The sequence below is a fragment of the Bacillus sp. FSL K6-2944 genome, assembly GCF_038005385.1.
GTDB lineage: Bacteria > Bacillota > Bacilli > Bacillales > Bacillaceae_G > Bacillus_A > Bacillus_A cereus.
The window spans coordinates 1-94,107 of sequence record NZ_JBBOTE010000008.1; the positions used below are offsets into that span (position 1 = coordinate 1).

Sequence of the window (94,107 nt, forward strand, 5' to 3'; positions counted from 1 at the left end):
TCTCCCCCATCTGTTGGCGGATCTACTGGTGGTTTTGGCTTATCTCCCCCATCTGTTGGCGGATCTACTGGTGGTTTTGGCTTATCTCCCCCATCTGTTGGCGGGTCTACTGGCGGCTTTGGCTTATCTCCTCCATCTGTTGGTGGATCTACTGGCGGTTTTGGCTTATCCCCTCCATCTACTGGCGGAATAGAAGGTTTCTCCTCTACAACAGGTGGTTTCACATTTTCTTGAGGTATCACATCTCCGATGCTAGCTACTGTTGTATCTTTTATATTTCCAAATACAAGTTGATTATCTTTCGTTTCTGTTGGAACACTATTCGATGCAACAATCGCAACATCATCTGTGTTTAAATGACTCGATTTTGATAATTCCTGGTCTAACATAGCCACCACACGAGATGTAGCTTCATCTGAACTTTTGATATGGCTTGTAATTTGTTTATCTTTTGTATCAAAATGTTGCTTTTTCATATGATCTAATACAAACGCAACATTTTGGTTAGACTCCTGACTCTTCACAGCATTTTCTTTTAAAGAAGCAAAATCCTTTTCTTGTAATTTTTCCGGTTTTTTCTTTTCTTCTTGTTTCTTTTTCTCATTTTCTACTTTTTTATCCGTCTTCTTACTTTGTTCCGAACCAAATAAGCTACATCCCGATAAAAGCCCTACAGATAAAGAAGTCGCTGTAACCGTAAGCCCCATCTTTTTTAAGACATTTTTATAATCGATTGGCATTTTATTTCCTCCCTCAGATTTCCTTCAATACTTTATCAATACTTTCAATTTTCTTCTTTTTCTCTTCATCTGGTATCGTTGATTGCTCCACTTCTTTCTTTTCTACTTCTTTAACTTGTTTCATCACATTCTTATTGCCTTGTGCCTTCGCAAAAGTAAAGCAATCTTCATATTTTTTAAGTCTCAAATACGCATCTACAATGGATTGCTCCCGGCGACCATCCATACTCACTTTATCTTTCAAGCGAACAACCACTTCATCTTTTTTTGCCAATACTGCTTTTTCAAAGTCAATCACATCATTTTTGACTTGAATCTCATTTATTTTTTTCAAATTATCAATGGCTACATAGTAGCTCACAACGCTTTCAGCAAATTTCGGTTCATACTGTAAGGCCTTATTTGCTTTTCCGCTTAATAAGTAAGAGAATAAAACTGCTTTTTGACTCTCCTTATCTAGTTCTTTATAATCCAACTGCTCAAATTCTTGAATTGCCTTTGGATATTGCTGAATCGAAGCTTGTTGAAGTCCTTTAACTAAATGCGTATTTGGTTGAGTTGTTGCTTCAACTGGCTTAGATGGTACAGCATACAAAGAAAACACACTCGCAGCTCCTATTACGATTCCTCCAATTGCTCCGCCAATCATTTGAAACAGATGTTTTTTGTTTCCTTTTCCTTCTTCTAAAGGAAGATTTGCTTTGGCTTGTTGTTCCCCTTTCACCCTTGTTTTCTCTTCTGGCTCTTCTATTTCTTCCGGTGGAGCAATCTCTTGTAAAAATTCTTTGGTATCTTGTTTCATGAGTTGTAAAAGTGCTTCTTTTTGCTTCTCTTGATCTTCATCCATTTCCATAGAAGAAAGTTTATTCTCTACATGTTCATACAAATGAGAAGCATAACCAGAACCCAGGGACAATGTCCCTGCATACATCTCTTCACTGTTTTGATCTAAAATATGAAAATCTACATGAATAATATTTTGTTGTTCCTGCAACTCTTGTTCCAGTCGGTACGTAATCTTACAAGCATCCAGTAAAGACATCTTTTGAAAGCTTTTAATTTCTGGTGTTGCGCTTTTGGTAAACATGACCTCTAACATAAGTAATTTCCCCCTCTCCTTTCTAATGCTTTATGGCATATAAAAAGAAGCTATACAAGTGCATAGCTTCTTTACCAAAACGTATTTTATTGTATCTTCACATCCAAAAGAACAAGATAGATCCAAACTTGATATTACTATTAATACCCTCTGCCAATCCTTTTGCACCCATTACAATGATTAATCCTACAGCTGAACCAATAAACCAACCTTTACTCTGGTGTCTTCCTCTTTCTCCACCCCAGATGAGATAGTAACCACCGATACAAAATGCGATAGCTGCACTAATGATTCCTAAACGTTGTGCCCAGGTTAAAACTGCTTCACCTGTGCTAACTAAACTAGACATTCCATCTCCGGCACCTAAAATCAAGTTGTTTAATTTAAACATCTCTTACACTCTCCTTATATTTGTGTTATATAACTTCATTTGACTGAGAAAGTGTACCCGTACTTTCAGGTACCCTGCTAGGTCCTTTCTCTTCTTCTACAAATAGAGTGAGCGCTTCTAAGATTAATTCTTGATTTCCTTCAATGAACTGTTGATGTTGTGCATGTAACCAATTTTGATAGCTTTCTCCTTTGACCTTCAGTAACTTTTCTACTAGGTCTCTTGATTTTTTTAAATCTTTTTGTGTAACAGTTGAAATAGGCAATCTATCACACCGCCTTTCAATATTTGTTTAAACATCATAATTTTTTTTCATGTCCTTAACAAAACTTTCAAATTCTCTCTGAAAAGATTGAAGTCCTTTGTTAGTTGTATCAGATTGATCAATTTTAACTTCTCCAACTTCGTTTCCTTTATAAAAAAACTTAACTGCGTTTCCGCCCTGAAACATTTTAGTTGCTTGTAATGCAATTCCTTCAATTTTTTCGTCAGTATTTACATCTACCATAACTGTTGCATCATTTCTGTAACTCCATACTAATCTTTCATAGGTATTAACATTTACACCTAAATCCTTCATAACGTTCTTCATTCGTGTTTCGTACAATTTAAGTCTATCTTGTTCACGTTTTTCTACTTCTTTACCATAGGAATATACAAATTTTGTTTCTTTGTTTTTCTTAATATTCACTACATCTTGATGACTTGCTTTAATGAATTCTCCATTTCCTTTTACCCCATCTTTACTATTAGAAAATACCAGTGTAGAACCAATCCCTAGAACAGCAACCAATGCAACAATAACGGCAATGAGTTTTGATTTTCGAGTCATAATTTGACCTCCCTATATTATTAAACAAGCGATTTTGGAGTCTACTGAGAGTTCAGATCTTTTCTCCACATCTGGTTATTATTATAGCAAGAATATTGGGAAAAGAATGAAATATTACCATTTATGGCTGATATGGTAAACCCTATATTGGCATGCATAGCTGGTTCCCTCCCGAACGACTGCTAAGCCCAATACTGCACAACGTTTTGGCATGTACGCAGAACCTTATGTATCTACTGTTTTATATTTTCATCGCTTCTTTAGAATATCAATACAGGAGATTCCTCACGATTACTCACGCAAACAGATTATAAACACAACGTATTTTCCCATGGCCACAGGTGTGTTTTACGTACACACACACCGAACAATAAATCAATCGTATACCCAACCCTTCTAGTGACCGTTTCGAAGGGAGGCACGCATGTAAAGTTTTCAAAGGACAATTGTGCTCTGATAAGGAAAAACTTTCGTTTTGAACGTCTATAAAAATAGTTACGAAATTGTTGGTTTTTCCATTATCATCGGATAAATCTATCTATCTCAGCACACTCCAAAACCGCTTGTTTTTTCTCGAAAATCATCTTATTTCCGTCGCTGGCACACGGTTGTCAATTCATCCTTCTGGTTTCTTCTCTTGGCAATTATCTTTTGTTTTTCATCCATGACTGAACGGACACGGTAATAGATCTCTGCAACCCTCTCAATATTTCCTGTTGTGTTTTCTACTGCTACCGCTCCTTTTAACTGATAAACTTTGCCATCGAATGTTTTGACACTTTGTGCACATGACGACGATATATCATAGAATGCAAGTCTTTGCTCTTTTCCCATGTCTATCGTCTCCTTTGCAAGATAAAATGTTTTTAATTTGTCTACTTCAACTAAACACACACATAGGAGCTAGTTTAGACACATTCTCGCCTTTCTTCTGTCCGCTCGTAATACTCATGTACGACGCTACAAGCAAGACTAATTGTTGCGTATTCTGAAATATCTTCTTCAGAACACTTCAGCAACTGATAGGCTGGATGATTTTGATTTAAAACTCCCATAATGTGAGAAAGAACATAGGGGTTTCTTTCTAATTCTTGTAAAAAAATCTGTAAGTCAGCAGGTTTCACTTCCTGTTCCTCGTCCTTGGGCAAAATATTGAGATACAACATACTTCCTGTGATGAAATTTACAACGGCATCTTCCCAAAAGATTGGGGAATTTAATTGATAAAACGAGCTCTCTTTTACCATCTTCTCCGCATGCGCTCTAGCAAACACTTCTAGTGGATTCCACTTTCCAGCCTTAACCTTCCTTATATCAATTTTCACAGTATTTTTTTGTTCATATCCATCTAACCCTTTTAGGATTGGAAGATATATAGGAGTAGATGCTCTTCCAATATACATTCCATCCTCTATAGCACTTATTTTCTTCATACCAAGTTCCTCCTTGTATTTTGATAGTCTTGTAATAACCTCATTACAGTGAGAATGATTGAGTACGGGAAGCAAATAAGAGTATTACTCTGAAGATGTCATCTTTCATGTGAGACAAAAGAAAAGGAGAAGCCCCCAAATGGGGAGAGCAAATAATGACGCATATATACAACCTCGAAAGAAAGCGAATGGATCCCCTTCTTCTTCACTGAAATACGCTGAATGCTGTTCTAATTTGTACATGCTATCTTCTCCTCTTCCTTTATCTATTTCTCATTATTTCGTGTTCTTACGTGTTTTAAGTGCGTAGACAGCCCCTAGAAGGCTCGCCGCAACTAAACCTAACCCAATCCACTGTAAGTAAGATGTATCCTTACCACCAGTCTCTGGGAGCTTCCCTTCCACTTTCTGTGATGCTTTTGGTTGTTCCTGTGTTACTTGTTGTACCTTCACCGGTGTTGGCTTTTCTGGTGTAGATGGCTGGGGTTTTACTGGTTGCTCTGGTGTTTGGACTTTCTCGTCTTCTACCTTATGTCTCAAAATCTCACCATCTGTTTTAATTTCAAACTCAAAAATTGTTTCATTGATTTTGTATCCGTTCGGTGCTTCCACTTCTCGGTACGTATACTTCCCAGCAGGTAATCTCTCAAATTTCGCTAGTCCCTTGCTGTCTGTCACACCTGAAACGACAACTTTCTCATTTTGATAGATTTCAAACTTCGCATTTGGAAGAAGCTTTCCGTCAGCTACATCCACTTTCGTGATGTAAATTGAGCCGTAGATTTTCTTATTCGTTGCTTCAAGAGAAATCGTTTCTCCATCTTTTTTCACAGAGAAAGGGATTTCTTTTGTACTCAGTACATAACCAGCAGGTGCTTGCTTTTCAATGAACTTGTATCCGTCTCCAAACGGAAGGTTTTCTACTACAATTTCACCATTTTCATTCGTTGTGTACTCACCTACAAGCTTGCCTAATCCATCTTGTAATTCGTATACAGCATGTGCAAGTTTCTTATTTTTGTCCTCTTCATCTACTTTCACAAGACGAACGTTCGCTTTTGCAATTTTGTTTGTTACAAGATACTCGTATTTCTTACCGTTTTCCTGAATCTTGATGATGTGCTTTGCATCGTTCAAAACTAGATGTGGCAACGTTTTTGATTCTCTAAAGGAGTATGTACCATACTCTAAATTCTCAATGTGTGCCTTGCCATCTTTCCCAGTCAAGACTTTCTTGATTTCCTTATCGTTACGGTCATACAATGTAAACTCGACACCTTCAATCGGCATACCATTTTCATCTTGCTTTTTGATCAGAACATCCGCTTTGATGAGACGATTCATAACATCAAACTGAAGCGTTTTTCCATTCGCTGTAATAGAAAACGGATATTTTGTATCATTTTTTACATAGCCTTCTGGCGTTGCTTCTTTGAAGTAGTAGTCGCCATATTTCAATGCGTCACTCGTTGCAATTCCATCTTTGTTTGTCTTGATTTTCGCAACCTCTTTGTCACCTTTCGCAGTGTAAATGATGAAAGAAACATCCTTCATTGGTTTCTTTCCGTCATCCACCTTACTAATCGAAATCTTCCCAAGAATCAGTTTATTTACGATATGCTTTGATACAGTCTTCCCGTTCTCAGTAATTTGGAAAGGGTATTTTGTATCATCAAGAACAAACCCTTGTGGTGCCTTTGTTTCTTGTACGAAATAGGAAGTGCTGTATGGTAAGTTTTCGAATGTTACTTTACCAGCTTGATCTGTAACAGCCTTTGCTACTTCCTTTTTACCGTCAAAAACAGTAAACTCTACACCTTGTAATGGCTTTTTCTCTTCATCTGTTTTCAAAACAGAAAGATTGCCACGAATTTTTTTGTTCGTAACAGACACTGTTGCTTCTGAAGCTGTTTGTACCTCTATTACTTTCTCTTCACCTGACAGTACGTATCCTTCTGGTGCTTTGACTTCTTTTACTTTGTATGTATGTCCGCTTGGTAAATCATTTAAGCGAGCAACGCCATCATTTCCTGTTGTGATTGAAGTCACTTTCTCACCAGCATCATTAAATACATCAAAAACCGCCCCAGCTAATGGTTCACCCTGTTCTCCTATCTTCTTAACAAGTAGAGAGCCTTTGGATTCCCAATTCACCATGAAATCAGCGGATACTTTTTCTTCACTACGTTCTAACACGACAGTTGCATCTTGGATAACGTCTGTTCCTTTGAATGCAACTGCTTGAAGCTTACTTAAATTTGAAATCACTTTAAGTGAAAATTCTCCAGTTTTGTTGTTTTTTGGAATTAACAGGCGAAACTTTTCCCCAACAGAGAACGAATCTTTGGCTTCCCCATTTTCATTTACAATTTTCACACCGTTTGGTGCATTGTTTGTCTGAACATGGAAGGAACCTTTCGCATTCGTTTCTACCGTGTATAAGTTCGTTTGGAAGTATTCTCCGACTAATTCAGCTTTTTGTTTTTCCACTGGGACAACATTCATATACATATCTTGTGTTTCTTGAGATGCGTTCGCCGCTTGAATGATTGCTTTAGCTGCTCTCTCAACGTTCTTATTCGCATGAGTCAGCTCATTCACGTCTAATGACCCCTGGGCGTTCCATACTGCCAACTGTGTGGCATAATGCGATTCTTCCCAAGTTGATAAGCCTAACTGTTCAGGCGTTTTTTGTGGATATCCGTTTAGCAAGACACGGTACACCACATCATCCGTCTTCCCATTCTCTGGGAGATCATTCCCTGATGGACTTTTGAGCCCTAACGACATACAGTACGCAATGACATTATTGGCAGTCATAATCAACTCTGTTCGAATTGGTTTGCCAAGGGTATTGCTGTAACTCCAGTCCATTTGATATTTCTGATGATTCATTACTTCTGCGCTCGCAGGTCGAATGGGCAAGAAAAAGCTCATTATCAACATACATACGCTCATGAAAACAGCAAACGACTTTCGATAAAATGGCTTTGGCATCGTAATAGCTCCTTAGTGTGCGTTTAATTGTCAAAGATCAGTATTTCCATTTGAATTGTTAGTATTTTTTACTATAATTTAGATAAGTATATTTTTTATCCAGAATATACTTTTTTGTTTTTAAATGTATATAACCTTAAGTTGAAATATAATTATTTACGTATTTTATAGTAGGTGGGTTCAAAAAAATAATCTATAGGTTTATCGAATAAAGCAGCTATCGCCTTAGCACGCTTTACATTAAGACCTGATCGACCTCTTTCAATTGCATGTAGGACCTGAATACTCATGTTAATTTTTTGAGAAATTTGTTTTAATGAAAGACCTTTATCCTTACGTTCTTGAGTTAAAGCCATCTAAACACCTCCTTCTAAAACTAATTATATTTCACTTTAAAGGTTAAATCAACTGTTTTAAACAAAAAATACATTTAAAATATTTATAATCCATTTAAAAACAAAAAAGAAGGGAGATGCACAATTGAAAATTTTTGGAGCTCGTGTCAAAATGTTACGTATGCATCGTAGTTGGAGTATGCGGGAATTAGGAGAAAAAATAGGTGAGATAACTGGAACCCCAGTTTCGCAAACTGCTATATCTAATTGGGAACATAAAGGAGCTGAACCTCCGTATAGCGTCTTAGTTGCTTTAACAAAATTATTTAATATTAGTACTGATTTTTTATTAGGATTGTCTAATGAAATTCCTGAATCAGAAAATTTACTTATAAATAAAGAAGCTTTAATCGTTCCAGAAAAAATAAAAACGCCACTTTTCAAAACTAACCTTGAAACTGATATAGGCGCTTCAATTATGAACGATCTTGTTGAAGAAATACGTACATTACCCGCTAATCAACAAGAAGATATACAAAACGAGATAAATGACTATTTGGAATACACAAAATATAAACAGGCGAAATTATATTCTGATTTAAAAAAATTTAAAAAATACCTCCAATATGAAATAAAAGCCTCTAAGTAAAATAGAGGCTTTTATTATTCTCATTTATAAAATAGTTTTTTCTATAAATATTGATAATAAATTAAAATAGTTATATTATTATACATGTAACTAAAGTAACCATATAAATGTAAAAAACCCTACCTCAACACTATTTTAATTGTCTAATCAGTTTGGCCGCTGAAACAATTAAAATATCCTAGAAAGTAGGGGTTTTAATCGAATATATTTAACACAATAAAATTATATCATATGTTAAATATGTTGTGAATAAAAACCTCTAGTTTTTAACCTTTTTGTTGGGTGGGAAAAATAGGAGGTTTTTTTGTGCTAGTAACTAACTTTTTACTAAGCAAAGCAAAACGAGAACTAAGCCATCAATTATATCGTATTCCTAAGTGTAAAACGGGAGCTATCAATCAAGCAGTCAAAAATGTAATTAAAGATATTGATAGCATTCTTTTAGACTTGGAAAACGTAACTACAAAAGAATACTTCGAAAAAACCCCACGCCGATATAAGGCATTGGAAGTCGTACTTTCCTATCTTGTCCAGGAGGGATATTCCCAAATGAGACAAAAGCAAATTAGCAAAAAATCCGGTATTTCTGTACCCGTTATTAACTTTATTCTGAATTGGCTAGAGGATCTGGAAGTATGTCATCAAATTAAAACGAGACGTCATAATAAAATTGCGCCATCTATCTACATTTTAAGCTTGCATAATAATTATTTGAAAATCATTGAGTATTTTAAGCAAAAATGGGCATTAACAATTGATGTTTTTACTACATTTACAGAGTTTTTGTCTAAAAAAATTGATAAGAAAAAAAATAAGGATACAGATAAAAAGGAGGATGCTCCCGTTTCTACATGTCATGGATTCGATTTATTCACTCCTGTCGAACTTGTTGAAGAAGAAGTTGAGGAACAAGAAACGAATCCTAAAGAAGGTGAAAAATTAGAACTTAGATTCCTACAGATGGACGAATGGATGAGTGAAGATCAGAAGAAACTTTATATGTACATATTAAGTAAAGATACAAATATTACTGAAAAAGATGCATATACAATTGCATTGCGTATGCCGCCAGACATAGATGGGGAGGCAAGGAAGACTTTTGAAGATTGTGTACAGCGGTTTGAACGAAACAAATCGCAAGAAAGCACGCCTGCACATTTCATAAAAATTTACACACAACAGATAACTGCCAAGAGAGAGCGCCGAGATCGTGAAGCAAAAGAGTATCTTGCTAATACGGAATTTGGAAAGCCATATCAGAGTACGATTCCATTTGGTCTAATGCGAGAACTGATGGGCTTTAAGAAATAAAGTTTATTAGTTTGCTAGTTCTTAAAGCTTGTATTTACAACCAAATAAAGTGAATGTAGCCTTGTTGAAAAAATTGAACCTCAAAAGGCTTTTTGTCATGCAATCATAATTTTCATTTTCATAATCTATTATTCTTATTATTAAAATTTAAGGTATTATAGATGCTTTCAGCAAAAAAACACGTGAATTTTATCATAGAATCATAGCTGAATTAAATGACGAATTAAATAAGGAATTAAATAAGGGGAAATCCCAAACTCCTTCTTAGAGTAGGGACAAAGGTCCCAAAATAAATCCTAATGTATTTAATGTTTTTAATTCTTTTAAAACAAGATTTAATGAATAAGAGTATCCTATATTCTTAGTGTATTTTAGTTTTAAAAATAAAGTAAAAAATATCATTTTTAAGGTATCCTAAAAATTTCAGGGAAACCTGTAACCCCTTGTAACTACATTTGAAATTTTTAGGGACGTTTGACCATTTTGAATAAACTATAGCGAAGATTATTATTCAAAGAAGTAGCCACACCCTTGGATTTGCCTATTATTCCTGTTTCCTGACTCCCTATTCCTAACCTTCAAATGTCCAAAGACAACCCCAGAGGATAAGAATCGCTCTTCTGAGGCCATCTCTGTTAGTTTGAATGAGGGTTTCCCTCATAGTAAAGAAACTTTCATGGCATAAATCACTTGGTGGAAGTTCAATATGTTTTTATAGAATCCTAATTTCTCTTGTATTCAAGTTAGAATATAATTACCGTTTAAACAACTTGGTCAGCCACTTATTCTTATGTTGATTAGGTAATTTTTTAGTTTCTAAAGTTTCTTGGATCTGAATTAGTAGATTCTCATCTCTTTTCATAGCGTTCATATCAATTTCATGTAACTTCTGTTCAACATTAGTCTCTTGTTTGTTTAACTGTTCAATTAATTGTTTATTGACTTCAAGTAAATATGAATTTTGCTGTTTAATACTTTGCAACTCATTATTTTGCGCATGCAATACTTGGACTAACACTTCTACAGCTTTGTTCATATTAGAGAATTTTTCTTCAAATCTGTTTAAATCTTCAGTTGTTATAAGGGAAGCTACGGTTGCTAATTCTTCTGATCCTGTATCATCAATTTCTATTACACGTGGGAATTCGATTTTTAATATTCTTCTAACATCTTGCTTAGTATGTCCTTCTTCTAACAGGTATTTAGCACGTATTAACAGCTTTATTACTGATTTTTCATATTTTCTGCCTCTTCCACCACCTTTCACCACAATAAATTCGTTAAAATCATTTAAGTATCGATAGATACTTGTTTCAGATATACCTGTTTGTATAGAAAGATCACTTACAGATAATAGTTCTTCCAAATTTCCACCACCTATCACCACTTCTTACTATGAACCACCCAGCGTCATCCACCACCACTCACCACATTCTTCTCACTTCCCACCAAGTACTATATACTCTGTTTCTTCTTACCACCCTTTATCACCTTCCATGACCTTGCTATCTGAATACGAGGCCTAAACAATAAATAAGCCTGTTCATATAAAGCATTGTCGAGGCACACCGAGCTTTGCAGAATCAGGTAGAATTACCTCTTTTTTTATATCAATTAATGTAGGGAAAGGAAACTTCAGAGTGATACCTAATAGGTATCTTTTTAAAATCGATAAGGTATCTCATAATTAAGGATGAAGATTTTTTATTTTTTAGGTACAATATTAATACTTAATAGGTATTAATATTGTACATTTCTCACTTCTTATCGTGACTCTGTAATCGAAGAATATACAGCAAATAAAACAGGTACAAAAAAGATACCTAAAATATAATTAAGTTATTGCAATCGAGGTACCTAAGTTGTATAATGTAGTTAAGAGGTATTTTGAAGGTATTGAATAGGTGCCATAAAGGTATTTTAAATATAAAGAGGGAGATGTTGTTAAATGAATATGCATTTTTATCTAAAAGCAGATATCGGAAATAATAAAGTGAAGTTTAAGGTAGATAATGAAGTGGAAAAAGTACAAAGTGTATATAAAAGGCTATTCACTCCGATTGCTCCTAGTGAAACAAACATTGAAAAATGTGTTGCTAACTTACTAGATGAATTGAATGTACATATTACAAGTTCTTCAATTAAACGAAGTGGTCAATTTTTAGTTGGTGAAAGAGCAATGAATTTCGGAAAAGATGTAAAATCAATGGATATTAGTGAAGGGGGTAAATATATAGATGATTTACCAATCGTTCATACAATCAGTATTATTGCTGCCAAAGCGATTCAAAAAGCATTTGCAGACAATAAGGAACTACCTGAAATTTTAAATGTAACAGTAGATTTAATTACTGCCATTCCAGCGAGTGAATGGACTCCTGAGCGTTCCCGAGTTTTAAGAGATCGTTTTTTAAATAAACAAAAGAAGACGGATGAAACACAAGCTGAAACAAAGAATGGAGCGCATATTGCGATTGTTGATGTTGCCGAAACGAAAGTAAGCGTAACAATTAAATTTAATGATGTAAAAGTAACTCGCGAAGGAATTCCACCACTATATTTAATGTTAAAAGCTATTCGTGAAAAGGATTTAGGGATGTTTGAGAAATATGTTGACTTTTGCGAAAAGGAGCTCAAATATTCTAAAGAGAAAATAGCAGGTTTACTAACTGAAGAAGTCTTTTCAAGAAAAAAAATCTTACACGTAGATATTGGTGATGGTACTACAGAATATATTTACACAGATGCTGTTAATCCGAGAAGTGATGCTTGCACAGGGGAAAAACGAGGTGTAGGTCATGCGATCAAAGAAGCTATTGGATTATTAAAGGGTGATAAACCAGGTATAGGTGAAATAACAAGACAACAATTTAGTGAGATGCTTCAGAATAAGGAACATAATTTCCATACAGAAGCGAAATCATTCTTTTATGAAACTCGATTTGTTCAAGCTGAAAATATATTACAAGATATTAAAAATAAATATAAAGAAAATACGGCAAGCGAAGCTCAAGTCATTGCGGTGTACGGTGGCGGTTCAGTTGGGTTTAAAGAAGATTTATATGACGAACTAGCTACCTTCTGTAAATTGAATAAATTAGAATTATTATGGATTCCAGAAAAATATGCAATCGACATGAACATTGAAGGTATGGATGTACTCGTTAATGAAGTTTTAGCTCGTTAAGGATAGGTGAAACAAGTGAAAAAAAGACCGGAACAATATGGATGGAAATTAAAGAAAATAGAAGATGGAAGTTTTTGGAAATGGTATGAAGCACAAGATAATATAAACGATTCATTAATTGCACTGGTGCATTTTTTTACAAGGGAATACGGCATACGGGATGTAAAAGCCTTTGATATCCAAGAGCAAATGCATCGCTCACTGTTTCTAAAAGATGAATTTTATCATGATTTAAAAATGATTAAAGATTTAGTGACAGAAAATAAAGCTTATATTAGTAACAATTCTTATGATATCTTAGAAAAGAAAAGAGAAGTTACGTCAGAAACTGCAAGTGAAATAAATGAGAGTCAAAGTTCAAAAATGGAAGTTCCACATCCAAATTTAAATGAACACAAGCCTATTGAGCAAGAACAAAATAAACAAGATAATAAAAAATCAGGTGAATTAAAAAAAGAAAATGATATTTTTGATGATGTGGATCAGAACTCTATATTCTAAGCATGAAAAAGTTATAAAAAATATGGGGGGAATGAAGATGTTTTTGAAATTTGATGCTATACTACAGTACTTAGATCATTGTAAAATGCCCTGTAAATTCGTATTTCAAAACGGGAAAACATTAAGCGGAATTATTGATGGACGTGATCCTTATATGATTTATGTACAGACAGATGATAAAACGCATTGTGTATTCAAAGGTTCAATTATAGATTTAATTCCTACCGAAAAATTAGATTTAAAGGAAATCAACAGTATAACACCCAAGTGGGAAAAATCAAAAGAAGCCAAAAGACAATAATACGTATAAATACAACATGGAGTGCTTATTTTTTAGGTGCTCCATTTTGTATTTTTGATAAAAAGAGGTGAATTTATATGGAATCATCAGTAATTAAACACAAACAATGGTTAAAAAATTTGAAGTCTTTAGGGTATTATGCATTTTTTTGTGGAGTGATATTTTTTGTATTATTTTTACTGAAAACTATAATTTTACAAGTGATGGGGCTCATATTAATTATAGCTTTTGTAGCAATTGGCTTTTATTTTTTATTCTATTTACTATTAGGTATTTTTAGTCTACTACTGATTGTCGGAAGTGTTATAAGTGTTATAGGATTATTAACATATTTTCTATTTTAATATAAAAAATGAGTGAGTATAATTTGTATACAGAACAAAACAAAAAGCATTGTCTAAAAATCTAAAGACAATGCTTTTTGTTTTGTTGATTATCAACCAGTATCTCCATGTGCATATTGAACAGCCATGCTTATCTGTTTAGAATCTGTTGTTGGTGTTGTATGTACACCAAACATCATTGTTAGAACTGCTATAGCTCCCATTAAGCTAAGTGCTATATTCTTCATTTTAAAGCCTCCTTCTCTAAAATTTTTTCTTTTGATTTACTGGCTAAATAAAAATATTTACTCGCTTTTAAATGATTTTCTTCTTGGTAAAATTTATGTGCCAATTTTTCAGTATACTCTTGAGTATACTCGAATAAATCTTCTTTTTCAAAATAAGTAATTCCTGCTAAAATCAAATTTTCTAATTCTGTAGTGGAAATATTATTATTAAATGCTTGTAAAATATAAAAATGATGCAAATATTCATTGTTTTGTAGATCTTTACAGATATTTAAGCCTGTATTAGTAAGTTCGGATACAATATCTGTATTTTTTAGTTTATAATGTTCCCTTGCTTCAACAAAAATAGCTTTATAATGAGTAGGATTTTTTGTAGAGACTTCTGAAAGGTATTGGATTGCTAGGTTGGATTGGTTTTGATTAGCATACATGAGACCTAAGTTATGATGGGATACAAGTATAGCTTTTTGATTAGATTGTTTCTTGAATACATTCATTGCAGAAAATAAAGATTCTTCAGCGAGCTGCCATTCTTTTAAGTGAGTAAAAGCTAATCCTGCAAGATTATCACAGTAGGCAATCTTTAATTCATAATTATCATGTTTAGCAAAAATCTCCTTAGCAAGCATGCCGTATTTGATAGCTAAGAACGCTTGATAATGGTGATAGTAAAAGGTTGCTAGGTTATAATAGAATTCTGCTTGTTCAAGTTCATCAGGAATATGATTTAAAAGACCTTCGGCAATAATATAATGCTCATTAGCTAAATTATATTTGCCGATTGCATTTGAATGAATCGCTTTGAAGAAATGATAGTAATAGGTTAAAAAATCATTTTCTGGAATAATTAAAGAATCGATATGGTCAAAGCTATTTTTTGAAACCGTTAGATTATTAAGGAGATAATTATATCGAAATTCAAGAAGAGAGTAATAAAAAAATAAATTATCATCATCTTCTAGAATATGATATGAGTTATTGATTTTATCTTTTAAGTGTTCAGCATTTTCGATGTTACGGTTCCGAATTTCTAAATACCAGTCATTTAACATTTCTGTAAGTTGAGTGTTCAGACACCCGATGTCTTGAACGTTCATATAATCCTCCCCATCATCCCATAATAAAGGGAATATTCTATTAATAAAATAATAACAGATAAACCAAAAGATAATCTCATTAATTATTATGTTTCAAGATTTTTCTGAATATTCTAATTAAATACTTTCGACTGTAAGTTCTGCTATATTAATATTCAATGCGATAGCTATTCTCTTAATATTTGTATAGGTCGGATATTTTCGATATCCATTTTCAATTTGTGAAATAGTTGGTTGTGGAACACCTGATTTTTTTGCAAGATCTAGTTGAGTCCAGCCTTTTTCAATCCTCTTTTCACGTATTATTTTCATCGTGAACACCTCCAATTCGATAATGAATTAAGTTATTATTTACATAGTAAAGGATATTATTGGTTTAGGGGAGGGGTATATTTTTACCCCTCCCCAACATGGATATTCTGTGTTATTATTAAAGGTCTATATTTTTGCGAAAATATAAAATGAAGGCTGATATCAAATATCACCCTTCATTTTATTCTTTATCATTTTAAATTGCTTTTTTACAGTTTCAACAGACTTACATAATTTTTCTGCGATTTGCATCTTATTTAATCCTCGCTCTTTTAATCTATAAATCTCACGTTCGGAAGGCGTTAATACTGTGGCTTTTCTTTCTGTTTTAAGCTCATGTATAAGTACTGGAGAGACATCAGAATGAATGTTAACTTTGTCTTGGTACGCCTCTCTAATTACTTTGGGAATATCTCTATAGGATGACTTCATTACATAGTTAATCGCTCCTTTGTCGAAAGCTTCCAGTATGATTTCTCTTTCGTCCCAAGAGGTTAACATGATAATTTTTTTAAATCCTCTATCATACAGTTGACTTGCAACTTCAAGTCCATTTAAATTTTCGTCATTTCCAGGCTCTGATAATGTTAAATCTAATAGTATTACATCCACATTGTCATCAACACTTTGTAGTGCTTCTTCTTTGGTATAAGCTTTTTTAACAAGAGTAATATCATTCTCTTTTGCAATAAAATTGCTTAAACATTTCATCCAGACAGGATCGTCTTCTACAATCATCAATCTAATTTTGTTCATAATAAGTCTTCTCCAATCTGTTATTTGTATGAGATTGTTGTATTTCAAGAACTCTTTTAGATGGAAGTGACAGTGTTATAGTAGTACCTTGGTTGATTTTACTTTTAATTGCAATATCACCATTGTGTTTTTGCATAACATTATAGCAATAAGATAGGCCTAGTCCGTAGTTTCCTTTCGGGTTTTGCTTGGTCGAATAAAACGGATTTAAAACAAGGAAAACTTTATCTTTTTCTATTCCTTTTCCAGTATCTATAAAGTCTATATAAACTTTTTTGTGAGTGTTATAGAGTTTAATTAAAATGTTACCTTGTTTTTCCATAGCCTCTATTGCATTTTTAATGATATTAAGAAAAGTTTCCTGAAGATGTACTGGATCTCCATAGATTTTAACATCGACTTCAAATTGCTTTGTGATGCTAACCTCCGATAAATAGGGCTGAAGTAAACTAATCGCTGAATCTATGCTGTCACTTAGCCGGAATTCAGATTCTTTAAGACTCATAACGTCCAATTTACTCTGAATACGAGAGGAAAGTTCAAGGATGTGATTTGTAGAGTGTAAGGTTAAATCAATATTTTCAGTTGCGACATCATCTAGTGAAACATGCTCTTTTAACTCATTAATTAACATGTCGATTTTTGCTATCTCGTTTTTTACTGTGTGATTTAACAGGGCTGTTCCGGAACTTACAGCTTTCATTGTAGAATCTCGTCTTTGTTTTTCAAACTTAATTTGTACATCAAGGAATCCATATCGAATAATAAAGTAAGAGAACAATGCAAATTGCAAAATAATGACCCAAGGGTTGTACAACCAAACGTCAGGAATATTCAATGCCTCTAGAATAATGTTAGTGAATAAGGCAAATGTATTCATTGGAACTATGACTAAACAGGTGAATACCTTATTCCTTTTTATAGCTGGTCTTGTTTCACGGTAAGTCGTGTAAAGTAATAAGATATTGGAACCTAACACATAGGGAGTAGCCCAAACAGCTAAAATCGTATAATGAGCTTTGAATATAGGATATAATTGGTCGATACAGTACATGATGATAACTGGTATCATCAATAATAATTTCCACCAATATCCTTGTTTAGATGTTTTGAAAATGTCCGAAAAAACCAAGCCGAAAATCAGAATGGCATAAGGGGTCATATAATGCCCAAAGGACGTAGATATGCTGTCTAACCACAAAATCCATTCAGGGCGATTCTGGCTATCCCCAAGCACTGTTCCAAAGCCGCCAAATCCACCAAAAAAGGCAATAAGACTCGCCCATCTAGTTTCGTCATTTTTTGGATTTGTAAGAAAAAGAATTGCCCCCATTAACCATAGCAAAATGACCAGTACTATCATGGTTTCATCCTTTTATTCGATTTCGAATAAAATTAATAGTGTCAGCTGCGATTTTTCTTCGTTTAAGAACAATTCCAGCGTGTCCGCAATTATAAATATATCGCGTAGGTCTTTCCCAGGATTCCCACAAATAGTCCGTATCCTCAGAATGTACATATAGATCATACTTCCCTGAAATTAATAAAATATTTTCCTTTTTAACTTTTGGTACATTTTGACTAGGTTCAGTGATTTTCCAATAATTTATTAAATCATTATAAGTTACGCCATGATGTTCCAGGTCTTTTCTAATAAACTTACCAGGATTGGTATTCCATATTGAGTAGGAAAGTCGATTGGCATAGAATATGGATGCTAATACGTCAATTTCGGGTTCAACAAGAGCTGTTAGGTTAGTAACAAACCCACCTAAACTGATGCCTATTAGAATCACGGGCCCATCTTTGTTTGCTTTGATCCAATGAATCAGTGCTCGCAAATCAACTACCGCTTGTTTAGAAGCTTGAACAGTTCTTTCGAGATTGGCACTCACCATATATTCCCCACTATATAAAGAATTTTCTGGTTCTCTTTCAAAATGATACGGTAGAGTGAAATAATACATATTCCACCCTAAGTCTTTCATTTGATCGTGAAATATGTTTTTTACACGCTCGTTAGAATCCATGCGCCAACCGTGAACGAAGATAACATGAGGTGCATTTTCATTTTTATTTAAGAATACCTCTCCTGTTACAGAATCATTGCGTGGATCACCAGATTGAATCGAACTTTGGTACTTGAATTTTCCAACCTTATATTCTTTATTTTGTGATTGTTTAATGTCGAAATGAACATCAACTGATTTTACTTTATAAAAGGAATCTATGTCCTTCAAATCTGGTGAAGGATTAGAAAGAGAAAAATAATGAAACTTTTCACTTCGTTTTTTATGTAAATCGTACAAGGCGTATCGATCAATGAGTTTTGAAAAAATCAAATTGGCATCCTCCAAACAATACATAATTTAAAATGTGGGTAAAATGCATGTTTTATCCATATTAAGTATAGTCAACCTATCTTTTAATATCGAATGCAATTATTACCATATTTTTTCGTTTGGAATTATGTTTCTCAATACAATCTAGAGTTAAAAGGATTTTCTGATATGACCCTCCTGATATGTAACTGTATATGCAATATTGCATTTCATTTTAATGTTATATCATAGAAAATTAATGTTTTTAGGGATGATCCATATAGAAGAAACTTAAATACACTTTGTAGAAAAAAATGTATTTGTTTAATGAAGTATTTTATTAAACAAAAATCTATTATGAGAAGGTGATTTATTTATCCATTGAAAGTTTAGAGGAGTTTTCTTTCAAGAAGTCCACCTTTTTTACGCTTCCGACGGCGAGATGATAGGGTGGGCTTCTTGTGTTCTAAGATCTTTTTTTGAAGAGATGCGCGAACGTTTCACAAACAACACTCTTATATGTTATTTACTTCTTATATTATGATACTCTTTTTGAATTGTTAGAACGCCTTCCAATGTAGAAACTTCTAGAACAATAGATAATTCATGAAGCACTATGAGCGTTTCCTTCATTTCTTCTAACATGGTTTCTAATTCAATGGTTTGTACTCCATACTCTATTACACGGTTAATAAATAGATCAGATTCCAAAAGATCAGGCGAGATGATAGAGATAATCTCTTTTGCTCTTGGTAAAATGTTTGTTTCAAATTGCTTTTGTATTTCAACACGCCCCATTGAAACGTGGTAGCTTGAACACAACTTACGAAATGATTTTAAGCGAATGTCATCTTTTAATAAATCAAATCGTTCTAAATAGGAATCTAGATCAAAGCCCTTATGTTCCTCGGACATTTCTTCTGTTTCCTCTTCATACATTCCGCCAGTTCTCTTTTCAATTTCTTCTATATCTAATTCATCAAAACCATTTTCAAGTAATATATCTTTTACCGCTAATCGAAAAGATTCTTGAATCATTGTGTCTAGCATAATTGGGGGGACATGATTGGAATGCCCTACTTGTACTAATGCTTTAACAGTTGCTTGAGCTAGTTTAATGTAATTTTCAGCATTAAACTCCCCTTGTACAATTACTTGGCTTTGCTCTTCATTGACATTGATGGCTAATACAAAATCTCCTGTAGATTCTTGAATGATTCCTTCTTTATCGGCTACTTTTACGTGTACATTTCCCACTGTGCATTCGCTCCTCATTATAAATATGTAGATGCTATAATCCCCTCCTTAAATATAACGTTGATTTTCAAGATATGAAAGGAATTATCAAAAAAATTGAAATTAGGGTGGTCTTTTTGTGTTTTCATCCATTTACTTTTTGTGTATTTGCAAGTTGTAATTTTTCAATATGAGTTGCGGAATCTAAATAATTCACGTGTTCGACAATAGATTTGATTTCTTGTAGTTGTACATCACTTAGTTTTTGTGGTTTTGTTAATTCTTGTTTGAAGAAATTTTGAAGTTGCTCTGCTGAAGTAAAACGATTTACTTTGTTTTCTTTGGATAAATCAACTAGTCCATTCATATTCCCTTGATTTGGGTAACCAAAATAAACTACAGGTGTGACATAAGGAACTTTCCATTGCACTAGAGCATTCAAGTATTCATTTAATGTAACGGCGGTTCTAGAAGCTTGGTCAGTTGGTTCCCCATAGGAACGTACTTGAATGGTATTTACTGCATTCCCTGTTTCATCTGAAGATGTAGAAGGAATAAATACAAGCGTTTGGGTACTTTTTTTGTTATTTGGGATCATATCAAGTAAAAATGAAAAATCCTTTGCTCGGGTCTTGTTTAAACCATGAACAATTTTCCCTCGCCAATACTTTGTTTCTACAACATAAATACCAACTGGTAATAAAATAAGATGGTCAATTTGTCGTGTTCTCACTTGTCCCTTAGATACAAAAGGGATGAACACATTCGGGATAATATGCATATCTGTTTCAGATAAGGTACCATTTGCAATCCAGGTTTTCTTTAATTCGCTCAAAATCTGATGGGTAATGATTTCTCCTGTATTTCGTGAGTATTTCTGTATTTCCTCGATGTAATTGTTTAATTCATTCATATTTTCTTGCATTTTTGCTACTTCGGCCTCATGTTCCTGCTGTGTTTTCTCGAAAACTTCTTTGACAGCTTTTTCAAAGATTTGCTTTTTTTCGTTGAAAACGCATTCCATGCGATGTTGTTGTTGTTCAAAGTTAGTTAGTAGTTGCTCCTTTTCATTTTGTTGATCTAACAATATAATCTGCTTCTCTGTTTGTAATGTCTTTGTCTGTTTATAAAAGAAATATGCGATACCACCTAATATTAAGATAAAAATACTACAAACTATATACCCCATCTAATTTCCTCCTTTATATACATTGAAATACAAAGAAAACTATATACCTAACGTATATAATAATTCGTTCTATAATTTACCATATTATGTAGTTTCATGAATTACAAGAGTTAACATACTTTCTTCGGTTCTATATAACTGTCCTGCACTATCAAGATAGTAAGAACATATTTTATTTTTTGTACAAATTCAAAAATAAGGATTCTCATCATATTTATGAATGTGCCTAGAATTCGATAAGGATGGTGAGACAACATGAGTCAATATCAAATGTTATATAGTACGCCTTATTTATATCCTTCACAAACCTTGCGTCAAATGTACAAAAATACAAAGAAGGAAGATGATATTTGTGCCATACAAGAGCACATGCTACGTCATGAAGTATACCTGGACCGACAGTACCGAGGTTATTATTATTTAAGTCAAAAAATTGAAGAAGATCTGTATGGTGATGAACATGCTTTGTCCTGGAATGAGTTACTGGATGATTATCAACTTTATAGGGATCGTAAAGGAAATTTGAGCATTAAACCAAAAGGGTGGAATTAACATGACAATTATTGGAGAGCTAGGAATTGTATATGTAGTGACCGGAGCCTCAGTTTTAGGAATAAAATTGCTGAAGAAGAAAGGTTTTTATCTTCCAAGTTGGTTGCTACGTGCGGGTCTCAAATGCCTATTGATTGGGAGTGTTTGGTACGTTCTAATGGATATACTAGATGTATTTCTACGTTAGTATTACATCTGGTAGTTGAAAATGATTATATTAGCGCATCTTAAACGTTTTTTCTAAGCTTCCATACAGGCTCAACTACCTTAAGGAGGTATGGAGGGAATGCTGTCACTTTTATTAGTTCCAGCAACCTTTATAACAGTAGCTTACTTTTACAAAAGTAAAGGAATGAGTGATAAGAAAAAAATTGCAACGTTTTTTGAAATTGCAAAGATATGTGTTCAGCATAAAGGTGAATTAAAATACCCAATTTTTATAAAAGAAATAGAAGATGACATAAGTATGAATTATGTTTACAAGTTACCACTCGGCGTACCAAGTCAACTTATCAAAAAATTAGCTGAAGTATTAGAGGAAGGACTATATAAACCTGTTAAAATATCGTTCCATCAAAGAGAGCTTCATATCCGCGTATTTAAGCAACAAATACCTGAAATGTGGAATTGGTCTAGGGATCTGTTAAAAGAGCACACATGGAGAGTTATGATGGGGAAAGCGTTAGATAAACATGTATATCATGATTTCGAGGAAACACCGCATATGTGTGTGGCGGGTATGACGCGGTTTGGAAAGACAGTATTCTTAAAAAATGTGATGACTAGTTTGATTTTACAACAACCTCAACATGTGAATTTTTTTATTATCGATCTGAAGGAAGGGCTAGAATTTAGTCCTTATAAAGAGCTATTCCAAGTAGTAGAAGTAGCTGAAAATCCGGAACAGGCGTTAGAGATGTTGGTGAGAGTACGTGAAAAGATGGTAAAACAGATTGAAATGATGAAGAAGTCCTATTTTACCAATATCATAGATACGTCCATAAAAAAGCGTTGCTTCATCATAGTAGATGAGGGAGCAAATCTTTGTCCCACACAAGGATTACCTAAAAAACAACGGGATTTATTATTTATCTGCCAGGAGATGTTATCTGAAATTGCAAGAATCGGGGGTGGTTTAGGATTCCGGCTTATATTTTGTACGCAATATCCAACCTCTGATACATTGCCAAGGCAAATCAAGCAAAATGCGGATGCAAAGCTAGGTTTTCGATTGCCAACAGCGGTTGCGTCACAAGTTGCTATAGATGAACCAGGTCTTGAAGATTTACCTTCCCTTCCTGGGAGAGCATTGTTTAAAACAGATCGTACAGAAGAAATTCAGGTACCTTATTTAAAGGATACAGAAATGTGGAAGTTACTGAAGCAATACAAGGTGGTGAAACAACATGAGGCACCAGAAGCTCAAACAGAAAGCCAGACAGATCGAGATTTTATCGAGTTTAAATAAGCTAGAATTTGCTTCTAGGAGGCAATTGCAAGCGATTCATGCTCTAGGTAGTATTCGAAATGCAAATCGTGTTTTGAAGGATTTACGGCAATATTGTCATGTCACTTCGCATAATCGGGAGTACGTATATTATCTCAACAAAAAAGGATCAGCCTTGTTAGGATTAGAACCTGATGAACGAAAAAAGAAACACCAACTTGAACATATACTTTTAAGAAATGAAGCTTGGATGTGGCTTGGATTTCCCGATTGGAAAACAGAGCAAGTTATCCAATTTAGGTATCAAAATGAAGAAAAAACAATTGTACCAGATGCATATTATGGAGTTGATCAGATACCGCATTTTGTTGAGATTGATAGGTTGCAACACATGAAAACAAATGAAGAAAAAATAAAGTATTATGGTTTAATTGCAAAGTTGTATAAAAAACAAAGAGATATCATACCTAACATTCTATTTTTTACAATTTCAGATTATCGTGAAAAGAAACTAGAGGAGTATGGGATAAAATATAATGTATACATCCGTACATTTTTACTAAAAGACGTACTGTAAAGTTAAAAAGCACAAGGTGAATTCTACTCCTTGTGCTTTTTACATGTCCCAAAAATTATGTACATTTACTTTAGAATCAAAACGCTTAATTGCTTTCATGATCTTTTGAACAATAGTAAGAGTTGGAACATGATTTTTATCATTACAAAGCCTAGTTATAGTACTACGACTAACTTTTGCTGCTATTTCTAATTCCTTTTGTTCAATCCCATTTTGATCTAACCATTTTCCTAGTTTTGTACGCTTTTGCTTATTTCCTTTCATTCTATTTTCACTCCTTTCCCCTCTATGTATCTGTAAGTCTGGACATAATTCCCTAAACGTATACATACATAGATGAATCAAAAAAGAAGCATATGGCTCAAAAAAGAAGCATATTATAAAAATAGATAAAGAGAATAACAGATTTTTTGTAATTATTTTGTGGAATATAGCATACATAATAATAGCTACAAGATGCGGATACGCTGAAAATATAATTGCATCTTGTTGCAACAGGTATGCTAATAAAATAAAACGCTTAAACCCGTTGATATATAAGGGTTTAAGCGTTTCTATGTTTTGAATACTAAACAGTATATGATTTTTAAAATGAAAGTCTAAAAGTAATTCGAGTCGAAAGACAAAGAATAGTAAGTTTTGATTTTTGACTAAACAAACGAAAAATTTCACGTACCATATTAAGAACAAAAATGAATCAGAATAAAAAATAATGAGAATATTATTAAAAATAACACCAAAACACTAGACGGTTAAACTAGTGTTTTGGTATACTAAAGGTAGGAGGTGAAAAGTTAGATTGTATATCATTAACAGCAGAGAAGAGCTCCAATCTTTTTTAAAAAATGAAGTATGGACATCAGAAGAAGCAAGGAAAGTGTTAATTATCTCTAAACAACGTATGTCTCAATTGTTAGCGGAAAATAGGATTATTCCTATTTCTAAAGTTGGGCAGGTGAATTTGTACTGGCGTAAAGATGTTGAGCTTTTAAAACAAGAGTTGGTTCAATCAAGAAAAAAATATAGGCCTCAACACCCATCTGGGTAAATAACAGAACGCAAAAAAGTCCTCACAGCCTTGGACAGCAAATCGAGGACTTTGCACAAAAACATTTTCAATTTAGAAAGGATGAGGGAACTATGTTCAACACTTTAAAAATCAAAAATGGTGAGTCCATTATAGCACAAACTCACCCAGTAAAAAAAGATGTTACAAGTATAAAACAGACGGTTGCTATACGTTATCGTGCAGTATGTGAATGGTTTGGTATTGAGGATTGCAAAGCATCTCAAATATGGTTTTTCGGATTCTTTGGAGTCTCCATATTTATGATGATTGTTACATATCTAATCGGTGGTATGTGTTATGGTTTCTAAAATCATATTGGATGATACAACAAGATCAAACATATTTGATTCCCTTACTGAAAAACAAAAAGATTTTCTACAACAACATGTGAAACGTGGCAAAAAAACTGCTTTTGCTAATGTTATGGCTTTAGACAAAGGAATTGTACTTCCAGAACATGCAACGGACACTGAAATTCAGACCATTTTAGATGAATGGGTATTAATAGAATACATTGATAATGGCGAAATAAATGCCAATACACCTTGTGAATGCGGTAGACCACTTCGTTATCAATATATCGTACAGCATCAAACAACAAAAGAAACCAGACGTTTTGGTATCACCCATTTTGCGGAACACACAGGTCTTCCAGCGCACATCGTTAAACAAATCAAAGATGGATTTGCAGCTATTGATTATGAGCGTGACGAGTTACTTGTGAAGCTACAGAATCATTGGTGTTTAGATGATGAATTGTCCCACTTTCCAAATGGGTTTATCATTCCAACAAATTTAAAGCAACAATTAGATGCTGGGATACCACTCTTGGACACACAATTCAAACGGCTTAGAAAAGAAATATCTTTATTTTTGCAAGAATTGCATGCACCTTCAAGACAAGTAGAATCCATAAACGATATAGGAATGGCCTCAGATAGTAATGAGCAAGTTGTTTTAGACTTATTTCAAGAAATCGGTTATTCCATAGAACAACAAGAGAACGTTTCATGGGAATTAACATATGAACATCAAAAGGCAATTGAATATTATCTTCAAAAAGGTGTATCTAGTGCTTGGGTATTAAGCGAGCTATTAGTGAAAGAACACAATTCTCCAAAGGGCAGATATGCTACAAGAAAGCCGAAAATGTATGTGCCCGTTTGCATGTACTTAGATGAATTGGTAAAGCGAGGAACTATTAGATTGGTAGAAATTGATGGGAAATTAGATCGGATGTATCAGTAGATAGGGATTTCCAATGTATATAAGTTACAAAACTAATGACCGTATAATGAAAGGGGAAAATACTTATGAAACAAGAAAAATACAAGGCTATGTTAGATGATGTTGTACAATTTTGTTACCGTAAGAATCCATCAATCAGGTTAACAGGTTATGTAGTGAGTGTATTAGAAAACACTGTTATTGTAGATATTTCAAACATGCAACATTCTTTGGATAAAGGTATCGCTATAAGACAAGTAGTACGTCATGGCAAGTATACAAAGGTTCCTAACGAACAGGTGGAACAGGAGGAACCGATTTGTACATTTTCGATGTGAATTATACGGTGAATGGCGAATCGTATCTGAAGTCGTATTTACTTGCTCAACTAGAGGACGGTTTCCTTTTAAAAGAACAGATTCAGACTCTATTGCATTATGAACAACAAGAACCTGTTGAAATTATATCGACAGATTTAGAGGAGCTGTGCTGATGAATACATTCGAAAAACAATTAGAAGAAAAAAAGAGGCAACAAAAAATGGAACGTATTTTTAATCATGCAGTGAATGGAGAAGCATATTTCCATAGTCCATCATATAAGTGGAAAAGTATTGTGTTACAACATTTCAACAAAATACAACGCAAAGAAATGAGCATTGAACAGCTCGTTTCTTTGCTTGAAAAAGAAGGAATTCGGTTCGCACAATCTAAATCATTAATTCGATATCCTGTTATAGATTGCTTGAAGCATATTGCGAAAATTAGTGGGGCGAACATAGAGTTGTAAAACTGTATAATAAACAAAGATATTCTCAATTTTGGGTGTTTTTGCCCATCCCCCCCGAAAGGATGGGCAAAAACACCCAGGTAGCATTCGGAATGCCAATCGTATTCTGAAGGATTTACGCTCCTACTGTCATGTGACGTCGCACAACCGAGAGTATGTGTATTATCTCAATAAAAAAGGGATGGCACTACTCGGTATACAGGCAAAAGAAAGAAAAAAGAAGCATCAATTAGAACATATTTTATTGCGAAATGAAGCATGGATGTGGCTAGATTTTCCTGATTGGAAGACAGAGCAAGTCATCACTCTGCGCTATCAAGGAGAAGAAAAAACAATTATCCCAGACGCCTTTTTCACAAAAGACAATGTCCCTCACTTTGTAGAAGTAGACCGGCTACAGCATATGAAGGTAAATGAGAAAAAAATACAGTATTATGCTTATTTAACTAACATTTATCAGAAACAACAACAAATTAAGCCCATCATCATCTTTTGTATGATATCTGACTGTAGGGAGAAGCAATTAATGAAGTATGCGCTGAAACATAATGTGTATGTACAGACGTATTTGCTACAAGATGTGATATAAAAGGCTACATCCAAAAATCTGTGTGATTAACATTTTTTCCAGTTAGCTTTTTGAGGGCTTTTAAGACTTTATTAGCTGTTTTCATGCTAGGAGATACACTATCTATGTTCGCAAGTCTGCTAATGGTTGATTCTCTAAGACCACTATTTTTCGCAATATCAACTTGTTTTAATTCATGCTTATCTATAAATTTCCCTAATTTTGAACGTGGTTTTTTAAACCAAGGCATGTTAAACACCTCACTATTTTTTTACTACTACCTTGTCCAAAACTTCTATTTTTCAAACTTCGAGATAAAGAATATTTTAAAAACTACAGCATATAATTAGATAAACGAACAAAATTTGTGTAATTATTTTGTGGAATATAGCATACATATTAATAGCTACAAGTTGCGACTACACTGAAGTATAAATTGCAACTTGTTGTAAAGGGTATGCTAGTAAAATAAACAATCATGACTTTACAGTCTCACCCATATATGAAAAGGGGTGGGACTATTTATTTTCCAAGCTTTCCATACTGGTTATATAGATGGATACTTTAGTACGTGGCTTTTTATGGTGGATTTACCCCGTAAAATAAACTGTAAGAAATAATTTGGTGCACATCCCTTTGTTGACAGGTTCCTTCTGATCACGAACAGAAAAATGTTGAATTTCCAATTATTTCGGTCATCCATCTTATATCTATTAGGGAGGTTCATGCATTGGAAACTTTACATTCTCATTGTGCTGGACTTGATGTCCATCAGAAAGAAATTGTTGTTTGTATTTATATTGGAAATTCCGAGACAGAACTTACAAAGGAAATTCGTACATTTCCTACTTTGACAAAACATCTATTTGAAATGCTTCAATGGCTCGAAGAGCTACATATTACCCATCTTGCGATGGAAAGCACCGGTATCTATTGGAAACCCGTTTTTAACATTTTAGAAGATTATTTTGATATTACCCTTGCCAATGCACAAAGAATAAAAAATGTACCAGGGCGGAAAACAGACGTAGCGGATGCTGAATGGATTGCCAAACTCCTTCGATATGGATTAATCGAAAAAAGTTTCGTACCTCCATCAGACATTCGAGAACTTCGTGATTTAACACGATTACGTAAGAAAATGATTGGCAATATGACTGCTGAAAAAAATCGTATTCAAAAAACATTAGAGTGTTCTAACATTAAACTAGGTTCTATTATCTCTGATGTATTTGGTGTATCTGGTCGTAAATTACTCACTCGCCTTGTGGAACAAGGATATGTTAACCCACATGAAGTAGAAGAACATATTCATGGAAGCATGATGCCGAAGGCATCCCAGATTACAGATTCCTTGTTTGGAACTTTAAATCCACATCAAATTTTTCTTATTCGCCAATCTTGGAATCACATCTTATTTCTCGAAGAATCCATTCAACAAATAGAAGAAAAAATTGATCAACTTCTTTCTACTTATCAAGAACAAGTTGAACTCCTTTTAACGATTCCTGGGGTGAAAAAACATGCTGCCGCAAGCATTATCGCAGAAGTTGGTGTCGAAATGAGACAATTTCCATCCGCCCAACATCTTGCTTCATGGGCAGGATTATCCCCTGGAAATCATGAAAGTGCAGGCAAGAAAAAGAATTCTCGAACAACAAAAGGAAACCCACATATTCAATCTATGCTTTGCGAAGTAGCCTGGGCAATCTCGCGAACACGTCATACATGGTTATCAGGAAAGTATTGGTCTCTTGCTGCACGGAGAGGTAAAAAGAAAGCACTTATCGCCATTGCACATAAAGTTATTAAAATTATCTATCACATATTAGATCAACGATCTGGTTTTATTGAATATTCAAAAGTTCTTTCGTAGTAACTCATTCAAGTTCATATTCCTTTCGCTACTGTTAAAAAAATTTAATAACATGTGGCTTATTTTTCTATGCCCTTTTTTAAGTCATTACACACATGTTAAGATTTTTTACTTCTACAGCACATATGAATTTTGGAATGATAACTTGAGTCTTTTCACAGAAAAAAAGCGAAAACTCTTACTCTCGCAAGGGGTTTCGCTTTTTGTATGAAGTGAGGAATTGGAAGCAGATAAGAAGAAAACTAATAATTTCACGTACTATAATGTAAAAACATGTAAAATGAAAGAGGAACATCTGAAATAAGGGGGTTTCTCTGTCATCCTGTCGATATTTGCTGTATAATAAGGAAGATTAATTAATATGCCTTCCAATATGCGGAGTTTAACATGTTTCACTTTTTCATAGTAGCTTCAACAAAAATCAAAATCCCTATGTATAGCAGGCACACAATACTGACGTTGTATTGTATGCCTGCTCTTTTTTTAGTATAGGTAAGGCGTAGCAAAGCACACAGTCTTGGCAACGGAATGGCTATAGAATAAGAGAGTAGTGGCGAGGTGTGTAAAGGGAATCCCCTTGAGAGTCACAGGCATGTTTCATGCGATTCCAAGGGAATTTTGTGTAGGAATACATGATGGATTTTCCAGTATTCCTCTATATGAGTATATGATACAATCAAGGTGTTCCGTATATTCCATTATATTGAACACCCATAGCAAATGCCTACAAGCAGGAGGCATTTGTTTCGATTTTTCCCTTCAGGTAAGCTAACGACCTGAAGGGTTTTTATCGTTAGAAAAGGGACAGTTGGATGGGTTCGTGTTCTTCTTTTTCTTGATTTGTACAAGAGATATGTCGATTGTATCCCTTCCCTAATCTTCGCTGCATTTCATCATCTAGTAATTGAATCGCACGCTCTTGTGAGGCTGTATACATGACTACTTCTTGTGTCGGGTATATTTCTCCACTTGGTGCTACGATGGTATAAGAAAGTGTATAGGCACTAATTTTCAAAAAAACGCCTCCTTATTGCGCATAATAGTGAAAGCAATAGAATACATACGTGATGAGGACACCTACAAATATGATACCGTATAATTTTAATCCGATCAGTGCGCATTTAGAAAAAATAGATAATCCTTTTTTTAGAAATGTAAATAAAACACCAGCCAAGAATAAGACAACAGAACCACTTATGAGAAAACTAATCAATATTTTCACCTCTTTTTTTGTGTATGCTGTATGATCGGTTATAGTTCTTCCAAATCTGTTTCCATCATGTATACAGGTGCAACGTGTTCTTGTTCCAGCAAGGTTTGCAACTGTTGTTGGAGTTCAAATCCATCTCCCGACTCAGCCAGCAGAAAAGACTTTGAAAAGTTGTTTCCATCCACAGAATAGCTCACATCAAATAGGTACATACTCACTGTGCCACTTTTTACAGGATTTGAATGGAACGGGTTTATATTGCTCATGTCGAACAACTTGGCGTCCATCAATTCCAAGTTGGAAAAAGGATTCCATTTCAGAAATATCTACCATACTAGTATGTATGTTCAAGTACCTTTACAATGTATCCTGTTACTTGCAGAGAAAGTTATGACGGTAAGAAAATGTTACATAATCCCCAACGTTAATTTTGTTAATGCTTCCATTAGAAGCCATAGTAGACACCTCCCATCACGTACGTTATTGTGAATAGAATAATAGGTGCAAGAAAAGTACCGAAAAAGTATAGTTGAGACTCGTTACAACCATCAATTCCAAACCATTCACACAGTGCGTAATATTTGGTAAGTAGCTTATTTTTTGGCGTCTGAGGTGTCTGTTGTGGTCTTTCAGAATGTGATACAATAGCTTCATCATTTTTAATTTGTAAAGCGTTTGACATATTTGTCATCCTTTCTGAATGGAAATGATATTGTGGAAAGTCCTCGCAGTCTTGGTGGGTGCTGAGGGCTTTCTATTACCTTCTTTTTTCTTTACCATAAAGACGTTCCATCGCTTCAACAGTGAATAAATATTCTCCACGTTTGTTTCCGGGTTTCAGGAAATACTTAATTAATCCTTGTGTTTTTAACTCGTCGATTATAGGACTATTTTTAATCCGCATTCGTAAGGTGGATTCGTTAATATTCCATCGATAGCTTGCTTCGTTAGTGGTCATAACATCTTGTAGTTTCATGTCATTCATATGCATCTCCTATATGTTGTAAAGGTCTAATGTCCTCTTTTTCCTATATTATAGGTCTATTGTAATGACTTATAAGTCAATTGTAAATTGATATTTTCAAAAAATTATATTTTTAATTGAACGAACTTGAATATCGAGATAAAATAATGCAATGTGACAAAATGTTCAAACAGAAATGGAGAGAGGCATCGCATGTATCCCAAATGGATTGACAAAATGGCATTTTCAAAAGCACATCAAGAGTTATTAATTCAGTTGTATAGAAAGCAAATCACACGAAGAGAATATGATTCTTTGGTGAATGAGCTATATGTTTTAGAAACAAAGGGGATCTCAAAATAAAACATAAAAAAATTATTTTGAGAGGTTTTTGATATGGAAATAGAATGGAGTGAACTGTAATGAGGGGCAATAAAAAAGAAGAGCAAATACAGAAATTCATACTTATGCAAGAAGAAATCCGGCTATGGATTCAATATGTATTTCAGCAATGGGAGAGCAAGAAACAAGAACAGCACAATTCATTTCCGAAATTAGCATATATAGAGACAGTAGCATTTGAAAGCTCAGAATCATATCAAGAAATAAAAAGACTTTCTGTAGGAATGGTGCGGGAGATGAAAACATATAAAAGAGAAAAATTATTGCTACAAATAACGGAATTGCATCAACATATGCAAAGCATTGTGTCAGCTGTCCTAGAAACGATACAAAAATATTCTGCATCCTAATTAATATATATAGTGATATCCCATTTGAAAAAGTATTGTAAGTGAACAGTAAGTAATAAAAAAAGAGTAGCTAATAATGGCTACTCAAAATGGAATACATATTATGGATGATTAACAGTTTTCTCATACAAGCTGTACTTTATACAAAAGGTTAAGAAAATTATAGGTGGTTTGTATCCTTTGTCTGTTTTTATTTTAAGCATGTTGTTTCAATTTGGATCGAGAACTGGTATTGTTCGTGTGATTCTTCTTCTAACAAAGTAGCGAGCGCTTGTAATTGGTGAATGACTTTCTGTTTTGATTTACGGCCTGTATAGTGGATATGAAAGGATTCTGGAATAGAAGGCTCTATCGGTGCTGACGGAATTGTTGTCGGTTTAGTTTCTGAAATCACGGGTACATCTTGCATTGGGATGGTTGATGGGAGTGTTTGCGTTTGAGCTGGTTCGGTGGAATGAGTATATTCTAGAGTGTTAGGTGTATCTTCTTTGGGAGTAGTTTTTTCTTTTCCTTTTCGTTTTGCCTGCATGTGCCCTTGGGTCGTAATTTCATGTTTTTTATACAAATCATAGAGTTTATTTTTATAGGTTCCTAATCCTTCTAAGATTTCTTTGATTGAAAAGTGCTCTTTCCAATATTGCAGCCGCATTTTTTGTTCTTCCGCAGGTAGAGATTCGAAAGAAGCTAAGGGAATCCATGTATTCAGTTCTTCGATACGTACTTTTTCCGGCAATGGGAATCACTCCTTGAAAGATGGTATGTTGTATAGATTCTATAGGAAAGAGGGATTCCCCTTGAAAAGAATTGTATAGACCGTTATTTTTCGAAAAATTCTTTATTACTTTAACCCTCTTTTTTGAATTGCTGATTGGGGTTTCTCTGTACCCATCGCATCCAAAAGGGACATTAATGATTAATTTTATACAAAGGAATGTCTTTAGATCCATCTATCCTACCCAATTCATAAATATTTAGGTATTGCTATTTACAAAGATAGATACAGCAAAGTTAAACTTTCCTCAGTAGCTCACGTTTTTCGATTTCACGATATAACGCTGATTTTGTTACAGCCATCTTTTTCTCAAGTTGCTTAAATTTAGGGAGAATAAATAGGGAGTGTTCTAAACTAGAAAAATCAGGGTTCCTAATCGTTTCCCTAAAATTAGGACTTTAGGGAATATAACAAGCTAATATACCTTTTTTGGGGGTTGGGCAAAGAAACCCAAAATATATTAAAGTATTTGAAATTAATTGAAGGGAAGATTTTAATGAAAAAGAATATAACAATTACTCTAGTATTTGTTCTCCTATTTTTACTGATAAATGGTATAAATGACATTATTAATGGGGCGACTGGAATATTTGACTATACATGGGTTGTATTAGTTACATTTGCCATGTTGTACAACTTATTTGCTTTATATACATTATATATAAATAAAAATAAATGATTTTTTTTGTTTTTATATTGCATTGTTAAGATGGGTATTAGCTACTTCAAATGTCCTTATACATTGGATAAAAAACATAAATAGAAAGAGGTACAATTAATGGAATTAGATGTTATGTTTGAGATTGCGTGTTTTTTGCAAGCAGGAAATGGTTCTTACGAACTTTTGGGGAGTACTTACGACTTAGAAGTATATTAATTTGCTTAATTTTTTTGACATAATAATTCACAATCTATACAGGACGCGTTTGGTCAATACATGTAAACTTGCTCTTCCATACACCATACGTTTAATTAGATTAATGATTAAACGAGACAATATTAAATCTAATTTAAATAAAAATTTGATAAATGTTAACTTCATTAAGTGTTATTGTTATTTACAGTAATTATAACAAAAAACAAATGAAAATATAACACTTTTAATATATGGATTTATAGTTTAATATTTGGAATTGTAGGAGGTGGAAAAATGAAATCTATGGCAATTAAATCTCAAAAAGGTAATTTATACTTATATGCTCTTGCGATTGTTGGTGTTGCATCATTTTATGCTTTAGTAAATGCTGGACTAATTCTTCAACTTGCAGGAAAGGTTGCATGGACAGGCGTAAATGCAACAGCAATTTCTACAATTTTAAATACGATTATTAATGGCGCAAGCATTGGTGGTGCAGTAGCTGCAGTTGTAGGTGTAGCACTTGGTGGACCGGTAACAGCTGCACTCACTGCTATCGGACGAGGCATGTTAATTAAATGGGTAAAACAACGTGGCTTCTCATCAGTTGTAAAATTCTAATTACTAGAAAAAATCAAGGTAACCATAAGGTTGCCTTGATTTTTTAAATGGAGGTTAAATTGGAAAACTATTTTATTTTTTTTAATAAGTATGCTACAAAAATAGCACTTTCAATATATTTGTTCGGAATGGCATTTGCATTAATATTATTCTTAATTTTAAATGTAGATTTTGGTGAGATTACCTTTAATAATGATATTGGTAATTTTTTTGATATATTTATACACAACTTAAAGGTTCAGATGTTTATATTTATGGGGGCATTGCTTTTAGGTATTCCAACAATCATTTTATTGTTTATAAATGGGTTTTCTATTGGAATGACGGTGGCACAAGCTATTATTTCTGAAAATCTAATAGAATTACTATTACACATTTTACCACACGGGATATTTGAAATACCTGGATTTCTTATAATTTCTATACTTTCTTATCAAGTATTATCTGTTTTTAATCAAGAGAAAAAGTTGAAGGCACTTTTTGGATTTTTTAATGAAAAAAAATATTTATTTTTATTAAGTTTCATATTAACATTTCTTGCTGCATTAATTGAAGGAATATAAATAGAAAATTGAGGTGTAGTCAGTGCAAGAGTATATAGAAAAAGGATCAATTTATAAGTTCTTAGTTTCACCAATTAAAAATTTAAAAAAGAAGAATTTAAAAGAACCCTTATTATTATTAACCCTACTCTTTATAGGAATAACAATAGTAAGCGGAATAATTAGTAGCAAATTTATATTGAATAATGAAGCTGTTGCAGAAATTCAGTCAAGTATCACCGTAGAGAAAGGAAGATTAAATTTATTTTTAATTATAATTACATCATTTATGGCAATATTGAACGGGTTTACCAGCAATATTATTATTGCCTTTATATATAAAATAATTTTTATCCTTTCGACAAAAGATGTGAATTTTAGAAAAGTTTACTATATTTTCTTTTATATGGGCACTATTTCTTTACTAGGTGTAGTCTTTAATGGCGGATTATCTATTTTAGGTGACCATAACACGATTCAAAGTTTTTCTAGTCTTTCATTTATTATGTCAGATAACACCTATATTAAAGCTTTGTTAAAACTTTTGGATGTTTTCTTTATTGTTCAAGTTTACATTTTGGGATTATTCTTAAAAGAAATAGCCTGCTATTCTTGGAAAATCACGTTTTTAATTCTTATAGTACATACATCAATTATGTATGTATCTCAGCTTTTTATTTAATAAGGGGAATTTAATAAATGCTAAAATCAATGTTTATATATGTTTTATTCTACTCAAAATATATAATTCAACACAGAATAGAAAGTTTAGAAAAAGTTTTCCTGAAATTTAATAAGGAAGTGTACTTTAGAAGATATGGATATATTATTTATACACTTTTCTTTATTCTAAAAATTTCATTCGAATGTATTATATATTTAGGAATTTCATATTTTCTCAGTCTATATCTTAATAGTTTTGAAGCATGGACAATGTATTCCTTATATTTGGTAGGTATCATTGGTATTATCAATGGGATATCACTTACAAAAAGAGTTTTATCGCCAGTAGATAAAAACATTCTATATTTATTACCCTACTCTAATAGGACCCTATATTTATATACGTGGTTGTTAAAGTTTAGTGTTCATAATGTGAATTCAATATTACAATCCATTATATTAGGAATATCTATATATATTATGTTTGGGAACGTTAACTATTTTATTTTACTATTAATTGGACTTTTAATTTGTAGCATCATGGTATCTTATATTGTCACATTGTACATATGTGTTTTTTATGTCAAATGTATTCAAACAGGCTATAAAATAGCAGCTTTTATTACATCAATATTTAAAGGTTTGATGATATATATTTGTACATACTTTATAGCAAATTGGATTGTACACTGGCTCATTTCTGTAGAAGATATAAGACAGATATCTACTTGGAAAAATATAGTAGATGTATTTTTCAAACAAATCAAAATCTATATTTTTGAATTGAACATAAAAGAATTAGTGTATAGCAATAGTTTCAATAATATTATATTTACTGCTGTTACTATATTAGTAGTTGTTGTGGGAAGTATTCACTATTTATTGGCTGGAAAATGGTATAGATTTCAATGGGAGACACCGTTTAAAGGTGATTACTCTGATTGGATTTTGGTCTTAAACAAATACTTTAATAAATTTGTTAAATCTCCTTTACTAAAAGTACAAATTCAAAACTTTTTTAACAGCCGAATTCAACTTAGCCACCACTATTCTTACTTTTTTGGGCACTACTTTAATTATGCCTTTATTGCCCTTTCTAGTATAGTAGCTGCGCTTCCGAATACTGGAGGTGTGGATATTGTTAAATTTGTTTTAATATATATCATATTTAATTCAATTTCCAAAGATGCATATGAAACTATAACTTTATTTCCTGGATTATTACGTTTTGATAGTGATAGTGGGATATTACGCTTATATAGAATGTCGAATGTTTCATTTAGTAAGTTATATCATTCAAAAATTCAATTTCAGAGGTTTTTAGGTTCAGTTGAAATGTTTTGTATTGTTATAATCTGTTTCTGCATTATCAAACCTAACTTACAAGAAACGTTTTTTATTAGTTGTGTGATTACTTTAAATTACTGTGTTACCCCCCACATAACTACACTATCTACATATATGTTCCCGCATCTACATAATCAGCATTACTCAGAAATGGAAGATTATGTAGAGACAGAGTTTGTTATAGATAAAGTGGCTTATCAATTCCGACAAATTATATTTTTCTGCACAGCTACACCTTTTTTAATGTTAGTATTCTTAGAAATTAATACAGATTGGATGTATCTGATCATTGGTAGTTTGTTTGTTATTATAAGTTTTGTCAGCTTAAAATTGATTAAAAATATTATAAAAAAAGCCGAGTCTAAACTCAATCAAATGGATATGTAAGGGAGTTAGTATGTTATTACAAGTAAATAATTTAAACAAGGCATATAAAAAATCAGAAGATGTGTTGAAAAATCTCAACTTTAGTATGAATTCAGATGAAAGGGTTGCAATTATAGGTAGAAACGGTGTTGGAAAGTCGACTCTTTTAAAAATAGTCTCAGGATTATTAATACCAAATGAAGGTTCAATTTTGTTTCAAAATCTAGATTTATTGAAAAAGCCCGAGCTTCGTAAAGAGATTGGTTTTGTCTTTACAGAACCGATATTTTATGAAAGTTTAACAGTGGAAGAAAATCTAATATTTATAGCCTCACTTTATAAGGTGAAATCAATTAAAAATACGGTTCGGGAGAGGATGGGGAAATTTAATATATATGATTTTAGACAAAAGAAAGTTTCATCTCTATCCAGCGGTATGAAGCAAAAAGTACAAATTTGTGCATCTACCATCCATAATCCTAAATTACTAATCATGGATGAACCTTTTAATAAACTTGATTCCCTATCCCTTGAATTTTTATATGAATTTATAGTGAATTTTGATGGCGGAATCTTATTTACGAGTCATGATAAAGAACACGTATATAACTTAGCAACTAATATATTAGTTTTAAAAGATAAAGAAATATTACCTGGAATGGAACATCCAAATAAAAACGTTTCCCATACCGATTTTTATAAATGGTATGATGAAATTTTATAAAAAGGAAGGTATACCATGCAAAATAACTATTTTGAAACTGTAAAATTAACTTTTAAAAAAGACGTTAAATCAATTGAAACTTGGAGTGTGTTTTTTATTTTCTTTTTTGTTACATTATTTAGCTTGAAAAAGTTTGATAATGCTGGATTACCTATGTACATAAAAGTTTTTGCGATTTCTTTAGTAACGTTTATTATCTGTTATCTTATTAAATGTTATAGAATCTTTAAGAAAAATTAAATTAAACAATAATATAGGTTCTGTTCTAACTTTTTTACAGGTAGAAAGTTAGGGGGAGGTATAGCTGAATTCTATACAAGTGTGAGTAATTTCTGTAATTCATTGTACGTTGAATCGTTTTGATTCCTTTTGTATTTTCGCACGATATTAAACAATTACCATATGTTTAGTTGTATTTAGTTTTGAAAGGGGAATGATTATGTTACCAAATACAGTTCGTACTCCAAACAAGAAGAAATGGATTATTATTGGGGTTATTGCACTAATTGTTATTGTGGCAGCAGTTAATATTTTTATTATGCAAGGCAAGAAGAAGGGCGCATCAACAACGGCTGATGCTGTAAGTTTTGAGAAAGTGACAGAGCGTAAGCTGAATCATACGAAGTTAATTTCTGGTCAGGTGAAGCCTGGTAATATTGAAAGCTTCTATGCAGATCCAGCCAAAGGGAAAGTGAAAGATATTGAGGTAAAAGAAGGGCAAGAGGTAGAGAAAGGTACGAAGTTATTCTCTTATGATAATGAAGAGATTAATCTTCAAATGAAGCAAGCTGAGCTTGATCAGAAGATGGCGGATATGCGTTATGATCAAGGGAAAAAGAAGATTGATTCATTGAAGAAAGAGATTAAGAAGGCGAAAGATAGCGGATCTGCAAAAGAAGTAACAGATCCAATGGAAGAGCAAGTAAGTGAGTTAGAAATGGCACAAAAGACAACTGATCTTGAGAAAGAAAAAGGGAAGTTACAAAAAGAAGAGTTAAGTAAAAAACAGAAAGAACTTACGATTTATAGTAATTTCACTGGTGTTGTACAGAAGTTAGATAAGGATGCAGCGCAAAGTTCATCTCAGGCATTAGGTGGTCAAGGGAAAGCATTTTTACAAGTTGCTTCTAAGGACCCGTTCCAAGTTCAAGGGACTTTAACAGAGCTTCAAAAGTCACAAATTCAAAAAGATCAAACGTTCACTGTAACTGCGAAAGCAAATAATAAGAAGAAGTGGACAGGTAAGATTACGGAAGTAAGTGAGTTCCCAACGAGTGCAGAGATGGCTCAAGCTGCTGGTGAAGGAACTCAAAATATGTCTCAATATACATATAAGGCAAGTCTTGATAGCCAAGATGGTTTATCTCCAGGTTATCACGTTTCTCTGCAAGTAAATTTAGAGAATAAGACGATGATTGCTGTTCCAAGTAAAAGCATTGTAGAAAAAGGCGATGATGCATTTGTTTATGTTGAGGATAAAGGGAAGCTTCGTAAACAAAATGTGAAAAAAGGTTCTACTGATGGGGACTGGACAGAGGTTGTAGAAGGCGTAACAGTGGGGCAAAAGGTGGTTAAAAATCCTTCCGACGATGTGTATGACGGAATGGAAGTGAAAGAGAAATGATTACGTTAAATCATATTGCTAAAACGTATTATCAAGGGAAATTGGCGGTGCCGATTTTGCATGGTATTAGTTTAACAATTCAGAGCGGTGAGTTTGTTTCGATTATGGGACCGTCTGGCTCTGGTAAGTCGACGCTTATGAATATTATCGGTTGTTTAGATCGTCCAACAGAAGGCGAATATATGCTGAATGACGTGAATATCTTAACAGCAGACGAGTCAAAGCTTGCTTTAATTCGTAATGAATATATTGGCTTTGTATTCCAGCATTTTAATTTACTGCCTCGTCTTTCCGCAGTGGAAAATGTTGAGCTTCCGCTCGTATACGGTGGCGTGAAGAAAGCGGAGCGTCGCAAGCGTGCTTTGGAGGCGTTAGGTAAAGTTGGATTAGCGGATCGCGTGCATCATTTACCAAATGAGTTATCCGGTGGACAGAAGCAGCGTGTAGCGATTGCAAGGGCAATTGCGAATAACCCAACGTTCATTATGGCCGATGAGCCGACTGGTGCGCTAGATACGAAGTCTGGTGAGCAAGTTATGGATATTTTTACGAAGCTTAATGCAGAAGGTACGACAATTGTTATGGTTACGCATGAAGAGGAAGTAGCGGCTTATTCGTCTCGCCGCATTGTACTGCGAGACGGGAAAGTTACAGAAGATAGAAGGTGTGCAGTATGAGTTTACTAGATAGTATGAAAATTGCCTTATCGTCTATTTTAGCTCATAAACTACGCTCGGCTTTGACGATGCTTGGGATTATTATCGGTGTAGGCTCTATTATTACCGTCGTTGCGATTGGGCAAGGTGGGGAAGCTGCATTGAAATCTCAATTTGTTGGATCAGGTAATCAAACAGTTCCGATTCATTATAGTGCTGATATGAATGATCCTTTTGGTATGGGGATGGTAGAAGCACCGAAAATAACTGAAGAAGATATTTTTGAAATTAAAAAAATTCCAGAAATCTCACATGTTATAATAACAAATTCAAGTATGGAATCTCTTGATATTGAAGATAAAAAAGAGATGGTGAATATTACAGGATTAGACAATGAGTATTTCACGGTGAATAAAGTGAAAGTACTCAAAGGACGTTCGCTGCAAGAATCAGATGTGGATCAAGGTAATAATGTTGTCATGATTAGTAAACAAATGGAAGATAAGGTGTTTAAAGATGCCAATCCGGTCGGTAAAATTATTGAAATGAAAGGTCAACCGATGCAAATTATTGGTGTCTATCAATCAGATAATGAGTTTATGGGAATGGGCCCATCAGAAGCACTAATTCCCATTTCATTATGGCCGACACTGTATGGAAAAGATGAAATTCAAAATATTTCTGTTCAAGCAAAACATGTAGATAATTTAGAGAAGGCAGGTAAAAAGGCTGCAGATGTCTTAAACAGTCGTAAACCGAGTGATGCAACTGGTACATACGAAGTTATGAATTTAAAAGAACTTCAAGAAGGTATTTCAAAGATGACCGGTATTATGACAATGATCATCGGCGGTATCGCTGGTATTTCACTAGTCGTTGGTGGTATTGGTGTTATGAACATTATGCTCGTATCTGTAACAGAACGTACGCGCGAAATTGGAGTACGTAAAGCACTTGGAGCGACGCGTAGTAAAATTTTATTACAATTTTTAATTGAAGCAGTTATGTTAACGCTTCTAGGTGGTTTAATCGGAATTGGTCTTGGGTATGGCGGGGCATATATCGTTTCCACATTTGCGAAGTGGCCACCGCTCGTTTCATGGGAAGTTGTCGTTGGAGGAGTGCTATTCTCTATGACACTTGGTATTGTTTTTGGATTAATTCCAGCAAACAAAGCTGCGAAATTAGATCCAATTGAAGCATTACGTTATGAGTAATTAACTTGTATGATAGAAATGCTATTCAACCATACAGGATATAAAATATGAGGAGTGTAAAACATGGAAACAAACGTAGTAAAAGGGAAATGGAAGGAAAGACCATCATTAGGTGGCATGCTTCTTTCACCGAGTGTGCAATTTTCGAAACTGAAGGTCACACAAAAAGTATGGAGTGCTTTCTTTTTAGTTGTTTTTTTTCAAGCAATTGTAAAAGGGATTTCTTCTTATGCCGCTCAAAATACTGCGGAAATGATAGAAATACAGAAACAACTGGGTGATGTGCAAGAATCTATGGGATTGATGATAGGTAAGGCGATGGGAACTAGTTTTTTCGGGGCGCTTATCGGAACTTTATTAGTAGCAATGATCTATAAAGTCTTTCTCATGTTTTTTGGAAATGATACGTCTTATAAGATGGTACTTGCTATTATTGTGTATGCAAGTATTGTACTGATTATTGGTGATCTATTCAATGCAATTGTAACACTTATGTTTGGTGGAAATATAACAGGATACACGAACTTAGCCCCATTATTCCAACAAGGTACACTACTCCATGGAATGGCTAGCGCATTTGAGGTATTTTATTTATGGTATTTAGGTTTAATTTGGATGGGATTACGAACAGTTGCCGGATTAAGTAAAGTAAAATCCTCCATTCCAGTTGTTGTCATCTTTTTGATACAAGCGGCGTTTATTACTTTTGGCACCATGATGGTATCAAAGTTCATGTAATTTAACGATTTCATCCAAAGGATATGTTATGCTCTACTTGAATATATCCAGGTAGAGCATATATTTTTAGTCAATATTATCTAGGGATATAGGAATCTATACGAATACGTTTGAATCCTTTGGCTGGATAATGAATTGTTTATCCTAACATGTGAAAACTGCGGCCAATGTTCCCAAAAAGCAGTGTTACCATAATATTCAAGTACTTAGTTATGTTGATAGAATAGAAAGGGTTGTATGTAAGATGGTATATACAGAGCTCTCCTCTTCGTTTCAGAGGAGTTTTCGTTCTGATTTATGTAAAGTATTGCGCTACTATTTAGAAGACACGAAATATGCATGTGTTACAGAAGATATATCGATTGTGACAGATTCATTTGTGGAGATATTGATGGTATATTTTCAAGGTTCCCCTGTATTTCTTAAGTGGGAGAAAATCGGTTTTGAAATGGATCGTATCTCGTGTAAGGATATTTTGCAAGAAATTGAACATGCTATGCGCCAAAGAAGTTCTACGTTAAAACATAGAAATCATTTTTATCGGTTACTACGAGAGATAGGCCTTCAAGAAGATATCCCACCGGATTTTTTGTGTATGAAGAAGAGAATAATAGAATTGGAAATGCTAAAACAACAGCGAGAGACAAAGAAAAAAGGCCGTCTTGTTTCGGGGCGGCAAATCAAATCGTTACAAGTTTTGTGGAAGAAAACATTTCATCGAGATTTAGAGGTATCAAAGGACATGACACAAGGAGAAGTCGATGAATTATTTCGTCGTATACATAAAAAACAGTGTAAGTTAGCTCGGATGGATAAAAAGAGTGGTTTTAGTGGTATAGCAAAGGTCTTTTGATATGCGAAATTGCATATTTTATTTTCTCTCTAATCATGTATAATGAGGGAAATACAGAAGGTAAGATTCTTAATACGGGGAGGAATAGGGTATGTCAATTGCAATCGCAGTCTTAACATTCATTGGGGGCGTTGCTCCATTAGTTACACAATTGTTAAAAGCATTTATGTAGTATATCGTTTCTGATATGTTGAAAACGTGATAGAATATGATTGTCTGTTATTTATTTTCATTCATTTGCCCCTTTGGGGCTTTTTTTATAAGATAAGAAAGTATAAGTTTTTGAGCACGAAGTGCTTCTTTGGAAAGCTTGCTATATAAGGGTTTGTGAGTAATATATCAAGTATGCACTATGCTCAAAAGGACCGGGTGATTTTCCCGGTTTTTCTTATATAAAAAATAAACACCACATCCGCGGTGTTTAAGGAGAAGATCATCTGAATTTAGTAAAAGTATTAGCATCTTGTATTTTACAGGAAATTATATATATTGGTATTGAGAAAGTTATTCTCTAAATTCGAGATAACAAATAATACATCCAACGATTATCCCCATAATGAGATAACCCAATAGAATATCTATGCCAAGTACAAACATGATGTTTCTTCCCATCTATTGGTTATTTTGCTAGTTGCGATTCATATTCCTTTACTAATTTATAGAAAGAGGAACGTTTAATTTCATATTTTTTCATTGCCCCCACCGCTGTAATGTTTCCATCGTGCCATTCTTGGTAGGCTTTGATGAATTGTTTGGTAATTTGTACAGGCGGTCTGCCTAACTGTTTCCCTTGCTTCTTTGCAAGTGCGATTCCTTCTGCTTGTCGTTGTTTAATATCATTCCTTTCTTTTTCTGCGAAGGCAGAAAGAATAGTAAGAGTTGCTTTTTGTACAGCCTGTTGGATAACATCATTTGTACTTTCTCCATTATAATTCACATTAATAAAAGGTTCTTTAATAAATTGTAAGTTAATTCGCTGTTGTTCAAAGTAACGAAATTCCTCTAACACATCATTCATGCTACGACCTAATCTTGTTAAGGAATCAAAAATAATGGTATCGCCCGTACGAGCTAATCGTTTTAACATTTGATAATTTTCTCTCTTCATATTTTTACCAGATTGCTTATCTATAAAAATATCCCGATCTTCTATTCCTAGGTATTTCATATTTTCAATCTGACGTTCTTCATTTTGGTCTTTACTGGAAACTCTGACATATCCAAACTTTTTATCTTTCAATCTTTTCACCTCGACCACAATTATATCTCATTTATATCTGTAAAGGTGTATAAAAAATAAAGATGTCTGTAAAATTAAAAACAAACTTTTATGGACGCGTCTTTTCCTATATTTCTATGTATCTGAAAAAGTACACCTTTACGAACTGTTAATCTAAAATATTTATCAACTTATGAATCTAGTTTATACATTTAATTTGTTATATATTTAGTGCGTAGCTAAAGTTTTAGTTTACGGAAAGGTAATGCATTTAGAGAGGGGAATTGTATGAAGGATAATGCGTTTAGTTTTTTTATGATGATATTAGTCGGAATTATCGGATTTTTATTTGTGCCCGTTGTACATGCTGAAACAGAGAAATCATTTCAACCAAATGATTTCTCTACGTATGGATTGGGTTTAAAAGATACGAAGATGAACGAAGCTATACCCGAGTATACACCATCTATTTCTTATCTCGCAAAACAAGAAGCAACCAAACAAAAACAACAGGGAATTCAAAATCCAAATATTCTTCCCAATCGCATTGATTTACGTGAATATTTTCCAGAAGTACGAAGTCAAGGGAAGTTTGGTACATGTGTCCCATTTGCTACAACTGCTTTAAGAGAATACTATATTGCAAAAGATGCAGGAGCACGTGGAACAGACATTACGTATTTATCGCCCTCTTATATTTATTATCCAAGTGGGCCAAAGGACGGTATGTATTTCGAGTCAGCCTTTCAAATTTTAAAACAAGAAGGAGTACCTCCAGAAACAGAACGCTTGTATGATTTAAATCCAGAAAATACAAACCAATTTAAAGAACCTCTTACAGCCTTACAGCAAAAAAATGCAGTTCCTTATAAAATTAGTTCCTATCAAGCTATACGTCAAGCAAATATGATTGCTGATATTAAGCAAGCAGTAGCAAATCAAGACCCTGTTTTAGTGGGAATACATGTATATCCCAACTTTGATGCAACTCCTACCTCTGGAATTGTACCACCTGTTACAGAAAAGAAATCGAGAGGGGGACATGCTCTTGTGATCGTGGGGTATGATGAGACAAACCAATGGTTCATTGTAAGAAATAGTTGGGGGACAAAATTTGGTGACCACGGATATGCATATATGCATTATCAGACATTATTAGATATGTCAAATAGTGTGGCGTATGTGATTAAGCCTATACACAAGCAATATCCGCCATTTGGGGTACAAATGCAAACTACGGATATAAGTTCTTCTGAAATTAAATTCAACATTTCAGCAAAAAATGCGACTGCATACGATTTGTATAAAAACAATCAAAAAATCCAGACTTTTTCAACATCTACCATTACAGATTTAAATATCGTACCTGAGCAATCTTATATGTATCATGTGGTAGCGAAAAACGCGATGGGAGAAACTCGCAGCTATCCTTTATCTATTTCGATTCCACCTATCATATCGATTCAACAGGCTAGTTAATATCTTTAAAATAAGAAGAATCTAGTGGGAGCAACGTACTAAAAAAATGGATGTACTTGTAAAGAGAAGGAAAATATATCTATTTGAATATACACGTGGATAAAGATATGGTTAGTACAATGCACGAGTGTAATGAAATGATGACTTCTACCATGTCTATGATAAAATCTACGAAAGAAAAATGCTGTTAAGCACACGATCTTCTATATGATTTGTAGGTATCATCTAGGAAGTTTTTTTAGAAGACGGTCCTTTTTCGACCGTCTTTTCACCATACATGACCAACAGGTGGAAGATGAGCACAATATAAACGTTTCTATATTCAGTAGTTTGTACATAGAGGATATGTTAATATTAATCTAATAGGTTTTAATTTTCTGAACTTTACCTATTTTATGACTAGAGAGGTGGAAAAGATGGATAAACAAAACATTTTGTCGGAACTAAAGAAAGGTATGGAAGCGGTCATTTGTGAAATAGAATTACAGGAACAATCAATTGTGAAAACTGAGGAGGTTCTACAGAGCTATCTACATGTGATGAAAGATATCCTTCGTTTACCAGATGTAACCACCGTACAAACACCCCATAGAGAGAAGGAATTCACAGAACCAGAGACGAATCCCCTTCATACAAATTCTCTTGCTAAAACAGAACCTTTTGAAAAGAGGGAATCGTATGTATTTCAGCGTAAATTAAAGGGAGGCGAATTACAAGGAATAGGATGTTTTGTCCCCGAACGCATTGTCAGAGCGCTAGAATTAGAACAAGGGGATTTCGTGTATGTAACAGAAAATGCATCTGTGTCGGATGGACGGTATAAGCATAGATTTGAAGTGGCCGAAAGGCGACATATGCCACCAAATGAAGAACGTGGTTGTTGTTCCTATGCTATTGTAGAATATGATGAAGAACGACAACAATTTTTTGTGGAGAAAGACATGCAACAGAATCGTATATATGTCAATGGAGCTCCTTATCGATTTTGGATTCCGCCAAAAGATGCTGCTTCTGTCGTCCAGGGAGATATTATTGATCTTGCCTATTCCAAGAGTTCTCCAGACATTGTCAGGGTTGCTTGGACGTATCCGTCTAGTTTTGTAAATGATTTTAGTAAACCAGCCCGTATGAAGAGAAAGCAAGAAAAAAATCAAAAAGAGTATGTACAAACGTTGGAAGGAAAGACAATTTTGATGGTAGGATTTGAACCAGGTCGAGCAGCCATTGAAGAAGAAATTACCGTTAGAGGTGGAAATTTTCAGTGGGCGCATGGGAAAAGGGAACGAGAAGTTACATTACGCAAAATGATACGGAATGCAGATATTGTCATGCTCATGTTAGAACATATGGGGCATGGTGGTGCAACCTCCGGCTCTAAAGGTGTGGTACGGATAGCAAAAGAATTAGGCGTTCCCTTTGGTACGACACATACATTGGGGAGAAGTTCTTTTGTCCATAACGTTCACCGCATACTAGGCATAGATAGTGTAAACATGCAATCCGTAAGCTAGGTGAAGAACGAAGTAGGGTAAAAGAAATCAAAACAAAAAATATAAACCCTGATAAAAAAGATAAGCCAGATTGGAACTATCCAGCTAAAATGAAATAACAAATTGAATAGTGACTTCTCCTGATATATAATGAATATAGACCATTCTTTTATTCAGTTGAGGGAATAAGCGGATGATACAACAGTTATACAATTCTTATTCTCTCTTATATCTTCACACATCATATGAAAAGGGTGTGCTATGTGTAAATGATTTTCTTATATCGATTTGATGTAAAAGAAAATGGCATTCAATTCGTTTTAAATAAACAAATTGCTGCTGATATGCTTCCACACCATAATATTCTATTGAGACCATTAGTGACAGTATTGGCTGAAACCTTACAATTGTATTGCTTGTTAAATAAAGAGCCGACCTTATTAACGAGTAACATGCGAGAAAACGGTGAAATAGAAGTCATATTAAATCAAGAATTAAGACAATGTATAGACGGGTATACAACAAATCACGTGATTTTGAAAAATGGCAAACGAATTGCTGATATTTTAATAGAAATTCGGAATGCTTATACCATATATCACTAAACTTACAGGAATAGTACTACATATATAAATTTCAATTATAAAAACAATTGAAAAGAATGTAACAGAAGAAGTGTGTCGTTTGAATTTCCAGATTTCCTTTTCTATTTTTCCATAGTAACATGAAAACTATCAGTAAATTGGATGCAAATAGATATCGAAGACAGGAGAGGGATTATACATGGACAAGTCATGGTCTGGTAATTCTACACAATTGTTACAAGAAATTGATTGGGAAATGAGCAGAATTGAATCGATTCTTCAGCAGGTTTCTATAGATGGTTTGATAGAAGAATCATATGAGATTCACGAGATGCTTATAAAAGTACCTCAGTTATTGCTCATTTTACAACAAGACCTCAAAATGACACCACTGGCAAAAGGACTACATTTACAACTCCAAAGTATACAGGAACAGTATAATCAATTGTTTGATAAGGGAGAAATGAATCGTAAATATTCTGAATAATCATACAATAACAGAGAGACATCCCACCGATTAAGATGTCTCTCTGTTATTGTTCCAAAATATGGCGTACATCCGACAGGTCCATATTCGTAAATTTTGCAATATCTTCGATATCCATACCGTTTTTATGCATGCCACGGATTAATTGCTCTCTTTCGGCTAATTTTCCTTTTTCCATGCCTTTTTCTATTCCTTCTTGAATCCCTTCTTCTTTCCCAACTTTTTTCCCTTTTTCCATACCTTCTTCTATACCAACCTCACGAGCATGTGCTAATTTCGCTTGTTCATCAAATAACACTTTTTCACGTGCTTCATATGCGAGACGGAAAGAGCTACTCTGACTCATATTTCCCCATTTGTGGATTGCCTTCTGTAACATTGGATCTTGTTTCATGGCTATATCCTCCAACGTGTGGGTTAAATGTTCATCTTCATGCGCTGGTAGTAAAAGTAACCAACGAGCAAATTCATTTTCCCACGGATTAATTTTTTCTTCTCTCCATTGCTGTAGCAATTTCGGAATTTCAATGAAATGGATTTCCAAATCTTCGAGTAACACTTCCTTGTGTTGTTGACTCCAAAATTGTCCAACTGTATGCATGTCATCATATTGAGGAAAGAGATCAAAATCTAATAGATTAATCGCAATTGTTTTCCGTAAAGAACGATAAGGCATCCCTTGCTCTAATTGAGATGTATACAATTTACTCCAATAATACAGGGAACGTTTTACTATTTCTTGTGTATTTCGTAACTGTATTTCTACATTTACCTTCGTCCCATCTTGAAGTGTAGCTAATATATCTAGTATAGATAATTTATCTTCTTCGTATTCTTTATGGAGGTGTGGGTCTTCAATTTTTAAGGATACAATCGGTGTAGATAATGACTCATGCAAGATTGCATTTAAGAAAGAAATCAGTAATTCTTCTTGGCCTTGTACACCAAATAATTGCTTGAACGCAAAATCGACTCGTAAATTGACTAAAGGTTGATTCATAAAGAGAGTCACCTTTCTTATTTCATATTCTGTCTTCTTTGTTATTCCCCTTTTTCGGGGGAATGGGCAAAGAAAGTATATATCTATTGTAGCGGAGGAAGGAGAGAAGAAGCAACCTTTGTTGTTTCTTTTGGTGTGTTTTATTTTTTTATTATGGTACGTGAAATTTTATAAGCGGCTTGTATATGCACTTATTCTCACTAATTTATATCCCTTTCTACCCGGAATATTTACTATCCATCTTTTCATCCCCTTATCTACTCATGTAGACGCTTTTTATCTTCCGAGACCTAAATGTATTCGGTACTTTATTCTCTTTCGTTATAGAGGGATCTGATCATTCGTTTTTATCACCCTCGGCTCATAAATTGGATTTAATTTCCATTTATTTGACGATATTCAAGTGAACAGAACATGATCCTGTACATCCTGAATTACATGTGAATCGTCAAATGGGCCGAACAGTAAGACACCGCTCGTTGCTTCAACTCTTCGTACGTGCATAATCTTTGTTTCTCAAATAATTTCGGATGTTTCTGTCTATAGTATTGGAACAATTCTTCTCCATTATTCCGTATACGATACCGACGTGTTTCTCTAATTGTGCCTGGGATTTCTTCCGGATCAAATTGTCCTAGAATTTGTAATGCTTGTGAAGAGGGAATTTCTTTCCCTGTCACATAGGCATGGATAAAAATGATTTCTTTTATTGTTATATACGTGTAATATGAATTCACATCCATAAAAGAATCCCCTCCTCGTTCTATTTTTGTATCTGTACATGACTAGGCAGATACAAAAAGCTATCTGTTTATCCCATCAGTATGTGAACCGTTTGTTTCACTTGTTTATCGTCCACTCGATAAAATACTTCTGTTCCTTTGCGTTCATGTGATAACACTTTATGATTTCTCATTTTATGAAGATGTTGTGAAACCGTAGATTGCGGTAATGTTAAAATCTGTTGTAATTGGGTAACATTTAAAGTCTTTTTCCCTAATAATTGATGTACAATTTGTAGACGGACAGGATGTGCTAATACTCTCAGTATTTCCGCACTTCGTTCGAGTTCATAGTGAAGATCATTGAGCTCCATATAAAAAACATTTGTCATCTTCTTTCGCCTCATTCTTTCTTATTTCTTTAATCACCACCACCGCAGCTACCTCCACTATCTCCACCAAAAGACCCACCGCAATCATATGAACTACCATCATACACGCTATCATGATTTGAACCCGAACAGGAAAATAATAGTGATGAATTATGTGTGTTATTTTGTTTCGTCAAGTTTACTTTCTTTTTGTTTAATGGGACAGCTGTTAAGATTGTTCCAATTACAACAAATAGTATGATAACAATAAATTCCATATAATACCCTCCCCTACTTCGTTTCTTTTATAATCGGATTGTTGAAATGGCATGTTTATACACAAGCTGTTGTTTCCCGTCCACTTCTACCAAAATCGAATATACATCATATCCTTTTATTGTTCCTTTGATATGAAATCCATTAACTAAAATCATTGTCATGTTCTTTTTTCTTTGCACTGCTTCTTGTAGTACTTGTTCCTGAAAGGATAGCATATCTTTTGTTCTTTCCTTTTGAGGTACGTGTGGTTTTCTTTCCAATGTTTCCTTCCCCCTTCTTCTCAGGCTCTTACAAGATATTGTTCTAATTCTTTCCTCAATTGTTTCGCCCCTTCTGGACTCAACGCTAGCTTTCCATCTCCTAGTTTCATATGCTGGGAGGATACTTCTCCTGTAATGGGACAAACGTCATATCCCTTATATTTCTGCAGAATAATCTCTTCTCCCTCTACAAATATTTCTACCCAGTCTTTTTCTGCTATTTCCAGTACTCTTCTTGTTTCTCTCGGTATGACAATTCTTCCTAAATGGTCTATTTTGCGTAAAATTCCTGTTGATTTCAACTGTCATTTCCTCCTCCATTTTCTATGTATAACATTCCAACCTTATTTTTATCTTTCTTGTTCTTCTATCACTAATTGTACTCGAAACATGGTTTCTTCTCCTTCTAATACAGCACCCATTTTCAATAGACGATTGATTAATTCTTCGGAACTGTATACACCTGATAAGGTCGTGCGATATCCTTGTATTGGTGCAGCTACTGGTATACTGTGCACCACTTCAGAATCTGTATCAAAAAGAGAAATTTGTTCTACTGATGACAATACTTCCCTTTGTTTTTGCTTTGTTTGTTTCCCTTTTTTTCGATTTTTCTGACGTGATTCTTTTCGTTTTGCCACTACATTTTCCTTAGGAAGAGCGGGCAATTCTAGCTCCTTAATTAAGCTATACAACTTCGTTGTACTCATTTTCCAGTGCTTTACGATATCCTTCATATGAAAATGCATCCGGTAGCCCTGTAACATTTGTTTTTGCTGTTCTACAGGCAACGTTTCAAATTCTGTCCGGCTCATCATTGTTTCATACATATTTGAAATCTCCACCTTCGATGCTTTTTGGTAGCTTCGTTTCTCTTTTCCTTTCAGCATGTCAGTCGGAAATAACATCTTTCCGACATATCCTCGTTTTCCTGTTTTATGATGAACGCCCGAAGCAGTTCGCTTTTTTTCCCGAATTTCTTCTTGCAGTACACGTTGTACTTCCATTTTTCTCCCCCTCTCCACTTTTCCTTGTCTATTTGCCAATCCGGAATGATCCAATGAAAAAGAATTCCAGTTCACTCCTATAGGAATGAACTGGAATCATACTATACATCTATCATGTCACTTCTATCGTACCACATTTTTACTACCCATAGAAAAAAAGAAACGAATATTCCGACTATACAAACAAGATTCCCCTTTCTTCCTTCTGTAACATCATTTTTTGTTCTTCTTCTTTCCTTCTATCTTCAAACTCATTTTCTAATTTCCGATACCATTTGCCTTTTTTACAGGCAAAGTACGCTTTTACTTCTCCATATGGTATCCAAATACCACGTGCGTGTATCCGCTCCATCACGCTATCTACTATATATTCTTCTTCATAACGTTTCGGTTTTCGTAAATACAAGATAATGAAACTTCGGTATTCTTCTCGTAACCATCCTGCTATCAAATTCTTCTGATTTTGTGTGAGATGTGACCACTTCTTATTGGTTTGGAGAATTTGATGATTCTCGATAACATGATGTTTCACCGTTCTTCCCCCACTCTCCTCAAATAGATAGATATGATTATTATAACATATATTGCAAGCCTTTCCGCTTATTCCATCACCGTTCCTGATTACATATATGTGGTAAAAGAGGGAATAAAAGAACCTATACGCAAAAGGCTAAAAGTTCCGCCAGGAACAGGTCGTATTTTCTTCCGTTTCTCTCCAGAAAATCTCCACCTTTGAAGATGGCCACTTCACGTTGTTCCGCAGCTATCTTCATCCTTGCCCAACTTTTTTCGGCACGTCAACGTATTGTTGCTAAGCTGACGACAAAAAAGGAAATCTTTAGTCCTTCAGCTTACACGTCATATTGTACGTGCCGAACCGCCTGTACGATCGCCCATTGATTCCACTTATTCTCTGTATGGATACGGAAACCATGGGGGACTCGCCCCCATACCCCCAGCTAGCTTCTGCCAAAAAAGAAAGGAAAACCTTCTCGGTATGGATTCAGTTGCTCCACTTCATTCTTCAGCTAGATAGACATGCCATGATTCTAATGTTCTTTTACAGTAGCGGATATGCTCCTCTATCGTACATCTTGTACCCGTGTTACGATACAACTCATTTGTTGTTTCCTTATACAGCAACGACAGGAGTAAAGAGAAAATGAATTTCAGCTCTCTCACATACGGCTGCAATTCAGGTATTACTATTTCAACATCTCCCATTGTCAAATAATACCCACGATAGCCCTTAAATACATCATTTTCATTGCCTGGCGCACTTGTATCGAATACTTCTGTATTTCGCAAGCTAAAAATGAGCCATTTATTAATTGAAAAGTGAGCCACTTAGTAATTACTTTTTTCTATCCATTCTTTCGTTTCCAAAATTCGATAAGAACCCCCGATCATATTAATAACGTGCGCTCGATGTGTGAGCCGATCCGTTAATGCAGCTGTTAAAACTGGGTCATGAAAGACCTCTTCCCAACGATCGAATGATAAATTACTGGTAATAATTGTTGCGGCTCGTCCGGCACGTAAAGAAAGGTGAGTAAACAATAATTCAGCGCCTTCTTTATCAAATGAAATATAGCCGAGTTCATCAATAATAACTAAATCATACTTTTCAAATTTTAATCCGAATGAGCGTAACGTTCTTTCAGAACGACTTTCCTTCAATTGATTAATTAAGGAAGATACACTAGTAAAATAAACTTTGTAACCAGCTAAACACGCCTCAATCCCTAAACCTATCGCAAGATGGGTCTTTCCTGTACCTGGAGAACCGATGAATAAAATATTCTGTTTTTCTTTTATAAAATTTAATTCTTTCAGGTGAGAAAGACGCATCGCCGCATTTGGCGGCAATGCATCCATATCTAGTTCTTCCAAAAGCTTCTTCTCAGGAAAATTAGCTAATCGAATACGATTTGCTTTTGCGCGTACTAAACGATCTTGCTGTTCCTGTGATAATGCGAAATGCAAAAATTCTATAGGTGATGGATATTTTTCGAAAATATCATTTTGTTTTATTAACTCGCGAACACTTGGTAATTTCAACTCTTTACACATTTCAATTATTTCTAATTGTTTTTCCATTAATGAAGCACCTCAACTTTCTTAGAATTAAACAATGCTGTAATGACTGATAAATTTTCAATAGATTGTGAAGCTACTTCATCAGATTTCTGAACAGGTTTAACAGTTACACTATCTTGTTCTGCTAAAAAAATAATTTTTTCTGTTGTTAGTTGAATTAGTTGATTTTTCTTTAATTGGTTAACAGCCTTTAATACTTTCTCTAGGTTTCCATTTTCTTTTACATAGAAGAGTAAAGCTAGAAAATCGCGCTCATGTCCGATATAATAATTTTGATAAATCCTTTTAATTTCTGTTGGTGCTTGCTGTAAACATTCACTTTGAGCTAAAGCACCTTTTTTCTTTTCAAATGTTTGTAAGTAATGATAGATATCCATAATCCATTGATGGCTCTGCCAACAACGTTTATGTTTGGCAATGCATTCTCCTTTAATAAAAATAAGAATTTGCTCCGCGCTTGCCTTTATTTTTACGTATTCTCCAACATGCCCTTCGGGCACAGAATAATGGTTTTGTCGATAAGTAATTGTACTGTATTTATCTACCCTGAATTCATGAAGTTCCGATACATCAAATGCCGCGACTGATAAAGATCCTTCTCGAAATTGACGTTCTTCCTGCATTAATTCATGATGAGTGTTATGTTTTAAATAATGATTTCGCGAATTTAATTTTTGGAGAGTCTTTGCTAAATGCTGATGAGCTTCTTCAAGGCTGCTAAACGTATCACAATGTGAAAATGCTTTACGACGTACATACTCTACGCTCCGTTCCACATGTCCTTTTTGATTCCCTTTACGTGGCTCACAAAGACGAATTTTAAATTGATAATGTAAAGATAAATTCTTCATACCATCAGTTATTTCACGCTCTGTTCCAATAAAGGTTTTTACAACCGTTCGCATATTATCGTATGTAAAAACAGCCGGTACAAATTGTAAATATTCGATACATTTCACATGAACATCTTGCACACATATCATGGTTTCAGATTCATATAAATAACCAAATCGCTGATTACTATAGGGAAGAGTAAATAGGGCTAATGAATATTTACGATATTTGTCCTGAATTAAAAGTTTAACTTCCCCCCAATCAAACTCAATTTCTTGACCAGCTGTAGGCTTTTGACGTATAAATACCTCTCTATGCCTCTTTTCCTCTGCACTAATAAAATTACGCACAGTTGTATAACTAATTTTAAATCCTTCATCTAATAATTTTTCATGAATATCCACAATCTTCAATTGTTGTTTATGCATATTTCTAATACGTTTTTGTTTATTTTGTTTTAACATTTCACAAATCCGCCTCATAGCCGAGTTGGTGAGTGCTTTCTTTGGACTAACTCGCTTTTTGTATGCCGGAGGCATTACAGAATTTGTTGGTATTGGTAGTTTACGAGTATCTTGTTTTCGAGCTACTAAATCTTGATCAATATATTTTTTGACTGTATTCCGTGACATACCAAGTTCTTTTGCGATGGTACGTTGACTTTTTCCATTTTGATGAAAATCAATTAAAATCTGTTGTTTCTTCTTCAAACTGATCACCTCTATATCCTCCTAACTCTATGAAGTTAGGATTATTCTGATATAAAAGCGGCTCACATTTCAACTGCGATTGTGGCTCAGTTTTAGGTTAACAAAAACACCCGTTCGTAGAACGGAAATACCCAAAGCTAATGGTGGTAAACGAAAATTAGGGATTCCTACTATTCGAGATAAGATAGTACAAGAAGTCATGAGAATAATTCTAGACTCCATATATGATAGCCCAAAAGGGGCGTATTTTCATAAATCTAGTCATGGCTTCAGACCTAACAAAGGAACTCATACAGCTTTAAAGGAATATCGTCAAAAGTGGCAAGCTACTAATTGGATTATTGAAGGCGATATTAAAGGGTGTTTCGATCATATTGACCATCACATTCTAATCAATATCCTTAAGAAGAAAATACAGGATGAGAAATTCATTCGCCTGACTTGGAAACTTCTTAGCGCAGGATATATGGAATTCGGTACATTTGCTAATAGTCTTATTGGAACTCCTCAAGGCGGTCTAGTTAGTCCTATATTGGCAAATGTTTATCTCCATGAATTGGATAACAAAGCAGAAGAATTAAAAAATAAATTTAACAAAGGAAAAGCCAAACGACGGAATCCTGAATATGGAAGAATCGCCTCAAAAAGAGGCTATTATTTAAAGAAAAACAGTGGAAAAATAACCCCTACTATTAAAGAATTAACTAAGCAAATGCGGAATATGTCTTGGGGTATTACAAATGATCCAGAGTTTATCAGACTCAGGTATATTCGCTACGCAGACGATTGGATTTTAGGAGTATGCGGATCTTTAGAATTAGCCAAGCAAGTTAAAGAAGAATTTAAGTTTTTCCTGCAAGAAAAACTTAAGCTCACATTGAGTGAGGAAAAGACCAGCATCACACACGCTCAATCAGGACAAGCTCATTTTTTAGGTACTGATCTCTCAAATGGGAGGAGTGGCGGGCATATATTTGTAACAACTACAACACAAAAGGCTAAACGTCACTATAAATCAAGAGCAGGGAAAACAACTCCTACTATGAAAGCGCCTATTACGAAATTGGTACAAAAACTATGCTTAAAAGGATTTTGTACTCCTAACGGAGTACCATCATGCAAAGACGGTTGGACTACTTTAGATACAGATCAAATTATCAGTCGATTCAATAGTATTAATCGAGGCATTCAGAACTACTATCGGTTTGTAGACAATTTCGCAAAGATTGGTCGGATTCAATATATACTAAAATTTTCACTTGCAAAAACACTGGCTAAAAAATATCGTATTTCTGTTTCTAAAGTTTTTAAAAAGTTTGGTAAGGATATCACGTTTAGAACAAAAAGTATAAACGGAAAAACCTATGTAGTTTCATTTTATAACAATCATGACTGGACCAGGCAACCATCTGCTTTCCAAACCAAAGATATCAAACCGGAATTACTGAAAGTAATGGGAAATATGAGGGTACGTTCTAAATTAGGAAACCCTTGCGCCATTTGTAATGCTAAACAAGATATTGAAATGCATCACATACGCCACATACGCAAAGATAAGAAAACAAGAAATAGCTTCAATGATGTACTAAGTGAAATAAATCGAAAGCAAATCCCAGTTTGTAAAGAATGTCATAAGAAAATCCATCGCGGTGAATATGATGGAGTTAAGTTAAGCAATTTAGCTTATGATCCCCGATAGATTTGTTAGGTTCTTGGAGAGCCGTATGCCATGAAAGTGGCACGTACGGTTCGGGAAGGGGGAGTTGGTGCGCCATCGGCGTCTGGCTCCCTACTTCACCTGTGACTAGGCCTTTTAGCTAGTCGTGGAAGAAAAGCATCCACAATTAAACGATATGTCTATGATATTGAAGACTTTGGAAGATGGCTGCAAACATCGAACCGTTTTCAAGAAAAGAACGTATGGAACAAGATAGATAAAGAGGATTTTGAAGCCTATTTTCAGGAACTCATATATAAACGAAAGTATGGAGAGAAAACCATTCATCGAATTGCAGTCGTGTTAAAGAAATTGTATCAGTTCTTGGATATTCCAAGTCCTATTGTAGAAATGCAGGGAATTACTCCACCGAATCGGGCCCTACGCAAAGAGGTCTTTATTACGAAGGAAGAAGAGAAAAAGCTGAAAAACATTCTTTCTTCACCTGAAGGATTGTCAGAAGAACAACTTTCCGTTCGACCGCTTCTCATAGATCGAAATGTATCCATCCTATCACTTCTTTTGGACTATGGGCTTACACTACAAGAACTTGTGTCGTTACAGATGCAACAGGTGCACTTTGGAAGGAATATGATTACTGTTTTACATAACAAAGGGACAGAGAGAAGGATCATGTTAAGGGAAGAGGATAAAATACGTTTATTTACGTACTATAAAACGATACCTGAACCAGTTCGTCCTAGATATCATAGTACGGATCCTTTATTGGTCGCATTTGATTTTAAACGAGGCACATTTCGCTGGGTGTATGACAATGATGCTCCGAAAGCACTAACAGCCATTGCTGTACAAAAAATGATTCGATTAGAAGTAGCCAGAGCGAAACTGAGAAAAGGAATTTCCGCACAGCATTTACGGAATACCTTTATTCTAAGTTGTTTAGAAAGAAATATGTCTACAGAGGAAATCATAAAAAGAACAGGATTCCTTTCTCATTTATCAGTAAAGCGTTATGTAGAATATGCAAATCAGCATTCACATGGAAAATAGTTTGAAAAGAATCAATTTCTATGGCATACTAAAATAGTATAAGTTTATCTTTAGAAATGTAACGGTGGAACCTTTTACACTGTAGAAAGAATAGTCGTAGAACATGAAACGTGAAACATACGAAAAGCTCCCTAACTTGTTATACAAATCAGGGAGCAAAAGGTAGTACAGTATCGGATGCGCTAAGTGTAGCATAAAAAGGTTCATTCGGTCTGTATATTTCTGAATATTCAATTTACTTTTAAGTATTAGTTCTTTAGGTTTAGAAGCTTCAGTGGAACAACTAAAGTGTACCGTACACTTTAGTTGTCTAAAATATGGCGTATTTCTGACATATCCATATTCGTAAACTTCGCAATATCTTCGATATCCATGCCGTTTTTATGCATGCCTTGAATCAATTGAATTTTCCCTTCTTGAATGCCTACTTCTTTTCCTTTTTCCATACCCTCTTGAAGCCCTTCTTCTCGTCCCTTTTCCATGCCTTTCTTTTCGGCATACTTATACTTAGAAGCCTCATCAATAAGAGCCTTTTGTCTCGCCTCATATGACATACGGAATGCAGGGTCTTGACTCATCTTTTCCCACTTTTGCATCGCATCTTTTAAAATCGGATCTCGGTTCATGGCGATTTCCTCCAGTGTATGCGTTAATTGTGTATCTTCATTTGCGGATAGTAACAGCAACCATCTCACAAAAGAGTCTTCCCACGGATTTACTTGTTCTTCTTTCCATTGTGCCATTAATTTTGGAATTTCAATTACGTGTAACTCTAAATCGTCTACGAGTAACTTTTGTAACTCAATATCCCACAGTTTTCCTGTTGTATGAAATGTTTCGTATTCTGAGAAAACAGGAAAGTTTAAAATATTAATGGTGATGGTTTTTCTGAGTGCATCGTAAGATCCACCTTTTTGCATTTGAGAAGCATATAAGCGACTCCAATAATACAAACTTCGTTTTAAAAAATCATGTTGGTCATTGAGCTGTATTTCAATAGAAATTTGGGTATTATCGTTTAAAGTGGCTAATACATCTAGAATAGACAATTTGTCCTTTTCATATTCACGGTGTAAATGTGGGTCTTCTATTTTCAGTGTTTGAATTGGTGAAGATAGCGAAGACGCTAAAATCACGTTCAAAAATTGTATTAAAATTTGTTCATTTCCTCTTGAGCCAAATAATTGCTTGAAAGCAAAATCGACTCGCAAATTGACTAAAGGTTGATCCATGGTTAGAGTCACCTTTCTGTTTCGTATTCTATTTGACTTTTTTGCTATTCTCCTTTTTCGGGGGGAATAGGCAAAGAATTACCTATATCTATTGTATCGGAGAAGAAAGAAAAGAAGCAACCCTTATTGAGTTTTTTTTTGGGTATTTATTTTTTATTTAACATCATGGTACGTGAAATTATATTTTGTAGCTTAAACATGCACCTATCTTTTTATGTCTTTCCCTTTCCTATCGCAGATTTAACCTGTAATCTTTTTAACCACCTTATCAGTTCTTGTGCAGGGGTTTTGTCTTTTTACATGTAAATATGTTCACTTTGTCTTTTTCTTTCATTAGAAAGGAATCTGAGCGTCCGTTTTTCTCACTTTCCGCAAAAAAAATGAACGATTTCTCGGGTTCTAAAACTAATAAAACAAAATATACGGATTAGAGATGAACCGTCAAATGAGAAGAACAATAGTACACCGCTCGGTGTTTCAACTCTTCATACGTGTATAATTTTTGTTTATCAAATAATTTGGGCTGCTTCTGTCTATAGTATCCGAACAATTCTTCTCCGTTTTCCCATATACGATACCGTCGAGTTTGTCTGATGGTACCTGGAATTTCAGAAGCAAACTGTTTGAGTATTTGTAATGCTTGTGAAGATGGGATTTCTTCTCCTGTTACATAGGCATGGATAAAGATAAGTTCTTTTATTGTTATATAATTGTAATGTGAATTCCCACTCATAGAAGAATCCCCTCCTCGGTCATTATTTTCATCCGTACATGACTAGGCATATAAATGAATCTATCTGTTTAGCCTATCAGTATCTTCAGCGTTTGTTTCACTTTTTCATCGTCCACTCGATAAAATACTTCTAATCCTTTTCGCTCGTATGCTACGACTTTATGTGATTTTAACTTGCCAAGATGTTGCGAAACAGTGGATTGTGGCATGGCGAGATACCGTTGTAATTCAGAAACATTTAATGACGTTTTCTTTATTAATTGATGTACCATTTGGAGACGGACAGGGTGTGCTAATACCCTTAATACTTCTGCAACACGTTCTAATTCATTTGGCCCCGTGTAAAAGACATTTTTCATCTTCTTTTTTCTCCTTTATATGATTTTTTATACGTCTCCTCCATCAAATTCATTTCTTTATCTTTTCATATCTATTTGGGGTAGTGAGACGGTTCCTGTTCTAATCCGTCACAAACATTCCATGATTTAGGAGTTTTTGGTCGGTTAATAACAATTGAGTTAGAAAAACTAAACATAACATCAATTATGTTTAATTAGTCATTTCAAATTCAGGAGCTACTAACTAAAAATCAAACATAATTTATTTAAATTGGATGGCAAAATAACTAAACATAATAAATTGCAATAGAAAAAAAGTATTTCAACCTGCATTTTATGATTCATCTGACTGACTAGAGCACGAACCGTCTCACTATCCCTAGTTTATCACATCCTATCTTATATGGGCATATAATTAGGAACAGCAAAAAGGACATCTTCCTCAGGAAGATGCCTTTTTTATGTAACTTTCTCTAGATGATAATACTATTATATGCAACTTATTCATAAATATACTAAATAATTGTACGCTAGTAAATTAGACGTGTTATTCTTCACAAACACAGCTATTCCATATGCTACGAAAGTTGCTGGCTCTACCACCCGATCCTTCACAACAATCTTGCTTGTGCCAGCAAAGAATCACGAACACGCTTTCGAATTATAAAATCTACCTCTCATTTTGTCAATAGCAGACAAATAACAAAACTATAAACAATAAACAGAATTACTTATAGTATCAGTCATATTTTAATTATAGGATTCATACCCAACTATTTTTATAAATTCGTTGCATATTTCGCAAGACGATCAGCTAAATCATTATACTCATTACCGCTATGAGCCTTAACTTTTACAAATTGTATTTTAATATTCCGCATGTATTTTTGCATAAAATCTTGATACTCTTTTGTTTGAGGATTTTTAGCTCTCCAAGCTTTTGTTGCGAAATTTTCAATACCTGTATAGTCATAGTACAATATCATGTGTTTCCAGCCATTCGCTAAAGCCAATTCTACCGCACGTCTTGCACCCATAAGCTCAGCACCTACATTATGAGTAGCTGTTACATCTGAGTAGGGATAGGCACTGAAATCCTTTAAGTACACTTGGTTTTGAACAATCATCACTAAGCCATATCCTGCAATTTTCCGCTTCATGTTATAACTTCCATCAATATAAACTTCTACGATGGATTCTTGTGAAACACCTGAAGAATGTAACTTTGTTGGCTGTTCTTTTATGTTTTGAGAAGGAGGAGATACCTGGTGCTTTTTTCTGTGAAAAGACTTGATTCAACATTCCAAACTTCGTATGTACTGTAGGGAGCAGTAACCTTGATATGTGTGTCTAGCGACTTAAAAAAGGCATAAATAAATAAGCCACATGTTATTAAAATTTTTTAACAGTAGCGAAAAAAATATGAACTTGAGTTGATTACCTTAAGAAAGAACTTTTGAATACTCAATAAATCCAGATCGTTGATCTAGTATATGATAGATAATTTTAATGACTTTATGTGCAATGGCAATAAGTGCTTTCTTTTTACCTCTTCGTGCAGCAAGAGACCAATACTTTCCTGATAACCATGTATGACGAGTTCTCGAGATGGCCCATGCTACTTCACAAAGCATGGATTGAATGTGTGGATTTCCTTTTGTTGTTCGAGAACTTTTTTTCTTGCCAGCACTTTCATGATTTCCAGGTGATAAGCCTGCCCATGAAGCCAGGTGTTGGGCGGATGGAAATTGTCTCATTTCGACACCGATTTCTGCAATAATACTGGCGGTAGCATGTTTTTTCACCCCTGGAATCGTTAAAAGGAGTTCAACTTGCTCTGAATAAGGTGAAAGAAGCTCATCAATTTTTTCTTCTAGTTGTTCAATGGATTCTTCGAGAAATAAGATGTGATTCCAAGACTGACGAATAAGAAAAATTTGATGTGGATTCAGTGTTCCAAATAAAGATTCTGTAATCTGAGATGCCTTCGGCATCATGCTTCCATGAATATTTTCTTCTACCTCATGTGAGTTAACATATCCTTGTTCCACCAGGCGAGTTAATAATTTACGACCAGATACACCGAATACATCAGAGATAATAGAACCTAGTTTAATGTTAGAACACTCTAAAGTTTTTTGAATACGATTTTTTCAGCAGTCATATTGCCAATCATTTTCTTACGTAACCGTGTTAAATCACGAAGTTCTCGAATGTCTGATGGAGGTACGAAACTTTTTTCGATTAGTCCATATCGAAGGAGTTTGGCAATCCATTCAGCATCCGCTACATCTGTTTTCCGTCCTGGCACATTTTTTATTCTTTGTGCATTGGCAAGGGTAATATCAAAATAATCTTCTAAAATGTTGAAAACGGGCTTCCAATAAATACCGGTGCTTTCCATCGCAAGATGGGTAATATGTAGCTCTTCGAGCCATTGAAGCATTTCAAATAAATGTTTTGTGAAAGTAGGAAATGTACGAATTTCCTTTGTAAGTTCTGTCTCAGAATTTCCAATATAAATACAAACAACAATTTCTTTCTGATGGACATCAAGTCCAGCACAATGAGAATGTAAAGTTTCCAATGAATGAACCTCCTCACGAGATATGAGATGGATGACCGAAATAATTGGAATTTCAACATTTTTCTGTTCGTGATCAGAATGAATCTGTCAACAAAGGGGTGTGCACCAAATTATTTCTTACAGTTTATTTTACAGGGTAAATCCACCATAAAAAGCCACGTACTAAAGTATCCATCTATATAATCAGTATGGAAAGCTTGGGAAATAAATAGTCCCACCCCTTTTCATATATGGGTGGGACTGTAAAGTCATGATTGTTTATTTTGAATGAGAGTGGATGACAAATATTGTTGTGCTTCTTTTTTAGAAGGAAAAGAGCGGTACTGGGCACCTGAATACCCTTTCACATGCGTCTCACATTCTTTCCAGGAATAAAAAATACCGGTTTCCCTTCCTTTTCGTACGGCATATACTTTCTTTTTCATCCATCTTCCCCCTCACTTCTAACCAGCCCTCTTCTTATGTATTATATAACTGAGAATACAAGAATATAAGATTTAAATGGATATTATGATTGTGTGTTATATGTTTTTTTTACAATAAGGTACGTGAAATTATAGGTGTGGGGGTAACTATTTACACCTTCCCTGTAAATCTGAATCCTTTGTGATATCATTCCTTTATAATACATTAAAGGAATGGAAGGAAAAAAATACATGGAGAATCAACCAAATTGGCAACCTATCCAAAACTTGCCTATCATTGCAAATCTAATTGTTGGGCAAGCTTCAGATGCTAAAGAACAATATATAAACCTTTTAGAAGTCCGCAACAAACCTCATGTGTTGGATGATGCAACCATACAACGCACCATCCGTGTTTACACAGAACAACTTGAATTTGTATGGATATTTGAAGAACAGCTCTCCAAATGGATAAAAGAAGAGCGTTTAACACCTATCGAGCAAAGTGAAATTGAACGCCTTCAAGGACAAGTGCAACAGTTACACCATACTTTAACCGATATTTTAGCTTTAACGGAAAAATTAAAAGAGGGAACCTATGAAAAAGTAATGAAAAAAAGTGATTTGCAACTTGGAATTGAATCTTTACAAAGGATTAAACGATCAGATTATTGAGAAAAAATACTTATATGAAAAAAGGATTCCGTAAGCAAAATGAGCATTTGTACATTTCTAGTAAAAACGTTATAATAGCAACCTAAAATGAATCATTACCTGGAGGTACACACATGAATAAAACAGAACTTATCAAACAAGTTGCCCAGGAAGCAAACTTAACACAAAAAGATGCAACTGCATCTGTGCAAGCTGTTCTAGATCAAATTACACAAGCCCTAGCAAAAGGCGACTCTGTGCAATTAATTGGATTCGGTACATTTGAGATACGTGAACGCTCTGCACGTACAGGACGTAATCCTCAAACAGGAGAAGAAATGCTCATTCCTGGAGGAAAAGCACCTGCATTTAAAGCGGGGAAAAGTCTAAAAGAGGCTGTAAAATAGAATAACATACATAAAAAGAAGAGGGATTCTTAATCTCTCTTCTTTTTCATATGAACCATTCCTTATTTCACTAAGTACTGTTGCAATTCATTCATTAAAAGCTTAATTCCCTCTGGGCTTAAAGTAATCTTCCCATTTGCTAAAGAAACATTCTGATTCGATACTTCCCCTGTTATGGCACAAGTACCACCAGCTTCATATTTTTTTAAGATGATCTTCTCACCATCTACATAAATCTCTAATGGTGTCTTCTCTCTAATTCCTAATGTATCTCTTAGCTCTTTTGGTATTACCACTCGTCCTAACTCGTCTACTTTTCTTGTTATACCTGTTGATTTCATTTGGTCTCTCCCTCTTATACCTATATTTATAGCTACACACACGATACCTCATGTTTCTTTTATTGTAACAAGACCTCCCCAAAGATTAAAAACATTATGAACCAAAAGCTTACAGTCATGATAAGAACCTCCTTACACATTTGTAAAAAAGGAAATTGTACGTCTTCCATCTATTATTTCCTCCTTTTATACACTCCCACTCTAACTTTAGAATGGTAAATCGTCGTCCGAAATATCAATTGGTTGACCCTGATTAGAGAATGGATCATCATTCTTTTTAAATCCAGAATTACTAGATTGATTAAATGAGTTCGAACCTTGATTAACAAAACCAGCTCCCACTGGCTGTTGATTAAATGAATTACGTTCTGCTCCACCACTATTACGGGGCTCTAAAAATTGTACGCTCTCAGCAACCACTTCTGTAACATATACACGCTTCCCATCTTGCCCATCATAATTGCGTGTCTGAAGACGACCATCTACACCAGCTAAACTACCTTTCTTTAAATAGTTCGCTACATTCTCTGCAATTTTTTTCCACACTACAATATTTATGAAGTCTGCTTCTTGCTGTCCGTCCTTCTTAAATTGACGGTTAACAGCTAGCGTAAATGTTGCGACCGCAACCCCATTTGGCGTGTAACGCAAATCAGGATCTTTCGTAAGACGACCAACTAAAATTGTACGATTTAAAGACATATGTTCATTTCCTCCCTTAGTTTCCTTTATTTTTTAGGTTCACCAAACCATTCATACATAGCTTGATGACTAATAATCCATTCCTTCCTCTTTCCTTTTGGATGTAAAAAGAATTTAATTAAGCCTTCATCTAACATTCGTTGTAACTCTACTACTTTTTTTTCAGTCATACCTGAAGGGCTGATTTTGTGCTTCAACGTTTCACGAGGAATCCCCCAATAGAAGGATGCTTCACTTGGCGTCATGTACTTTTCAATCTCTTTCATGAATATCTCCTTTGTTGTGTTCCTTTTATGCTATACTGGTTCATGAAGGGAATGTGCTAGATTCCCTTCACAGTACGATACTCATTCAAATGCCCTTTGTTTGCTTTTTGCAACAGAGGGTTTTTATTTTTGATATTTAAATCTTGATTCTAAAATAGCCAAACGAATGAGTTTAACCTTCACTTCCTTACTCAAAGATAACCACTCCGGTGTATTGATTTTCATCATTCATCCTCCTTTTCTTTACATCATTTTGATTACTATCATGTTTTTTTCTAACTCATTGACCTGCAAATGATACGGCGTACCCGTTGCCTCTAATGCATGGCAAAACATTTGATAATACTTAAAATTGCTAAGATCGAAACAAATTTGACCTTTTGTAAGGAAATGTCTTAAGTCTTGAATTACTTCAACTGACCTCTTTTTCACTGTAATCACTCCTTATCATTTTCGCTCCTATAAGGTCATTTTAACTTGTTTTATCCGCCCTTACAAGGTCTAATTGTTAATTTTTAAAATTTTTGTTTTTTATTACATAAGAATAAGTGCCAATTTATATAAATTAACAAGGTAAACTTTAAAATACCATTTGAGGTTCATATACTATCTTGAATAAGGTTTTAATCCATACGATACTTATTACATCATGGTAACTAACAAAACCCAATACAGAACAATTTGCGAATCCGGTTTTTCATAAGAACTTCACTTTTTGAAATAAAAATCGAGTAGAGGGAAAATAAAGTAATTCATTTCCGCCCCTCTCACACCACCGTACATACGGTTCCGTATACGGCGGTTCAGTTTATATTACAGTGTGAACTTTTAGATAGCGTTCTAAAGAAGAAGGGACGCCCCTCTTCTTTAGTCTTTGATTTGAGATGGCTCTTTGAACGACTTTCGATAATCCTATATATCGGTAGCCCTTTCGACAGTAAGTTAACCCCTTCGCTTCTTCCTCCGGAATCCCTAATTGAACAAGCGATTTGATTTGTTTCTTCGGTATTTTCCATTTCTTCCAAATAATCACTCTAATTCTGGAGCGGAGCTTCTTATCTACTTGCTTCATAACGCCTTTCATATTTGTACTCCTGAAGTAATTTACCCATCCAAATATAACTTGTTTTAGTTTCAATATTCGATAGTCTAACGGAACACTCCAGTTTCGTTTTGTCAGTTGTCGAAGCTTTCTTTGAAATTTCTGTACTGAGATTGGGTGTGGTTTCGTTTGATATCTCCTATCCTTAGAGTTGTAATAATATCCAAATCCTAAAAATTTTAAATCTTCTGGTCGAGAGATTTTACTCTTTTCTGTATTGACTATCAAACCTAGGTTCTTTTCTATAAATCTCACGATTGATTTCATCACTCTGCTCGCCGCTTTCTCGCTTTTCACAAAGATAAGAGCGTCATCGGCGTATCTCACGAATTGGAGTTCTCTACTTTCGAGTTCCTTATCCAGTTCGTTCAGCATAATATTGCTCAAGAGAGGGCTAAGATTGCCTCCTTGCGGAGTTCCGACTGGTGTTTCTTCATATTTCCCATTCACCATAACCCCACTGACTAAGTACTTTCTTATGAGAGAAATGACATCTCCATCGCTTATTGTGTTAGATATAATTCGCATCAATTTATCGTGATGGACTGTATCAAAGAATCTTTCCAAATCAATGTCCACTATCCAATCATATCCGTCGTTCAGAAATTCCAAGCTTTTAACAATTGCCATCTCACAACTTCTTTTTGGTCTAAAACCATAACTGAATTCACTGAACTGCTTCTCAAATATGGGACTGAGTATTTGATGAATGGCTTGTTGAACGACTCTATCCACTACTGTTGGTATTCCCAGCTTGCGCATCTTGCCATTCTCTTTTGGGATTTCCACTCTTAAGGCAGCTTGTGGTTGGTATTTCCTTGTTCTAATGCGCTGACGTAGCTCGTCCTTGTGCTCTTTCAGATATTGCTTTAGTTCTTCGACTGTTATACCATCAACTCCACTTGCACCTTTATTTTTATAAACGCGTAAGTAGGCTTCATTCATATTTTTGTTGCTTAAAATTGCTTCTAAGAGTTCCACACTCGTTTCTCCTTTCCCTTCACGTAGTAAGTGACAACTCCATTTTGATTATCCTTTGAGATACGCTCATACTTTCATCATTAACATATTCGGAGTACGTCACTTACGCATTCATGGCGTTGAAACACTATAAACTGTTCGGCCCTTCATGAATTTGTTCCACTACTATGGCTTCGGCTGACTTCTTGCGGTTAACCATTTTCGACTGTACTGTTAGTACATCCGCAAGATCTCCCAGGGTAAGGCAGCTATCTTTCCTCTTTTACTCGCCTGATTTACTCTACAAAGTTACGCACATCTTTTGGACTTTAACTTGTTTAGGAGTCTCATCCCTTTATAGAGCCTTCGTATCAGATTTCTGTTCGTCGAGCCAAGATTTTATTCCACGCTTCCTCCAGCCCTTACCTCACGGTAAGTACCTTGCGCTTCCTTAGTGGTTGGTCGATGCGTACCCCCACAGTGGACTTTCACCACCTAGATAGTTGCCATGCCTGGCACACTAAAAAAAGAGAACTGTTTGTATCAGTTCTCTACATCATTTATTTTCCAAATAGGAATTTTAATCGTTTCTCTTGTGTACTGTATGACAAACGAGCATCAAATTTCTTCCCTGTATTTTTGGACTCAAATCCTTTAATTTGATCGGTCATATTCTTTTCTAATAATTTGATCACATTGTTACTACTAATTTTCTTTCCTGACACCGTCCCTGGGATAATGAATTCACAAGTCTTTTTATACTGCTCACATAAGTAGTTTGCTTTCCCTACAATCACTCGGCTCTTACACAACGGACATTTCCCTAGTGTACGATCTTCCACCGTTGGAAAACGAAACTTTAATCCCTCTTTATCCAGATAGAGTGCCGCTGTAAATTCTCCTTTTTCTCCTTTAAACCCTGGAATGAAGTCTGAACATTGCCCCTTCAAAATTTTCTTCATTTGAGAAGGAGGAATCGCCTTTTCTTTGATTTTTGCTGGCAACATGAACTTACAACCATTTTTATATTCTGTACATCCAAAAAACGTTTTCCGATGAAGAATATCCCCTTTTTTACAGTCTGGACACTTCCCTAGAGATAGCTCATCTGTCGTTGGAAACTGGAATTGCACTTTCCCTTCTCGTAACACCAAATATGCCGAAAACTCTTTTTCACCGGATTTAAAGCCTTTTAACAGATCCGTTTTCTTACTTTCAAACAGCTTTTTCACTTGTGCTTCAGGAATCGCCTTCTCTTTAATTTTCTTTGGCATACGGATCTCACACTCTGGATAGTTACTGCACCCATAGAAGTTTCCTTTATGAAGAATCTTGCCCTTTTTACATGGACAACGACATACTTCAATTTGTTGATTCCAGTTTAAAATCATTTCATCCGCCACTTTCTCTTCTGTTTCTCCCAGCTTCGCAACCGTTTCTTTCACAAATGTATTCGTATTTTCCACAAACTCACCGTATGGCACCTCTTTCTTTTCGATCATATGAATCATCCCTTCCATTTCAGCCGTATAAGCTGGATTTTTGATTTCATCTATCGGAAACTTCTCTACAAATGCACGACCAATTTTCGTTGTACGAATTTGGCCATTGGTAACTGTGATATAATTTCGTGTCGCAAGCTTAGGAATAAACGTCTCCTCTGTTGCGACTGTTCCAATCCGTTTTCCTTTCATTAACTCTTTTAAATGGTCATCATCTAACTTGCGACCGGCGGTCTCCATAAAAGTTAAAATGGAGCTTTCTGTATGGAATGCTGGTTTCTTTGTTTTTGACTGAATGAGGTCATGTTTTACGATTGGGAATGAGTCTCCTTCATATAAAAAAGGGATTTGAAAGCTTTCCACAGACCCTTCTTCCATGTCCTCGTGAAATACGCTTAAAAATCCCTTCTCTTGAAGCACCTTCTCTTTTGTACTGTATATGTTTTCATCTTGATCCATAAACTGTGCTTCACGAACCAAATAAACAGCCGGTGACATAAAGTTCCCAATAAATCGCTTTACAATCAAATCATATAATTGAATTTCTAATGGCTTTCTGTTGGTCCCGTCATATGGTTTTGTTGTCGGGATGATGGCAAAGTGACTATCTACAAGTTCATCGTTAAAAGTAGCATGTTTTTCTGTAATGGTAGATGTCTCTACCATTCGTACCAGATCCTCATAATTGGTAGCCTGCAAGGCTTGGAATACTTCCTGTACTCGGCTTACTTTTTCCGTCGGCAAATGCCTTGACGATGAACGAGGATACGAAATCCAGCCCTCTTCATATAAACTCTGAATATGTTTTTTTGCGGTTTCTGCACTCACTTTCAATTTTGAATGCGCCTCTTTATACAAATCCGTCAGGTTATATAACAATTTGGGTTTCTTTTTTCTGGTACTCTCCTTAAACTCCGTTACGGTTAATGCTGTACCGACTAGTTTTGTCCCAAGCTTTTGCAAAGGAGCCGGATCTAATAATTGGTCTTCTGTCTTCATGATTGCCTCTAAGCCATTGTCTGTGATAAGTTTCAGATTATAGTAGGTTTGTTCTCTATAATTCTCTATTGCTACTTCACGTTGCCAAATCTCATTCAACAGGCACATTTGCACACGCCCTGTCGCTAATAAGAATTGGTTTTTAGCCAGTTTCGTTGTACACCCTCTCGTCACATTCATTCCGAGAAGATAGTCCAGATATTGCCTTGCTTTTGCAGAGTTTGCAAGTCCATCATAGTGTTCCCCAGGCTCTAATCGATTCAATCCAGCCTCTAATTCTGCTGGTTCATAAGAAGAAAGCCAAAGACGAGATTGTCGTTTATTTATACCTGCATACTCATACATTTCACGATAAATTAGTTCACCTTCACGGTCTCCATCACAGGCGTTGACCACATGATCTACATCTTGACGCTGTAATAGCTCCACTAGCGTATTAATTTGTTCAATATAATCTAGTTTTACCTTATACTCTGGTTCTACTAATATAGGTAAATGTTCAAACTTAAATTCTTTATACTTTTCATCCATTTCTTCTGGATGCTTCAGCTCTAATAAATGACCCGAACACCAACTAATAATATATTCCTGGTTTTCAAAGTATCCATAATATGGTTTACTACCCATATGTTTTTCTGCATTTCGAAAGCGTGGTGATTTCAATAATTCGTATGCAACTTTCGGTTTTTCCGCAATAAATAATGTTTTTCCCACCATTCATTCCTCCTCATATATGTAAAATCTTTAATTTTGACGCTTCCCTTTTCGTAGCTTAAATCGTTTTACCGCACATTGTCCCATCCATATGCAAGTATTCATTGTCACGACCACAAGCAACATACAACCAGCAAATAACCAGGGATTCATGACATCTTTCTCCATTCCCAATCCTTCTGTAGAAAGACATACATTTGTTTTTTCTCTGATAACACCTCACGTGCAATTTGTATTTTTTCTTTTGGCAAAGAAATAAAAATTAGTTCTTCTGCACCTATCGTTTCTGCCCATACGCCCGTATAATCGATGTCTACAATCTCAACGATATTTACCATTATTTTCTCCCCTTTCGTTGTTAAAAAGAAGAAGAGCACTGTTTAACAGTACCCTTCTTACAATGTGTCCATTAGGAACGTTCCATTTCCGTTTCCTTTGGCTGCTCTTTCTTTTTCACACCTTTAAATTGATGAAAAAGCTGTGCGAATTTATTTTGGTTTTTCGGTTCTTTCTCCTGGCTAGATTCTTTTTTACTATTTTTATCATATTCTTGTTTTTCTTGATCCAGGGCTTTTTCGAGGTTAGTTAACTTTTCACGCTGAGAATCTGTTAGATTCAGCCCTTTTAATTCCTGAAGAGCTTCTTTTTTTAACCGATATACTTCAGGATAAGAATGTGTTTTCTCGAACTCTTTCATTTCTTTGACATGTTCTTCCCGACTCTTGGAATACGTTTCCTCTTGTTTCCCTGAGCGAGCTTCCTTTTTCTCTTCTTTTGATACCTGTTCTTTGGAATCAGATGACTTCTCTTTATCAATCCCTAGCGTTGCTAATACTTCAGCCTTATACTGTTCTTTATAATGTTCCTCCCCCTGAGAAGGAGCAATCTCTTCTAGTACTTGTTCCTTGTATGACTCCTTATAAGCATCTTTCGGAGTTTCTTTTGGTATCATTATCTTATCTTTTGTCTTTAATTGTTCTAACGGTTCAAAAGACTGTTCTACTTGGTTTTCCATCTTTAGATTGGCTGTTTCGTCCATTTCTTTCCTTTCAATAGCTCTTTGTTTTATCATATTTTTCACTACATCAGACAACAGCTTCTCTCCTTTAAATTGAAGAGAGGTTTTCGACCAATTTTCACCATCTATATCTTGTTCATATACCCTCATCTTCCCTGTATCATGGTGAACATCAATTGTGATATCTCCTTGCCCCCAGTCCATTGCACTTGTCACAGATGGAATTGCAAAACGAGTAACACCTGGTTCCACTCCTCGTTGTTTTTCGTACATATTTCCTTCAGGAAACCTTTCTTTTGGTTTACCAGACATCTTAAGTGCTTGTTTATATACGGCTTCTCTGATCTCTTCTTGCTTCAGTTGTTCTTGTATATTCATTTTAAACTTCCTCCTTTATAATAAAAAATCACTTCTCGTTCTCAACGATAAGTGATGACAGTATTTCTTTATTTAATTGTGTAAACAAGCCATCTATCGTTCTAATTCCGCCTCTTGTTTTTTGTTCTTTGCAACATTTTGGAACTGCGTAAAATTCGAGAATGGTTCAAACTGTTTCTCACGATCAACCACTTTAGATGCGGTCTGTTTCGTAACTGTAATTCCTTCTTTATTCAACTTTTCTTGTACTCTATGTTCTAATTGTGTGACAGACTCTTGTGTGATGAGTTCATTATCAATTGCTACATGTTTCGTCGCAAAATAACGTTCTTCCATTTGTACACGATGGATAATACTATCGATATCGTTTACTGTTTCATGAGATTGCGCTTGCTTAAAAGCTTCATATTTTCCAATCAATTCTTTTTCCATAGAAGCCGTAACATGTGGCGCTGTGTGCGGAAGTGGATTTATTTTTTGTTCAAATGATCCAATCGGTGCATATCCTCCTTCTTTCATTTCTTTATATAATTCCACTTCTTTTTCACTAAACGTTGGATTTTTTTGCTCCTCTGCCCTATCAACTAAAACACCATATCGTTCGTCTTTTACTATTTCATCTAGACTCATACTTGCATCTTTCTCATGTACAATAAATGAGCGATTGCCTTCTCCGTCGAAGATGGAATTCTGAACTTTTTCATATAAATCTGGTTTCAAAATGTTATCCAAATAGACATTTTCTCGATTACCGTGTTTCTCCATTAAAGAAACATATAAGTCTTCTCGATCAGACTTATCAGGATTCCATACCGATAAATAGTTGATTTCTTTTGTCACAGCATCCATCATGTGTATTCTTGCAACTTCCTCATCTTGTATATCTTTATCCAAGACCTCAATCGTTACCAAATGAGCCGGTGTTTCTTTTAAACTATCATGATCCATATTCTTTATATTCCCCATACTTTCCACCTCTTTCTCATGTATTTGTTCTTTTGCCTTTTCCAAAGTATTTTCAATCGTTTCAATAAATTCAGTAGAAGTTTCATGTACTTCTTTTAATAATTTGGATTTATCTTTCAGCTCTTTTCCTTGCGTCCAGTTCGCTAAATAACCTAACGAATACTCGCTTGTATCAATTCCGAAATAAGAAGAAACCGTATAAGCTGTCATCTCTGCTTGAAACTCTTTTTCAGATGCTGAGTAATTCATGTGCGTTTCTGCTGTGTGAAGTTTGGCATGGGCCAGTTCATGAAGAAGCGTTTTTACATTTTGTAATTCACTATTCCTCGGATTCAAGGCAACCTCTTTCGTTAAGGTATAGCTCACCCCCTTTGCGACTCCAAGTTCTTGCTTCGGTTCAATAATTTTCACACTGTTTTTTTCAGCAATAGCTTCCATTCCTTTGTACAAACTCTTATAATCTCCTACGCTTCCTTCAAGCCAACGGTTTGGAAAGATACGAGGTAGATTTTCAGCTTTTGCATTCGTCTGAGATACATCAAACACATATCCGACGGAGAAATATAAACGACCTGGTTTGACTTCTACATTTTTAGATTCAATCTGTTTTTTCTCTTCCTCACTTGCTTTCGCAACTGGTTTCCAAGTTCCAGTTTTATCTTTGAATTTTGCTGTCGTCCGGTTCGGAACAAGAATTTGTATGCCTTTCTCACCCTTATTAACCGAAAATCCTTTTTCTTTCCAAAAAGAAAAGGAACCCACGGCTCTGGATCCCACAAATTGACTCTGTATTAATGCAATGTTAGATGGTGAATAGCGATAAAATTTTGCCATAAATGATAAATACTCTTTTAAATCTTCTGGTGAACGAAAGTAACCTTCTATACCTTTTTCCATCTTCTTTGTTAGTGCTTCTACCTTTTGTTTTTTCTCTTCAAATGAAACTGGGGAACGCTTTTTACTCATTGTTTTCCGCTCCCTTTGATGAAGCTTCTATTAATTCATCCATCGTTTCCTCATTCCATGTTTCTAAATCAGTTGGAACACATATTTTCTTTGTTTTCATATTGATGGGAATGAGTAAATCATTTTCTGGAAGCTCAATGTAATCGAATAACTCTTGTTCTTCCTGCTCTGTTAAATGGATTGTAACTTCTTGATTGCCGACTTGAAAAGTAACCTCTCTTTCGCCAATAGATTTTATGATTCCGATTTCAATATCTTCGTGAAATAATAACATCTTCGCTTCCCCTTTTCTGATATAAGATACCTATCTTAATTCCTTGTTCTTTACTTTTGCGTTCCACTCTACCATACTACCTAGCCATACAAATGGAATCGCAATCACTGCGCAGTGTAACAGAAACAACGAATCCGTTACAACCTTTGTTACATATAAACAGAATATCCCTACACCCACTATGCAACCTAACACCAATAAATGAACAAGTTGGTTCCATTTCTTTTCAATGATTAACATGCTGATTAATCCTACACAAATGATTAACAGAAAGACAGCAACCATACCTAACGAATTGGGCACGGTTACAATTGGTTCAATTCCTGAAGGTCCCATCTCTCATTCACTCCCTTATCAATTGATTTCATCAACAGATATAAATACTGTTTCCTTTTGTCCTCTGGACGCCTGATGATCTACTTTCTTTTGTCTTTTATGTGCAATTCTATCTTCCACTACTTTTCTTATATGCTTTGTTGCTTCTGTTTCTGCGATATCAGTTGTACAAACGCCTTGATAATTTTCATGTTCATAAATCCCATTCATAAACTCAAGTAACATTTGCGTATTTTTATCTGCACTATTGGTACCAAGACGAATTTTTGTCAGCTCTTCTTTTAATACTTCATGAAGATGCTTTGTCACAACTTCTGTAATATACCGAAGAGACCATTCTTGTTGTTTTGCCTCTTTATGTTCCTTACATATTCGAACAATTGCGTCACCATTATAACCATTTCGAATTTTATGTTCCTCCATATAAGTTGTAATATATTGATCTGTTTCCTCATCAATGGAAAACACTCTTCTGGTCTTACTCATCGTTCATAACCCCTCTCATTTTGTTGTTGGATGTCTCTCTGAAGGCGCTCATAATAACGTTGGTTTTTCCAACTTTCATATTCACTTTTAAATGCGCCCTCCATCTTTTTGAGTGCATATTGCATCGAAACATTTTGTTGAAATGTTTTTCGTTCCCTAGGCTTTCGATCTAACATTTTATCAATACGCTGTCTTTCCTTATCGTACGCTTTCATCTCTTGTAAAAATGCATTTCCCATTCGCTTGTGAAGCTCTTCTATTTTATTTTCCTTATAATTTTCATATCGTTTCTTATCACCAGAACCTTCTCCATATGCTCGCTTTAATACATCCACCTCTTTATCTAACTTTTGAAGAAACTGTTTATAATCTTCTTTATGATGCTTCTCAATATATTTTTGCGTCAATGCATCAAGATGAGGACGAAGAGGACGCAATGTACTGTAACTGTATTGCCATTGCCTTTTATCTTCTGGTAAACGTTTATAAATGAACTGGAATAATGGTTTCAACTCTCGATTGCGCCACTTCAATGTGGAATCATCTTTCTTTTTATCAACCATATTCTTTCGAATCAAATCGTTAATCTGTTTTTGTTCTTGCCCACGATCCATAATATTTTGAGCCACTTTCGCTTTCATCGCATCTAATGTTGTTTGTTTTCTCTTGCCACGGTCTCTCGTTGGATATGGCTCCACTGTTGCGATATGAATATGAATGTTATCCGTATTATAATGAATCGCTCCTGACCAAATAGCTGTATGTTCTAATCGTTCTCTTTTCAGCATTTCTTTCATGGATAAGCGAGTAACATCCATCAATTTTTTATCATCAACTGTACGTGTTTTCGGGTCATATATGCCATGTTCTGCAAGCCATTGGTTATCAAATGTAATCACATCTTGCCACATGATACTGTTATTCTTTTGGGCGAGCTGAAACATCTTTTTTAGGTCTTTCTTTTCCTTTTTATTCAAACTGTTACTCTGTTCTGTAAATAAAGCGGACGTCTTTTCAGAATCCCCCATGTAATCTTGATACAGAGAAAACATTCTTTTGTGTGCTTGCCCTTCTTTTTTTGCTTCTTCTCTGTCAATATACTCCACATAATCTTGAAAACTTTCTCCATCTGCTGTCACAAATTTAGAGACTGTTACAACCCCTGGTGTCACCTTTGTTTGTGAAGGACTTGTTGAAACATTCATGCCTCTTCATCCTCTGTCATGAGCTTTAAAAATGCATTCATCTCTTGTGCCGCTGTAAAACATTTCTCCATCGCAAAGATGTTTTTTTCTATCAACTGTTGAAGATACAATTCACGATTTTGTTGTTCTCGATAGAAAGCTAAAGTTTCCAATTGACCTTGCAAGAATTTATCTCTTGAAAGCCCTTTTGCTTTTGCGATTTCATCAATTCGTTTCACCGCAATTGGATTCATATTTCGAACTCTTACCTCCATTTTCATTTCCTCCTCTAAATTCAGGATCTCCACTACAAAGAGTGAGAAGAGCATAAGGGGTTTTTGTTCCCACCTAAGGTGTGAAGCTAGGCAAAGCCTAGCGAAACCGTGGGAACAAGAAAGTAACTCAAGTGTTGAGGTGCGGTTGACTCAAAAACGCCTGATGTTGATGTCCTGTAGACCAAAATGTTGAGTTACTGTTGACCCAAAAACCCTTGATGTTGAGATGCGGTTGACCCAACTTTTTTCATAACCGCTCCGCATCTTTTGCCTTCTCATCTAATTTTTTAATCTTTTCCTTGATTTGTCCTTGCTCCCATTTGTATAATTCAACCTTGTCTTTTGATTGCTTAATATTCGTTTCTTTTGAATTGATTTTCGCATCATTTTCCATCTTTTCTGTTTCCGTTTGATACTTAGCGTCATTCTTCCATTCTGTGATTTGCTCTTGCCACTGTGTTTGTTTAGATGTTTCTTGTTTCATCATTGCATCGTATTGTTTTACTTTTTCTTTTAATGTTTTTTGCTCAATCCCTATAAATACTTTCGCATAAGAGCCTTTACTTTTTTGTGAAATTCCTTCTTCTATATCCGTTTTGTTTTGATCGGAGAAGAGTGACTTTAAGAATGTTTGCTTGTCATCTTCTTTTGAATCTTCTTTTGAATCTTCTTCCGTCTTTTTCTTTGTCTCTAGTGTCACATCTCGATTGTTTTTTTCAAATACATCAAGCGCAACTGCTTGCCATTTCCGAGATAATTCTTTCACTTGTACAACAATATTTTCTTCATCTTGATACACAACTTTCACTGGTAATTGAAGATCCGGATTTGCTTTTTCTTGTGCTTGGAACTGATATTTTTCTCCATCTCCTCCATCTACATGAAGAAACATTTCTATTGTATGAGAAGTTGGATCATACGCTCTTCTTTCCACTGTCATCGTTCGATTTCCAAATAACACAACCGGCTTTTTCAATTCTGTATGATAAACCGGCTCTTCATAGGGTACAAATAATTTCGAAGTAAAGAACAAGAAAAAACCGACCAGCATAAAGCCTACAATCAAACCATATATCCATGATTTTTTTCGTCTCAAATTCACACCACTATTTACAACTTCCATTTACTCGACACCTCACTTTTTTAAGATGCAATGATTTGAACTGATAGTTCTTCAACATTGGTTACTTGCCAATTCTCTTGATTTTTTTGTACGGTTACTTTCATTACATTTTTTGTTTTATCTGTTTTCCCTTGTGATCCAATGGTCACTGTATTTTGAAATTCCGCAATGATTTCTACTTGAGAAGCACCAATTATATAAGACTGTAAATACAACTTCATATCAGATGGTTTGGATACATATGTGTCTTCCATTTCAAATGTATCTGTTGGATAAAAGAGCTGAAAAATTTCTTCCTTCATGAGTTTTTTTGCTTGTACTCTTCGCTCATCATATCCTTGCTTTTCTCGATGAAACGATAACTGAATAAACTTTTCTACTGCCGAAAGATACGCTTGCCTCTGTTGTTCCTGTTCCGAAGGAAGTGTTTCCTTCACTTTCTTTTTGAGCTCTTCATTTTCAGTTTGCAATATCTGACTTTGAACTTTTAATCGTTTTACATCTCCTGTTTCATCATTACGAGCGTACAGAAAGATGTTTAAAAAAGTAACGCCTGCAATCACAAGTGCAAGCGTTATAAACCAGCTTTTTCTGTTATCTTTATTTTTTCCTCCTGTCATCTTTCTCCCTCCTATTCTTCAAATGAGTTGAGCTGTTTTATTGCATCCCAATAGGAATGAATTGCCTGCAAAGCTTCTTCTTCCGAAGGGAAATTATACAAAAACACGTACCTCTTTCCTTCATAACGAGACTGCATTTCTTCTGATTGTGAAGGCTCCTCTTCATTCAACTCTCTATACAAAAGAAAATTCTCACCAACATCTTGAATCATATAATTTGCTGGTTTGATTTTATAATTTTGAAATTCTTCCAATGGCGGTGTTATCACTTTTCGAAATAATTCATCTTCACATAAATTTATTTTATTTGTCATAAAAATCTCTCCTTTGTTTCAATTCCCTATTTTTTAGAACCTTCTTACATGACCTTTAAACACTTTACCCCAATATGGATTTGATAAATTTTCGATTGAGACACCTTTATTCGTTTGACAACCAATGAATGTATTCTGGTCAATTACAATGCCAACATGACCGTCATGTTTATACGTATCAAAGAAAATAACATCGCCAGCTTTCATTTCCATTGGTGAAATTTGTGTGCCGATTTTATTCAGGGTTTCTGTACTTACAGCTCCCATTGGGCTTACATTCATTCCTACTTGTTCGAATGCCCAGCGTACAAAACTACTACAATCAAAGATGCCTCTTGCGATGTCATTTGTATTACGTCCCCCACCAAATACATAGGTAGAACGCCCCATCCATTGACGCCCAACATCGGCAACTTGTGAACCAGAGGAACCTCCTCCTACACTTCCGCCACCGCCATTAACTGGCACACCAGGCGTATAATATTTCAGCACGGCATCAACATAGAGCGCGTCGCCGTAGCACGCGGAGTAGGGAATCATCTCAGGTCTTACACAACGATACATACCCGTATGTTTTACTTTCTGATAGGTTTCTGCGGAGAATTGAATCGCTAATTCTTTTGTGTATTTACCTCCGTTTTTTGCAATGAAATCGAAAAATCCTGTTCCAAAGTTGTAGGCTTGTAAAGCGGTTTTAATGTGATCCATGTCACCTGGTCCCGTTACACCCGCTCGCTCAATCGCATGCTTAAATTCTTGAACACCAGCCCAAATGGAGTAGTCTGGATCGGTAATACAATTTGGCCCTTTACAGTACTTTGTATTGAAAGCTCCTTCGGAACTTTGCATCGGATCGAGTCCACGTCCACCACTCTCCTGCATCATTTGACTAAGCATTAATGGGACAAATGCCTCAACGCCGAATTGCTGGGCATACTTCCGAATTGTCGGTTCCCATTTCAACACTTCAGCCGAAACATTTGCTGTCCCTATACTTCCTTGTGGGTATGTAATATCCCCTTGTTTTTTATTACCCTCCATTCCGCCAATGAGTGTCATTGTAGCTCCTAAAAGAATCGTTCCAAGGAGAAAAAGTAGACTCAGTGCGATCATAATCAGCCATTTTTTCGGAATCATCTTCAGTACAAGATGCATGAATTATGCCCCTCCTCCAAATAACGCTAACTCTTCTTCTGTCACATCGACTTTAAATAAAATATTCTTTACGGCACTGATACATAAGAGCACATCTCCTGTTGGTAAAAACGGTATTTCATTCAGTTCACTTGTACTGATTTGCCCGGCAAACACTCTTCGTAACATATCTAGATTGTTGCTATCTTGTTGCATAATAAATTTGTACTGCGTAAGCTCAAAGAGTGTCTTAATTTTTTCTACCGCTGCCACACTTGCATCCTCTGGCACAAAGTCTCGGATAGAATGACTTGCAAATACAATCCCTGCAAAATATTTACGTGCTTCTCGGCTAAACTTAATCGTAAAATCCACCGCATGTTGACTACGTTCACTCGTATTTATCAGATGATGTGCTTCATCCATGATAATAAGAAAACGCATTACGTCTTCAAATTTTAATTCCTTTCTATCAAACGCTTTCCACTGCGGTTTTCCGTTTTCTAGCATCTCATCCCACATTAAGTTCATTACACTGAAAATCTGTGCTTGATAGATTTCTTCTTTTAAACTCATAAGATGGCGCAATGAAAAAAAGACGATTTGCTCTTTAGAAAAATCTTCTATTGTAGAAATACCGTTAAATAAATGTCCATAATTGTCTACTAAATTGATAAGATTTAATTCAATCAGTTCTAAGCGTTCCTTACGAGTCGGACTCACATTAGAACGGTAGATTCCTTTCTTTATATCTTCGTATAATTCTGTACGAACAAAATGTAAATAATCGGAGAAAATCGGATATTCACTTGCTGGTAAACTCGTAATATGATTGACAGCTTTCGATTCATCACTCCATAATTTCTTAGCTACATACATTTTGCGCAGTAAATTCTCATACTCCTTAATTTCATCATCTTTTGCTTCTGGCGCAATAAAGCGATAAAAGATACTCATTTTAGATAAATGCTGGGTAAATGAACCTTCTTCTGTTTCAGCCGTCTTATACACTTGAAGCGGATTAATTTTTCCTTGTGACCCATCCAGTGCGATCTGCTTCCCATTATATTCATGCACAATATCTTCAAACTCACCTGTAATATCAAATCCCCTGATTTTATAACCCTTCATCGCATAATCACTCATGATTTTTTTCAGCAAGGTTGACTTACCAGCTCCCATTTTCCCGATTACAACCGCATTATAACTTTTTCGCTGTGCATCTTTATGAAACAAATCAAAAATGACACTCCCCTTTGTTTTGGTAGTGCCATAGTAAATACCGTATGGATCATTTAGAAATGTAAAGTGAAACGGGAAGCCCCCGGCTAAAGAAAGAGCCGGTACTTCTTTTCCATTTCGTTTATTAATATATTGCTTTTGCATTTCAAAACTTGATGTGAGGGAAGCCCATTCATGTTCTTGTTCATTTAAGAAAATGGCACCTCTAAAATTATAAGATTCTAGAGTTTCCATGACTTCTTTTGCTTGTTTTTCAAGCTCTGCCATTGTTCGTGCGGAGATATAGATGCGTAAGTGAACTCGTTTCAGCACCTCTCCTTTTGATACTTGTTGATACAACTGTTCCAACTCTTGAAACTGTTGTTCCGCTTCAATTCGTTCAATATTTTCTTTTGCGTTCGCATGTCGAACGCTTTGTTCTGCCATTGATTTATTAATGGATTCAATCACTACTTTTCGGCTGTCACTTATAATATCTAACGTTGTAATGACATTCGACATATTCATGATAGGCTCTAACCAAAAGTCATTTACTGTCGTTTGATACCCGTATACATGAATACAAGTTTGTAATCCATCTCCACCTTGCACATATAACTCTTTAAAGTGAATACCCCCTTGTGGTTGAATCTGGGAAATTAATTCTTTATTGATTTGTTTCTTTTCTTTTTTCTCTTCTTTCTTTTGCTTTCTCTTAAAAAAATTTAGTACAGACACATCCATCACCTGTTATGAAGTGACCTTTGTCAATAGTTTCTTTGCCCATAATATTTTCTTGATGGCATACAAAAGCTTCAGAAATAAGATCTATCGACAGTTAACCACTCTGTTATTCGTGGATTGGTTACCTCAGGTTAATGGTCCGTCGTTAGGCTCTTATAATCTCACTGCGTGGATCACATCTTTTCACATTCTAATAAATAGCTTGTTTATCAGAATTTCAACTGTGCCAGAAGAGGTGAGTCATAGATAGCCAGACCTGGAATTCACTATCTCTGAAGCTCATCTATGCCATCAATTGATACCTTTGGTCTCTAACTATGAATGAATCAACTTCATATCCCTTCTTCTTTATTTTCAGTGAATTTTACCTGTTTCTAACCCCCATATAAAACCTCCCAGTTCTCTTGCGATAGCTGTAACGGCGACATTTCTAGGTTTTCCTTGATACATCATTCGATGATATTTTCTTTGTAACCTTTCTACAGCCTGATCCGCATAAGCAATTACTTCACTTCGTTGCCCTTTTTGTCTCGCTTTCACTCGTTTCGATTTTAATCCGATTGCTCCTTTTACCAATGCATTTGCACATTCTACAAGAGTAGACCTAACGGTCGAATTTCCTTGTTTTGTAATCGAACTTCGACTGATTTTTTCTCCACTTGAGTTTTCGCTCGGGATCAATCCTACATAAGCCATAAATGCTTTAGCCGTGGGAAAACGAGTAAAGTCTGCAATTTCCACATGAACAGTCATTGCCGATGTTGTGTCTATCCCTTTTAAGCATCTTAACTGTGCGACTGGTTCTTCATATCTTTCACTATGAGATAATTCTTCTAATCTCAGACTGAACCTCTCAATTTTATCAACTAGAACATCATACTGTAATAGATATTCATCTAACGTTTCTTTGAATAATCCTTGTAGTTCAAGACTCTTTAACCATTTCATATAAGCGATTGTCCAGCTTGATTTTCCTTCGTAAATATAGCCATGTCTTAAAAGGAATGCTTTTATCTGTTGTTTTATTTTTTTCAATGATGTTTTAAAATCACTTAACATGCGGATATACTCTTTTACGGCAACATCCTCTTCTTCTGGAACATATACTTCTTTATAAGTGCCATTCGCTAAATTAAGAGCAATCATTTTGGCATCGAATTTATCATTTTTCACCATTTTGTTTTTTGATGAACTGTACATTGTTGTGGGAGCTAAAATATCACAATCAATCCCGTTTTGCTCCAGCAGATTATGGAGTGAATATCCTAAACAACCCGCCTCGTATCCAGCTTTAATTTTTATATCTTCACCATATTTTGTTTTCAGTTTCTCAACAAATTTTTTTACGAGAGATACATTTGAAGCACATCGTGCTTCTCTTACAATTTCCCCAGTTGTTCCGTGCAATGCACATAAGCTAAAACTTTCCTTGTGGACATCCATCCCAATATATATTATATTTTCCATAGTGGCCTCCTATTATCATAGGGTATAACCCCATTCATGATGTTTGTTTTCATTCATTATTATGGGTTAAAATCCCTGACTTGATAATCTAGGTGGTCACTTCATATTATCTCTCCTTATTTTTTCGAACCAATTTTCGAGTTTTGATTGTGCAATTTATATAAGATTTCTATTTTCTTTTCTTCATTCATCTCTAGCAATGGTATGCATCGTTGCAAGTACCGTTTTGACGATTCCACCCGTTCTTTCACAACAAATTCGTTCTCACCATACACAAATAAAAAATACTCCCGGTTTGTGCGCCCCCATTCTAAATACTGAAGTTCTTGCAATTTTTGTACAAGGAAACGTTCATATAACGGATTCTGGCACGTTTCAATTTTCTTGAGTAGAAAACGTTGTTGCGGTTCCGTCGAAACTGGAAAATTCATAGATACAATCTTGATGGACTCTTGATACGATTGGTAATAGTGTGCAAGGTGATAAATCGCAAATTCTGCTTCCTCCTCGTTCAGGGAGTAAATATCTGTCCCCTGGATCTGTAAGATATCTACAAAACCTTGTTCTTCCCGAAACTCAAAAACACCCGATTCTGTCATATCAATAATCGGGATAATCTCCGCAATACTCTTTTTTATATGAGGGGGTTTTTCTTTCTTTTTGGCTTTTTTTACTTTTTTCTCTTTTTTCTTCTTCCCTTGTCTTCCCAAAGCCTCGTCAATCTTCGCTGTTTTTTGTACAGCCTCTTGCTTCTTATTGCCCAGATGTTGCATTATATTTTTCTTTGCCTTCTTCACCGGTATGACTTCTTCTCTCAAAGGAGCAACGACAGGTTGCGTTTCTTTCTTTTCTTGAAATCCTTTTATTTTTACTACCTCGCCTGATTTCTTTTCTTGTTTTGGTGGTTGCGGGGAAGGTTTAGTTTCGCTTTTCTTTTCTACCTGTCTATTCATTTCTTTTTCATTGAATAATGCCATCCCATTTCCTCCTTCAGTCTTGTTCCTGGTCAATTGCACAATACGTAGAACGCTTTCTAGCTAACGCAATAAACAATGCCTCAAACATCCGTTTTTGTGGGTTTGTATTTGGACGAACAATCAAAATCACTCCTACTATTAACATAAAAATATAATATGGAATTTGAAACATGGGATGAACCAAAGGCTTCGTTGTCATGGTGAAAACCACAAGCCCAATAATAAACAGTAGATCGAATAAAAATAATGCTTTGTTAATCTTTAATTCTGTTCGTATTTCCTTCGGGATATTATAATTTGCCATTTGAATTCCCTCCAAACTCACATTTAAATCTGAGCATAGATTGCACTCTCTTTTTCTAGAAACTTTTCAATTACATGCATCATTTTCGCGCTTACTTCTTCTGCATCACACCGCTGTTTAAATGCATACAATCCCTCTTGAAAATCAAATCTTTTAGGCGATAACTTCATGAGAGTCTCAAATGGATCTTTATCTCGTATGAAATCCATGCTACTTTCTGTCTCTAAGCTAAGAATAGACACATGCCATTTGGTCTTTAATAACCAACTCGTGAGAAAATCTCTTCGCCTTGTATAAAGAACCGGATCATATTTTTGTACAAGTTCTTGTATACGTGATGCAAATAAAGGATCTTCATATAGGACTTTCACATGAACTTCATACGGTGAAAGGGATCCTTTATTCACCTTTATATGTGTTGCGATTTGATAATTCATAGCTACAACCTCCAAATTTTGATTTTCAAACCGAAAAAAATAAGCATTCCTTGTATGCTTACTGTGTTGTTACTTATGCGTCTTTTCTACGATCCCTTCTTGGAGTCTGATTTACATTCTGTTTCTGACTCTCGCCCTTATTTTGACCTTTGTTCCGTAAACTCTCCCCTGTATTTTGCCCCAGCTGATACGAACGTTTTGTCTTTTGTACCGTTGGAGAATTATGAAAAGCATTGGAAAGGCGATCCTTTGCATATTGTCCAATTGTACGATTTTCTCTTTGCGGTGCTGGGATATCATTTGTAGAAGATGGCGCTGTATCTACTGGACGAGATGAACCTGAAGAACTCTCACCGCTTGATGGTGTTCCGCTATGACTTGCTTGTGACGGTTCTGGTGCACCTGATGGTACTCCGCTACTTCCTGGTTGAGTTGTTCCTGATGCACCTGATGGTGCTCCGCTACTTCCTGGTTTACTTCCGCCTGATGCACTTGTTGGCGCTCCACTACCTCCTGGTTTACTTCCGCCTGATGCACTCGTTGGCGCTCCACTACCTCCTGGTTTACTTCCGCCTGATGCACTTGTTGGTGTTCCACCACCTCCGGATTTACTTCCGCCTGATGCACTTGTTGGTGTTCCACCACCTCCAGATTGCGTTCCGCCGGATACATTCGCTGAAGAACCCTGCCCTTCATTTTTAGCCTCTTTATCAAAACCAGACGATTTCATTTCATCTTGCAAGGACGTAGCGCCACCGCCTGCCTCGCCTTGGGACGCTTGACTTTTTTCTGTTCCAGAACCTGATTGACCCATTTCATTTTGTATAGATGAATGACCGGTTCCATTTGCCCCGCCATCGGCATTGCCTTGCTTTTCTTTCTCTTCTTTTCCATTCTCTTTACCCTGTTGTTCTTTTCCTTGCTTTTGCTCCTTTTGTTCACCACCATTTGTTTTCCCTGCATTTTTATATCCGTTTGCGATGCCGGCGGCACCTGCACCTGCTTGTAATGCACCATTACCTGTACTTTTTAACATGTTACCAGCTTTGGACGCTATATTGCCGGTTGCTTTACTAAGCCCTTTTCCAAGTGCGTATCCACCCGCAACGACTCCCCAACCATTTTTCAAACCTGCATCAATGCCAAATAGGCGCTCACAAATAACGGGACCATCTACAACCGCAAGGCTTAAACAAATTAATGCCAATACATAAGCAATGCCATTCACATTTTCATGAATATAATTCATACCGATGAGGTAGAGTTTTAATGAAATGAAGATCATAATCATAATTAAAAAAGAATTTAAGATATTAAGAAGAATATGCTTTGTCTTCTGTCCGTTTGCCACATCTGCCGGTGCAACTAAGTTTGCTAGAATGTAGCTAAAGGCTAGTTCAAAACACAATTTCCCAAGTTTGATTGCTGTAAATAACAGTGTCATACCAATGACAAACAGAGACGGAGCGATTTTCCAGAAATCCCAGTCCCAGCGATAATATTTATCTGGCCAAAAATCAAACCATCCATTTTTCAAGTCGATGAGCACTTCTTTTCCATCTGGTGCAACACTCATTTTCTTCTCTAAAACTTTTATTCCTACATCTGACAATTTAGTATCCTTATTGATTTTAAAATCTTTATCAATTTTCTCTAGAATATCAATTCGTCTAATATTCTCTTGGGGAATTTGATTTGGTTCTTTTAATTTTGTTGTCTTCCATTCCCCTATATCAAACTGTGCTACATCTGTGAGACCATCTTTTATGATTTTTTCACTTGTTGTTCCGCTTCCTTTCAGATCCACTGCCTTAATTGCCTTATCTGTAAATTTATCTGCCTGCATCATAGCTGTACTCAGTAACACAATTACGCCCATACTGATAAAAATATTGACTGCAATTTGTTCTCGATTCGTTTTTCTATTAAATATCAGTGTGTATCCAATATAAATCAGTGAAAAAGCAAATAGTACATACAAAATCGGTTGAAAATCTCGTACAAAAGACTGTACCTCTTCTGAAGCAAACAATGTTTTTACTAAAAGAATTTTATCTGTGATTCCTTCTAATGCATCTACCAGATACGACAATCCAATAATAATCATCCAACCAATAGAACGGAGAATATAATTGATAAAGCCACCAATTTCTAAATAATCATTAAACATTTTCAGTATTTCTAAGACTTTTTCATCATTCATGATTTCACCTTCCTCTCTTACGCTCCGAATACTTCTTGTATGGTCATATCAAGATGCTCATCTACTTCATCTACCCGAATGATAATCGGTGCTTCACCGACTCCTCCTGGCTGTAAAACCACAACACCATTTGTAAGCCCAATCATCACTTCTTTTCCCGCTGTGACTTGTTTCCCGTAAACTTGTAAAATATGTTGTAAGGGATTGGTTACCTGCATCACACTTCCTCCTTCACGCCTTCTTTTTCTAGTAAACTATTCATAACTTCACCGTATTTCCCGTTAATCAGACGATAAATATTTTTATCAATTTCTCCTGTTGTCACTAATATCTTCAGCTCATCAATAAAGTTTTCCATTGTACTTGCTTGAATATCCGCTAGTGATTTGTTCCATTGCCTCATACATTGTTTTTCAATGATGTTCCAAATAGAACGATGTGTTTCAAAAAATTCTTCTGCTGTTTTGTGCTTCCAATTTTCTAAGGTAAGTGGTTCAAATGGACTAGACGGTTCTGATTCGTACACTGAAACCGGTTCTGATGCATACGCTTCTTCAGGAATCTCAATATCCTCATCAATATCCGCAAATTGTGGCTCCTCCGGATCCTCTTCCGAAGGAATCGGCACTGGTTTTGGTTCAGATACGAATACATTTGATTTTGGCTCCTCTGGTTGCCCAGATGGTTCTTCTTGTTTTGGGAAGAAGTCAATAATGAGGTCCCTTGGATTCACATATTCATGTAAAGAGCGAATATCGATATCTAAAATGGATTGATCTGTATCAAAGTCGTCCCCTAAGTATTCCCAGCGATATTTCATAACCGTTTTTCCTCGGTTCAGAATTGGGAAAGGCTCTATCTTTTCAAACTTATTATCCCGACGCTTCATAAAGCGTATCACTGCACTTTCTCCTTCTTGGAATCTCATTAACTCAGTTGGCGTTAATAATGGTTTTGTATCGATTCCTTCCGTTTTGCTCTTATCAATTGACAACCCTTTCCCACTTCGAGATAAAGAATTGATTGTTTGATTCCCTAACTTTTCGGATATTTCTTTTGCGGTTTCTTTATTACCAGATTGAATATAAATTTGATTCCCGCAATTGTCTTGAATGGTTGTACTTGCATCTCCATATTTCATTTTTAACTGTGGAAGAGCTTGCACAATCAGGTTAAAACGAATATTTCGTCCTAAACAAACCGTAACAATATTCCCCATATCATCAATCGCCGGCATATTTCCAAATTCATCCAACAAAAACACTACTTCTCTATGACACTTCCCACCACGAGCTAAACCAGCATACTTGGAGAGTACAAAATATAACTGTCTAATAAAAATAGAAGCAATCACATGATTACTAGAATCATAATCTGGGACAATCATAAAGACCGCAATTGGCTTTTCAAAAATGATAATCTTATCAATCTGCAATCCATCTTGTTTTTCTACAACCCTAAATGTTGTTTCACCTGTATCCTTGTTAATTGTTTGAATCTCTACGATCATTTTCTTCTTTGTTTCACTTTCAATGACATGAATACGCTGACCTTTTTTTACTTTTTGTTGGAAGTTAAGCTCAAAACGTCCTTCCGTATCCGTTTTGATGCTTTCTTTAGATCCGTCAGGAAAGACAATTTGTACACGAACCCTTGGTGTTCCTTTTCCTTGCAAGCTTTTCCCAAAGCCAATTCGTTTTAAGTCGATACTATTACGGGACGTCATTTTTGCAATACCATCAAAAGTAAAGATGGACAATTTACTCATTGTGGTACTAAAAATACTTCCTCGTGTTGTCCCGCCTTTTGCGAAGCTAGAAGTTGCATATTGCATCTTCGCAACACTCTCAGCTGGAAGCATTTCAAAATATATATCTAATACATTTTGTGTATTTCCTTGTGCATCAATCACAATTTCTTTGGAACCAAGCTCCGATAACATGTTTGCGACTGCATACATCGAAATTTTATCCTCTGTCTTTTCCTGGATACATTTATCTATAACCGCTAAGATTAATGCATTACATAAACTCATCGCACTGTTATTCCAGAAAGGATCCTTTACATTTGGATTGTAGTAAAGTGAAAATGATAATGTATTACAGAGTGTCTGTGCTGTTGCTGTATCTCCTTGTTTGTAGGCATCTTTAATGAGCTGAAGCAAGTTGTAGCTCATGGACTCTAACGGGTTAATTAAATTTAAAACTTCAATATGGTACCCACGTTTTTCAAATGTTTTTTTAGAAGCCGCCAAAATTTCAGCCTTTGGATCATTGATGATAATAGACGGTTGTAGTTTCGCACGGGAATATGCATCAAGTGTTGGGAACACAAACGTTTCCCCTTTACCAGATCTTGTTGTACCAATGATTAGGTTACTGACTGCACCATCATCAATTAATAAGCGTCCCGCCTTTGCACTATCTTTTAATTTTTTAATTTCTTGCCATTTCTCCATCCCTTTTGCATCTATAACCCTTTTCGCTTGTTGAAAAATGGATTTGCATGAAACCACATCATAACGAGAAATGACAACGCCACCCTTCCCTTCATATCGTTCTGTTTTATCTGGAATGGCACGATATTGTTGTTTGACTTCATCTAAAGTCGCAAAACGGGAGGAGTCTTTTTGATTTTGATTCAAGTCTTTAAAGCTTGAGCGAATTTTATAAGCGAATTGCAATGTACATAAGCTCGCGATTAGGAATAATATCAAATAGAGAAAAAAAGGATGTTCAAAGGTATATAGATCCTCTATCCCAATATGAAAAGGCTTTGGATGTAATAAATCTGAAAATGTTGTTTTCACTACTTCTACAATGACGTTTCCTAGAAAATTTACGATAAGAAAGATTCCACTAAACAAAAAAGTACTCATCGGGATGAGTACTTTCCATTCAGCTAATTTATACTTGAGCGGTGCTTTTTGTTGCACATGCACGTTATCCCCTCCTTTTCATCTTTTGTTTGTCTTTTTCCAAAATTTTATATATAGTGTCTTGGATAATTTTTTGAACCTCTACCGTGTAGAAAATGAACATCAGCACAATAAATCCCAACAAAAACATTAAATACGTTACTATCATATCTGGCCTCTTTTCTTCAAGTTACATTCCATTTCTTTGTAAAATTTCCATTGTGAGTACCCAATTCGCAGTAAACTTAATATAACAGGTACTACTAATAAAACAGCCATAAAAAGAGATAGAGAATGTATTTTCTGTTCTTCTACAAATGCAATACTAGCAATCACACCAACTGCTATTACAATTGCTAGTGGAATTTCTAATAACAATATTTTTTTCGTCAACTTTCTATCCATAATGAGACGTATTAACAGAACCATTAAGACATAAAACATACCAAAGAGAGTAATTCCATTGATTGTATGACCTTTTGTCCATTCATATCCAGAATCATTTACGCCCCAAATGATATAAGTAATTCCTAATACGCCTAAAATAGTGTAAATTCCTAAACTTATCTTTCTCCCATACGCTATCCATTTTTCCATCCTAATTTTCCTCCCTTTTTAGAAAATAAAAGAGCCGGTTGAAGGTTTAACCAGCTTGTTATCCGTTTTATTTATCATTCGTGTGCCAAAGTATTCTTTTCAGGTTGTGACGTCTGTTTTAAGGCTATTCTTATTATTTGCAAACCAACTACAATACCTGTTACAAGGAAAAATAACGGATAAAAAGCTCCATCTTTGTATCCAAGAAAGAAACCGAAAGCAAGAAAACCGCCACAAACACTACTTAACATCAATGTCGATAATCCAAACAAATAGCTTACCTTAAGGATAGTCAATTTTTTATAGTCCTGATCCATTACTAGCACCCCCGTCATGAAACTAGCTCCAATCAAAAGAACTGTCATCAAAAGATACATATCTGCTCTCTCAAAAGCAATACTTGACTCTTGATACCAGGGCATCCAATTTCCTATCCCTTGATACCATGTAATTCCATGCCACCAACCAAACATCCCGACTATTAACAAATAAAGTAATCCTATAAAATGAACATGATTACTACGAGCCAATTTCTTTATATGATCCATTCCAAATCCCTCTTTTCTATTCAAATTTGATTAAATTAACCCTCATTAACGGACAGACAATCATTTCCTCTTCAGAAGTAACTCCGCTTGACGACTTATTCTATTTCTTTGACAGTGGCTACATCTGTCCATTCAATCCATAACTCTCCTATATTAGACGGTTCAAAAACAGTAATAAATAAATCTTCCATAGTTTTATCATCTACATAACACTTGCATTTAAAATACTCATTGTTCCTTTCGATGAATGTTTTTATTTCGTATTTCTTACCTACTTCAAATAGGTTCATAACCAGTTGTGATCTACCTTTACGTTCTAACTCATGATATTTTTCACGCATATCAAAAGCTATTTCTACATCAGTTTGATAACGTGTTCCTTTAACCATTACCCATAACATATTAAGCATATACTCATCTAATTTCTTTTTATTTCTCGCACTATGTGCATTTGATGCAAGTTCAATCATTCGTTCCTCTTTTGTCTTTTTAGCCAAGTAAAATCACTCCTCCACCTTAGTCAAGAAATATACGCCAATAAACATATATGACAAAATTTATTTTATATTTTTGTTTAATGAATACTCTTTATATATTCCCAAGATACCAACTATTGCTAAAATAAGAATAGGGAATACAAACACAACTTCTATGGGCAACCAATCCATTTTGGGAATTGTTACAATTGGTTGTAATTCCATAACTTCCCCTCCATCTCTCATATTTCTATTTGTCCTATAAATTTCATAATCTATAACAATAACGCTTTGATTATAGTTAAAAGTATTCGTTTACTATCAAAATTTCCTGTATTTCTATATAAAAAGAGCTGGTTGAATATCCAACCAGCTTGCTATCTTTTCTAAACGAAATCCTAATTTGTACTTAAAAAGTATTCATCGATTAAGCATAATGAATTGTGGGAATTTAATATCAATTTCTATTGGAGGTAATGTTTGAAAACTGGCTATGATTTTTGTGTTTGCCTCTTTCATTTGTTGTAAAAATGATAAAAAACCATTTACTTCTTCAGCAAATAAATAAAATGTGTCATCAATTATTACAAAGTCATGCTGTTTAGCTAAATCAATTATTTCTTTGCTCAATTCCACTTTCGGACAGTCCCGATTGCATAGGTTTATAACATCTAACTTATCTCCTTCAAACGATTCTTTAAGATCTTCATACTCACCGATAAGGTCTAAAACCATTACGTTATCCAACTTGATAGCAAATTCTTTTAAAGTTGTTGTTTTACCTGTAGCAATACCGCCGACAATCTTTAAATTTTCCTTTATGTTCAATATCTCATTTGTTTGAAACATGTTATATCCCCCTTTTATATCATTCTTTATTTTCACTATATTTTCTTGATTCAATAGCTCCTGTACAATATCTGATTATTCTCCAAACGATATAGGGGTTAGTAACGTTTTTGCGACATCTAACATGTCTGGAAACATTATGGTTAGAGAAATGAACGTCATCAGTAATATGCACGTACATACTTTCCGACTTCTTTTACGTACCCCATGAATAAAGAACAGCGATAACAAAACAAGCCATATAACCCCCAATATATTCACCCTACTCTTTCCCTTCTATCATTAAACTAAAACGGATGATTTTGGTTTATCTCCCCCATCTGTTGGCGGATCTACTGGTGGTTTTGGCTTATCTCCCCCATCTGTTGGCGGATCTACTGGCGGTTTTGGCTTATCTCCTCCATCTGTTGGCGGGTCTACTGGCGGTTTTGGCTTATCTCCTCCATCTGTTGGCGGGTCTACTGGCGGTTTTGGCTTATCTCCCCCATCTGTTGGCGGATCTACTGGTGGTTTTGGCTTATCTCCCCCATCTGTTGGCGGATCTACTGGTGGTTTTGGTTTATCTCCCCCATCTGTTGGTGGATCTACTGGCGGTTTCGGTTTATCTCCCCCATCCGTTGGTGGATCTACAGGCGGTTTCGGTTTATCTCCTCCATCTGTTGGTGGATCTACTGGCGGTTTCGGTTTATCTCCTCCATCTGTTGGTGGATCTACTGGTGGTTTTGGCTTATCTCCCCCATCTGTTGGCGGATCTACTGGTGGTTTTGGCTTATCTCCCCCATCTGTTGGCGGATCTACTGGTGGTTTTGGCTTA

The 94,107-nt window shown here is 35.1% G+C and carries 109 protein-coding genes and 3 pseudogenes; 37 read left to right on the forward strand and 75 right to left on the reverse strand.

Annotated elements, in window-relative coordinates; genetic code table 11:
- The 9 genes from MHH55_RS34130 to MHH55_RS34170 form a co-directional block, all read right to left on the reverse strand.
- On the reverse strand, positions 1-740 hold a 740-nt coding region (locus tag MHH55_RS34130), incomplete at its 3' end, for a hemagglutinin (protein ID WP_340882490.1).
- Between the two features lie 13 nt (positions 741-753).
- Complete coding sequence (locus MHH55_RS34135) at positions 754-1,839, reverse strand: LPD25 domain-containing protein (RefSeq protein ID WP_100910798.1); 1,086 nt, start codon at positions 1,837-1,839, stop codon at positions 754-756.
- Positions 1,840-1,936: 97 nt separating this feature from the next.
- Positions 1,937-2,230: a hypothetical protein gene (locus MHH55_RS34140; protein ID WP_002187987.1), complete on the reverse strand. Its 294-nt coding sequence runs from the start codon at positions 2,228-2,230 to the stop codon at positions 1,937-1,939.
- Between the two features lie 25 nt (positions 2,231-2,255).
- A complete protein-coding gene (locus MHH55_RS34145; RefSeq protein ID WP_100910797.1) occupies positions 2,256-2,495 on the reverse strand; it encodes a hypothetical protein in 240 nt (79 codons plus the stop codon).
- Between the two features lie 27 nt (positions 2,496-2,522).
- Positions 2,523-3,062: a hypothetical protein gene (locus MHH55_RS34150; RefSeq protein ID WP_100910796.1), complete on the reverse strand. Its 540-nt coding sequence runs from the start codon at positions 3,060-3,062 to the stop codon at positions 2,523-2,525.
- 585 nt (positions 3,063-3,647) lie between these two features.
- The gene (locus tag MHH55_RS34155; protein ID WP_006097592.1) at positions 3,648-3,896 is read right to left on the reverse strand and encodes a hypothetical protein; all 249 of its coding nucleotides are present in this window, start codon (positions 3,894-3,896) and stop codon (positions 3,648-3,650) included.
- 74 nt (positions 3,897-3,970) lie between these two features.
- The gene (locus MHH55_RS34160) at positions 3,971-4,495 is read right to left on the reverse strand and encodes a hypothetical protein (RefSeq protein WP_100910795.1); all 525 of its coding nucleotides are present in this window, start codon (positions 4,493-4,495) and stop codon (positions 3,971-3,973) included.
- Between the two features lie 276 nt (positions 4,496-4,771).
- On the reverse strand, positions 4,772-7,492 hold the full coding sequence (locus tag MHH55_RS34165) for a SpaA isopeptide-forming pilin-related protein (RefSeq protein WP_100910794.1): 2,721 nt from the start codon (positions 7,490-7,492) through the stop codon (positions 4,772-4,774).
- Between the two features lie 152 nt (positions 7,493-7,644).
- A complete protein-coding gene (locus MHH55_RS34170) occupies positions 7,645-7,848 on the reverse strand; it encodes a helix-turn-helix domain-containing protein (RefSeq protein ID WP_100910793.1) in 204 nt (67 codons plus the stop codon).
- Between the two features lie 124 nt (positions 7,849-7,972).
- Between MHH55_RS34170 and MHH55_RS34175 the strand changes: the two genes are divergently transcribed.
- On the forward strand, positions 7,973-8,476 hold the full coding sequence (locus MHH55_RS34175; protein WP_100910792.1) for a helix-turn-helix domain-containing protein: 504 nt from the start codon (positions 7,973-7,975) through the stop codon (positions 8,474-8,476).
- A 306-nt stretch (positions 8,477-8,782) separates the two neighbouring features.
- Positions 8,783-9,787 (forward strand): Replicase RepFR55, encoded by a 1,005-nt coding sequence (locus MHH55_RS34180; RefSeq protein ID WP_100910791.1) that lies wholly within the window; start codon positions 8,783-8,785, stop codon positions 9,785-9,787.
- A gap of 754 nt (positions 9,788-10,541) precedes the next feature.
- Here MHH55_RS34180 and MHH55_RS34185 read toward each other — a convergent pair.
- Positions 10,542-11,153 (reverse strand): MerR family transcriptional regulator, encoded by a 612-nt coding sequence (locus MHH55_RS34185; RefSeq protein WP_100910790.1) that lies wholly within the window; start codon positions 11,151-11,153, stop codon positions 10,542-10,544.
- A 582-nt stretch (positions 11,154-11,735) separates the two neighbouring features.
- Between MHH55_RS34185 and MHH55_RS34190 the strand changes: the two genes are divergently transcribed.
- The 4 genes from MHH55_RS34190 (at position 11,736) to MHH55_RS34205 (ending at position 14,120) form a co-directional block, all read left to right on the forward strand.
- A complete protein-coding gene (locus MHH55_RS34190; protein ID WP_100910789.1) occupies positions 11,736-12,974 on the forward strand; it encodes a ParM/StbA family protein in 1,239 nt (412 codons plus the stop codon).
- Between the two features lie 15 nt (positions 12,975-12,989).
- The gene (locus tag MHH55_RS34195; RefSeq protein ID WP_100910788.1) at positions 12,990-13,475 is read left to right on the forward strand and encodes a hypothetical protein; all 486 of its coding nucleotides are present in this window, start codon (positions 12,990-12,992) and stop codon (positions 13,473-13,475) included.
- A gap of 37 nt (positions 13,476-13,512) precedes the next feature.
- Positions 13,513-13,776: an RNA chaperone Hfq gene (locus MHH55_RS34200; protein ID WP_100910787.1), complete on the forward strand. Its 264-nt coding sequence runs from the start codon at positions 13,513-13,515 to the stop codon at positions 13,774-13,776.
- 77 nt (positions 13,777-13,853) lie between these two features.
- Positions 13,854-14,120, forward strand: a complete 267-nt coding sequence (locus MHH55_RS34205) for a hypothetical protein (RefSeq protein WP_100910786.1) — start codon at positions 13,854-13,856, stop codon at positions 14,118-14,120.
- A 92-nt stretch (positions 14,121-14,212) separates the two neighbouring features.
- On the opposite strand, the gene MHH55_RS34210 is transcribed toward MHH55_RS34205, so the two are convergent.
- The 8 genes from MHH55_RS34210 to MHH55_RS34245 all read right to left on the reverse strand — a co-directional run bounded on the left by MHH55_RS34210 (position 14,213) and on the right by MHH55_RS34245 (position 21,258).
- Entirely contained in the window at positions 14,213-14,347 is a 135-nt protein-coding gene (locus MHH55_RS34210) for a Phr family secreted Rap phosphatase inhibitor (protein WP_100910785.1), read from the reverse strand.
- On the reverse strand, positions 14,344-15,444 hold the full coding sequence (locus MHH55_RS34215) for a response regulator aspartate phosphatase (protein ID WP_100910784.1): 1,101 nt from the start codon (positions 15,442-15,444) through the stop codon (positions 14,344-14,346). The genes MHH55_RS34210 and MHH55_RS34215 overlap by 4 nt, the downstream gene beginning before the upstream one ends.
- Before the next feature lie 117 nt (positions 15,445-15,561).
- Positions 15,562-15,756, reverse strand: a complete 195-nt coding sequence (locus tag MHH55_RS34220) for a helix-turn-helix domain-containing protein (RefSeq protein WP_100910783.1) — start codon at positions 15,754-15,756, stop codon at positions 15,562-15,564.
- Between the two features lie 162 nt (positions 15,757-15,918).
- Entirely contained in the window at positions 15,919-16,512 is a 594-nt protein-coding gene (locus tag MHH55_RS34225; protein WP_100910782.1) for a response regulator, read from the reverse strand.
- A complete protein-coding gene (locus MHH55_RS34230; protein ID WP_100910781.1) occupies positions 16,499-17,875 on the reverse strand; it encodes a sensor histidine kinase in 1,377 nt (458 codons plus the stop codon). The genes MHH55_RS34225 and MHH55_RS34230 overlap by 14 nt, the downstream gene beginning before the upstream one ends.
- Before the next feature lie 4 nt (positions 17,876-17,879).
- Positions 17,880-18,869 (reverse strand): alpha/beta hydrolase, encoded by a 990-nt coding sequence (locus tag MHH55_RS34235; protein WP_100910841.1) that lies wholly within the window; start codon positions 18,867-18,869, stop codon positions 17,880-17,882.
- A 486-nt stretch (positions 18,870-19,355) separates the two neighbouring features.
- Complete coding sequence (locus MHH55_RS34240) at positions 19,356-20,090, reverse strand: hypothetical protein (protein ID WP_340882519.1); 735 nt, start codon at positions 20,088-20,090, stop codon at positions 19,356-19,358.
- Between the two features lie 124 nt (positions 20,091-20,214).
- Positions 20,215-21,258 carry a nuclease-related domain-containing protein gene (locus MHH55_RS34245; RefSeq protein ID WP_100910779.1) on the reverse strand — a complete coding sequence of 348 codons (1,044 nt, stop codon included), beginning with the start codon at positions 21,256-21,258 and terminating at the stop codon, positions 20,215-20,217.
- A gap of 255 nt (positions 21,259-21,513) precedes the next feature.
- Between MHH55_RS34245 and MHH55_RS34250 the strand changes: the two genes are divergently transcribed.
- From MHH55_RS34250 to MHH55_RS34265, 4 genes are all read left to right on the forward strand, one after another.
- Positions 21,514-21,810, forward strand: coding sequence for a hypothetical protein (locus MHH55_RS34250; RefSeq protein ID WP_100910778.1), 297 nt, complete (start codon positions 21,514-21,516; stop codon positions 21,808-21,810).
- 1 nt (position 21,811) lies between these two features.
- Positions 21,812-21,997, forward strand: a complete 186-nt coding sequence (locus MHH55_RS34255) for a hypothetical protein (protein ID WP_100910777.1) — start codon at positions 21,812-21,814, stop codon at positions 21,995-21,997.
- Between the two features lie 99 nt (positions 21,998-22,096).
- Positions 22,097-23,278: an FtsK/SpoIIIE domain-containing protein gene (locus tag MHH55_RS34260; protein ID WP_340882620.1), complete on the forward strand. Its 1,182-nt coding sequence runs from the start codon at positions 22,097-22,099 to the stop codon at positions 23,276-23,278.
- Complete coding sequence (locus tag MHH55_RS34265; protein ID WP_100910775.1) at positions 23,217-23,834, forward strand: replication-relaxation family protein; 618 nt, start codon at positions 23,217-23,219, stop codon at positions 23,832-23,834. The genes MHH55_RS34260 and MHH55_RS34265 overlap by 62 nt, the downstream gene beginning before the upstream one ends.
- Positions 23,835-23,873: 39 nt before the next feature.
- Here the strand turns inward: MHH55_RS34265 and MHH55_RS34270 are convergent, their stop codons facing one another.
- Positions 23,874-24,098, reverse strand: coding sequence for a helix-turn-helix domain-containing protein (locus MHH55_RS34270; protein WP_098424699.1), 225 nt, complete (start codon positions 24,096-24,098; stop codon positions 23,874-23,876).
- Between the two features lie 535 nt (positions 24,099-24,633).
- On the opposite strand from MHH55_RS34270, the gene MHH55_RS34275 reads away from it, so the two are divergent.
- From MHH55_RS34275 to MHH55_RS34305, 7 genes are all read left to right on the forward strand, one after another.
- Positions 24,634-24,882, forward strand: coding sequence for a DNA-binding protein (locus MHH55_RS34275; RefSeq protein WP_100910774.1), 249 nt, complete (start codon positions 24,634-24,636; stop codon positions 24,880-24,882).
- Between the two features lie 92 nt (positions 24,883-24,974).
- Positions 24,975-25,211, forward strand: coding sequence for a hypothetical protein (locus tag MHH55_RS34280; RefSeq protein ID WP_100910773.1), 237 nt, complete (start codon positions 24,975-24,977; stop codon positions 25,209-25,211).
- Positions 25,201-26,151, forward strand: a complete 951-nt coding sequence (locus MHH55_RS34285; RefSeq protein WP_100910772.1) for a DUF3895 domain-containing protein — start codon at positions 25,201-25,203, stop codon at positions 26,149-26,151. The genes MHH55_RS34280 and MHH55_RS34285 overlap by 11 nt, the downstream gene beginning before the upstream one ends.
- A gap of 65 nt (positions 26,152-26,216) precedes the next feature.
- Positions 26,217-26,468 (forward strand): DUF2187 family protein, encoded by a 252-nt coding sequence (locus tag MHH55_RS34290; RefSeq protein ID WP_232733619.1) that lies wholly within the window; start codon positions 26,217-26,219, stop codon positions 26,466-26,468.
- On the forward strand, positions 26,450-26,623 hold the full coding sequence (locus MHH55_RS34295) for a hypothetical protein (RefSeq protein ID WP_198523885.1): 174 nt from the start codon (positions 26,450-26,452) through the stop codon (positions 26,621-26,623). The genes MHH55_RS34290 and MHH55_RS34295 overlap by 19 nt, the downstream gene beginning before the upstream one ends.
- Positions 26,623-26,919, forward strand: coding sequence for a hypothetical protein (locus tag MHH55_RS34300; protein WP_100910771.1), 297 nt, complete (start codon positions 26,623-26,625; stop codon positions 26,917-26,919). The genes MHH55_RS34295 and MHH55_RS34300 overlap by 1 nt, the downstream gene beginning before the upstream one ends.
- A 19-nt stretch (positions 26,920-26,938) precedes the next feature.
- Positions 26,939-27,508: a replication-relaxation family protein gene (locus MHH55_RS34305; RefSeq protein ID WP_340882622.1), complete on the forward strand. Its 570-nt coding sequence runs from the start codon at positions 26,939-26,941 to the stop codon at positions 27,506-27,508.
- A 4-nt stretch (positions 27,509-27,512) separates the two neighbouring features.
- Here the strand turns inward: MHH55_RS34305 and MHH55_RS34310 are convergent, their stop codons facing one another.
- Positions 27,513-27,737 carry a helix-turn-helix domain-containing protein gene (locus MHH55_RS34310; protein WP_065486450.1) on the reverse strand — a complete coding sequence of 75 codons (225 nt, stop codon included), beginning with the start codon at positions 27,735-27,737 and terminating at the stop codon, positions 27,513-27,515.
- Positions 27,738-28,217: 480 nt separating this feature from the next.
- On the opposite strand from MHH55_RS34310, the gene MHH55_RS34315 reads away from it, so the two are divergent.
- Positions 28,218-29,363 (forward strand): IS110 family transposase, encoded by a 1,146-nt coding sequence (locus tag MHH55_RS34315; RefSeq protein WP_340882542.1) that lies wholly within the window; start codon positions 28,218-28,220, stop codon positions 29,361-29,363.
- Between the two features lie 793 nt (positions 29,364-30,156).
- Here MHH55_RS34315 and MHH55_RS34320 read toward each other — a convergent pair.
- The 4 genes from MHH55_RS34320 to MHH55_RS34335 form a co-directional block, all read right to left on the reverse strand.
- Positions 30,157-30,378, reverse strand: a complete 222-nt coding sequence (locus tag MHH55_RS34320; RefSeq protein ID WP_065486452.1) for a hypothetical protein — start codon at positions 30,376-30,378, stop codon at positions 30,157-30,159.
- 236 nt (positions 30,379-30,614) lie between these two features.
- Positions 30,615-30,839, reverse strand: coding sequence for a hypothetical protein (locus MHH55_RS34325; protein WP_340882319.1), 225 nt, complete (start codon positions 30,837-30,839; stop codon positions 30,615-30,617).
- A gap of 179 nt (positions 30,840-31,018) precedes the next feature.
- On the reverse strand, positions 31,019-31,255 hold the full coding sequence (locus tag MHH55_RS34330; RefSeq protein WP_078188140.1) for a hypothetical protein: 237 nt from the start codon (positions 31,253-31,255) through the stop codon (positions 31,019-31,021).
- A 75-nt stretch (positions 31,256-31,330) separates the two neighbouring features.
- The gene (locus MHH55_RS34335) at positions 31,331-31,558 is read right to left on the reverse strand and encodes a helix-turn-helix domain-containing protein (protein ID WP_078188141.1); all 228 of its coding nucleotides are present in this window, start codon (positions 31,556-31,558) and stop codon (positions 31,331-31,333) included.
- Positions 31,559-31,959: 401 nt separating this feature from the next.
- On the opposite strand from MHH55_RS34335, the gene MHH55_RS34340 reads away from it, so the two are divergent.
- The gene (locus tag MHH55_RS34340; RefSeq protein ID WP_065486456.1) at positions 31,960-32,289 is read left to right on the forward strand and encodes a hypothetical protein; all 330 of its coding nucleotides are present in this window, start codon (positions 31,960-31,962) and stop codon (positions 32,287-32,289) included.
- A 190-nt stretch (positions 32,290-32,479) separates the two neighbouring features.
- Here MHH55_RS34340 and MHH55_RS34345 read toward each other — a convergent pair whose 3' ends face one another.
- A complete protein-coding gene (locus MHH55_RS34345) occupies positions 32,480-33,022 on the reverse strand; it encodes a hypothetical protein (protein ID WP_340874055.1) in 543 nt (180 codons plus the stop codon).
- Between the two features lie 1,189 nt (positions 33,023-34,211).
- Here MHH55_RS34345 and MHH55_RS34350 point away from each other — a divergent pair.
- The 10 genes from MHH55_RS34350 (at position 34,212) to MHH55_RS34395 (ending at position 43,268) form a co-directional block, all read left to right on the forward strand.
- Positions 34,212-34,538, forward strand: coding sequence for a putative cyclic bacteriocin (locus MHH55_RS34350; RefSeq protein WP_144489190.1), 327 nt, complete (start codon positions 34,212-34,214; stop codon positions 34,536-34,538).
- Positions 34,539-34,597: 59 nt separating this feature from the next.
- Complete coding sequence (locus tag MHH55_RS34355) at positions 34,598-35,101, forward strand: stage II sporulation protein M (protein WP_186314991.1); 504 nt, start codon at positions 34,598-34,600, stop codon at positions 35,099-35,101.
- Between the two features lie 22 nt (positions 35,102-35,123).
- The gene (locus MHH55_RS34360; RefSeq protein ID WP_144489192.1) at positions 35,124-35,762 is read left to right on the forward strand and encodes a YIP1 family protein; all 639 of its coding nucleotides are present in this window, start codon (positions 35,124-35,126) and stop codon (positions 35,760-35,762) included.
- Positions 35,763-35,779: 17 nt separating this feature from the next.
- Positions 35,780-37,477, forward strand: coding sequence for a hypothetical protein (locus MHH55_RS34365; protein ID WP_340882544.1), 1,698 nt, complete (start codon positions 35,780-35,782; stop codon positions 37,475-37,477).
- Positions 37,478-37,487: 10 nt separating this feature from the next.
- On the forward strand, positions 37,488-38,180 hold the full coding sequence (locus MHH55_RS34370) for an ABC transporter ATP-binding protein (RefSeq protein ID WP_061685861.1): 693 nt from the start codon (positions 37,488-37,490) through the stop codon (positions 38,178-38,180).
- Positions 38,181-38,619: 439 nt separating this feature from the next.
- A complete protein-coding gene (locus MHH55_RS34375) occupies positions 38,620-39,804 on the forward strand; it encodes an efflux RND transporter periplasmic adaptor subunit (RefSeq protein WP_340874053.1) in 1,185 nt (394 codons plus the stop codon).
- On the forward strand, positions 39,801-40,481 hold the full coding sequence (locus MHH55_RS34380; RefSeq protein WP_000631603.1) for an ABC transporter ATP-binding protein: 681 nt from the start codon (positions 39,801-39,803) through the stop codon (positions 40,479-40,481). Before MHH55_RS34375 ends, MHH55_RS34380 begins: the two co-directional genes overlap by 4 nt.
- Positions 40,478-41,677: an ABC transporter permease gene (locus MHH55_RS34385; protein WP_340882545.1), complete on the forward strand. Its 1,200-nt coding sequence runs from the start codon at positions 40,478-40,480 to the stop codon at positions 41,675-41,677. Before MHH55_RS34380 ends, MHH55_RS34385 begins: the two co-directional genes overlap by 4 nt.
- 63 nt (positions 41,678-41,740) lie before the next feature.
- On the forward strand, positions 41,741-42,415 hold the full coding sequence (locus MHH55_RS34390) for a Yip1 family protein (protein WP_340874049.1): 675 nt from the start codon (positions 41,741-41,743) through the stop codon (positions 42,413-42,415).
- A 244-nt stretch (positions 42,416-42,659) separates the two neighbouring features.
- Entirely contained in the window at positions 42,660-43,268 is a 609-nt protein-coding gene (locus MHH55_RS34395) for a hypothetical protein (RefSeq protein WP_340882548.1), read from the forward strand.
- A gap of 619 nt (positions 43,269-43,887) precedes the next feature.
- Here MHH55_RS34395 and MHH55_RS34400 read toward each other — a convergent pair.
- Positions 43,888-44,526 (reverse strand): recombinase family protein, encoded by a 639-nt coding sequence (locus tag MHH55_RS34400; protein WP_340874045.1) that lies wholly within the window; start codon positions 44,524-44,526, stop codon positions 43,888-43,890.
- 249 nt (positions 44,527-44,775) lie between these two features.
- Between MHH55_RS34400 and MHH55_RS34405 the strand changes: the two genes are divergently transcribed.
- From MHH55_RS34405 to MHH55_RS34420, 4 genes are all read left to right on the forward strand, one after another.
- Positions 44,776-45,966, forward strand: a complete 1,191-nt coding sequence (locus tag MHH55_RS34405) for a C1 family peptidase (RefSeq protein ID WP_340882550.1) — start codon at positions 44,776-44,778, stop codon at positions 45,964-45,966.
- A 416-nt stretch (positions 45,967-46,382) separates the two neighbouring features.
- Entirely contained in the window at positions 46,383-47,477 is a 1,095-nt protein-coding gene (locus MHH55_RS34410) for a hypothetical protein (RefSeq protein ID WP_340882552.1), read from the forward strand.
- A 248-nt stretch (positions 47,478-47,725) separates the two neighbouring features.
- Positions 47,726-48,061, forward strand: coding sequence for a hypothetical protein (locus tag MHH55_RS34415; RefSeq protein ID WP_340882554.1), 336 nt, complete (start codon positions 47,726-47,728; stop codon positions 48,059-48,061).
- 178 nt (positions 48,062-48,239) lie between these two features.
- A complete protein-coding gene (locus tag MHH55_RS34420; RefSeq protein WP_340882557.1) occupies positions 48,240-48,527 on the forward strand; it encodes a hypothetical protein in 288 nt (95 codons plus the stop codon).
- A 46-nt stretch (positions 48,528-48,573) separates the two neighbouring features.
- Here MHH55_RS34420 and MHH55_RS34425 read toward each other — a convergent pair whose 3' ends face one another.
- The 11 genes from MHH55_RS34425 to istA all read right to left on the reverse strand — a co-directional run bounded on the left by MHH55_RS34425 (position 48,574) and on the right by istA (position 55,819).
- Positions 48,574-49,527 (reverse strand): Rpn family recombination-promoting nuclease/putative transposase, encoded by a 954-nt coding sequence (locus MHH55_RS34425; RefSeq protein WP_340882560.1) that lies wholly within the window; start codon positions 49,525-49,527, stop codon positions 48,574-48,576.
- Between the two features lie 434 nt (positions 49,528-49,961).
- Positions 49,962-50,270, reverse strand: coding sequence for a hypothetical protein (locus MHH55_RS34430; RefSeq protein WP_061657746.1), 309 nt, complete (start codon positions 50,268-50,270; stop codon positions 49,962-49,964).
- Positions 50,271-50,338: 68 nt separating this feature from the next.
- Positions 50,339-50,641, reverse strand: a complete 303-nt coding sequence (locus MHH55_RS34435; protein ID WP_078186574.1) for an ArsR/SmtB family transcription factor — start codon at positions 50,639-50,641, stop codon at positions 50,339-50,341.
- Positions 50,642-50,670: 29 nt separating this feature from the next.
- Positions 50,671-50,898: a hypothetical protein gene (locus MHH55_RS34440; RefSeq protein WP_340882562.1), complete on the reverse strand. Its 228-nt coding sequence runs from the start codon at positions 50,896-50,898 to the stop codon at positions 50,671-50,673.
- A gap of 27 nt (positions 50,899-50,925) precedes the next feature.
- Positions 50,926-51,114, reverse strand: a complete 189-nt coding sequence (gene hfq, locus MHH55_RS34445) for an RNA chaperone Hfq (protein WP_078186614.1) — start codon at positions 51,112-51,114, stop codon at positions 50,926-50,928.
- A gap of 65 nt (positions 51,115-51,179) precedes the next feature.
- Positions 51,180-51,461: an AbrB/MazE/SpoVT family DNA-binding domain-containing protein gene (locus MHH55_RS34450; protein ID WP_078186576.1), complete on the reverse strand. Its 282-nt coding sequence runs from the start codon at positions 51,459-51,461 to the stop codon at positions 51,180-51,182.
- A gap of 48 nt (positions 51,462-51,509) precedes the next feature.
- Entirely contained in the window at positions 51,510-52,166 is a 657-nt protein-coding gene (locus MHH55_RS34455; RefSeq protein WP_340882565.1) for a hypothetical protein, read from the reverse strand.
- Positions 52,167-52,341: 175 nt separating this feature from the next.
- Complete coding sequence (locus MHH55_RS34460; protein ID WP_340882570.1) at positions 52,342-52,698, reverse strand: transposase; 357 nt, start codon at positions 52,696-52,698, stop codon at positions 52,342-52,344.
- Between the two features lie 485 nt (positions 52,699-53,183).
- A complete protein-coding gene (locus tag MHH55_RS34465) occupies positions 53,184-53,513 on the reverse strand; it encodes a hypothetical protein (protein WP_340882572.1) in 330 nt (109 codons plus the stop codon).
- The gene (istB, locus tag MHH55_RS34470; protein ID WP_340882574.1) at positions 53,514-54,266 is read right to left on the reverse strand and encodes an IS21-like element helper ATPase IstB; all 753 of its coding nucleotides are present in this window, start codon (positions 54,264-54,266) and stop codon (positions 53,514-53,516) included. It lies immediately after the preceding gene.
- The gene (gene istA / locus MHH55_RS34475; RefSeq protein WP_340882577.1) at positions 54,266-55,819 is read right to left on the reverse strand and encodes an IS21 family transposase; all 1,554 of its coding nucleotides are present in this window, start codon (positions 55,817-55,819) and stop codon (positions 54,266-54,268) included. Before istA ends, istB begins: the two co-directional genes overlap by 1 nt.
- A 70-nt stretch (positions 55,820-55,889) precedes the next feature.
- On the opposite strand from istA, the gene MHH55_RS34480 reads away from it, so the two are divergent.
- Positions 55,890-57,509, forward strand: coding sequence for a group II intron reverse transcriptase/maturase (locus MHH55_RS34480; RefSeq protein ID WP_340882580.1), 1,620 nt, complete (start codon positions 55,890-55,892; stop codon positions 57,507-57,509).
- 114 nt (positions 57,510-57,623) lie between these two features.
- A pseudogene (locus tag MHH55_RS34485) lies at positions 57,624-58,538 on the forward strand (tyrosine-type recombinase/integrase); the annotation flags it as partial.
- A 302-nt stretch (positions 58,539-58,840) separates the two neighbouring features.
- On the opposite strand, the gene MHH55_RS34490 reads toward MHH55_RS34485, so the two are convergent.
- The 6 genes and pseudogenes from MHH55_RS34490 to MHH55_RS34515 all read right to left on the reverse strand — a co-directional run bounded on the left by MHH55_RS34490 (position 58,841) and on the right by MHH55_RS34515 (position 63,853).
- Positions 58,841-59,770: an Rpn family recombination-promoting nuclease/putative transposase gene (locus tag MHH55_RS34490; protein ID WP_061656971.1), complete on the reverse strand. Its 930-nt coding sequence runs from the start codon at positions 59,768-59,770 to the stop codon at positions 58,841-58,843.
- Between the two features lie 427 nt (positions 59,771-60,197).
- The gene (locus tag MHH55_RS34495) at positions 60,198-60,503 is read right to left on the reverse strand and encodes a hypothetical protein (RefSeq protein ID WP_098258809.1); all 306 of its coding nucleotides are present in this window, start codon (positions 60,501-60,503) and stop codon (positions 60,198-60,200) included.
- A 68-nt stretch (positions 60,504-60,571) separates the two neighbouring features.
- Positions 60,572-60,862: an ArsR/SmtB family transcription factor gene (locus MHH55_RS34500; RefSeq protein WP_078187856.1), complete on the reverse strand. Its 291-nt coding sequence runs from the start codon at positions 60,860-60,862 to the stop codon at positions 60,572-60,574.
- A gap of 758 nt (positions 60,863-61,620) precedes the next feature.
- Positions 61,621-62,136, reverse strand: coding sequence for an RNase H family protein (locus MHH55_RS34505; RefSeq protein WP_445661840.1), 516 nt, complete (start codon positions 62,134-62,136; stop codon positions 61,621-61,623).
- Positions 62,137-62,283: 147 nt separating this feature from the next.
- Positions 62,284-63,428: pseudogene (locus MHH55_RS34510) on the reverse strand (IS110 family transposase).
- Positions 63,429-63,676: 248 nt separating this feature from the next.
- Entirely contained in the window at positions 63,677-63,853 is a 177-nt protein-coding gene (locus MHH55_RS34515; RefSeq protein WP_340882587.1) for an RNase H1/viroplasmin domain-containing protein, read from the reverse strand.
- 231 nt (positions 63,854-64,084) lie between these two features.
- Between MHH55_RS34515 and MHH55_RS34520 the strand changes: the two genes are divergently transcribed.
- Complete coding sequence (locus MHH55_RS34520) at positions 64,085-64,507, forward strand: hypothetical protein (RefSeq protein WP_340882590.1); 423 nt, start codon at positions 64,085-64,087, stop codon at positions 64,505-64,507.
- A 113-nt stretch (positions 64,508-64,620) separates the two neighbouring features.
- Positions 64,621-64,893 carry an HU family DNA-binding protein gene (locus MHH55_RS34525; RefSeq protein ID WP_340882591.1) on the forward strand — a complete coding sequence of 91 codons (273 nt, stop codon included), beginning with the start codon at positions 64,621-64,623 and terminating at the stop codon, positions 64,891-64,893.
- Positions 64,894-64,955: 62 nt separating this feature from the next.
- On the opposite strand, the gene MHH55_RS34530 is transcribed toward MHH55_RS34525, so the two are convergent.
- The 32 genes and pseudogenes from MHH55_RS34530 to MHH55_RS34685 form a co-directional block, all read right to left on the reverse strand.
- Positions 64,956-65,234, reverse strand: a complete 279-nt coding sequence (locus tag MHH55_RS34530) for an AbrB/MazE/SpoVT family DNA-binding domain-containing protein (protein WP_100910823.1) — start codon at positions 65,232-65,234, stop codon at positions 64,956-64,958.
- Between the two features lie 207 nt (positions 65,235-65,441).
- Positions 65,442-65,936, reverse strand: coding sequence for a single-stranded DNA-binding protein (ssb, locus tag MHH55_RS34535; RefSeq protein WP_340882594.1), 495 nt, complete (start codon positions 65,934-65,936; stop codon positions 65,442-65,444).
- Between the two features lie 26 nt (positions 65,937-65,962).
- Entirely contained in the window at positions 65,963-66,202 is a 240-nt protein-coding gene (locus tag MHH55_RS34540) for a hypothetical protein (RefSeq protein ID WP_086409714.1), read from the reverse strand.
- Positions 66,203-67,010: 808 nt separating this feature from the next.
- Complete coding sequence (gene ltrA, locus MHH55_RS34545) at positions 67,011-68,285, reverse strand: group II intron reverse transcriptase/maturase (protein ID WP_340882600.1); 1,275 nt, start codon at positions 68,283-68,285, stop codon at positions 67,011-67,013.
- A 539-nt stretch (positions 68,286-68,824) separates the two neighbouring features.
- Entirely contained in the window at positions 68,825-71,479 is a 2,655-nt protein-coding gene (locus tag MHH55_RS34550) for a type IA DNA topoisomerase (protein WP_340882603.1), read from the reverse strand.
- A gap of 30 nt (positions 71,480-71,509) precedes the next feature.
- Positions 71,510-71,632 carry a hypothetical protein gene (locus MHH55_RS34555; RefSeq protein ID WP_262984015.1) on the reverse strand — a complete coding sequence of 41 codons (123 nt, stop codon included), beginning with the start codon at positions 71,630-71,632 and terminating at the stop codon, positions 71,510-71,512.
- Complete coding sequence (locus MHH55_RS34560) at positions 71,629-71,817, reverse strand: hypothetical protein (RefSeq protein WP_078188036.1); 189 nt, start codon at positions 71,815-71,817, stop codon at positions 71,629-71,631. The genes MHH55_RS34555 and MHH55_RS34560 overlap by 4 nt, the downstream gene beginning before the upstream one ends.
- A gap of 71 nt (positions 71,818-71,888) precedes the next feature.
- On the reverse strand, positions 71,889-72,875 hold the full coding sequence (locus tag MHH55_RS34565; RefSeq protein ID WP_340882606.1) for a hypothetical protein: 987 nt from the start codon (positions 72,873-72,875) through the stop codon (positions 71,889-71,891).
- A gap of 93 nt (positions 72,876-72,968) precedes the next feature.
- Positions 72,969-74,807: an ArdC-like ssDNA-binding domain-containing protein gene (locus tag MHH55_RS34570; protein WP_100910816.1), complete on the reverse strand. Its 1,839-nt coding sequence runs from the start codon at positions 74,805-74,807 to the stop codon at positions 72,969-72,971.
- Positions 74,800-75,081 carry a hypothetical protein gene (locus tag MHH55_RS34575; RefSeq protein ID WP_100910815.1) on the reverse strand — a complete coding sequence of 94 codons (282 nt, stop codon included), beginning with the start codon at positions 75,079-75,081 and terminating at the stop codon, positions 74,800-74,802. Before MHH55_RS34575 ends, MHH55_RS34570 begins: the two co-directional genes overlap by 8 nt.
- A gap of 30 nt (positions 75,082-75,111) precedes the next feature.
- Positions 75,112-75,417 carry a hypothetical protein gene (locus tag MHH55_RS34580; protein ID WP_100910814.1) on the reverse strand — a complete coding sequence of 102 codons (306 nt, stop codon included), beginning with the start codon at positions 75,415-75,417 and terminating at the stop codon, positions 75,112-75,114.
- A gap of 18 nt (positions 75,418-75,435) precedes the next feature.
- On the reverse strand, positions 75,436-75,903 hold the full coding sequence (locus tag MHH55_RS34585; RefSeq protein WP_100910813.1) for a hypothetical protein: 468 nt from the start codon (positions 75,901-75,903) through the stop codon (positions 75,436-75,438).
- Positions 75,900-77,108, reverse strand: coding sequence for a MobP2 family relaxase (gene mobP2, locus MHH55_RS34590; protein ID WP_100910812.1), 1,209 nt, complete (start codon positions 77,106-77,108; stop codon positions 75,900-75,902). Before mobP2 ends, MHH55_RS34585 begins: the two co-directional genes overlap by 4 nt.
- Positions 77,105-77,362: a hypothetical protein gene (locus MHH55_RS34595; protein WP_100910811.1), complete on the reverse strand. Its 258-nt coding sequence runs from the start codon at positions 77,360-77,362 to the stop codon at positions 77,105-77,107. Before MHH55_RS34595 ends, mobP2 begins: the two co-directional genes overlap by 4 nt.
- A gap of 247 nt (positions 77,363-77,609) precedes the next feature.
- On the reverse strand, positions 77,610-78,485 hold the full coding sequence (locus MHH55_RS34600; protein WP_100910810.1) for a hypothetical protein: 876 nt from the start codon (positions 78,483-78,485) through the stop codon (positions 77,610-77,612).
- Positions 78,486-78,505: 20 nt separating this feature from the next.
- A complete protein-coding gene (locus tag MHH55_RS34605; RefSeq protein ID WP_100910809.1) occupies positions 78,506-79,105 on the reverse strand; it encodes a MerR family transcriptional regulator in 600 nt (199 codons plus the stop codon).
- A gap of 11 nt (positions 79,106-79,116) precedes the next feature.
- Positions 79,117-79,419: a hypothetical protein gene (locus MHH55_RS34610; protein WP_100910808.1), complete on the reverse strand. Its 303-nt coding sequence runs from the start codon at positions 79,417-79,419 to the stop codon at positions 79,117-79,119.
- 33 nt (positions 79,420-79,452) lie between these two features.
- Positions 79,453-80,574 (reverse strand): bifunctional lytic transglycosylase/C40 family peptidase, encoded by a 1,122-nt coding sequence (locus MHH55_RS34615; protein WP_100910807.1) that lies wholly within the window; start codon positions 80,572-80,574, stop codon positions 79,453-79,455.
- A gap of 3 nt (positions 80,575-80,577) precedes the next feature.
- Positions 80,578-82,518: a VirB4 family type IV secretion system protein gene (locus MHH55_RS34620; protein ID WP_100910806.1), complete on the reverse strand. Its 1,941-nt coding sequence runs from the start codon at positions 82,516-82,518 to the stop codon at positions 80,578-80,580.
- Positions 82,519-82,872: 354 nt separating this feature from the next.
- On the reverse strand, positions 82,873-83,985 hold the full coding sequence (locus tag MHH55_RS34625) for an IS110 family transposase (RefSeq protein WP_340882613.1): 1,113 nt from the start codon (positions 83,983-83,985) through the stop codon (positions 82,873-82,875).
- A gap of 116 nt (positions 83,986-84,101) precedes the next feature.
- A complete protein-coding gene (locus tag MHH55_RS34630) occupies positions 84,102-84,962 on the reverse strand; it encodes a hypothetical protein (protein WP_100910805.1) in 861 nt (286 codons plus the stop codon).
- Between the two features lie 13 nt (positions 84,963-84,975).
- On the reverse strand, positions 84,976-85,266 hold the full coding sequence (locus tag MHH55_RS34635; protein WP_097906518.1) for a DUF5592 family protein: 291 nt from the start codon (positions 85,264-85,266) through the stop codon (positions 84,976-84,978).
- A gap of 23 nt (positions 85,267-85,289) precedes the next feature.
- Complete coding sequence (locus MHH55_RS34640; RefSeq protein WP_100910804.1) at positions 85,290-85,703, reverse strand: hypothetical protein; 414 nt, start codon at positions 85,701-85,703, stop codon at positions 85,290-85,292.
- 73 nt (positions 85,704-85,776) lie between these two features.
- Positions 85,777-87,906 carry a pLS20_p028 family conjugation system transmembrane protein gene (locus MHH55_RS34645; RefSeq protein WP_100910803.1) on the reverse strand — a complete coding sequence of 710 codons (2,130 nt, stop codon included), beginning with the start codon at positions 87,904-87,906 and terminating at the stop codon, positions 85,777-85,779.
- A gap of 17 nt (positions 87,907-87,923) precedes the next feature.
- The gene (locus MHH55_RS34650) at positions 87,924-88,124 is read right to left on the reverse strand and encodes a hypothetical protein (RefSeq protein WP_198523887.1); all 201 of its coding nucleotides are present in this window, start codon (positions 88,122-88,124) and stop codon (positions 87,924-87,926) included.
- Positions 88,124-90,847 carry a VirD4-like conjugal transfer protein, CD1115 family gene (locus MHH55_RS34655; RefSeq protein ID WP_445661839.1) on the reverse strand — a complete coding sequence of 908 codons (2,724 nt, stop codon included), beginning with the start codon at positions 90,845-90,847 and terminating at the stop codon, positions 88,124-88,126. Before MHH55_RS34655 ends, MHH55_RS34650 begins: the two co-directional genes overlap by 1 nt.
- Before the next feature lie 141 nt (positions 90,848-90,988).
- Positions 90,989-91,420, reverse strand: a complete 432-nt coding sequence (locus tag MHH55_RS34660; protein WP_340882617.1) for a hypothetical protein — start codon at positions 91,418-91,420, stop codon at positions 90,989-90,991.
- A 74-nt stretch (positions 91,421-91,494) separates the two neighbouring features.
- Positions 91,495-91,968 (reverse strand): hypothetical protein, encoded by a 474-nt coding sequence (locus MHH55_RS34665; protein ID WP_100910801.1) that lies wholly within the window; start codon positions 91,966-91,968, stop codon positions 91,495-91,497.
- A gap of 95 nt (positions 91,969-92,063) precedes the next feature.
- Entirely contained in the window at positions 92,064-92,465 is a 402-nt protein-coding gene (locus MHH55_RS34670) for a hypothetical protein (RefSeq protein WP_100910800.1), read from the reverse strand.
- A 60-nt stretch (positions 92,466-92,525) separates the two neighbouring features.
- Positions 92,526-92,669 (reverse strand): hypothetical protein, encoded by a 144-nt coding sequence (locus MHH55_RS34675; protein ID WP_198523889.1) that lies wholly within the window; start codon positions 92,667-92,669, stop codon positions 92,526-92,528.
- A gap of 195 nt (positions 92,670-92,864) precedes the next feature.
- Positions 92,865-93,293, reverse strand: a complete 429-nt coding sequence (locus MHH55_RS34680) for a hypothetical protein (RefSeq protein ID WP_100910799.1) — start codon at positions 93,291-93,293, stop codon at positions 92,865-92,867.
- 282 nt (positions 93,294-93,575) lie between these two features.
- Positions 93,576-94,107: pseudogene (locus MHH55_RS34685) on the reverse strand (hypothetical protein); the annotation flags it as partial.

Coding starts and splice junctions, on each gene's coding strand:
- MHH55_RS34135 (WP_100910798.1), bottom strand. CDS start 1,839: ATGTTAGAGGTCATGTTTACCAAAAGCGCAACACCAGAAATTAAAAGC.
- MHH55_RS34140 (WP_002187987.1), bottom strand. CDS start 2,230: ATGTTTAAATTAAACAACTTGATTTTAGGTGCCGGAGATGGAATGTCT.
- MHH55_RS34150 (WP_100910796.1), bottom strand. CDS start 3,062: ATGACTCGAAAATCAAAACTCATTGCCGTTATTGTTGCATTGGTTGCT.
- MHH55_RS34155 (WP_006097592.1), bottom strand. CDS start 3,896: ATGGGAAAAGAGCAAAGACTTGCATTCTATGATATATCGTCGTCATGT.
- MHH55_RS34160 (WP_100910795.1), bottom strand. CDS start 4,495: ATGAAGAAAATAAGTGCTATAGAGGATGGAATGTATATTGGAAGAGCA.
- MHH55_RS34165 (WP_100910794.1), bottom strand. CDS start 7,492: ATGCCAAAGCCATTTTATCGAAAGTCGTTTGCTGTTTTCATGAGCGTA.
- MHH55_RS34170 (WP_100910793.1), bottom strand. CDS start 7,848: ATGGCTTTAACTCAAGAACGTAAGGATAAAGGTCTTTCATTAAAACAA.
- MHH55_RS34190 (WP_100910789.1), top strand. CDS start 11,736: ATGAATATGCATTTTTATCTAAAAGCAGATATCGGAAATAATAAAGTG.
- MHH55_RS34200 (WP_100910787.1), top strand. CDS start 13,513: ATGTTTTTGAAATTTGATGCTATACTACAGTACTTAGATCATTGTAAA.
- MHH55_RS34205 (WP_100910786.1), top strand. CDS start 13,854: ATGGAATCATCAGTAATTAAACACAAACAATGGTTAAAAAATTTGAAG.
- MHH55_RS34210 (WP_100910785.1), bottom strand. CDS start 14,347: ATGAAGAATATAGCACTTAGCTTAATGGGAGCTATAGCAGTTCTAACA.
- MHH55_RS34215 (WP_100910784.1), bottom strand. CDS start 15,444: ATGAACGTTCAAGACATCGGGTGTCTGAACACTCAACTTACAGAAATG.
- MHH55_RS34220 (WP_100910783.1), bottom strand. CDS start 15,756: ATGAAAATAATACGTGAAAAGAGGATTGAAAAAGGCTGGACTCAACTA.
- MHH55_RS34225 (WP_100910782.1), bottom strand. CDS start 16,512: ATGAACAAAATTAGATTGATGATTGTAGAAGACGATCCTGTCTGGATG.
- MHH55_RS34230 (WP_100910781.1), bottom strand. CDS start 17,875: ATGATAGTACTGGTCATTTTGCTATGGTTAATGGGGGCAATTCTTTTT.
- MHH55_RS34245 (WP_100910779.1), bottom strand. CDS start 21,258: ATGGGGTATATAGTTTGTAGTATTTTTATCTTAATATTAGGTGGTATC.
- MHH55_RS34250 (WP_100910778.1), top strand. CDS start 21,514: ATGAGTCAATATCAAATGTTATATAGTACGCCTTATTTATATCCTTCA.
- MHH55_RS34255 (WP_100910777.1), top strand. CDS start 21,812: ATGACAATTATTGGAGAGCTAGGAATTGTATATGTAGTGACCGGAGCC.
- MHH55_RS34260 (WP_340882620.1), top strand. CDS start 22,097: ATGCTGTCACTTTTATTAGTTCCAGCAACCTTTATAACAGTAGCTTAC.
- MHH55_RS34265 (WP_100910775.1), top strand. CDS start 23,217: ATGAGGCACCAGAAGCTCAAACAGAAAGCCAGACAGATCGAGATTTTA.
- MHH55_RS34270 (WP_098424699.1), bottom strand. CDS start 24,098: ATGAAAGGAAATAAGCAAAAGCGTACAAAACTAGGAAAATGGTTAGAT.
- MHH55_RS34280 (WP_100910773.1), top strand. CDS start 24,975: ATGTTCAACACTTTAAAAATCAAAAATGGTGAGTCCATTATAGCACAA.
- MHH55_RS34285 (WP_100910772.1), top strand. CDS start 25,201: ATGGTTTCTAAAATCATATTGGATGATACAACAAGATCAAACATATTT.
- MHH55_RS34290 (WP_232733619.1), top strand. CDS start 26,217: ATGAAACAAGAAAAATACAAGGCTATGTTAGATGATGTTGTACAATTT.
- MHH55_RS34300 (WP_100910771.1), top strand. CDS start 26,623: ATGAATACATTCGAAAAACAATTAGAAGAAAAAAAGAGGCAACAAAAA.
- MHH55_RS34310 (WP_065486450.1), bottom strand. CDS start 27,737: ATGCCTTGGTTTAAAAAACCACGTTCAAAATTAGGGAAATTTATAGAT.
- MHH55_RS34325 (WP_340882319.1), bottom strand. CDS start 30,839: ATGAGCAATATAAACCCGTTCCATTCAAATCCTGTAAAAAGTGGCACA.
- MHH55_RS34330 (WP_078188140.1), bottom strand. CDS start 31,255: ATGTCAAACGCTTTACAAATTAAAAATGATGAAGCTATTGTATCACAT.
- MHH55_RS34335 (WP_078188141.1), bottom strand. CDS start 31,558: ATGAATGACATGAAACTACAAGATGTTATGACCACTAACGAAGCAAGC.
- MHH55_RS34340 (WP_065486456.1), top strand. CDS start 31,960: ATGAGGGGCAATAAAAAAGAAGAGCAAATACAGAAATTCATACTTATG.
- MHH55_RS34350 (WP_144489190.1), top strand. CDS start 34,212: ATGAAATCTATGGCAATTAAATCTCAAAAAGGTAATTTATACTTATAT.
- MHH55_RS34365 (WP_340882544.1), top strand. CDS start 35,780: ATGCTAAAATCAATGTTTATATATGTTTTATTCTACTCAAAATATATA.
- MHH55_RS34370 (WP_061685861.1), top strand. CDS start 37,488: ATGTTATTACAAGTAAATAATTTAAACAAGGCATATAAAAAATCAGAA.
- MHH55_RS34375 (WP_340874053.1), top strand. CDS start 38,620: ATGTTACCAAATACAGTTCGTACTCCAAACAAGAAGAAATGGATTATT.
- MHH55_RS34380 (WP_000631603.1), top strand. CDS start 39,801: ATGATTACGTTAAATCATATTGCTAAAACGTATTATCAAGGGAAATTG.
- MHH55_RS34385 (WP_340882545.1), top strand. CDS start 40,478: ATGAGTTTACTAGATAGTATGAAAATTGCCTTATCGTCTATTTTAGCT.
- MHH55_RS34390 (WP_340874049.1), top strand. CDS start 41,741: ATGGAAACAAACGTAGTAAAAGGGAAATGGAAGGAAAGACCATCATTA.
- MHH55_RS34395 (WP_340882548.1), top strand. CDS start 42,660: ATGGTATATACAGAGCTCTCCTCTTCGTTTCAGAGGAGTTTTCGTTCT.
- MHH55_RS34405 (WP_340882550.1), top strand. CDS start 44,776: ATGAAGGATAATGCGTTTAGTTTTTTTATGATGATATTAGTCGGAATT.
- MHH55_RS34410 (WP_340882552.1), top strand. CDS start 46,383: ATGGATAAACAAAACATTTTGTCGGAACTAAAGAAAGGTATGGAAGCG.
- MHH55_RS34415 (WP_340882554.1), top strand. CDS start 47,726: ATGATTTTCTTATATCGATTTGATGTAAAAGAAAATGGCATTCAATTC.
- MHH55_RS34420 (WP_340882557.1), top strand. CDS start 48,240: ATGGACAAGTCATGGTCTGGTAATTCTACACAATTGTTACAAGAAATT.
- MHH55_RS34425 (WP_340882560.1), bottom strand. CDS start 49,527: ATGAATCAACCTTTAGTCAATTTACGAGTCGATTTTGCGTTCAAGCAA.
- MHH55_RS34430 (WP_061657746.1), bottom strand. CDS start 50,270: ATGGATGTGAATTCATATTACACGTATATAACAATAAAAGAAATCATT.
- MHH55_RS34435 (WP_078186574.1), bottom strand. CDS start 50,641: ATGACAAATGTTTTTTATATGGAGCTCAATGATCTTCACTATGAACTC.
- MHH55_RS34440 (WP_340882562.1), bottom strand. CDS start 50,898: ATGGAATTTATTGTTATCATACTATTTGTTGTAATTGGAACAATCTTA.
- hfq (WP_078186614.1), bottom strand. CDS start 51,114: ATGCTATCCTTTCAGGAACAAGTACTACAAGAAGCAGTGCAAAGAAAA.
- MHH55_RS34455 (WP_340882565.1), bottom strand. CDS start 52,166: ATGGAAGTACAACGTGTACTGCAAGAAGAAATTCGGGAAAAAAAGCGA.
- istB (WP_340882574.1), bottom strand. CDS start 54,266: ATGGAAAAACAATTAGAAATAATTGAAATGTGTAAAGAGTTGAAATTA.
- MHH55_RS34490 (WP_061656971.1), bottom strand. CDS start 59,770: ATGGATCAACCTTTAGTCAATTTGCGAGTCGATTTTGCTTTCAAGCAA.
- MHH55_RS34495 (WP_098258809.1), bottom strand. CDS start 60,503: ATGAGTGGGAATTCACATTACAATTATATAACAATAAAAGAACTTATC.
- MHH55_RS34500 (WP_078187856.1), bottom strand. CDS start 60,862: ATGAAAAATGTCTTTTACACGGGGCCAAATGAATTAGAACGTGTTGCA.
- MHH55_RS34515 (WP_340882587.1), bottom strand. CDS start 63,853: ATGAAAAAGAAAGTATATGCCGTACGAAAAGGAAGGGAAACCGGTATT.
- MHH55_RS34520 (WP_340882590.1), top strand. CDS start 64,085: ATGGAGAATCAACCAAATTGGCAACCTATCCAAAACTTGCCTATCATT.
- MHH55_RS34525 (WP_340882591.1), top strand. CDS start 64,621: ATGAATAAAACAGAACTTATCAAACAAGTTGCCCAGGAAGCAAACTTA.
- MHH55_RS34530 (WP_100910823.1), bottom strand. CDS start 65,234: ATGAAATCAACAGGTATAACAAGAAAAGTAGACGAGTTAGGACGAGTG.
- ssb (WP_340882594.1), bottom strand. CDS start 65,936: ATGTCTTTAAATCGTACAATTTTAGTTGGTCGTCTTACGAAAGATCCT.
- MHH55_RS34540 (WP_086409714.1), bottom strand. CDS start 66,202: ATGAAAGAGATTGAAAAGTACATGACGCCAAGTGAAGCATCCTTCTAT.
- MHH55_RS34555 (WP_262984015.1), bottom strand. CDS start 71,632: ATGAATCCCTGGTTATTTGCTGGTTGTATGTTGCTTGTGGTCGTGACA.
- MHH55_RS34560 (WP_078188036.1), bottom strand. CDS start 71,817: ATGGTAAATATCGTTGAGATTGTAGACATCGATTATACGGGCGTATGG.
- MHH55_RS34565 (WP_340882606.1), bottom strand. CDS start 72,875: ATGAATATACAAGAACAACTGAAGCAAGAAGAGATCAGAGAAGCCGTA.
- MHH55_RS34570 (WP_100910816.1), bottom strand. CDS start 74,807: ATGAGTAAAAAGCGTTCCCCAGTTTCATTTGAAGAGAAAAAACAAAAG.
- MHH55_RS34575 (WP_100910815.1), bottom strand. CDS start 75,081: ATGTTATTATTTCACGAAGATATTGAAATCGGAATCATAAAATCTATT.
- MHH55_RS34580 (WP_100910814.1), bottom strand. CDS start 75,417: ATGGGACCTTCAGGAATTGAACCAATTGTAACCGTGCCCAATTCGTTA.
- MHH55_RS34585 (WP_100910813.1), bottom strand. CDS start 75,903: ATGAGTAAGACCAGAAGAGTGTTTTCCATTGATGAGGAAACAGATCAA.
- mobP2 (WP_100910812.1), bottom strand. CDS start 77,108: ATGAATGTTTCAACAAGTCCTTCACAAACAAAGGTGACACCAGGGGTT.
- MHH55_RS34595 (WP_100910811.1), bottom strand. CDS start 77,362: ATGGAGGTAAGAGTTCGAAATATGAATCCAATTGCGGTGAAACGAATT.
- MHH55_RS34600 (WP_100910810.1), bottom strand. CDS start 78,485: ATGGAAGTTGTAAATAGTGGTGTGAATTTGAGACGAAAAAAATCATGG.
- MHH55_RS34605 (WP_100910809.1), bottom strand. CDS start 79,105: ATGACAGGAGGAAAAAATAAAGATAACAGAAAAAGCTGGTTTATAACG.
- MHH55_RS34610 (WP_100910808.1), bottom strand. CDS start 79,419: ATGACAAATAAAATAAATTTATGTGAAGATGAATTATTTCGAAAAGTG.
- MHH55_RS34615 (WP_100910807.1), bottom strand. CDS start 80,574: ATGCATCTTGTACTGAAGATGATTCCGAAAAAATGGCTGATTATGATC.
- MHH55_RS34620 (WP_100910806.1), bottom strand. CDS start 82,518: ATGGATGTGTCTGTACTAAATTTTTTTAAGAGAAAGCAAAAGAAAGAA.
- MHH55_RS34625 (WP_340882613.1), bottom strand. CDS start 83,985: ATGGAAAATATAATATATATTGGGATGGATGTCCACAAGGAAAGTTTT.
- MHH55_RS34630 (WP_100910805.1), bottom strand. CDS start 84,962: ATGGCATTATTCAATGAAAAAGAAATGAATAGACAGGTAGAAAAGAAA.
- MHH55_RS34635 (WP_097906518.1), bottom strand. CDS start 85,266: ATGGCAAATTATAATATCCCGAAGGAAATACGAACAGAATTAAAGATT.
- MHH55_RS34640 (WP_100910804.1), bottom strand. CDS start 85,703: ATGAATTATCAAATCGCAACACATATAAAGGTGAATAAAGGATCCCTT.
- MHH55_RS34645 (WP_100910803.1), bottom strand. CDS start 87,906: ATGAATGATGAAAAAGTCTTAGAAATACTGAAAATGTTTAATGATTAT.
- MHH55_RS34650 (WP_198523887.1), bottom strand. CDS start 88,124: ATGCAGGTAACCAATCCCTTACAACATATTTTACAAGTTTACGGGAAA.
- MHH55_RS34660 (WP_340882617.1), bottom strand. CDS start 91,420: ATGGAAAAATGGATAGCGTATGGGAGAAAGATAAGTTTAGGAATTTAC.
- MHH55_RS34665 (WP_100910801.1), bottom strand. CDS start 91,968: ATGGATCATATAAAGAAATTGGCTCGTAGTAATCATGTTCATTTTATA.
- MHH55_RS34675 (WP_198523889.1), bottom strand. CDS start 92,669: ATGGAATTACAACCAATTGTAACAATTCCCAAAATGGATTGGTTGCCC.
- MHH55_RS34680 (WP_100910799.1), bottom strand. CDS start 93,293: ATGTTTCAAACAAATGAGATATTGAACATAAAGGAAAATTTAAAGATT.